We start from the raw sequence: 115343 nt of genomic DNA, 5'->3' as shown, positions 1-115343 counted from the left end.
GTTATGAAATCCAGATTTTAGATGTTTATAACAACAAAACTTATGTGAACGGACAAACAGGCAGTGTTTATAAACAAGCAATTCCTTTAGCTAATGCGAACAAAAAGCCAGGCGAATGGCAATATTACGATATCATTTGGAATGCGCCACGTTTTAACGAAGATGGAACAGTACAAAAACCAGCAAGTGTTACCGTATTTTTAAACGGTGTGCTTTTACAGAACGGATTTGTATTAAAGGGTACAACCAGGTATATCGGCGCTCCTGAATATAAAAAACATGGCCCTTCTTCAATCAAATTACAAGATCACGGCGATCCAAGTCCTGCAATTAGTTACAGGAACATCTGGGTAAGAGAATTATAATTTCAACAAAACAACAATAAAGAACCTGCAGGCCAAAAGCTTGCAGGTTTTGTTTTATAAGATAATTTCATTGATAATTGTACCGGATTAATAACAGTGATTTTTTTATGAACAAAGGCAGATTAGAAGCATTTAGTGATGGGGTAATTGCAATTATCATTACCATTATGGTTTTAGAAATCAAGGTACCTGAGCATGGCGAAACTTTAGCCAGTTTAAAACCGCTTATTCCAAAATTCATCAGCTATGTTTTAAGTTTTATCTACGTAGGTATTTACTGGAACAATCACCACCATTTACTGCATGCAGTTAAAAAAGTAAACGGATCAATGCTTTGGGCAAATCTTAATTTTTTATTCTGGCTCTCATTATTCCCAGTAGCAGCCGGATGGATGGGTGAACATCATTTTGCCTTATGGCCGGTGGTGGTTTATGGTGCCGTGCTCCTGCTTGCCGCTGTTTCTTACACCCTGTTGGTAATCGTAATCAAAAGAACAGAAGGTCAGCATTCGCTTGTGGTACATGCCATTGGAAATGATGCGAAAGGGAAATTCTCATTACTTTTTTATATCGGAGGCATTGCACTAAGTTTTATAAACCCATGGATTGGCGTTGCACTTTATTTCATTGTAGCCTGCATCTGGTTTATTCCGGATAAACGGATAGAAAATGCAATGCGCGAGCAAGGTTTAATTGATAACGAACGCTAGTATTAAGGAGCCTGAAGCAGTTCCATATACAATTCCCGATCGATCATTTCGGCACCTAAGCTCATTAAATGATCGTTCGGCAGCTGACAATCAATTAAATCGATATTCATTTTACTTAAAAAAATCAATGCTGCTTTTGAGGCATTACTTACATGGCTAAACATACTTTCGCCACAAAAAACACGGTTTACTTTTAAGCCATATAAGCCTCCAACCAATTTATCCTCTAGCCAAACCTCTACACTGTGCGCATAGCCCTGCTGATGAAGATTAATGTAAGCATCTTGCATTTCGTTGGTAATCCAGGTACCATCCTGCCCTTTCCTCTCAGTAGTTGCACAATTGCGGATCACATCAGCAAAAGCCTGATTAAAAGTAATCTTGAAAACTTGCTGATTTAAAACCTTCTGCATGCTTTTACTGATTTTGATCTTATCAGGATAAATCACACAACGTTCGTGTGGCGAATACCAGAGAATTGGCTCGCCTTCGCTAAACCATGGAAATATACCATTCGAATAGGCAATTAACAGTCGCTCCGTACTTAAATCTCCTCCAATGGCCAGTAAACCATCCTCTTCTGCCAAAGCCGGATCTGGAAAGCCTGGATTATCATCTAATAACTGAAAAAACATAAACAAAAATAAGAAAGAAAACAAAGATTAAACCCTGGCGTTTTAAATATGTCATACTGTAAAACAGTTCATTATGAGCGCAAAAGATAATTTCATAAAAGTAAAACATCTTTACAACCGGGCAGGCTTCGGCATATCTTATGCAGACCTAGAAAAATTAAGCAAGAAAAACCTCACGAAGGTGGTAGACAATCTGCTTAAAGATTCTCAAAAAAACGATCCTATTAATTTAGTGAATGATTACGAATCGAGACGGCAGCTTTTGGTCCAGGCAGGTTTATACTCAAAAAAAGAATTGACTGATGAAGAAAAGAAAATGCGTCAGGAGATTATACGTGAACAAAACGAAGTGAGCCGCGATCTGAATATTGCCTTCATTACAAAAATGATCAATACCGATGCCCCGTTGAAGGAAAAAATGACGCTTTTTTGGCATGGCCACTTTGCTTGCCGCAGCAACAACCCATTTTTTGCTCAACAATTAAATAACATCCAAAGAACAAATGCCCTTGGCAGCTTTAAAACCTTATTGGTTGAGGTTTCTAAGTCGCCTGCAATGCTTCAATATCTAAATAACCAGCAGAACAGAAAAGGTAAACCAAATGAGAATTTCGCGCGCGAGCTCATGGAACTCTTTACCCTGGGGAGGGGAAATTATACCGAGCAAGACATTAAAGAATCTGCCCGCTCATTTACCGGCTGGATGTACGACAAAGATGGTTCATTTATTTTCAGGCAAAATCTGCACGATGCGGGAACAAAAACCTTTTTCGGTAAAATCGGGAATTTTGAAGGCGAAAACATTATCGATATTATTCTCGAAAAACCAGAAACCGCACAGTTTATCGCCAAGAAAGTATATAAATTCTTCGTAAATGATAACCCAAATGAGGATCATATTAAAGAGCTTGCCACACATTTTTACAACTCGAAATACGATATCGCCTCAATGATGAAAAAACTGTTTACATCTGATTGGTTTTATAGCCCTGAAAATGTAGGCACAAAAATTAAATCACCTGCCGAATTTTTGGTGGGTTTAAGCCGTGAGTTTTATGTTACCTATAATAAACCACAGGTTTTAATACAACTACAAAGCAGTTTAGGGCAGTATTTATTTAACCCACCCAATGTTGCAGGTTGGCCTGGCGGACAAAGTTGGATTGATAGTTCATCGTTAATGTTAAGAATGCGGATTCCTTCGCTTGTTTTAAATGATGGTGAAATCGATTTTAGTGGTAAAGCTGATCCTGAAGATGAAGCCGTAATTGCCTTAAGTCGGACAGCTACCACCAATGCAAATGCCAATATGAAACCAAAATCTTATGTAAACGCAAACGCAGATTGGCCCAAATTTTTAAACACCTTACCAAAAGGATTAACGCCATTGGAGCTTACTGAGTTTTTATTGCAACCGAAATTAAATACCAAAATAACAACAATGGTAAGCGATAATAAAGGACTGCGAAGTACTGCAGTAGAAATTACAAGTATGCCTGAGTATCAGTTGTGCTAAACGATTAGGATAATAGTTTAATGGTTCATAGTTGATAGTCAAAAAGCTGAATACCTAAGCTATTAAAGTAAAGGGGATTGATAGTTTGATAAAACGATGAACCATCAACCAATGAACCACTAAACCCAAAACACCCTTAACTACTAACAAGATGAACAGAAGAAATTTTTTAAGAAATACAGGATTTGTTGCAGCAGGTTCGCTATTCGTTCCGGCTTTTATGAAACCACTTGAGGCCATGGCACTTGATGAATTGAGCCTCTATAAAAACCTGGTTGTGGTACAGCTTTCTGGCGGAAATGATGGCTTAAACACGGTTATTCCCTTCGGAAACGACATTTACTACCAAAAAAGAAATAGTATTGCCATTAAACCCGAAGAGATAATCAAACTGAACAATATGCAGGGATTAAATCCGAACATGGCTGCCCTGCAAGAAATTTACGATCAGGGCTGGATGACCATTATTAACGATGTTGGCTACCCAAACCCCGACCGTTCGCATTTCCGTTCGATGGATATCTGGCAAACCGGTAGCGATAGTAATCAATTTTTATCAACCGGATGGATTGGTCGTTATTTAGATAGCAATTGCCAAACCTGTAAATTCCCTTATACCGCGATAGAAGTTGATGACTCACTTTCTCTAGCAATGAAAGGCCAGACTAAAAAAGGAATTGCATTAAAAGATCCTGCAACTTTGTTCCGCAATACAAATGATCCATTTTTTAAGGCTATGTTGCAGAATGATAAGGAACATTTAGACGAAGATAATTTAGGCTATTTGTATAAAACTATGATTGAAACTTCATCCTCTGCCAGTTATATACAGAATACTTCCAAAATTTATCAGTCTAAATCTACTTACCCTACTTCGGGTTTTGCGAACCAATTGAAAACAGTTTCTAAATTTATTTCTTCAGGATTAAAAACCAGGGTTTATTATGTTTCATTAAGTGGTTTCGATACACATGTGAATCAAACCGGCCAACAAGGCAATCTGCTTAAACAATATAGTGAAGGAATGGCTGCTTTTTTGAAAGACCTAAAATCGAACAATAAGCTTGAAGATACTTTGGTGATTACCTTCTCAGAATTTGGCCGTAGGGTAGAACAAAATGCCAGTAACGGCACCGACCACGGAACGGCAAATAATATGTTTGTTTTTGGTGGGAGATTGAAGAAACAAGGGATCTTTAATGCAGCACCTAATTTAAGCGATTTAGATACCGGCGATTTAAAATATCAACTGGATTTCAGGCAGGTTTATGGTACCATTTTAGATAAGTGGCTGGATGTAAACAATGCAGATATTCTGAATAAAAAGTTTAATACGCTCGATTTTATATAGATATTACAAAGAAGTCAAGTTTAATAAGCAGTTTGCTATGAAACTTGACTTCTTTATTATTTACTTCCTTTTTAACACATATACCGGCTTGTTTGAAGATTGGTCTACCTGCTCTGTATAAACACTAAACAACTCATAACCATACGCTTTCATTTTATTTACGGCATCAATTGCCGAATTAAACTCGAGTTTTTTAGCATTATCATCTCTGATATACAATTCGCTATAATCACTTACCTTTTGTCCATATTCGAGCGCAATCCATTGTTTATCGGCTAAAAAACTTCTTACTGCACGAATTTGAATATAATCTACGTGGATATCGGTTAGCTTTACGCCATTTACATTTTGGGCTTTGGCGTACGGTACCCCAAAGCAAGCGACGAATGCCGCTGCAAGAATTAATTTTTTCATGTTGTGTTTCTTTTGTGTGTAATTCTAAATTACGAAGAATCCAAGTAGAATACATTAACAATCTGTAACAAAATTCCTGTTATTAAATCTTAAACTAAAAAACACAATGAACTTTTTAGGCAATATAATCTGGATTATTTTTGGCGGTATCTTTATTTTTTTCGAATATATTATTGGAGGATTAATCCTTTGCCTAACCATTGTGGGGATTCCTTTTGGTATCCAATGTTTTAAATTCGCAATTGTGGGTCTAGCTCCTTTTGGGGTCAAAATAACCGATACCTCATCAAACACAGGCTGTCTTTCTACCATCATGAACCTGATCTGGATTTTCTGTGGTGGTTTCTGGATTGCTTTAACCCATTTGTTTTTTGGTATCTTACTTTGCATTACCATTATAGGTATTCCATTCGGGCGCCAGCATTTTAAGTTAATGAACTTGGCCTTTACGCCATTCGGGAAATCGATTTCTTGATTTAGATAAATCTACATAGTTCCGTCATTCCCAACTTGATTGGGAATCTTTTTTTGAAAAGCGGGTTTCTGTGTTTATCGGCTCAGAAAGCCCCGCCATTCGCTATAGCCCTCATGAAAAATTCGGGGCTGTCGCTACTGTCGGGTTTATTGAACTGTGGCCTGTTCCCATTAGCAAAAAACATTATACCTAGCCCCGATTGAATGGATGCCCACGATATTACATCGGGGCAGGAAGAAAAGCGGGATTGTCGAAACCGATGAGCACAACCCTTGCGCTCCAAAAACTATTAGATCAATCCTATTGATTTAGAATGTTCAATCGCTTCTTCACTACTATTAAATAAACAAGCCCTTACCCCTTTATCTTCAACTTTTTTAAGCCATTGTCTTGTTTCTACTTCTTTTTCAGAACGAATATTACGGATGTATACCGCTTCGATATTTTTTGGATACTTCTCTACTATTGTAGAATAAATTTCCGGGTCATGCTGCGAGTTGTCGCCAAAGAAAACAAATTTCTGGTTGGGGAAAGCGTCCAAAATTCGCATTACCCGCAATAATTTCCCCTCATGCCCTGTTTTACCTGTTCTGGCTAAATCTTTCCACCGTTTTAATGTATTTAAAAGAAAAGCACCGTCAGGCAACTTGTTAAACCTAAAAGTCTCCACCAAGTAATCGTAGAGATTCCATTCGCTGCTGCTTACATAAAAAAAAGGATTGGGCTGATTTGCTTCGGTATGCGACATGGCCAATTGCTGATAATGACTGGCTGCATCAGGAAAGGTTTTGCGGGTATGCGGATTCTTGATAAACAGCTCTCTTAACCGCCGTCCAATAGTTGCCGAATGAGAAATCATCACGGTATCATCCACATCCGATATAAAAGCATATTGTGTAATATGTGGTACATATACCTTACCCTCTCCCGCACTTAAAACTTTTCCGTTCTTATCAATAGCTTCTACTTTAACAAAATGCCAGCCTGCAGGCACATCATTTTCGGCTTTCCATTCGAACTTAAAAAAGCCATCTCCTTCGGTTTTATTGTAAATCGTCTGATCAAAAAATTGCAAACGCACCTCAACAAAAGCATAAGGTTTTAAGATAAAGAGTTTTAAAAGATGTACGATATTAACAAACAGATTATTGCTGTAAACCTGCTGTGTTTTTGCCTTGCGTTTAAAAACATGACCATAAACAACCAAATTGTGTGTGTGGCCATAGCCATGATATACCTTAACACTAACAGATTTATTCATCTGTATTAAAACAGAGTTTATTAAAAGTTGTTTGTGATGTAAACCATAAGGTAACACATGAAATTATTATTCATCATCAATCCAGGCTCAGGCAGTCATGACATTAACTTGAAGGAAGTAATTTCCACCCATTTCGATACAAAAGAAACAGAGATAGATCTTTTCGAATTACCAGAAGACTGCTCTTTAGAGCAGATAAAAGAAAGGATTAAAAATGCAAAAGCAGATCGCGTGGTAGCGGTGGGGGGCGATGGGACCTTAAAACTGGTTGCCGAGTGTTTGTTGCATACCGAAACCCCTATTGGCATAATCCCTGCCGGATCGGCCAATGGAATGGCGAAAGAATTAGGCATACCCACCGATATTAAACAGGCTTTAGCCATTTTGGATGAAGGCCGTTTGCAAAAAATTCATGTGGTTAAACTTAACAATGAGATCTGTATCCACTTATCTGATCTGGGTTTTAATGCCTATCTGGTAAAGAAATTTGATGCCCAACCCCAACGCGGTATGTTGGGCTATGCAAAGGCCACCTGGCATGCCTTATGGAACCATAGTAGAATGGACGTGCAATTGAAACTTAAAGATGAAACAATCACTTCTAAAGCGGCAATGGTGGCTATTGCAAACGCAACCATGTACGGCTCTGGGCTAAAGATAAACCCTGACGGAAAATTAGACGACGATCTGTTCGAAGTGGTTTTGGTAAAAGATTACTCTTACCTTGAAATATTAAAGATATGGGTCACCAAACTTCCCTTCAACCCTAAAAAAATAGAAGTATTTCAAACTGCTGAGGTTAAGATTTCTTCGAAACATAAAGCACACTTCCAGATTGATGGGGAATATATTGGCAGGGTGAACACTGTTGAAGCAAAAATCCTTCCTGCCGCCATAACAGTAGTTTTACCTGATGTACTAGAAAGATGAACGATGAATTTTAATTGTAAAATACAGCCTGAAAAACTCGGCAATAAAACAGATGCGGAATAAGATATCGAACCACCGTTCGCCGAGGTTTAACGCTTCTGGTAAATAGGTAATAAAGCCAATAGAAAATACCCATACCACCAAACGGAACGGAAATTGAATATAATAGGTGATAAATCCAAATTTCTTGTTCAGTAATAAACCAGCTGCTGAGATAAACAGCGAAACGAATAACGGCAGTAGTAATACCACTTTGGCCTGCGAAAGTACCTGATCGGGAATTTCGTTTAAATGCGTTAAAATCTGCCAAAATTGTTTGGCTAACAAAACGATACTGATGATATCTAATAAGGCAAAAAATCGGGTGGTATTCTTCATTTACTTACAATACTTTGCTAAATAATCATCAGCCTTTTTACTGCCCATATATTTAACAAATAAAAAATCCTCACAGGCACCTTGTTTATCGCCCTGTTTTATTTTTTTTAAACCCATTTTGATTCGGTCGTCCAAATATTCATCATCAATTCCCAGTTGGTTTTTAATGGCTATAATCTGAACTTCCTGTCCGGGTTTAGCCTGATCGATGTTTTTATAAAAATTAATAACAGAGTTGGTCAAGCCTTCTTCAGCCAGATAAGTACGGATCGCTTCTTGAATGGCCTCACTTGATTTGCCTTCACAATTATAGCCCGAAAGTTTAAAATTAACCGGAGCAACAATCGAAACTGTTGTATCGTAACCCGCAGGAATCTGCCATTTACCGCTGCTTAAACGTACCAATCGCAAAGCTTCTTCATCCAGGTCAGACAATATTCCTTTACTAATTTTCGAAAAATAAACCTTACCCTGGTTATTGAGCTTAAAACTCACGTTTACGGTTCCCTGGATACAATTATCTTTCGAAAACTGGGGATAGATGGTATTTTCCCTTAAGAAATTGGTAAAACCGCTTTTACCCGATTTAAACTGAACCTGCCCCATGACCAAGGAGTAGCAGAAAAGCAAACAAAAGGTGAGCAGGTTTTTCATTGTACTAATTTACGGTTTATTCAGGTTTAACCGCAAAGAACGCAAAGTTTTTCGCAGAGAAAGAGAGCGATTTTTGGTTTAATGCCATCACCCTGAACCAAGCCTCAGCGAGCTCACCGAAGGTAATTTATTTCAGGGTCTTAATAACAGGAAAGATGCTAAAATAAATTCAGCATGACGATCGTATAGAACATAGCGCCAAAAACAAGTATTACGATCCGTAAGTTAGGTTGATAAACTTTGCGCATTCCTTACTTTCTTTGCGGTTAAAAGAATGTAGTTTTTAAAATCAAATTCGGGTTGGGACAATTGACCAGATATTTTTCGCGCTCACTTAACCTGCAAACCCCAGGGTAATCGCCTTTTAATCCTTCCATATTTTTGATCAATTGGAAATGAAGATGTGGCGGCCAGTTACCGTTCTCTTCCTTTGCTCCCAATACTGCAATTTTAGCCCCGGCAGGAATAAATTTCCCTTCTTTTAAGCCATTTAACGATGCCAGACTTAAATGCCCGTATAATGCATTAAACTTAAATCCATCTATTTCGTAGGCCAGGATGATTGTTGCGCCATAATCACCAAAATTGTTGTTATTGGCAAAGCTTTGAACAGTGGCGTCGTAAAAATTGTAGATAGGTGTTCCAACTGGTCCCCAGATATCTACACCTAAATGTAGCCTGCGCGGTTCTTCTTCTGTATCAAAATGTACGCTCCGCGAATAAATGGTGCGGTGTTCATTATATCCGCCAATTCCGTAACGGGCATTGTTTTTAGCTAGCTTTTCGTTAACCCAGTTTGAAAACAGATCAGTATTATCTAAAATTTCATCTGTTAATTCCGTATTCGCCACTGTAAAATCCAAAGGCAAAAGCCGATCGTGTTTTACATCAAAATCGACAACTTTTTGGATCAAAGCAGCATTTGATTGAATAACCTGATCGAAAGTTTGCATCTGTAGCTATTTAAAGATGTATACGAAATTATAAATGTAGTGCGCTAAAGCTCCGCCAATTACAAACAGGTGCCAAAGCTCATGGCTATGCATCCACCTAAACAGCTGTTTATCTTTTGCATAATAATAAGTTCCACCGATGTAAAAAACGCCCCCAAACAGTAACCAGAAAATTGCGCCAATAGGTAGTGTACCTAGCATTTTCTGCAACAAAGGCACAATTAAGCAGCCCATTAAAATATAAATAGCCAAAGATATAGCGGTGCTCTTTAATCGGTTAAAGATTTTAAGCAGGCAACCTATTATAGCGATCATCCATACAATGGCAAATAAACTCCACCTTAACCAGCCATCAAAAACCAGCAAAGCAGTTGGTGAGTAAGAGCCTGCTATCATAAGGTAGATGCAGCAATGATCGAATTTTTGCCAAAAGCGTACACCATAATCGGTAGCCGGATAACCATGATACATGGCACTTACGCCAAAAAGGATAAAAGTGCCAATACTATAAATCCATGCGGCAGTATATTCAATAGGCGTATTGCATTTTTGAAGCAATATATAGCCTGCCGGAATTGCAATTAATGCCGGTATAAAATGAGTGAAGAAATTAACGGGTTCCCTTAGCTTCCTCACAAAGATTATTCACTGTCTTCGTCCTTCTGTCTGGGTTCTTTAGCAATCTTATCGAAAAGATGGTCCATACGTTCTACGTATTCATTAGTATCATCTACAAAAAAAGTAAGCTCTGGTACCACTCTTACCTGATGACGGATTCTGCTTCCCAATTTATACCTGATTTCGCCTGAATGTGCATTAACAGTATTAATAGAAAGCGTGGTGTTATTGGTGTTTAAAAAGCTTAGGTAAACTTTGGCCACTGCCAAATCGGGCGAAACCCGAACACGCGTAATGGTTACCAATGTATTAGGCAAAAACGCAGCACCTTCCCGCTGAAAAACCTGTGCTAACTCCTCTTGTAATACTCCTGCAAATTTCTGCTGACGTTTACTTTCCATAATGTATTTATCTATCGCCTTTATGATGAAACCTTATCGGTTTTAAAAACCTACAAGGTTTATTTTCGCACCGCAATGACGGAATTTAATCTAATATAATAAATTACTATCATACGGGTATCTTGCCACGTGTGCAGCTTTAACCTTATCGTACAATAATGTTTTAAACTCTTCTAAGTTTTCTTTTTCTGTTGCCGATATAAATAATACAGGTACTTTATCGTGGCTCATCCAGCTTTTCTTAAAATCTTCTAAAGTAAGCTTGCCATCATCCTCTTCATCGTCAACTTCAGGCGAAACATAGGCATCAATTTTATTAAAAACTAAAATCATATCCTTATCAATCGCACCAATATCTTTCAGCGTTTCGTTAACCGTATTAATCTGATCTTCGAAATTAGGATGCGAAACATCTACCACGTGGATCAATAAATCAGCTTCACGTACTTCATCTAAAGTAGATTTAAAACATTCTACCAAGTGGTGAGGCAGTTTGCGGATAAACCCAACGGTATCTGAAAGCAAAAAAGGTAAATTCTCGATCACCACTTTACGAACAGTCGTATCTAAAGTTGCAAATAGTTTATTCTCGGCAAATACTTCCGATTTCGACAGCATATTCATGATGGTAGATTTACCAACATTGGTATAACCAACCAAAGCTACCCGAATTAACTGACCACGGTTTTTACGCTGTGTTTCGTTCTGCCGGTCTATATTCCTTAAACGCTCTTTTAGCAAAGAGATTTTATTTAAAATGATCCGTCTATCGCTCTCAATCTGCGTTTCACCCGGACCGCGCATCCCGATACCACCTTTCTGGCGTTCCAAGTGTGTCCACATACCGGTTAAGCGTGGTAGAACATATTGTAGTTGTGCCAGTTCTACCTGTGTTTTTGCCTGTGCAGTTTGGGCCCTGTTGGCAAAAATATCGAGGATTAGATTGCTTCGATCCAAAACCTTAACCCCAAGCTCACGATCGATGTTACGCAGCTGCGACGGTGATAATTCATCGTCGAAAACCACCACATCAATTTCTTCTGATTTTACATAAGCTTTTATCTCTTCCAGCTTTCCCGTACCCACAAATGTAGCACGCTCTGGTTTAAGCATTTTTTGTGTAAAAACGTGCTCTACCTTCCCTCCTGCTGTATCTACCAAAAAGGCCAGCTCATCTAAATATTCTTTTGTTTGGGCTTCTTTTTCGCCTGGCGTAACCACTCCAACTAAAATTGCCCGCTCCTGCACAATGGCAGTATCATAAAATTTTTGTTTTCCCATGTAATTAATACAAAGATACGAAATTTGCGCCCAACCAAACCTCGCAGTTTTTTAAAACCTGCGGAGTTTATAAATAGCTATAGCTGCGTTACAAATTCCCTAATAGCAGTTCCTGGATTATCGGTCTTCATAAAATTCTCGCCAATTAAGAACCCGTTAAAACCTGCTACTTTTAGCTCCTTAATCGTTTGTGGATTACTGATCGCGCTTTCCGAAATCTTTAAAAATTCATTTGGAATTTTATTTACTAAATCGAACGAAGTCTGGATATCTACCGTAAAATCGCCCAGGTTTCTATTGTTTACACCAATGGCATCCAGATTCGGACAGATACTTCGCTCCAGCTCTTCCAGGTTATGCACTTCTAACAGTACATTTAACCCTAAACCTTTGGCAAACTTTCCGAAATCGTTAATCTGTTGAGGTGTTAATATCGAGGCAATCAACAGAATAATATCAGCACCCCAGGCCTTTGCTTCCAGAATCTGATACTCATCAATCATAAAATCTTTTCTCAAGATCGGAATATGATTTGTAGCCCTTGCCGCCAGGATATCGTCGGTTTTACCGCCAAAGAAATCTACATCCGTTAATACTGAAAGTGCAGATGCGCCGGCTGCATTATAAGCCTGCGTTACCTCCGCAACATCAGCAATACCGTTAATTAAACCTTTAGATGGCGAGCGGCGTTTAAATTCTGCAATAATGCCGGTACGGTCTTCGGCCAATAGAAACTCTTTAAAAGAATAAGGCGTTCGGTTAAAATGTACCGAATTTTCTAAATCCTGAACAGAAACCAAGGCTTTTGCAGCGGCAACTTCTTCTTTTTTGCGTAATACGATTTTATCTAATATGTTCATTTTTATTAATCCGTCATGCTGATCCGATAGCTATCGGATTTGTTTCAGCATCTAAAAGTTAACTAATCCCAGTAAGATCCTGAATCAAGCTCAGGATGACGACCGGATGAATAAAGTGCTAGGGGGTCGACGTCAACCAATTCTCCATCATCTGTTTGCCATACTCTGTTAGCACACTTTCAGGATGAAACTGTACGCCGCGCACATCCAATGTTTCATGTCTTAACGCCATGATCTCATTCTTATGATCTCTGGCTGTAATTTTTAAACAAGTAGGGAAATTATCTTTACTCACAACCCAACTGTGGTAGCGGCCAACATTGATGGTTTGCGGGCATTCCCAGAACAAAGGCTCGTCGCCATCTACTACCGTTACCGGTGTAGCAATTCCGTGCATTGGTCTGCCCAAGTTCAATAAAGTGCCACCAAAAACTTCGGCTATGGCCTGCTGGCCTAAACATACGCCAAAGATACTCTTCGTTGCCGCATAGGTTTTAATTACATCCAATAACAAACCAGCCTCTTCCGGTATGCCCGGGCCTGGAGAAAGTAAAATTTTATCATACTTTTCTACGTCGGCCAGATCAAATTTATCATTTCTCCAAACTTCTGCTTCGTAACCTACCTCGTTAATTAAATGCACCAGGTTGTAGGTAAAACTATCGTAGTTATCAATTACTAATACCGTTTTCTTATTTATATTTTCCATTATATTTCTTACTAGTGGATTTTACTCCAAACTAAAAACCCTCAACTCCAAACTAGATTTGCTCTGCCATTTGCACCGCTTTACGCAAGGCTGCAATTTTATTGTTCACCTCCTGCATTTCAGTTTCGGGAACAGAATCGGCCACAATACCTGCGCCTGCACGATAATGCAGTTCGTTGTTCTTGCTCATAAAAGTTCTGATCATAATGGCATGATTAAAATCTTCATTGAAGCCCATAAAACCAATTGCACCCGCATAAAAATTTCTGCCCAGCTTTTCGTTTTCATCGATCAACTGCATGGCTTTGTATTTTGGTGCACCACTTAAGGTACCCGCCGGATAGGTATCGGCCACTACTTTAAAAGCACTTACGTTTTCCTGCAAATGGCCACTCACCTTACTTACCAGATGGATCAGGTGCGAATAGTACTGCACTTCTTTAAAAGATTTTACTTCAACGCGGTTACAGTGCCTGCTTAAATCGTTTCTGGCCAAATCTACCAGCATTACATGTTCTGCACTTTCTTTTGGGTCTTGTTCTAATTTACGGGCCTGTTCAGCATCTTCAATGTCGTTTCCGCTGCGCTTAAATGTTCCGGCAATTGGAAAAATGTTTGCCGAATTGTTTTTGATCGTAATCTGCGCCTCTGGAGAAGAACCGAACAATTTAAAATTCCCGTAATCAAAATAAAAGAGGTAAGGTGATGGGTTTATCGAACGCAGGCAACGGTATACATTAAATTCATCACCAGAAAATGCTTGCTTAAATGCTCTTGATGGTACAATCTGAAAAACATCTCCACGATAAATATGCTTTTGCAGTTTCTCTACCAAGTCCATAAAACCCTGATCGGTTAGGTTTGAACTTTCCTCACCACGAAGTTGAAACTTATATTCAGGATAATTTTTATTCTGGATCAGGTATTCCATTTTTTCAAGCCCCCCCTCTTCTTCTCCTTCAAAAGTATTTTTGAATAAAGTAATTTCATTTTTGAAGTGATCGATGGCGATAATATAGCGATACAAATGGTACTGCATTTCTGGAATTTCTTCACCCTCAGGAGTTTCAGAAGTAAACTTTATATCTTCAAAATGCTGCACTGCATTCCAGGTAAAATAGCCAAACAGGCCGCTCGAAATAAATTTGATCTCGGGTAGTTCAGTTTCTCTGAATTTATCCTTAAAATCGGCAATTTCTTCAATCAGGTTTTCACTTTCGGTAATCTCTACAGCGCCATCCGGGAAATAAGTCTCCAATCTTGATCCCTTTAAAATAATTCCGGCAACCGGATCGGCACACACAAAACTCATAGAGTTTTCGCGACTGTGGTAATCAGAACTTTCTAACAGGATACTGTTGGGATACACATCACGTAAGCGTAAATAAATGCTCACTGGTGTTGTGGTATCAGCAAGCATTTTTTTGTAAGTCGTATTAATTTTATACATGATAAAGGTAAATGGTGTAAGCTATAGGGCTTAAGGTTTGCATTTCGTATTTTTTAACAATAAAAAGCCCGGCGTGTGGTTCTACGCCGGGCTTTAATGGTTCTTTAATAAGGTTTAGGTTGATAAACTATATTTTGTTCATACGCAGCCAGCGCAATTCGTTCGAATTACTTTGCCAAAGCCATGTATGTATATTGTTGATCATGAGCAACAAAAATATAAAGAATTTTGAAAAATGGAAATAAATATGAAAATAAATATCTGTTAACCGCAAAGTATACAGAGTGAAAACGCAAAGTACACCAAGACTAAGATCAAAAAATAAATGGCTCTGCGCCTCTTTGCGAAAAACTTTGCGTGCTTTGCGTGCTTTGCGGTTAACTATGAAACCCCAAAGAACGATCTACCTGGAACTTCTTTTACCATTAACAGTATAGTTATGATGATCAAAATCAGCGCTAAGCCAAAGAAAACCGAAATGGTCCGGTGTTTTGCAACTGCATCAGCAACTTTTTTCGATTTAGCATTACCCACTGTAATTAAAATAATGGCGATTATCATCATACTGATGTGCTCCATTTTAAAATAACGTACTGCAGGTGCACCTGCACTGCTTAACTTATACCAGCCTTCGCTAAAATATAGCACCAAACCAATCAATAACTGAATGTGTGCGCTAATAAGCGTGAAAACATTTAACTTTCTATCGCCTTCAGTATAGGTTTTACTACCAAACCAACCAGACAAAGCCTTAACAACGGCAATAATTAGCAAAAGAAAAACCACATAGCGCCATCCAGAGTGAGCACTTTTTAAAATATCGTTCATATCAATAAATTTCTATGATTCAAAAATAGACATTAATTGTAAAAAATAGGATATTCAACAGATTGAACGCTTATTTATATTAGTTTTAAACAAATTAAACCCTAAACTTATTATGAAGAAAATTTTACTCGCCATTGGGCTGGTATTTTCTACTACATTTCTGTTTGCACAGCAAAGCTCCTTTCCTGTTAATGGTTCTTTTGATACCAGACCTGGAATGTTTGCCTTTACCAATGCAACCATAGTAGTTAATGCCAATCAAACCTTAACAAATGCCACACTTTTAATCAAAGGACAAACTATACAAGGTGTTGGTGCCGGCTTAGCCGTGCCTAAAGGTTATGTTGTGATCGACCTTAAAGGAAAATTTGTTTATCCATCACTAGTTGATGCCTTTAGCAGCTATGGACTTACCGAAGTACCTGTGCAACAACGCGGTTTCGGTGGTCAGCGCCAATCTATTTTCATATCAACCAAAAAAGGTGCTTACGGCTGGAACGAATCTATCCGACCTGAAACTTATGTAAAAAGCATTTTTTCTACTGATAGCAAAAAAGCTGATGAACTGCGTAAAGTAGGCTTTGGCAGTGTGAACGTAATTAATCGCGATGGTATAGCGCGTGGCGTTTCGGCCGCAGTAACTTTAAACGAAGGTGCAGATAACAGTGTATTTTTAAAGGACCAGACCGCAGCAAATTATTCGTTTAATAAAGGAACTTCATCAAACGATTACCCAACCTCATTAATGGGTTCGATTGCTTTATTGCGCCAAACCTATTACGATGCACAATGGTATGGCAAACAAAAAGATGAGTACAACATCTCGCTAGACGAATTTGGCAAGCAACAAACCATGCCGCAGATTTTTGAAGTAGATGGGTGGCAGAACATTCTGCGTGCTGATAAAATCGGAAAAGAATTTGGCAAGAAATACATCATTAAATCTACCGGCGATGAATACCAACGCATAAATGAGGTTAAAGCTACAGGCGCAAGTTTAATTATCCCTTTAACTTTCCCTAAAGCATATGATGTTGAAGATCCTGCAGAAGCCAGAAATGTAAGTTTATCACAAATGAAAGGCTGGGAACTGGCACCAACTAATCCGGCCAGCTTGGAGAAAGCAGGCATTAAATTTGCCCTAACGGCATTTGGCTTAGAAAACAGTCGCGATTTTTGGGCTAATCTCCGCACGGCGATAGAAAATGGCTTGACCGAAAAACAAGCTTTACAATCGGTTACCGAAATCCCTGCTTCACTTCTGGGCATCAGCGATAAAGTTGGCTCATTAGAAAAAGGAAAAGTAGCCAACTTTTTAATCTCATCTGATAACCTGTTCAAAAACGGAAACATTATTTTCGAAAACTGGGTACAAGGTAAACGTTTTATTGTAAATAAAATGGATGTGAGCGATGTGCGTGGCACTTACAGCTTAAACGTTGACGGTATTGGTGCTTTAACCCTAAAAATTACCGGAACGGGTGGCGGATCTATAGCTGCAATAGAAAGAATTGGTGTAGATAGTGTTAAAACCACAGCAACCTTTACCAGGAATGGCGATTGGGTAAGTATCAATTTCAACTTAAAGAAAAACCCTAAGGGTGATATCCGTTTAAGCGGTTACCTTACTTCGGCAAATCCAGTTACCATCAAAGGCGAATCGGCTCTGGCTGATGGTACTACGGGAAAGTTTACAGCAACTTATAAAGAAGCCGCAAAAGAAACACCTAAAAAAGAAGAGCCAAAAAGCACTTTGGCCATGGGTCCGGTAATTTATCCTTTCTCAGCCTTTGGAAATGCTGAACTGCCTAAACAAGAAACGGTTTTAATTAAAAACGGCACCGTTTGGACGAACGAAAAAGACGGAATCCTCCAAAATGCCGATGTACTTTTAGAAAACGGAAAAATTAAAGCTGTTGGTAAAAACCTTTCGGCAAGTGGGGCTAAAGTGATTGATGCTACTGGTAAGCACGTAACCGCTGGTATTATTGATGAGCACTCGCATATTGCAGGTGCAGGCGGTATTAACGAAGGTGCACAATCGGTTTCTGCTGAAGTACGCGTTGCCGACATTCTCAACTCCGAAGATGTAAACATTTATCGTCAGTTGGCCGGTGGTGTAACCACTTCACAAATTTTGCACGGGTCGGCCAATCCGATCGGTGGCCAATCGCAATTGATTAAACTGCGCTGGGGAAAATCGCCAGAAGAACTGAAATTTGCAGGTGCGGATGGTTTCATCAAATTTGCTTTGGGCGAAAACGTGAAACAAAGTAATTTCGGTACAGGTGCCCGTTTCCCGGTTACACGTATGGGTGTTGAACAAACTTTTGTGGATGAATTTACCCGTGCAAAAGAATATGAAAAAGCACTATCAGTTAAAGGCAACAGTGTACGTAAAGATTTAGAATTGGATGCTATTGTGGAAATTTTGAACAACAAACGTTTCATTACCTGCCACTCTTATGTGCAGAGCGAAATTAATATGTTAATTCATGTGGCTGATAGCTTAGGCTTCAAGATCAATACTTTTACGCACATTTTAGAAGGCTATAAAGTGGCCGATAAAATGAAAGCACACGGCATTGCGGGTTCTACCTTTTCTGATTGGTGGGCTTATAAAAACGAAGTGGCCGAAGCCATCCCTTACAACGGAAAAATCATGCATAATGTTGGCGTAACAACTGCTTTCAACTCTGATGATGCCGAAATGGCCCGCCACTTAAACCAGGAAGCAGGAAAATCAGTTTTATACGGTAACGTTCCGGAAGAAGATGCTTTTAAGTTTGTAACCTTAAACCCGGCAAAAATGCTGCACATTGACGATAAGGTGGGCAGTTTAAAAGCGGGTAAAGATGCCGATGTGGTAATCTGGACTGCCAATCCACTTTCTATTTATGCCAGGGCAGAAAAAACTTTTGTAGATGGTATTGCCTACTGGGATATTGAGAAAGATGCTCAGGTAATCAAAGCCCAACAGACAGAAAAAGCACGCTTGATCCAAAAGATGTTAGAGAGCAAAAGTAAAGGCAGCCGTACACAACGCCCGTTGGGTGATGCACCACGCCTGTACAATTGCGAAACTTTAGAAAACTATTCAGCAGAATTAACCGAGAAAGAACATGCACACTAACACTAAAAAATATATACTCAGTCTGGCTTTATCAGCAACAAGCCTGATGTGTTTTGCGCAGGCAAACATATCGCCAGCTAAAAAACAAAGCAAAACCATCGCCATTACGGGTGCTACCGTACATATTGGCAATGGAACGGTGATCGAAAACGGAACCATCCTTTTTGGCAACGGAAAAATTATCTCTGTTACAGCTAACGGACAGGTGCCGCAAGATGATGTAATACGCATTGTGGCTACAGGCAAACACATTTACCCTGGCTTTATTGCTGCAACCACCAATTTAGGTTTAACAGAAATTGAAGCGGTGAAAGCAACATTGGATTTTCAGGAGATTGGCGATTTTAATTCGCACATTCGTTCTATAGTGGCTTACAATACTGATTCGAAAGTTCCGGCTACTTTACGCAGCAATGGAATTTTAATCGCGCAGCCAACACCACAGGGCGGTACTGTTTCGGGCAGTTCATCGGTAGTTCAGCTTGATGCCTGGAACTGGGAAGATGCTGCCCTTAAAACCGACGATGCCATGCACATGACCTGGCCCGTTACTCCACGTTTCAGGGGCGGATTTGGTGGTTTCGGCAGACCGCAACAATCGCCAGAAAGCCTAGCCGAAAGAACGCAAGCAGCCATTGCACAGTTAACTTCTTTCTTTGCCGAGGCAAAAGCCTATTCGGAAATGGGTAAACCAGAAGTAATTAATACCCGTTTCGAGGCGATGAAGAAAGTATTTGCCGGCAGCGAAAAATTATTTATCTCGGCCGATAGCCAGAAGGATATCGTGGCGGCAGTTAATTTCGCCAAGAAATTCGGGATCACTCCGGTAATCACAGGTGCTGATGAAGCTTACCTGATTATCGATTTCTTAAAAGAAAACAACATTACCCTGGTGGTGAAACAGCCTCATGCTTTACCCAATAATAATGATGATGACGTGAATATGCCTTACAAAAATGCGGCGGTATTGGCCAATGCAGGCTTAAATGTGGTATTAAGTATTGATGGTTACTGGCAACAACGTAACCTGCCTTTTATGGCGGGTACAGTTACGGCCTGGGGCTTAGATAAAGAAAAAGCATTATCAACCATTACCTTAAATGCGGCCAAAGCGATGGGTGTTGATAAAACTACAGGCAGTATTGAGATTGGCAAAGATGCTACTTTCTTTATTTCTGCAGGCGATGCTCTGGATATGCGCACCAATAAAGTAGAGCAGGCTTTTATTCAAGGCAGAGATATCAACCTGGACAATTTACATAAACAGTTGGACAAGAAGTTCAGCGATAAATACACTGCTGAGAAAAAATAGATTTAAGTTTAATTAGTTAACTGTCTCTTTTTAAAATTCAAAAATCCGTAGAGCTGTAAAATGCTTTACGGATTTTTTTAAGTATCTAGAGTAGTAATACACACTCGAATGTGATTTTTCTTAACATTTGAGTTTTGTAAACTATTTAGTAATATAAAACCCTAATTCCCTTAACACTACAGTAACATCTTTGTCATCATAAAAAAATCAGAAAACAAACGATGATGAAAAATTTACTTATTGCAGTGTTGCTGCTGTTTTGCTGTATCCATAATACGGTAATAGCACAAACAACCCAGGCATCTATTTCAGGTGTAATTACCGATCAGCAAAAGAAACCCATCCCTGGTGTTTCTGTACAGATCAAAAACAACTCAACCGGTTTTACCACTAGAACGTCTACTAATGCTCAAGGCGAATACACCTTCAAAGAGCTTCCTTTAGGTGGTCCGTACACGGTTAAAGCCGTTTATGTAGGTTTTGGGGAGCAAAGCAGAAGCGGATATATGCTAAACCTGGGTGATGTGGTTAAAATAGCTATTACCATGCAAGAGACATCTCAAAATCTTGAAGCTGTTGAGGTTGTAGCATCCGGGCTAAAGAATAAAGTTAAAAACTTTGGCGCATCAACGGAGATTTCAGCTAAAACAATGACACAATTACCTGTTAATGGCCGTAATTTTTCTAATTTGATGGATCTATCGCCATTAAGCAGGGGGGGCAACATTTCAGGACAGTTAGGTTCATCAACCAATTATACTATTGATGGAATGAATGCAAAAAACCCAACATCTTCTGGTAGTACAACCAGTCGTAGTGGTGCACCATATTCAATATCTATGGACGTTGTACGCGAGTTTAAAGTGGTAACCAACCAGTACGATGTTACTTTAGGTAGGGCCGGCGGTGGTACGGTAACGGCAGTAACCAAATCAGGTACCAACACTGTAAGCGGAAGTGCTTTTGTTTACAATCGAGCAGATTGGTTATCAAGCAAATATGATATTGCCGGCGCAAAAAGAACCAATGATTTTTCTACCTACCAGTATGGATTTACCCTGGGAGGGCCAATCATTAAAGATAAATTACATTATTTTGTGGGATGGGATCATCAAAGAGATGCCCGCCCATTACTTATTGCACAAATAAATAATGATGCAGATATAGCCAGATATAAAATTACCAATAGTACATTAGAGGAGTTTCTCGGCACAGCCAGAACAAAATATGGCGTAGCAAACAGCCCTCAGTATGGGTCTTTCCCTAAGAAAAGAGGTACTGATGCTGCATTTGCCCGCTTAGATTGGCAAATTAACGATAGAAACCTGTTAACCATTCGCGATAATTACACCAACGATAGAAATCCACTAGGTTTGGCTGATAATACTGCTATTAACTTTTATGAAAGTTATGGTAACGACAAAAACGTAGATAATAGCTTATTGGCAACCTTACGCTCAACCATCAGCAGTAAAATCACTAACGAATTAAAATTTCAGCACTTATACACTTTTCAGGCAAGTACGCAAAATGATCAATTAACAAGTGCTATACCAAGAGCGGTTGTAGGAAATGTAACCTCAACATTACCTAATGGTTCGCCGGTATCAACAGCAATTCAAATTGGTGGTCACCGTTTTGGCCAAGAGGGTTTTACCAATAATGTATTCCAATTGGTTGACAATTTTTATTACAACACCGATAAAATTAAATATACTTTCGGTTTTGATGTAATGTACACACGTGCCAAATCACTTTATGGAAGCGAGGTTAATGGTCGTTTCGAATTTACAAATAGTGGGTCTGGTGCTTCAGCGCAAACATCATTACAAAATTTTAATAACCTAATACCAAATAGATTTTACCGTGAAGTACCGTTAATGAGTGATCCCTCGGTGATGGGAAACATCTGGAACAGTGCTATTTACGGACAGATGCAGACTAAACTGGCCAAAGGGTTGGACTTAACCGCCGGTATCCGTTTAGATTACAGCGCTTATCCTAAATCGCCATTAAACCAACAACTCCTTGATGCGATTGGTGTAAGAACCGATAATGAATTAAAACAATTCTTAGTTCAGCCAAGAATACAGTTAGATTGGGATATTAATGAAAATAGAACTGATTTTGTTAGGTTTGGTGCTGGTATTTTTGGATCGGATGTAAACAATTATGTAACCATTAACAACCTAACGTTTGATGGAAAACACTATGGAACTTTAGATGTTATAAATACAGGCGTACCTACCCCTGATTTTATTGGTTACAGAAACGGTACAGTTGCTACACCATCGCTACCAGCGGCACAAGTTCAAACCATTAATACCTATGCTGAAGATGCAAAGGTACCTGTAGTCTATAAAGCCAACTTATCGTACAGCAAAATAATTACCGACAGATTAAAGGTTGGCATTACAGGTTATGCAACACTTGGCCGTAATAATTATTTTTATGCCGATAGAAATATGGCTGCCACACCATATTTTACATTAACCAATGAAGCAAATAGAGGTGTATTTGTTCCTTCGATACCTGCAAACGGAGTTGCCGATTGGAAAACAGGAAGATTAAATACAACTCAATTTGGTCGGGTTTTAGAATTGAATAGCAAGGGAAAAGTAAATCAGTTTGCCGTTGTTCTTGATGCGACCTGGCAATATTTTAAAGATGGTCAAATATCAGCCAGCTATACCTGGAATGATACCAAAGACAATACTTCATTTAATGGTAACGTAGCCAATTCGGCGACCTTATCATTACCTGTTCCAAGCGACCCGAGAGATTTAAGTAATGTTACCTATTCAGATAATCAGTTCCGAAATAAAGTTGTGATTTATGGTACATTGCCAACATTTTGGGGCGTTACTGTTGGAGTTAGATATTCGGGCATAGGTGGAACGCGCTATAGCTTATTATCTGGAGCTAATAATAATGGTGATTTTGTTACTACTAATGATTTAGCTTTCATATTTGATAGAAATAACCCTAACGTTCCTCAAAATGTACGCACAGGTTTACAGGCATTTTTGGATAACCCGAATGTGAGCCAAAGTTTAAAAGATTACGTATTAAAATATGATGGACAAATAGCAGAACGTAACGGTGGTATCAATGGTTTTTTTGGCACTGTAGATTTAAGAGTGAGCAAAAAGGTTAAACTATATAAGACCCACGCCGTTGAGTTATCAGTGGATATTTTCAATTTCGCCAATTTACTTAAGAAAAAATGGGGCGTAAATGAAACTTTAGGAACACAAGCACTATATGCAATTGGTATACCTGCAGTAAAAGATGCAAATGGCGTAGAAATATCTCCGGCTGTACCAAATTACAATACTACAACGCGCCAGTTTAACTATCGTGTAAACAATACTGGTATCGTTACTCCAAGTGGCAACCCTTGGCAGATACAAATCGGTTTACGTTACGGATTTTAATAGCGTTTAGCTAACTTTCTTAGCTTAAAGTCATAAAAAAAGGGAATGGATTTTTATCCGTTCCCTTTTTTTATGTTTGTAATATAAACAACAAAACTTAATGGGATTATTACTTAACTACCTGAAGCATCACAAGTGGATTGTGGCCTTAGCGCTATTGCTGGCAGGCATAAATATTGGTTTTTCGCTTTTAGATCCATATATCACTGGTCGGATTTTAGACCGTTTTATCAACAAAAAAGATTCGTTAACCTATAGCCAATATCTTTGGGGTTCGCTGGGTTTAATAGGCCTGGCTATCGGCGCTGCAATGGTTTCACGTATTGCTAAAAACTTTCAGGACTATTTCACTAGTGTAATCGTTCAAAAGGTTGGGGCAAAAATGTATGCCGATGGTTTGCAGCATTCTTTAAAATTGCCATATCAGGTTTTCGAAGATCAGCGCAGTGGCGAAACTTTGGGTATTTTACAAAAAGTACGATTAGATTCAGAGAAGTTTATCACTGCCTTTATCAGCATCCTTTTTGTAAGTTTAATCGGAATGATCTTCGTGATCGTATATTCAGTTTCAGTAAGCTACAAAGTTACTTTAGTTTATTTCTCAGCCATTCCGATCATCAGTTTTGTGAGCTGGTTTTTAAGTCGCAAAATTAAAACCATACAACGCTCTATTGTTGGCGAAACTACTGCTTTGGCAGGTTCTACAACCGAATCATTAAGAAATATCGAACTGGTTAAGAGTTTAGGTTTGGCCGACCAGGAAATTGATCGATTAAATAAAACTACTTATAAAATCCTAGGCTTAGAGCTTAAAAAAGTGAAGTATGTACGCAGCATGAGTTTTGTTCAGGGTACTACAGTTAACCTGGTCCGCAGTACAATGGTGCTGGTTTTGCTTTTGCTTATTTTCGACAATACCATTTCGGCCGGACAGTATTTTTCTTTTCTTTTTTACTCGTTCTTCCTTTTCGGACCACTACAGGAGCTGGGCAATGTAATTTTAACCTGGCGTGAGGCAGAAGTTTCGTTAGGTAATTTCAAAAAGATTTTAAGTACACCTATTGATAAAAAACCAGAGAATCCAACTTCGATCGCAAAAATTAAAGATTTAACCTTTAGCAATGTTGGTTTTAAGCACTTAACGGCTAATAGAAATGCATTAGAAAATATTTCCTTCAAAACCTATAACGGACAAACTATCGCTTTTGTTGGTCCATCGGGTTCTGGGAAAAGTACACTGGTGAAACTATTGGTAGGTTTATATCCGGCAAAAGATGGTGAGATTTTATACAACGGTATTCCAAGTAACGATATCGATCTTGATGCTTTACGCGAGAAAATCGGTTTCGTAACACAAGATACCCAGTTATTCTCGGGTACGATAAGAGAAAACCTCTTATTTGTTAACCCTAACGCCACCGATGAAGAGTGTTATAAGGTATTAAACCAGGCTGCTTGCCAAACACTTTTAGCCCGTGCCGATAAGGGTTTAGATTCGTTAATTGGCGAAGGTGGTGTTAAGGTTTCGGGAGGAGAGAAACAACGCTTATCGATTGCGAGGGCACTACTCCGTCAGCCAGATATTTTGGTTTTTGATGAAGCTACATCATCATTAGATTCGATTACAGAAGAAGAAATTACCAAAACCATCCGTTCGGTTTCTGATTTAACCGATCACATTACCATTTTGATTGCCCACCGTTTATCGACCATAAAACATGCTGATAAAATTTATGTGTTAGAAAAAGGCCATATTATTGAGCAGGGAAGACATGAAGAACTAATTGCACAAAATGGTTTATATCAAGCCATGTGGCGCCAACAAATTGGTGAAAGAGTTGTTGAAGTTTAAGTAATTAAAATTTATTTAAATGTTATTAGCAGAAATTAACAGCAATCAGGTGGCACTTTTCGTGATTATACCTGCCGTTTTATGGTTGGTTTTAATCTTGATAGCCCTTTACCACATTTCCAGAAACAGCTCCATGGCCTTCAGTGTAAAAGTATTGTGGTTCATCATTATCTTGCTTGCTCCATTTTTGGGTTCGATTATTTACCTGATGTGGGGTAAGAATAAAAAGTTTTGATTTCAATATGGTCCGTGTCCGCATGGACCATGTTTGTTTTTAATCAAGAAGAAACAAAGACACCACAAAAATTAAGCACATGAAAGGAATGCGATGGGTTCGCATGACGGATAGCAGTGGAAATCCTTTTTTAATTTTTCTTCAAAGATTGTAACGGATAGCCTGACCCTTTCCCGATTCATCGGGATTAGGGGCATGCCCTAATTATTGCAATAAAAATAGCTGAAAAATAAATTCTGCATGATGATCCCGGTTGATTAAATTTGAGAACTGTCAACTTTCAGGCAAACTCACTATTAAAGTTGAGAGCTTTTTAGCAACTAAGCAACTTTAGTAGTCTGTTCATTAATATCCTGCAAACTCAACTTGGTTAAAGATCGTGTTTTAAACCAGGTAATACCTGCTATAGCTATCGTCATACTTCCTCCAAACACAACTGCAGGGACTAGCTTCATCAGCTTAGCAGTTAAACCCGACTCGAATTCGCCAATCTCATTTGATGAACCAATAAACATACTGTTTACCGCCGAAACCCGTCCTCGCATTTCATCGGGGGTAAGCAATTGCATAATTGTTTGTCTGATGATTACACTTACGCTATCAAATGACCCTTCCAGGAACAAAAAGAATAATGTTAAATAGAAATTTTTAGATAAACCATAGCAAATAATGCTGAGGCCAAATCCAGTTACTGCGATTAATAGGTTACGCCAAGGTTTTCCCATTGGCGAAAAGCGGGTCATGGCCAGCATGGTAATTACAGCGCCCGAAGATGCTGCACCGCGCATCATACCTAATCCAAATGAGCCTAAATGAAAAACATCTTTGGCAAACATGGGCAACAAGGCTACTGCCCCACCAAAAAAGACAGAAAACAGATCTAGGCTCATTGCCCATACCATCATCTTTGTTTTAAAAACAAACTGGATTCCTTCTTTTAAACTATGAAATATATTCTGAGTAGGCACATATGTGGCTGGATGCTTTTTGAAAGTAAATATACAGATCAATGATATGGTAACAAGCCCTACAATTACACTATATGCTGCTGTTATTCCCCATAACCAATTTACCAGCCCCCCAACTAATGGGCCAATAATGGTGGCCAGTTGCCAGCTGCTACTGTTCCAGGTACTCGAATTTGGGTACAACTCTTTCGGTACAATTTTGGCCATTAAAGAAAATGTTGCCGGGCCAAAAAATCCTCTGGCTAAGCCGATGCAGAAAACCAATCCGTACATGATGAGTACAATGAGGTCTTCCTGGAGGTGAAGATATTTACTGGTAATGATCAGCATTAAAACCGAAGCCAGCCAAACACCTGAAAATATCTTGATTAACAACCCACGTTTTTCACTTTTATCGGCAATGTAGCCGCCATACAGTGCAATCCCAATAGCCGGAATGGCTTCGCATAATCCAACTAAACCGAGTTTTAATGGATCGTGTGTTAAATCGTAAATATGATAACCGATAACAACAGCCTGCATTTGATAAGCAAGCGTAAAAAAGAACCGCATACCCAGGAATGATCTAAATTCTTTATATCGCAAGGCTGCGAATGGATCTGGTTTTGCAATAATGGTGTTGGGGTCTGAATCTGCCACAGGAAAAAAAATATATGCAAAACTAAGCTTTGAAAATTAAATACAGGAATATACAAAGACCCAAGATTGCTTGTTTTTCTATTGAAAAGTAAAAATTTGAGATCAGAAATCTCAAATTCTATTACATAAAAAACCCGATGAATATGATTGTACATATCCATCGGGTTATTAAGCTTAATTTTTAGTATCCTGGGTTTTGCTCGAGCAAATTATTCTTATTTACTTCATCGCGGCTAAATGGCCTGAAATAAAGTTTATTGTCCCAACTTCTGTTTTCTTGCGAATTTTCCTCTACCGGACTATAGGTATAATCGTAAATCGTATTATCGTAGTGGTAAGGGCCCGACATAGTTTTACCAGGCTTAAACTTACCGGTAACCTTTATGTAGGTGGTTTTACGGCCTAGCGTTTCGCTAGCAATTAACCATCGGCGAGTATCGTGATAACGTTGTTCTTCGTAAGCCATCTCGATACGGCGCTCGTGGCGGTAAACCTCTCTAAGGCCAGCCTGATCTGTTGCTGTAACCGCCGGCATACCTGCCCTGAAACGGATTTTGTTTAACCACTCTGTCGCTTTACTTAATTCACCAAGTTCAATACTGGCCTCAATGAAATTAAATACGGCTTCGGTGTACCTAAAGAAAGGCCAAGGTACATTCTGCGACATCGAAGCATCCACTATAGTTGGATCTGGATCGATAAATTTATGGTAATAATAACCTGTCCAACTGCCGTTCCAGTTTTCAATAGAACTAGCTCTCGTATCTAATCCTCTAAAATCGAATTTGTTGCCTTTATCATCTAACAAATCGTAGATACCGGTTTGGATCTGGTTAGCAGGATCTACGTTGCCCGAAGCTTTATCGCGTGGTTTCCAACCTGCACCATCGTATAAAACGGTAGCATAAAAACGGGGATCTCTATCCTGATAAGGGCTCGCTTTTTGTGCAGCATTTGACCAGCTAAATTTACTGCCGTCTTTCATTTCATAATCATCAACCAACAAACCGATAGGCGTGTTACCCGCCCAGTTATGGTAACCATTCGGACCATTCTGCTGTGCATGTTTAATATTGTTCTGGATGATAAAATAACGGGCAAAAATGAGTTCAGATGCCGCAGTAGCATCTATACCCGGTGCCTTACTTGCTCCGCCCATGGCAATACTTTTATAATTTAACTGACCATCTGTAGCCGGCGCCGTAAGATTTAATTTATAACCTGTACCCAGTTTCATTACGGCGTCTGCAGCTGTTTGAGCCAATTTATAACGAGCGACACGATCTTCACTTGCATAACTTAAAAAGTCTAATGTTTGAGCTGGAATGATCGTATTCTTTTCGGCGAATTTTGCGATGAGTTTTGTCCTGATATGCAAATCGCTTGCAGCATAAATCAACACCCTTGATTTAAGTGCCAAAGCAGCGGTAGCGGTGGTACGCCCCTTTTCCATCGTTTTACCAGTTAACAGTTTATTTGCCTCATCGCAATCTTTTATAATGAAGTTTACACATTCTTCATAAGTATTACGCTTTACACTATAGTTATCGTTGAGCACGTAAGTCTTTGTGATAATAGGCACTCCTCCATAAAAGCGCAATAACTGCTGATAAAAATAAGCCCTTAAAAAATAAGCTTCGCCTAATAACTGATCTTTTAACGATTGGCTGCTCAAGCCATTGTCGCCACTGGTTATTTTTTCGATCGTAATATTACAGGCCCTGATGCGGTTGTACATTTGTTTATACGCCCAGGTATCATCTACCCAGCCTAATGTAGATGGATTGATGGTAGCACTATTAACCAGATCGATACCCCGGGTAGGGTGCGTAAATAGGGCTTCATCTGAAACTGAAGCCAGCATTTGTTCTGAGAAGCCCCCATTGCCTAATCCATTATAGATATCATTAACAAAGGCTTGTGCAGTTGCCGGATCTTTCCATACCGATTCTGCTGGCACCTGACTAGGCGATTCTACATTTAAAAAATCTTTTTTACAGGATGCTGCAAAAATGGCTGTGAAAATTAATATATAGAGCTTTATATTTTTATTTATTGCTTTCATATTCTTGATTGTAACGGTTATACTTGATTACATTTTAAAAAGCGGCTTTAATGCCAAAGTTGATTACCCTGGCCTGTGGATAATATTGGCCGCTCGAATTGGTTGATTCCGGGTCCCAGATCTTGATTTTATCCAGTGTAAACAGGTTCAATCCGTTTGCATAAACCCTTACACTATTCAGTCCCACTTTTTCTACCAGGGTATTTGGTAATGTATAGCCCAACTCTACGTTTTTAAGTCTGATATAATTATTACTCCGCAACCAATAGGTATTATTTAGCGCATTGTTGCTATCGGTATAATAGGTAGCTCCACGGTTAGATAAACGCGGATTTACCGAGCTTGGATTATCAATGCTCCAACGGTTTAGGTACGACCACTCCAGAAAATTACCAATATCGCCTGATTCTGTTATACCTACAATTTGCATACCCCCGGTTGCACCCTGAACAAGTACTGATAAATCGAACCCTTTATATTGCAGGTTTAAGTTAAAACCTCCTGTAAAGGTAGGCGTGCCGTTTTTATCCAGACGGACCTTATCATCTGCATTGATTTTGCCATCATCATTTCTGTCCTTAAATTTCATGTCGCCTGGACGAAGGTTACTGGTTAATGCACTATATTTTAGTTTATTGGCATCAGCTTCTGCTTTATCTTTAAAAACACCATCATACTCGTAAACCAACCATGCGTTGGTTACACGTCCGGTTGAACGCTGCCATTCAGGAGCACCAGGGGTTTCATCCCAAAAAATAATTTTATTTTTCGCATAACCGCCATTTACACTCACACCATAATTTAATTCGCCAATCTTGTCGTTATAACTCAATTTAAACTCGAAACCTTTATTGTTTACTTTCCCTAAGTTAACTGGCGGTAAACGATCGGTAATACCTGAGCTTTCAGGTACCGAACTCCCTCTGCTAATCAGAATGTTTGTACGTTTATTATAGAAATAATCAAATTCAAGTGATAGTTTATTATTTAGAAATGATGCGTCCAAACCTACGTTGGTATTATTGGCCACTTCCCATCCAAAGTTGAAATTGGGCACTTTGCCTTCTGTTAGTGTTTTAGTAACAAGATCATTAAAGGTATACGTTCCAAAATTCATTAAGCTGAGGTACTGATATTCTTGCAACACATCTCCAAAATATGCCTCTGCACCCATCTGGCCATACGAGGCCCTCAGTTTTAAATTGTTTACGAACTTAACATTTTCCTTGAAAAAGGGCTCTTCAGATAAACGCCACCCTACAGATACACCAGGGAAAAAGCCAAAACGTCTATCAGTTGGGAAGATATAAGAACCATCCACCCGCCACAAGAATTCGGCTAGGTATTTTTCTTTATAGTTGTACCCTGCTCTTCCAAAATAACTCAAACGCGCCCGCTTAAATAAGTTGTTCGGGTCGCCCGGATTATTACCTAGCGATTGTTCGCGTTCATCGCCAGCCAGTAATTCCTGAACAGATCTTGAAATAAAATATCTTCTGAAAGCCGTAAAACCATCATTATCAACCGTTTCACGGGTTACACCAGCCATTAAGCCAATGGTATGATCATTGATTTTTTTATCATAATTAATCATTCCCGTTAAGTTGATGGCCAGCTGCCCACCGGCAGTTTCCCTAAGGCGAGGATCGGTATATTGCGAACGTACGGTACCCGTTAATACAGGCGTTACCCCATCGGATTCAAAAGTTTTCTTGTCCCAATCATATAGCGTCCATGGTAATTGCCAGTTTTTCTGTCTGCCTGAATATTTATCTACCGCAGCAGTTCCTGTTACTTTTAAGCCATCTACTCCCGGGATTTTAATTTCAACCTTACCTGTAGTCTGGAAATAATCTCTAACATCCTTATTGTAACCGGTTAAATCTGTTGTAGATACAACTGGGTTATAACCGTATTCGATATCCCTTCCAGGTTTTCCATTTGGCCATATCGCAATCTCATTCGGGCGCCCCCTCATCAAAAACCTGAATATATCGCCTGCACTAACTGTAGGAAAGTTACGGTCTTCTTCTCTGGCCGATACCCCTAAAGTTGTTGTAATGTATTTACTCAGCTTTGCTTCGAGGTTAAATCGCATATCGTACTGTTTATACCCTGTGGCAGAATTTTTATAATATCCATCCTGATCAAGGTAGCCTAACGAAACAAGGTACTTCACATTTTCACTCCCTCCATTGATCTGAACATTATGCCTTTGCTGTGGAGACCAGTTTCGGAAAGTAGTTTTAAACCAGTCGGTATTAGGGTATCTTAACGGATCTGATCCATCGCCAAACTTCCTGATATCATCAGCTTTATAAGCGGCATTAATTGTTTTTCCGGTGGTAGAAGTATAGGACCCGGTAGATTTAAAACTGTTCCATGCCGCCGACCATTCATTTGGATTAATATCGGAACCAAAGATATTCAGCTCATTCAAAATTTCAGCGTACTGCACCGAATTGGCCATTTTAGGTATCCGCGTAGGCTGTTGTAAACCATAACTAAAATCGTAAGAAAACTGAGGCTTGCCTGATTTACCTAATTTGGTGGTGATTAAAATTACGCCGTTGGCAGCCTGCGAACCATAAATGGCAGCAGAAGCATCCTTTAAAACCGATACACTTTCGATATCGTTTGGATTTAACCTTTCAATACCACCTGCACGATTAGGAATACCATCAATTACTATCAGTGCATTATTGTTTCCAAGCGAGTTTGTACCACGGATTCTGATAGTAGAGCCATCGTAGCCTGGTTCTCCACTGCTTTGTAATGCCGTTACGCCTGGTAAACGCCCCGCTAAAGAGTTGGTTAAGTTTACAGATGAAGATTTAGCCAGTTCGGTACCTTTAACCGAAGCAACAGCACCAGATACAACCGCTTTCTTTTGTGTTCCATAACCTACTACAACTACTTCCGAAAGATTTTGGTTATTCTCTACTAACTGGACATTAATGTTGGTTTGGTTCTTTACCTGAACTTCCTGATCTACGTAGCCAACATATGTAAACACCAGCGTTGCATCTTCAGGCACCTTGATACTAAAATTTCCGGAACCATCGGTAACCGTAGTTGCTGTGCCCCCTTTCAACTTCACACTTACACCTGGAATTGGGCCTTTGGCATCTGTAACTTTCCCCTTCACGATAATATCCTGGAGGGATAGTTTGTAAAAATCAAAAGGTTCCTTTTCATGTAATGATGCTTTGGCAGACATGCCGGCAAGTGGAGAAAAAACGAGACAACCACCGCAAACAAGAAACATGCTACTTCTGGCAAAAGTCCTCAATAGATTTTTTTTCATAGTTTTCAATTTATTTTGGTTAGATATTTATTGTAATACAATTTAATACTCATGAGTAATCATGAACTGTCAATATTTGCATTATTAAAACTTGATCTATTGAGTCAATTTCTACATCAGCGCACTAAGGAAACTAGTAGCTTCTTCTCTATTGGTCAATAAATTGCTGTTAACCATTATGAATCCCCTTATCTGATAAATAAACTAATTGAGGTTAATAAAAATTACTGAATAGGATGTAATCTTATTTAGACTTGTCGACTAAACAGTTCATACTTGGTTACACGCAAGATAGGGATATTAAGGTTTAAAAAAAGGGGGTAAAATAATAATTATAAGGGGTTGACTCGTAAAAAAACGATTACAAAACTACACAAAGTAGAACAAATAATACATTGTTAAATATTATTGCAAAATTAGAAAAATTTGATGGATTGGTGAGCTAACTTATCTTATCGAAAGAAATGCCTCTCTCTAATTTTTGCAGATAAGCTTTTAAGGTTGCGTTTTCGGGTTTTAACAATTGTGGATCGTTCTCAAAAAGTTCAATTACGGTATTACGTGCTTCAGACAAAATAACCTGATCTTTGGCCAGGTCGGCTAGTTTCAAATCCAATACACCACTTTGCTGTGTTCCGGTAATATCGCCAGGACCGCGAAGCTGTAGATCGATCTCAGAGATTTCGAAGCCGTTGTTTGTCCTTACCATTGTTTCTAAACGAATTTTGCCTTCCCTACTCAATTTATTCCCACTCATTAATATGCAGAAAGACTGCTCTGCGCCACGACCTACCCTGCCACGCAACTGGTGTAGTTGCGAAAGTCCAAAACGTTCGGCATTTTCAATTACCATTACCGAAGCGTTAGGTACGTTTACGCCCACCTCTATTACAGTAGTAGCTACCATAATTTGGCTTTTGCCATCAATAAACTGTTGCATTTCGAACTGTTTATCAGCATTTGGCATTTTTCCATGTACAATACTCATTTGATAGTCGGGCCTAGGAAACTGATAGCTCAGCTGCTCAATTCCAGCTTCGAGGTGCAAAAGATCTAATTTTTCGCTTTCTTTAATTAAGGGATAAACAATATAAACCTGCCTGCCTTTGGCGATTTCCTGCTTCATAAAACCGAACATCCTAAGGCGTTGGCCTTCAAAAAGGTGTTTGGTTTCTATAGGTTTTCTGCCCGCAGGTAGTTCATCAATAATCGAAACATCAAGATCGCCATATAAGGTCATGGCCAAAGTACGCGGAATTGGCGTAGCGGTCATCACAAGGATATGTGGTGGAATAATATTTTTCTGCCAAAGCTTAGCACGTTGCTCTACGCCAAAACGGTGTTGTTCATCAATCACAACCAATCCTAAATTCTTAAACCGAACCTTATCTTCAATCAAGGCATGCGTTCCAATCAGAATGTCGATTTCTCCGTTCTCCAATTGCTCATGCAAAATGTTGCGCTCCTTCTTTTTGGTATTTCCAGTAAGAATGGCAACGCGCACCAAATCGTCGGTTACAAGCGCCGTAATAGATGCATAGTGCTGGCGGGCCAAAATTTCCGTTGGAGCCATCATACAAGCTTGATAGCCGTTATCATTTGCTAAAAGCATACTCATCAGCGCTACCGCAGTTTTACCGCTCCCTACGTCGCCTTGAACAAGCCGGTTCATTTGCACGCCACGTTGTGTATCGATTCTGATTTCCTTAACTACCCTTTTTTGGGCATTGGTTAATTCAAAGGGCAAAAATTCGTTATAAAATCGGTTCACTTTTTCGCCAACCTTTTCAAAAGTTACCCCTTTAAATTTTAACTGGCGTAAATGTTTATTATGTAGAAGCTGTAACTGGATGAAGAATAGTTCTTCAAATTTAAGACGTCTTTCAGCGGCACTTAAATCTTTCTGATTTTTAGGAAAGTGAATATTCAGCAAGGCCAATCTTTTATCTGGCAGCTGATACTTATCAATGATGTATTGTGGTAAATTTTCCGGAACCTGAGGAATAATCTGATCTAACAAACCTGCGATTAAACGCTGTAAACCCTTTGAATCGAGATTAAATTTTTTAAGCTTTTCAGTGGAGTTATATACCGGCTGCAAGGTTAAATTCCCTCGCCCAACCTGTTTACGCTGATAAAGTTCCATTTCTGGATGTGAAATACTGAATGTTCCGTTAAAGATACTTGGTTTCCCAAAGGCCACATAAGCGGTACCGACAGTAATATTATCGTCAACCCATTTTAGGCTCTGGAACCAGACCAATTCCATGATTCCGGTTTCATCTTTAAAAACAGCAATAATACGTTTCGCTCTTTTATCGCCTATTACTTTTTTGCTGATTACACGCCCGATAATCTGGATATACTGCGTATCGGGATTGATCTGGTTAATCTTGAAATATTTCGTACGGTCGATATACCTGAAAGGATAGTGGGCAAGCATATCCTGATAAGTGAACAGGCCGAGATCCTTTTTCAAAACATCTGCACGGCTAGGCCCAACGCCTTTCAAAAATTCAACAGGTGTATCTAATACCGAATTAAACAAAATATTTTACTGTTTCTTGTAAACAACACTCTTTAGCAATTGTGCATTAAAAATAACGATCGATAGCAGCAAAAGCAAATAAGCAAAAAGTTGGTGCAGATCTATTTTCTCCTTAAAGTAGAAAAATGCAACGGTAAAAGCAACTATCGGGTTAAGATAAATCAAAATACCCAGGGCTGATGAAGGCATACCTAATAGCGCATACGAATTTAAAAAGAGCGGAATAATGGTAAATACGATAGCAATCAAAAATATATGTAACCAAAAGAAGGTTTCAGTGGGAAAAGGTGCTGCGTCAAAAGAATACAAAGGCAGCATCATTAATCCTGATAAAATTAACTGAACGCCTAAAAAATTAAATTTATCTACATCTGTAATCACTTTGAGCACAATAACATATATGGCATAAAAAGAGGCGATGATAATAGCCCACATAACTTCATGTAAAGAGCCTGTTGCCAATAGGATAATGCTTATAAATGCAATGATCAGGGCAATAACTTTAGCCTTCGTTAACTGCTCTTTTAAAATGATAAATCCGCAGAGCGCAGTTAACAAAGGGCACACCATATAGGCAAAGGCTGCGGCCTTTAAACTCACACTATTTACAGCATAAATGTAGGTAAACCAGTTTCCTGTAATCAGAAATGATGATATTATGGTAAGCAGTAGTAGTCTGGTTTTCTTGCGGGTGCTTAATGATTTTAAGAAATTCAAATCATTTTTTAATGCTTCTCTTCTGAATAAAAGAATGGTAGCCCAAACTACGATTATGGAAACAAATATCCTGTAGTATAAAATTTCGTGAGGTGGAAAACCTTTTATGTTACGCAAAGGTATAGACATTGTTCCCCATATGATGTAAGGAACAATGCCAGATATAAAATATTTGCTTTTGCTTTCTCTCAAAATTAGCCTACAATGGCAATTACAGAGATTTCTACATTAACATTTTTAGGTAACACCGAAACTTGAACGGTTTCGCGAGCTGGAAAATCAGCAGTAAAGTATTGTCCATAAACTTCGTTTACCTGAGCAAAAGTGCCCATATCACTTAAGAAAATAGTAGACTTTACTACATTATCGAAGGTTAAACCTGCTTCAAGCAAAACGGCTTTAAGGTTACGCATTACCTGGTGTGTTTCTTCTTCAATATTACTAATATTTAATTCTCCGCTTTCGGGATTAATGGCCACCTGGCCTGATACGAATAAAAAGTTCCCAGCTTGTACAGCTTGGCTATATGGTCCAATTGGAGCTGGAGCATTGGTTGTTTTAATGATTTTTTTCATACAATTTGGGGTTATTTAGCAAGCCACTGAATAAGCTTGTAGATGATACCTGCCAGAAAAATTAAGATGGCCAATGCATTGATAAAATGCATAATTCTAAGGTTGATGTTATTTGGCCTGTTGGGATCCTTTTTTCTAAAGAAGTACATAATACAAACTTAGCTAAAAAGCTTAATACAGAAAATTAAAAGGCATAAAAAAAGTCCCGATTTTCATCGGGACTTTTTTAAATCTTATATTGAAATACTAGTTTCTAGCAGTTTCAACACGACGGTTTTGGATACGACCTTCTTCAGTATCGTTAGAAGCAATTGGATTAGCTTCGCCATTACCTTTAGTAGCAACTTGACTAGCGTTAACGCCAGAGTTTACTAAGTAAGTTTTAACAGAGTTAGCTCTGTCTTTAGATAATTTCAAGTTATATGCAGCAGTACCTTCGCTTGAAGCGTAACCGTTTACAGTTACTTTACCACCGTTTTCACGTAACACTGAAGATAATTTATCTAAAGTAGGGTAAGACTCAGTTTTTAAAACTGAAGAGTTGAAATCGAAACCGATTTTTTCGAAACCTGTTACAGTGCTTGGAGCAGTAGTAGGAGCCTCAACTTTTGGAAGAGGACAACCTGAACCATCAACAGCAGTACCAGCAGGAGTTCCTGGGCATTTATCGAATTGATCAGCAACACCGTCACCATCAGTATCTTTTTTCAAATCTTCAACAGATTTCTCAACAGCAGAAACACGATTTTTCAATGCTTCAACTTCTTGACGTAAAGTTGGATCTTTTAACTCATCGTACATAGTAGCTAATGGGTTAGTCCACTCTAAAGTTGGTTTAGCAGAAGAACCTAAAGAGAATTCTAAACCAGCATAACCGTAAGAGAATTTATCTTTAGTTTGACCTTTTGCATAAGTTCCGTCTAAGTTATCAGCATCAACAAAGTTCATCGTGTAACCTAAGTTAAAGTTAACACGCTCAGAAACTTTGAATTTAACACCAGCACCAACTGGAATGTAGAAACCTTTTACGTAATCTTTAGCATCATGTCTGTCATCAGCAGGACCTACAGCTTTACCTTTCCAGTCAATAACAGTTCCATTACCTAAAGTAACTTTTGGAGCATAAGCCATGTAACCAGCACCGGCAGTTAAGAAGAAACCTACTGAGTTCTCACGACGTAAGAAATCGATAGAACCTACGTTAACAACACCACGTAAATCTACAGCATATTGTAATTCAGTTTCGAAATCTTTAACAGCTGGATTAGTGATGCCCTCGTTATTACCTGAAAGTTTACCACGAGTTCCGTTTAATTCTAAACCGAATGAGTGACCTAATTGTTTACGGATGTTTAAACCGTAACCTAAGTTAGCATCCCATTTGTTGAAATCGTTTGAACCACCGATAGCCACAACTGGCATTAAAACACCACCATGTACACCGATAGACCAAGTTCTGTACTGTCCTCTACCGCCAAATACCTTGACAGCAGAAGTGGTTGCAGGTGCATCCTGAGCGACAGCAAGAGAAGCAACTCCTGTTAATGCCACTAAAGAAAGCGCAACACTTTTCTTTAAAGTAGAATAATTCATAATCTTTTTCTTTTTTAAGGGTTAAACAATTTAATTGATTAATTTTTTAGTAATCGCAAAATTAAACAAAATTTTAAATTTTCAAACTTTTATACAAACTCCGTTCCAAACTTCACAGTAATTAATCATTTTATTACATTTGGCCATTACCCTTATAAAAATACCATTTTCATGAAATATCCTACCATTAATCAGTCATTATTTATTCTAAACAGAAATAACTTCACTAAACGCCTAAAAAACAACTCTTTAGCCATATTCAATTCAAGTGATGAATTTCCTAGAAGTGGCGATCAGAACTTCGTTTTTAAGCAAAATCCTGATTTATTTTATTTATCTGGAATTGATCAAGAACAAACAATTTTGTTATTATTTCCTGATTGTCCTAATCCATTGTACAGAGAAGTCCTGTTTTTAAGACAGACTAATGATTATATTAAAGTTTGGGAGGGATATAAGTATACTAAGGAGCAAGCTAAAGCGGCCTCGGGGATTCAAGCTGTATACTGGTTAGAGGATTTTGATAACATTTTGCATAGCATTGTGAACTATGCTGATCATATTTATTTAAATACAAATGAAAATGACAGGTATGCCCATGAAGTTCCTTATCGTGATATCCGATTTATTGAGAAAATGAGAGCAAAATATCCATTGCATCATTATGAACGCTCTGCACCAATTATGCGAAATTTGCGTGCAGTTAAATCTGATGTTGAAATCGAATTAACAAAAAAGGCGTCGGCAATAACCCGCGATGCTTTTATCAGGGTATTAAAATTTACCAAGCCCGGTGTTAAAGAATATGAGATTGAAGCGGAGATTATACACGAATTTATCCGTCAAGGTGGAACCGGCCATGCCTATACGCCTATCATTGCTTCCGGCCATAATGCAAACATTCTACACTACAACGATAATAATCAAGTATGTAAAGATGGAGATGTAATACTTTTCGATTTTGGTGCAGAATATGCCAATTATAATGCCGATATGAGCCGCTCCATCCCTGTTAATGGCCGGTTTACAAAAAGACAAAAGGATGTATATAATGCAGTACTCCACGTAATGAAAGAATCAATTAAATTAATTGGCGAAGGAACCATATGGAATACCTACCACGAACAGGTTGGTGAAATTATGACTGAACAACTGATTAATCTTGGGCTCATTTCTACAGTAGACGTAAAAAACCAAACCGCAGCGTGGCCAGCCTATAAAAAATATTTTATGCATGGCAATTCGCATCACCTGGGTATAGATGTACATGACTTTGCAGGAAGATATACGCCATTTGCTAACGGAAACATTCTTACGGTTGAACCAGGTATCTATATTCCGGAAGAAGGCTTAGGCATCCGTTTAGAAAACAATATCCTCATCACTGCAAAAGGAAATGTAGATTTAATGGCCGATATACCACTAGAAGCGGAAGAAATTGAAGAGATTATGAATAGCTAGTTCAGTTTACAGTTTTCAGTGGGCGGTTCCCAATTAACCGTTTCAAACGATTAACCATTACGAATAAACTCGTCTGCAAAACGATAAATATTAAAATCATCTTGTTTTAAGGCTGTCTGAATTTTTTCTAGCAGCCTTTTTTTATCTATACCCCTCATTTTCTCATGTTGAATGAGTCTCCAGGCTTTCTCTGCAAATAGAAAAGCTTTTCGGTTATGATCAGAAGCAGACGGCTTGATTATCCAGGCACATAGCTCATCAATACCTGTATTTTTATCGGCCACTGTTTTTAATATCGGGATAGTCTTCGGGCCTTGATGAACAATTTTCTTTAAATTATTGGCAAAAACATCTGCACCTTCCCTATCTGCCTTGTTGATAACAAAACAATCAGCAATCTCCATCAAACCAGATTTGATATTCTGAATCTCATCCCCAGATTCGGGGACCAAAACAACAACAGTTTTGTCAGCCAGTCCCGCAATTTCTACTTCCGATTGCCCAACACCAACGGTTTCCACAATAATCAGATCAAAATTAGCTGCTTTTAAAATATCAACCATCTCAATGGTTTTTGCCGAAATACCGCCCAAAGCACCTCGCGTTGCTAACGATCTGATAAAAACGTTTGGATTATTAAACTGACCAGCCATGCGGATTCGATCGCCCAATAACGAACCGAAATTAAAAGGAGAAGTTGGATCAATAGCCAATATGGCGATGCGCTTCCCTTTAGAAGTAAAGTAATTGGTTATGGCATTTACCAAAGTACTTTTACCTGCTCCAGGTGGTCCGGTAATACCTAAAACTGGCACATTAACCCCACTATCTAAATCTCTTAAAATCGAATCGGCTGGTCTAATATCATTTTCAACAAGTGTTAATGTTCTTGCCAAAACCTTATAATTGCCCGCCTTTACTTCGCTTAAAATGGATAGATGCGTATTCATCAATAAAACTATCTTTGTACAAATTAACAAAAATTATTAGCTACAAAGCGCCCCCATAATGAAAGTTACCGGTTTTACCTTTTTAAGAAATGCAATTGTAAACGATTATCCGGCAAAAGAAGCGATACTTTCTGTGCTTCCATTATGCAACGATTTTATTGTCGCGTTGGGGAACTCTACAGATGAAACTTCTGAAATGGTTAAAAGCATCGATCCTAAAATCAGAACAATTGATACCGTTTGGGATGACAACATAAGGGAAGGGGGGCGTGTTTTTGCCGACGAAACCAACAAAGCCCTGGCTCAAATACCATCGGATACCGATTGGATGATCTACATTCAAGGTGATGAAGCCATCCATGAAGATTATCTTCCGCTGATTAAAAAAGAAATGGAGCAGGAGCTTAACAATCCGAATGTGGAGGCCCTCTTGCTAAAGTATAAACATTTTTACGCTTCGTACGATTATATCGCTGAATCGAGGCGCTGGTACAGAAGAGAAGTTAGAATTATCAAAAACCTGCCGGGCGTACACTCCTACCGCGATGCGCAAGGCTTTAGGATTAATGATAGAAAACTCAGGGTTAAATTAATTGATGCATACATTTATCATTACGGCTGGGTAAAACCACCCAAAGGCTTGCAAGGCAAGGTTCGAAATTTTAACCAATTTTATCAAACAGAAGAGTGGATTGAAGAAAACTACCCCATACAGGAAACCTACGATATGCACAATGCCGATCGTTTGATTCATTTTAAAGGTAGCCACCCAAAAGTTATGCAGACAAGAATTGCAGCCGCAAACTGGAAATTTGAAAAAGATTTAACCAAGGAAACGCCAAAAATGAATTTCCGAAGGAGCGTTTTGCAAAAAATTGAAGATTTAACCGGATTACGCTTGTTTGAATACCGAAATTATAAAATTGTAAAATAAGCCTCAATTTAAATCTGCCTATATTTGCACCATTAAATTACATATTAATGAAAAAGCCCAATGTCTTAGTAACCTTCGATTCGATGAAAGATGCCAATTGTGGTTATTTTTCCTTCGGAAAAGGATTGGGTGATGCATTGATCCAAGAAAACAAAGGGAAATTTAAGCTCAAATTTTATCTTTTTAAACACACTCAATATCTTTTTAATGGTTTGGTTGATATCATTTATCTATCCAGGCTAGATCGGCTATTCTTTAAGGGAAAAAATGACTTTGATGTTGTTCATCTCTCTGATCAAACCTGCAGATTAAGACCAAGCAGGGTAAATGCAAAAAAAATAATGACTGTTCACGACATGAACAAGGTGCATTTAAAATTTAGCAAACCGCACAGAATCCAGGTTTATTTAAAAAAACTTGGCAGACTGGTATCGCAATGTGATAAAATTGTATGCATATCGCAGTTTGTTGCGAATGATGTTGTTAACTACTTCCCTGAGGCAAAAGAAAAAGTTAGTGTTATTTATAATGGTGCAGATAAGTTGATTGCAGATGAAAAACACAACCCGAGCTTTGTTCCACCAAAGCCTTTCTTATTTACTATAGGATTATTATCGGTACAGAAAGGATTTCATCTGCTGCCTGCTTTGTTAAAAGGGAATGACTTTCATCTCGTTATTTCGGGCAAAGAAACCCCGCATAAACAAAGGATTTTAGAAGAAGCTGAAAAATATGATTGTTTAAACAGGGTACACATCACGGGCCCAATCTCTGATGAAGATAAAACATGGTATTACAAAAATTGTGATGCTTTTTTGTTCCCATCTGTTGCCGAAGGCTTCGGCTTGCCTATTATTGAAGCAATGCATTTTGGAAAACCTGTTTTTCTATCAAAATTCACTTCACTCCCCGAAGTTGGTGGCGATGTTGCCTATTACTTTGATAATTTCGAACCTGAACACATGCAAGATGTATTTAGAGATGGAATGGTAGATTTTGCTCAAAATAACCGCTCCAAAGAAGCAATTGCCCAGGCAGAAAAATTTTCGTGGGAAATAGCAGCCAAGCAGTATTTGAATTTATATCAGGAATGCTTGAATAATAGAGAAAAATAGCGTTTCTTCTTTGTTACTTTTTATATCACTTCAGAATAACAAACTCATCAGTCCAATGCATATCAATTTGCCTTCATTGATGTATCATTTCGTTATACAGCGCGCTCCTTTTAAAATTAGATAATTGTAATTTTAATTGGGTAAAGCTCCGAGTCCTTATTCATATATCTGAAAAACCGTACATTTGCCCGAACTTTATTTTAATTTTTTACGGCTGGGTACTCCCTAAGTTCCGTTATATACCATACTTAATGAAAACTTATTTTCGTTTATTATCATTTGCCAAGCCTATTGAAAAGTTTGCCATACCTTACGTTATTGCAACCTTACTTTCTATTCTATTCGGAACCTTTAACTTGGCTTTGTTATCGCCGCTGTTCGAGACACTTTTAAACGCAAACAAACAAGCTTGCCAAACGCCAAGCTTAACAGATAAAGCAGCCTCCTCATTTAGCTTATTGGGTAAATTAAGGGATTTTGTTAACTATTCAATAAAGGTTAACACTATAGAAAGTACGCTGATGTACATCTGTATTATCATTGTTATCTCTGTATTGCTTTCCAATTTATTCAGGTATTTTTCTCAACGTTACATGGAGGATTTGAGAGTCCATACGTTGCTAAATTTTAGAAAGCGGGTATTTAACAACGTGATGAATCTTCATGTAGGATATTTTAACAATGAGAGAAAAGGCGATATTATTTCTAAAGTAGCCTCTGATGTACAGGTGGTTCAATTTACGGTTACCAATACATTACAGGTTGTTTTTAAAGAACCCGTAACACTAATTGTATATATTATTCTTTTATTTAATATTTCAGCAAAGCTTACCTTATTCTCTTTACTGGTAATCCCAATTTCTGCATTTATTATCAGTAAAATTGTAAAAAGGTTAAAGCAGCAGGCAAAAGAATCGCATGAATCTTTTGCGAAGATGATTGGCTTTTTAGATGAGGCATTAAGTGGGATTAAAATCATAAAGGCCTTTAATGCAACGGAACGAATTAAAAACAAATTTAACCAGGAAAATATATACTATTCCAACTTAACACGCAAAATGGTTAGACGCCAACAACTCGGCTCACCAGTTTCTGAATTTTTAGGTGTTTTAATGATTTCTATTATCGTTTGGTATGGTGGATCATTAATATTACATAATGATAAAAATGCCTTAACCGCATCAGATTTTATTGCCTACATCGCAATTTTTTCTCAGGTAATGCGTCCTGCAAAAGCATTAACAGATTCATTTAGTGGGATACACTCTGGAATTGCAGCAGGAGAACGGGTTTTAGAACTAATCGACACTAAACCGTTATTGGTTAACCAGGCAGGTGCTAAAGTGCTTGATGGTTTTAACAGTGCAATTACTGTTCAAAATATATCATTTAATTATGGAGAAAAACAAATCCTAAACTCGATAACCTTCGATATTGAAAAAGGAAGAACGATAGCCTTGGTTGGCCCTTCAGGAGGAGGTAAAAGTACATTAATGGACCTCCTACCACGTTTTCATGATCCAAAATCGGGAGCAATCAAAATCGACGGCCATGATTACAGAGATCTTACCGTAGAAAGTATCCGTTCGCAAATGGGGATTGTTAACCAGGAATCTTTTCTATTTAACGACAGCATTTTTAATAACATCGCCTTTGCTAAACCTGATGCTACAGCGGAAGAAGTAATTGCAGCAGCGAAAATTGCCAATGCGCACGATTTTATCCTCAATACGGAAAATGGCTATCAAACTAATGTCGGCGATAGGGGTAATAAATTATCTGGTGGACAGAAACAACGGGTTTGTATTGCCCGGGCGGTTTTAGCCAACCCCCCAATTATGCTTTTAGATGAAGCCACATCAGCACTGGATACAGAATCTGAAAAATTGGTACAGGAAGCTTTAAATAATTTAATGAAAAACCGTACTTCAATCGTTATAGCACATCGTTTAAGCACCATACAACACGCTGATAAAATTGTGGTGATTGATAAAGGCGAAGTTGTAGAAAGTGGGAACCACAACGAATTAATGAATAAAAATGGTTTATATAGACGTTTAATTGACATGCAGGCCTTTAACGACTAAACATTTAGATGAAGAAAGTATTATTTTTTATGCCCGATAACCCGCTAAAAAAAAATGCAGGGAATAGAACCAGGGCTTTAAGCATGTTGGGCTACTTTAAATCAAGAAATTTTGAAATTGATTTTGTAAGTGAATATTATACCGGACGCTGGAACGAAACAGACATTAAAGCATTTGAACAAGCTAACCTTGCTGATAATACTTACGTAATTAAAAAAAAACCTACAAAAAAAAACATCTTATATTACCTGCTTTTTTATAAGCTGCCAAATTTTTTCTATTCAAATAAGGCCTGGTTTTTTCCGCTTCAATTCCCGGAGTTGGTTACCTTAAGGTTTAAGCGAGCTTTCAAGAAAATCTTAAAAAAAAACGACTACGATTATATCTTTATTAACTATGCCAGCTGGGCTACTTTGGTAGAGCACAATCCTTTAACAAAAAAAGCAGTAACGGTAATCGACACACATGATTTTATAACAGCCCAACTTCAAAGAAAGGTTAATATCGGGCAGTCTTTTAAAGAAGAAATCAGAAGGATTTCCTTATTTGATATTGCTTTGGCTATTTCTGTAGAAGAGCAGTATATTTTTAGCCAGTTTTGTAAAAACAAGGTTGTTTTAGCACCAATGATGCTTGATAAACCCAAAAGCATTGGCACTATTGAAGAAAAATCATTTGATTTGATATATGTTGCAAGTGATAACATACACAATCAAAAATCTGCCGATTGGTTTTTTAATGAGGTATACCCATTGTTACCTGCCAATGTGCAAATATGTGTTATTGGGCAGATCAATGAGCATCTTTCTATCAAAGCACCCAATATTACCTCAGTAAACTTTGTTGAAGATCTATCAACCTATTACCTTAATGCTAAAGTTGCATTATGCCCCATGCTAACGGGTACCGGCACTAAGATAAAAGTAGTTGAAGCGCTATCTTACGGCATGCCGGTGGTTTGTAATACAAGAGGTATAGATGGATTGATTGACAAAAACAACAATGGTTGTTTGGTGAGTGACGATGCTGTTGAATTTAAGAATAACATTATGAAACTGCTAACAGATGCATCTGTGTATCAAAAACAGGCCAAAAATGCATTGGCTACTTTTAACATCAGTTACGAGAAGGAAATTTGCTATAAAAATCTTGACAAACTATTTCAGAAATGACCTTATTTTTTACTGTAGTCACTACCAATTATCTGCCTTTCGCCGTATCATTATTAGATTCAGCTAAACATTTTCATCCGGAATTTGAATTTTACATCTGCCTTGCAGATTACTTAACCAATGAAGAAATTGCATCAAATGATCTGATGCAGAAATATCCAATTATCCAGCTTCATGAGCTAGGGATTGAGGAATTTGACTTCATTACTCAAAATTACAATCCAATGCAGTTAGCAAACTGCTCAAAAGTATTGTTTGCGAAACATTTCCTTGATCAGAAACACATTGATCAGGTTATTTTTTGCGATTCGGATACTTACTTTTTTGGGAAACTACCATCAAGTACAACTAATGAAGGAGAGATTGTTCTCAGTCCACATTTTACGCATCCACCAAGTGTTGATATGAAGCGCCAGGAACTGGAAGTACTAAATGCTGGATTATATAATGGTGGTTTTTTTAAATTGAGAAAATCTCATGAAACCGACCATTATATTACCTGGTTAAGAGAACGATCTGTTAAAGAGTGTATATACGATTTTAAAAGAGGGTTTTATGGGGAACAATTGTGGTTAAACCTCGTTCCTTTGTATTTTAAAAATGTGTTTGTAGAAAACAATATAGGAATAAATGTTGCCTATTGGAATCTGCACGAGCGAAATATCTCATGGCATGATGGAAGATTTTTCGTTAATGATGATGTACCGCTTTGTTTCTTTCATTATAGCGGCTGGGATTATAACAATCCATCAGAAATTTCTAAATGGAGCCTGTTTACGGCAGATATGCGCCCAGATTTAAAGCATTTATTGGAAAAGTACTATACTGCATTGAAAAACAACGGTTACGAACTTTATATTAATAGACAAAACCATTATACGAGCAATAACAAATCACAAAAAAAATCTTTTTTTAGCACCTTAAAAAATAAGTATTTTAAACGCTAAGTGATTTAATTAGACAGTCTTTTAACCATATTTTTAATTCATTTCATCCAAAATATCCTCTAAAATTGCAACTTGCTTTTTTACTTCGTAGCCTAGTGCCTGTTTCTTAATCTCTTCTTTATTGAAGGCTAAAAGATTATTTTCAATCTCCTTCATTGCATTAGCTAAATCCTCAATTCTCCAAGAATTAACAACCTTACCCGTATGTGGCTGTACAAATTCACTAATCCCTCCCGAGTTAAATCCTACAATCGGTTTCCCTAAGGTAGCGGCCTCCAGCATTACCAATGGGAACGAATCTTCTCTTGATAGCAGCAAGAAGGCATCGGCTGAGTTAAGATAATTATAATATTCCTCCCTTTGAACACCTAAAAATTTAACCCTATCGGGGAAGTTAGCTTGTAAAGCCGTCTCTGTATAATAATATAAGCCGGTATGTTCATCTCCTCCAATCCAAATAAACTTAAAATTTTGGGGGACCACTTTAAGCAAAGCAACTAAAAAATCAATCCCTTTTATTAAAGATGTTTTCCCTGAAATCGCCCACACAAAATCATTGTTACTAAAACCAGTAGCAGCCTTTACCTCTGTAGCTAATTTTGTGTAAGTTATTTTATCAGTATCAACAAAACCATATAACAGTTTCACGTCCGTTCTCCCCATATCTCTTATCTTATTACAAACAGCTTCAGAACAGCCAATAAGAATTGATGAATAGTTGATAATTCTTTTTAAATCATTATAGGTAATGAAATTATAGGCAATTGTTAGTTCGTGCACATGGGTTATAATTTTAACCCCTAATTTTTGTGCTATTTCATAAACCTCAGGAATTATAATGGTATTAACATACCAAAAATCAATATGATTCTTTTTATGAATTTGTTTTAACTGATATTCCAGTGGATTAATCTTAAAAGCTTTTAAAGCTGCTCTAAATGCCTTTCGAAATAAATTTTTACTCTTTTTGTATGGTAAAAAGTATTTAATATCTGTGGGCAAAACATCAATTAACTCTCCCCTTTCTTTACAGAATATTAAAGGGGTAAACTTATTTTTATTCAGATGATTTAAGGAATACCACAAAAGCATTTCTGAACCTCCTCTACCTAAATTTTGTGTTATAAATAATATTCTTTTCATCAAAAAATAATCAATTGAATAAAAATAAATCAACTAATTTGTATAGTTCTACTCAAGACGCAAAATAAAGAATAAATAACTTAAAAATTTTATTTCGTCTTATTTAGATTATTTTATTTCGCTTTCGTGGTATCTTCGCAACTTAATAAATTCATCTTACGGAGTAAAAAATGGCAATTTTATTCAAAAACAACTAATACTTATTAATGAAAATTGTAAAATTATTGGGTGGTTTAGGTAATCAAATGTTTCAATATGCTTTCTACAGATCGTTACAAAATAGTGATCTAAAAGTTTATGCAGATCTATCTGATTTTGAAGAATATCCTCTACATAATGGTTACGAACTGGAAAGGATTTTTAATTTAAACGTTAAAACTCCTAGCGAATTTATTCTGAATCTGTTCAGGCCCAATCAATCAAAATGGATCTTTAGAAAACTGAAAAGAATTTTAAACTTAAAAAACACATACAGGGCAGAGGAAAATGAATTTATGTTCGATGCATCATTTTTAAACAATGCCAATAATTATTATTTTGGGTATTGGCAAAATGAAGGTTATTTCCTGAATATAGCAGACAAAATAAGAGATGATTTCAAATTTCCAGAAATTAAGGGAGTAGAAAATCAAACCGTAATGCAACAGATCATAAATAATGAAAGTGTAGCAATCCATGTAAGAAGAGGAGATTATTTAAAAGATCCTTTACTAGGTAACATTTGCAATTTAGATTATTATGAGCAGGCAATATTAAGCATAAATTCAAAAATTAAAAATGTCCAATTCTTTGTCTTTTCGGATGATATAACCTGGTGCAAACAAAATCTAAAATTAGAAAATGTCACCTATATCGATTGGAACAAAAAAAACAATAGCTATATCGATATGCAGTTAATGAGCAACTGCAAACATAATATTATTGCAAATAGCAGTTTTAGTTGGTGGGGGGCATGGTTAAATAACAATACCGGCAAAATGGTTATTGCGCCAAAAAAATGGACAAACAACCGCTCTGTTGATGATACTGACATTTGCCCAAAAAATTGGATTAAGCTATGAAAAACCCTAAAATAACGGCTTTTATGGCTGCGTACAATGCTTCAGACTACATAGCAGAATCGATATCAAGCGTTTTAAACCAAACATTTAAAGATTTCGAATTTATTATTATTGATGATGGATCAACAGATGATACGGCTTTGGTTGTTAAAAAATTTAGCGATAGCCGGATCCACTTTATTCAAAATGACGGTAATAAAGGGATACCTTTTACAAGAAACAGGTTACTAGATTTAGCCCTAGGTGAATACATTGCCGTTTTAGATAGTGATGATATTGCCTATCCTGACAGGTTTCAGTTACAGTTGAACTTTTTTTCCTCACATCCCGAAGCTGCATTATGCGGAGGACATGGCAAAATCATTAATAAAAATGGAATTGAGACTGATAAAAAAATAATTGTACCAACCGATGATTTGGTAAATATGCGCATGTTATTTAGCAATCCTTTCATAAATTCCAGTGCGATGTTTAAAACTCAAGTCTTTAGAGAATTTAATGGCTATAGAAATTTTGCATTAGCTGAAGATTTTGACCTTTTTATAAGGATTTCCGAAAAATATAAAGTAGCAAATATTGACGCCTTTTTGGTTAAATATAGAATACATGGCGAAAATATAACCATAAAAAGATCGAAAGATCAAGAAAAGCATGAATTGGACATTCTTAAAAACATGCAGGAAAACCTAGGTATTTCGTTTAACACAAATACCTTAAACCTACATAAAGAGTTATTTATGAATAATTTAAGTGACACTCACTTCCCCGGATATTTTGACCTATTGGTAGCGATGAAAACTGCAAATATGAAATCTAAAAGATTCGATGTAGCTAAAATGAACCAATTTTTATTTAATAAATGGTATGAAATACTACTATCAAAAAGATCAAACATTAACGCATTAAACTGGTATTTTAAAAAAGAATTATACCGTTCGGAATATTCTACTTTCAAACAGTTGCGGAAAATGTTTAAAAGTAGTTTTAGGGGATTGATCAATTAATTCCCTACCATCCACTTCATTTTTGTTTTACCAATGGCTTTTGTTAGGAAAAAACTCACCCCATAGGTAACTAAAAACCTAAACAACAGTATTGCCGTATTTAACCATACGCTAAATTCCAGAAAGTTTAACTTTAATGGCTGAAAAATTAAGGGAAGCCCTCTGCCAATAATGACCACATGGATCAGGTAGATACCGAATGTGGTTTCCCGAGGTCTTAAATTTCGCTGGAGCCAGTTTAAACTACCTACTTTTAACAATAATACAAACATTATTAAAGAGTATATAATATTACTAAAACGTAAGGTATTGTATGCGTCTTCTATACCAATGCTATTAAGATATGTAGATTCTCCAACGGCAATACAAAAGGTAACAACTGCTAAAAGTATTATTTTAAACCACGAAGTAGCCTTAATAATCGCCATTACCTTATCGTAGTACTCATTAAAATAAACACCCAGCCATAAATAAAACACAAATCCAAAAATTGCGGTAGTATGGGTTGTCGCAATCCAGCCTTGATAAATGTTTACACTATAAAACAGCGAAAATAACGCCAAAACTAAACCGAACCAAAGGTTATATAAATATTTTTTAAATAGTAATAAAATGGTAATACAGATAAGAAAGTTAAGGATAAACCAATAAGGACTAATGAGTACTAGATGAACAAAGGTTTCGTAAAAATATAGAAAAAAATTAGATCCTATCAATCCCATTACACTTCCTCTCGCATGCGCAATAAAACGGTCTAATACACTTAACATAATTAATATGCATATCCAAAATAACCATGGTCCGATGGTTTTCTTAAATCTGTTTCTTAAATATTGGAAAGGTGTATATTCATCAAACTTATGGTTAATTAAAAACCCACCGATTAGAAAAAAAGCAATTGTACTGAACTTAAAAGATTGTAGAATACAACTTTCAAAAATGTTTTGGAACTGACTGGTATAGTGATTTGGAGGAACAACTCCACAATGCTCAATAACGATCCCGATCATTGATATACACCTGATGGTATCAACAAATGAAAAGTTTTTTGCTTTAGGTATTATTAAATTGGTCGGTTCAGTATCCATTAAATATCATTTTAATACAATTTGCGAATATCTACAAAAAATGACCTTAAATAAAAAATCAAGCAACCTTTAACATACATGTATAAAGAATATTACCTATACGGAATATATTTATAAGAGTTATTTTACACTGCTATAAGTTTATATAATTTAATATTAAGTACGGCTGAAAGATTTCATTAAATATTACATTATCTTCGCTATGCTAATAATTAGGATTCCTTATGATTAAAAAAATAAGAAAAGCATTTTTTAAAGACAATTCCAGTATACTAAGATTCAAAGCAGAATTTAAGCAGTTGCTTGCTGAAGAAAAGCATACAAAAAAGCGTTTTTCTTTGGATGAGGAAAATCATTATCCATGTTTATTTGATAACACAGAGAAAACGGGCTTTGATAGGCATTATGTTTATCATCCTGCCTGGGCAACCAGAATCATCATAAACAATAAACCTTCCAAGCATATAGATATCTCTTCTACGCTTCATTTCTGTTCTATGCTCTCGGCAATTTTACCTGTTGAGTTTTACGATTACCGGCCGGCAAAACTTGAGTTATCAAATTTGAAATCATTGCCTGGGGATTTAATGAATTTGCCCTTCGAATCAAATTCAATTGAATCATTATCCTGTATGCACACTGTAGAACATGTGGGCTTAGGAAGGTATGGAGACCCACTAGATTATGATGGTGATATTAAAGCGATAAATGAATTAAAACGCGTTTTAGCTCCTAAAGGTACACTGCTGTTCGTAGTGCCGTTGGGTGCTAAGGATACAATCTGTTTCAATGCACACCGGATCTATTCAAAAGAACAGGTGCTTAACTTATTTTCTGATTTAGAATTAAAAGAATTCACATTAATTCCCGAAAATGAAGAAGATGGAGGATTGGTTAAAGATCCGGATCAGGAACTATTAAATAAACAATTTTACGGTTGCGGTTGTTTTTGGTTTGTTAAGGAATAAAATTAGCTATAAAAAAGGGCTCAAAAATTAATTTGGACCCTTTTTAGCATATTATCCGATATTTTTAAGATAATTTTTCGGATAAATACAAAAAAAGTGGCCCTTTTGAGGCCACTCTAATCTTTGTAATATACTGTAAAATTACAGTTTTCTAGCTATTTCTACTTGTTCGTAAGCTTCTACGATATCGCCAACTTCGATGTTGTTAAAGTTCTGAATGTTTAAACCACACTCGTAACCTTTACTAACTTCTTTCACATCATCTTTAAAGCGTTTTAACGATGCCAGTTCACCTGTGTACACTACAACACCATCTCTAACGATACGGATCTTGCTGTTGCGGGTAATCTTACCATCCAATACCATACAACCTGCAATGGTACCCACTTTAGTGATTTTGAATGTTTCGCGGATCTCAACGTTAGCCACAATTTTCTCTTCAAATTCTGGATCCAACATACCTTCCATTGCCGATTTAATCTCATTGATCGCATCGTAAATGATAGAATATAAACGGATATCAATCTGCTCCGCTTCTGCAAGTTTACGTGCACCTGTTGATGGACGAACCTGGAAACCGATGATAATGGCATCAGAAGCCGAAGCTAACAATACATCAGACTCTGAAATCTGACCAACCCCCTTACTGATGATATTGATCTGAATCTGCTCAGTTGATAATTTCAACAATGAATCGGCTAAAGCTTCGATCGAACCATCCACATCACCTTTAACAATGATGTTAAGCTCTTTAAAGTTACCGATAGCTAAACGACGACCGATCTCATCCAATGTAATGTGTTTCTGTGTACGTAATCCCTGCTCGCGTTGTAACTGCATCCTTTTGTTTGCAATATCGCGTGCTTCGGTTTCACTTTCTAAAGCATTAAATCGATCACCTGCTGTAGGTGCACCTTGCATACCCAACACCTGTACTGGTTGTGATGGACCTGCTGATTCTACTTTAGCACCACGCTCATTGGTTAATGCTTTTACACGTCCGCTGTAACTACCTGCTAAGATTGGATCTCCAACTCTTAATGTACCTGCCTGAACCAATACCGTAGTTACAATACCACGTCCTTTATCTAAAGCCGACTCAATTACAGTACCTGTAGCTCTCTTGTTCGGATTTGCTTTCAGTTCTAATAATTCAGCTTCTAATAATACTTTATCTAAAAGTAAATCAACATTTAAACCGCTTTTGCTTGAGATTTCCTGCGATTGATATTTACCACCCCAATCTTCAACCAAGATATTCATTACTGATAATTGCTCGCGTACTTTATCTGCATTTGCACCTGGTTTATCTACTTTAGTGAAAGCAAACACCAATGGTACGCCTGCTGCCTGCGCGTGATTAATCGCCTCTTTTGTTTGAGGCATCACTGCATCATCCGCAGCAATAACAATAATGGCAATATCTGCCGCCTTAGCACCACGTGCACGCATCGCTGTAAAGGCCTCGTGACCTGGTGTATCCAGGAAAGTTACTTTTTTACCAGAAGGAGTAGTTACCATGTAAGCACCAATGTGCTGGGTTATACCACCCGCCTCACCAGCTACCACATTCGCTTTACGGATATAATCCAGCAATGAGGTTTTACCATGATCTACGTGTCCCATAATCGTAACAACCGGAGCTCTTTCGATTAAATCTTCTTCGTTATCTTCTTCCTCAATTACATTATCTTCTTCTTCATCTGGTTTAACGAATTGGATTTCGTAACCAAACTCATCGGCAACAATGGTTAAGGTCTCAGCATCTAAACGTTGATTAATGGAAACGAACATACCAAGGCTCATACAAGTACCAATAATTTTGGTAACCGGTACATCCATCATGCTCGCTAACTCGTTAGCCGTAACAAATTCTGTTACTTTTAATATTTTCGATTGCGATTCAAGCTCGTTTGCGGCCTCTTCTGCATTTGATGCTACATCATCACGTTTCTGACGACGTAATTTAGCACGCTGCGCAAATTTACCCGATTTACCCGCACCACTTAAACGAGCAAGTGTTGCTTTGATCTGATCTTGAATTTCTTTCTCAGTAGGTTCTTCTTTAGGTCCGCTTGGTGTAGCATTCCTATTTTGGAAACCTGGTCTGTTATTGTTGTTATTCCTGTTTCCTTGATAAGGAGTTCCGCCTTGTCCGGCTGGTCTGTTACCTTGGTATGGTGTACCACCAGCTGGTCTGTTACCTTGATAAGGTTGACGAGGCTGTCCTGGCGCGCCGCCCTGGCCCTGCCCTTGACCTGCAGGATTATTCTGTCCTTGCTGACCTTGACCACCATGTTGGCCTGGTTGACCAGGAGCTCCGGGTGTTTTTTTGCGTTTACGCTTACGTTTAGCGGCTTCACTATCGCTAGATGATGCTACTGGACCGTTTCTTCTATCTGGAGTTGTTGGTAAAACAATTTTACCAATAATATTCGGACCAGTTAATTTAACGGTACGTGCTTTAATAACCTCAGGCTCGTTATTTACCGGTTTTTCTTCAGCTGGTTTTTCTTCCACTTTAGGTTGTTCAACTGGTTTTACTGGCTCTACTGCTTTAACCACTGGTGTTTCTGCAGCTGGTGCAGGTGCAACAGGAGTTTCTTCCTTTTTAACCTCAACCGGTTTTTCTTCCACTTTAGGTTGTTCAACTGGCTTTACAGGTTCTGGTGCTTTAACCACTGGCGGTTCTACAACAGGCGCTGGTGCAGCAGGTGTTTCTTCTTTCTTAGCCGGGCGTGTTTTTGAGTTAAGATCATTTAAATCGATCTTTCCTACAATTTTAACTCCTGGTAGTCCGGTTTCTTCAACTTTACCTTCTGCCTTAGTTTCTTTTACTGGCTCTACTGCTGCCGCAGGTGCTGGTGTTGGCGTTTCTACCTTAGGTGTTTCTACAACCTTTGGTTTCTCTACCGGAGGGGTAAATGATTGAGCATTTTTAATTAAAATCTCTTCATTTTTCTCAAAATCGGTATTTTTCTTCGGCGCTTCTACTGGCTTTTCAGTCTCAGGCTCGTCACGACGTATTTTACCAATCACTATTTGTTTGGCTTCTTCTCTTACGATCTTATCTCCCTGATACTCTTTTAATAAGGCATTATACATGTCTCCCGTAAGTTTAAACATAGGGCTCTTCTCGGCAGAGAATCCCTTTTTGTTTAAAAACTCAACGGCCGTACCCATGCCTATATTAAGTTCTTTAATAGCTTTAATTAAAATGATTGGTTTGTCGTCTGACATTTAGCTCCTGTTATTGTTTTTTATTTAATACAAAAGTAGTGTTTATTTGGCAATTACACCACTTATTCAAATTCTGACTTCAAAATTTGAACCACTTCTTTAATGGTTTCCTCTTCAAGGTCGGTGCGTTTTACCAAATCTTCCACTGTAAGTGCTAATACACTTTTAGCAGTATCGCAACCGATAGCCTTTAATTCATCAATGATCCAGCTATCAATCTCATCTGAGAATTCTTCTAAATCAACATCCTCATCGCTTTCTTCTCCAGCTTCACGGTATACATCAATTTCGTAACCGGTTAATTTACCAGCCAGTTTAATATTGTGTCCGCCACGTCCAATTGCCAATGAAACCTGATCTGGTTTTAAGTAAACCGATGCATGTTTGGTTTCATCATCTAATTTAATGGAAGTGATTTTTGCCGGGCTCAAAGCACGGGTAATGTATAATGAAATATTATTAGTGAAGTTAATCACATCAATATTTTCGTTTTTCAACTCGCGAACGATACCGTGAATACGTGATCCCTTCATACCTACACATGCTCCTACTGGATCGATACGGTCATCGTACGATTCAACGGCAACTTTAGCGCGTTCCCCTGGTTCACGAACAATTTTCTTAACGGTAATTAAACCATCGAAAATTTCTGGAACTTCCTGTTCGAACAGGCGCTGCAAAAATTCTGGTGCTGTTCTCGAAATGATAATTTTCGGGTTAGCATTGATCATTTCTACTTTAGAGATTACCGCTCTCACAGAATCGCCTTTTTTGAAATAATCAGCAGGAATCTGCTCTGTTTTAGGCATTAAAAGTTCGTTACCTTCATCATCTAAAACCAAAGTTTCTTTCTTCCAAACCTGATAAACCTCACCAGTTACAATTTCGCCTACCCTGTCTTTATATTTTTTGAAGATTTCATCTTTCTCCAATTCCAATACTTTAGATACCAAAGTCTGGCGGGCAGCTAAAATTGCCCTACGGCCAAAACTTTCTAAGGTAATCTGTTCTACATAATCATCGCCAACTTCTAAAGTGTTATCCAATTTAGAAACTTCAGCAAGTTCGATCTCTAAATCATCATCCTCAGAAAAACCATCCTCCATTACTTTCCTCGTTCTCCAGATCTCCAAATCTCCGTTATCCGGATTCACGATCACATCACAGTTTTCATCTGTTCCGTATTTTTTACGCAACATGCTACGAAAAACTTCTTCCAGCACACTGATCACCGTTGGGCGATCTATATTTTTGAAATCTTTAAACTCTTGAAAAGAGTCGATCAAATTAATTGTTGTAGTACTCATTTTTACTTAAATGAAATTAACACACTTGTTTCTAATATATCATTAAACGGAACATCTGTTTGAATTGCTACCGCCTTTTTCCCTTTTTCTTTAACCGATTCTTCAATCAGCAGATTATTTTCTGTAACTGCCAGCAGTTTTCCTTCTTTTTTCAACCCTTCTTTTAGCTTAATGCTTACCGTGCGGCCAATATTTTTATTGTACTGACGGATTAATTTCAAAGGCTCACCAACTCCGGGCGAAGAAACTTCTAAATTATAAGCCTGCTCTATCACGTTTTCTTCTTCGAGATGAAAACCAACATGCCTACTAATGGCTACACAATCCTGTATGCTAATACCTTCGTCACCATCAACATGGATAATTAGTTTGTTGTTTGGCAACATTTTCACCTCCACCAGAAACAGCTCTGGCCGATCTGCTATTTTTTCCTCAACGAGGGCTGCAACTCTCTTTTCTACCTGCATATTTTAACCTGATTTCATAGAAAAAGGGGACACTGTCCCCTTCTCTTTTCTTCGATTACGATGCAAATGTAGTAATTTTTTAGAAAAAATCAAACACCTGTACTAATTATTATGCTGATTATTACCGTTTAAGTGTTTGTTGCTGCGCTTTTAAATTCTGCTTACCATCCCCCCTAATCAGATCGCCAACGGTTGCAAATTTTATTCCGATGTAACTCTCAACCAGATATTCTTTACCCTTAAGAAAAGGCTGATCGGGATTAAATACGACTGAATCGCCTAGTACCTTAACCTTGCCAGGCACTTCCAGTTCATCCTGTATACTGTCTAAATCGCCCGGTTTTATCAAAACAGAAACCAAATTAAGTGTGTCTGCATTAGCCCTATAGGCATTTTTAACCTGTAAGAGGTTCGCCTCATCAATATTTTTAATTATTATTGATGAACTATCTCTCGAAAACTTAATTATTGGTCTGTTGTTTGTATTTGAACATGAAAGTGCAAATAGGACAACAGCAATTGCGGCCAGGTATTTAAAAAAGCATTTAAACATTTACAAAAATAAACAATTATGAGATTTATTATCGAAATCCTTTTAACAGGACTGGCGTTTTTTATAGGCGCAAAGCTAGTACCAGGGGTAGCTATTGATGGCTTCGGGAATGCCATTATCGCCTCAGTGCTGATTGCACTTGCAAACGCAACGATTGGATTCATCCTAAGGCTGTTAACTTTTCCAATCAATTTCTTAACGCTTGGACTGGTATCATTTATCATTACCGTTTTGATGATCTTATTGGTTGATAATATGATGACCTCTTTTAACACTTCGGGCTTTATTGCAGCTGCGTTTTTGGCAATTGTAGTAGCTTTGATTAAAGCGGTATTTAGTGCTGTAGTTGGGGAGAAGGAATAGTCCGAAGTCGTGAGTCTGTAGTCATGAGTCGGATTGGACTAAGGACTACAGACTTTTGGCTAAACGACTAACGAATAACTTCTCTCGATATCACCATTTTCTGGATCTCAGAAGTTCCTTCGTAAATCTGGGTAATTTTAGCATCGCGCATTAAACGCTCTACATGGTATTCTTTTACAAAACCATAACCGCCATGCACCTGTACAGCTTCAATAGTTACATCCATAGCTACTTTTGAAGCAAACAGTTTGGCCATAGAACCGGCCTGAGTGTAAGGCAAGCCCTGATCTTTTAACCATGCTGCCTTATAAACCAATAATCTGGCAGCTTCAATCTGCGTAGCCATATCAGCCAGTTTAAAAGCAATAGCCTGATGTTCAGAAATTGGTTTCCCGAATGACTTACGTTCTTTAGCATACTGTGTAGCTAACTCGAAAGCACCTTGCGCAATACCCAAAGCCTGGGCGGCAATACCGATCCTTCCCCCTTCTAATGTTTTCATGGCAAACTTAAAACCAAAACCATCTTCACCAATCCTATTTTCTTTCGGCACTTTAACATCATTAAACATCAATGAATGTGTATCAGAACCACGGATGCCCAATTTATTTTCTTTTGGCCCAATGGTAAAACCCTCCATCCCCTTCTCTACAATAAAAGCGTTTATACCTTTGTGCTTTAATTCAGGATGAGTTTGTGCAATCACCAGGTAAGTTGATGCAGTACCACCATTGGTAATCCAGTTTTTTGTACCATTCAGTAAATAATAATCGCCTTTATCCTCTGCAGTTGTACGTTGTGAGGTAGCATCAGAACCGGCTTCGGGCTCCGACAAACAAAAAGCACCGATTTTTTCTCCCGCAGCCAATGGTTTTAAATATTTTTCTTTTTGGGCTTCACTACCATAGGCCTCTAATCCATAACAAACCAATGAGTTGTTTACCGAAACCACTACAGAGGCAGAAGCATCGATTTTAGAAAGCTCTTCCATTACCAAAACATAAGAAATGGCATCGAGTCCGCTTCCGTTATATTTTTCGCTCACCATCATCCCCAAGAAACCAAGTTCTCCAAGTTTTTTTACCTGCTCTGCCGGAAATTTCTGATGTTCGTCTCTTTCAATTACCCCAGGCTTTAATTCTTGCTGCGCAAAATCGCGGGCAGCCTGCTGGATCATTAATTGCTCTTCACTTAATTCAAAATGCATAACATTTATGTATAAAAGGTTAGTAAATCAAATGTAGCATTTCTGATCGAAATTACTATGGCTGCATAGTAATTTATTTTATCTCACAGTACTTTTATAATTTATTAAACAATTCTAAAAATATTATCATATTTAAAATGAAAGTTTTAGCTAGAATAGGCTTTGTGTTAATGTAAGATTATTATTTTTGTTAAATGAACCTAGGGCAACAAATATTATTTTTCTTTAGTGCCTTGGGTGCATTTAATGGCTTTATCATTAGTGCGTATTTATTATTCTTCAAAAAACCAAAATCCACTTCTTCTTTTTTTCTTGGACTTTTGCTTGTTTCTCTCTGTTTAAAGATCAGCAAGTCGCTTCTTTTTTATTTCTATCCGGCCTTACCTGGCATTTATATTCAAATTGGCATTTTAGGAAGTTCATTGGTTGGTCCATCTCTTTTTTATTTTATTCAATCGGCTTTGGGGCAAGGTTCAAAGCATAAAACTACACAGAAAGGAACATATCTCTTTTGGGTTTTTGCAATTGTAATTGCCAGTATCATTGCGCCATACGACAGTAAGCCTGATGTATGGGAAAATTATATTGGAAGAATAATTTCAATACAATTTACCGTTTATACTGTATTATCTGCCTGGTTGCTCAGAAATGTTTTCGGCAAAATTTTCAGCAAAGGAGGCAAGATTTCTACAAGAGAGACACTATTGCTATCTGTATTTATTGGGAATATAATAGTTCCTGTGGCATTTAAGCTATCTATCTTCTCATTTTTTAATGGCCCTTGCATAAGTGGGGCTTTATTTTTCTCAGCCGTTCTTTACTTAAACACCTTCTTGTTTATTAGCAGAAGAAAAAACAGCAATCTTTTTTCGGGCAGCCAGGATTTGGTTCGCTATGCCAACAAGAAGATAACCGAAGAACAGGCCGTGGCACTAACTGACAGACTGCAGAAGATTATTTTGGAAGAGGAGCTGTATAAGAACTCCGATCTTAAATTAAATGATTTAGCCAAAAAAATTAACATTTCGGGTCACCAGCTTTCGCAACTGCTCAACGATAATTTAGGCAAAAGCTTTGCCGCTTATATCAACGAATTTAGAATAAATGAAGCCTGCGAACTGATTGTTAACGACAGGGGCATTAAGCTCGAAGCCATTGGATATGAAGTGGGCTTTAACTCCAAATCTACTTTTTACACCGCTTTTAAAAAACACAAACAAACAACCCCGATGCATTATAAGGAACAATTATTAGTTGTTTCATCAAACTAAATTTGGTCTCGTTTTATAATTCCGAACGCCTAAATCTGAGATTCAAAACCCCTTATCCATCCTTCTCTTCTAGTTTTGGAGCATTCCGCAAAATCCAAACACACGAAGATGAAACCAACATTGCTATCCTGCCTATTCTTACTTATATCTCTATTTCTAAATGCCCAAACGATTAGAGGAAAACTCATTGATCGCAGAACCAAACAAGCTATACCTTTAGCCAATTTGGCCTTGGCTGATAAAAACCATCCAGCAGTGATCAAACATACCAATAGCGATACCACTGGTTTCTTCGAATTTCGAGGCCTGCCAAACGGAAAATACATTTTATCGGTTGCTTTAGTTGGTTATCAAAAAACACAAAAAGAGCTCTTGATAAATGAGAACAACCTGAAAACAATTGATGTGGGCCACATTTTAATGGAGGAAGACACTAACCTACTCCAAGAAGTAACCATAACAGGGGGAATACCAAATTTTAGCACAAAAAATGGTCAGATTAAAATCGGTATTGCCAATAATCTGTTTTTCAAGTCTGCTTCTAATTTGTTAGACGTGTTTAAGAAACTACCTGGCTTGCAGGTTAACGAGGATGGAACAATCTTAATGGCAAGCAGGACAACTCCAACCTTATTTGTTGATGGCAAGCCGGCAAACATGAACAATGATGAAATCATTTCCTACCTCAGCAGCTTGTCGCCAGATATGGTCGAATCGATTGAAATGATTAACCAGCCTTCATCAAAATATGATGGAGAATATCAGGGGATTATCGATGTAAAACTGAAGCGAAATCAGTCGTTAGGTTTAAGAGGCACCTATAATGCCCGTTTTCAGCGAAACAATTACAGTTTATTGGATAATAATCTATCCCTGGTGCTTAAAACAAAGCGGTTCGTGTACGACTTAAGGTTAGGCAATACCAGCGGGGGCACTTTTTATAAGTATTATTCCCTGCAATATTTAGCCAATACAAACGCCATGACTACCGATACCAGAACCATTACCTCCAACCAAAACTTTAGTGTGCAGGCAAGGGTAACTTATGAGGTAAAAAAAGGGCAAAACCTAGAAGCTTTTGTGCGCACCTACCAAATGGATAGAAATGCGGTGTCTGGCAATCAATTGCTTACCCAAACCGCTAGTTTAGATCAGACCACTGCGCTTGTTAAAAGCGACAATAATGCCTTTCCTAAGCAACATAATTATTCAGGCGGAATCAATTACGATGCGCAATTTAAGAATAGCGAACTTCACGTAATTACCTCTTTGGCCCAAATTGACAATCGGCAAACCGAAGATATTCAGAATCGTAACATACTTAACAATCAATTGTTAAATTACTGGAAAACAGGCTCCAGAAATAATATAATGATTCATACCGCACAAGCAGACTATAGCCAAAAAATAGGTAAAGGAAAATTAGAATTCGGTGGAAAATTTGCATATACAACCACTGAGAACGACCTCCGCTATGATACATTAGCCAACGATGTTTTTAACTTAGACCCTAACCGGAGTAACCAGTTCCGCTACCAGGAGTATATTGGCGCAGGCTACCTTTCTTATATTGGTCAATCGAGTAAGCTTAGTTACAGTTTAAGTTTAAGAGCAGAACATACGCACACCATATCCAATTCGATTACTACTGGCAGTATTACAGAAAAAAAGTACATAAAATGGCTCCCAAGTTTTAACATTACTTATGCCATTAACGAAAGCGAACAGCTCAGTTTCAGTTATACCAGGCGATTAACAAGGCCAACCTTCGCTATGTTAAACCCTTTTCGTTTTTACTATAGTCCAAGGCATTATTGGATAGGCAATCCTTACCTTCAGCCATCTACGACTAGTCTTTTCGCGCTGTCTTATAGTAGAAAAAGCTTTAATATTTCGCTAAATGCTGGAAAGGAAACAGATCCAATGGGCCGTTATCCCGAATATAATCCAGTAACCAATGAACTGATTTTTCTGGGTAGAAACCTACCCTACAGAAAATTTGCGAATCTACAGGTAAGCGTCCCAATAACAATGAACAAATGGTGGCGGATGAACAACAACATCACCTTCAATTACAACAAGGAGCTAACACCTTACTTTGGAAATACCTACGAAATACCCATATATAATTATACCATTAATGGCAGTCAGGTTTTTAGTTTAAAAAATTGGACATTAGACGTAAGTTATACGTACGAGTCGAAAAGTGGTAATGGACTTTATATTATGGCTCCAGTTTACGGAATTGATTTTGGTGTGCAAAAAGCCTGGTTAAAAAACAGGTTCAACACTAAACTTACGCTTTACGATGCTTTCGATAACATTAAAAGAAGGCTTATTTTTAGAGAGAAAAGTATTATCAATAACGATTTATATCACTATTTTGCCTCGCAAAGATTGGTTTTTAGTTTAACTTTTAACTTTGGGAGTTCGGCTTACAAAGCCAGGGAAAACAAAAAAAGCGATGAAGAGAACAGGGCCAATTAAAAGAAATTAATTTCCTTTTTGTTTCTTAAATAAAATCAGCATTAAGCTCTGGCAGCCTGCCGGATCATTATTATTCTTCACTTCGTTCAAAATGCATAACATTTATTCATAAAACGTTAGTAATCAAACGTAGCAATTTACCTTAAAACATTTTTCCCTGATAAAGAAATTACAGCAGCACTATTCCGGCAGTAGAAGGAGAAAAACTTATGGACAGCATAATGATTTAGACGAATCTTCTTTGGACTTTCATCGGACCTTCTTCGGATCTCAGACGGAGCAGTGAGAATAGTACCCGAAGAAAACCCACCTTATATCCGATTCAATTTTCTTTAACCGGTTAAGCTAATACCCTTTATAGGTAGCCTTATCAGAACAAAAACATGGAGAATAAACTTATAGCGTTCTATTGAATAAGATCTTACACAGGCTCAGGCTGCCTAAAATTAGAATGAGCAGTACCTGCGAAGAGTGAATAATGGTTGAGTAAGCCAAGCCATCTTTAAAAGAAATGGAATAAAGCACCAATGACTGCGCAACCATCCAGTGGAAAACACCAATACCGCCCTGCACAGGGGCTGCCATAGCAAAGCCAGAGAAAACAATTGCGGTAAATGCAGCATTAAAATGTAATCCCGAAGTAGCTTGAATAGATGAAAAGGCGAAATACATGGAAAGTGAGTAGAAAAGCCATATCCCTAGTGTATACGTTAAAAATAATCCTTTTCGTTTTAACTTACTGTACGAGCCAAATCCCTGGCGCAGACTTACAAAAATGCGTAAGAATTTTTTACTAAATTTTTGACGGAGAAAATATATTGCAACAGCAACGAGCAGCAGAATAACGATACCCAAACCAACCAACCACAAATAGTTAATCGCACTTAATTTTTTAACAAGATTGAGATATATGGTTTGATAAAGAAAATCGGCTACAATATCATATTGAAAAACCAGCATCGCCAAACTGGTAAGAAAAAGCATCAGCACATCAAATAGCCGTTCGGTAATTACGGTACCTATAGAAGCAAACATGGGTACCTTTTCGGCTTTTTGGATAACCGAACAGCGGCCAATCTCTCCGAAGCGCGGTAAAGCGAGGTTAGCCAGATAGCCGATCATTACGGCATGGTAGGCATTCCAGAAACTCACCTTGTAATGAATGGATTTATACAGCATTTGCCATCGCAAAGCACGTAACACATGAGCAATCCATACTGCAAATGCAGAAGTAATTACCCAAAAGTAGTTGGCAGTTTTAATTTCCTGCCAGATCTTTCCTAAATCCTGACCTCTAAAAGCTAAATATAAAACCCCTATCCCGATTAAAAACAGGATGATATATTTTAACGCTGTTTTGAGGTCGAATATCACAAGGTTATTTTAGCAAGTGGTTGTTATCGTCAGGGAAAACCAATATTGGATTGTATTTTTTGGCTTCTTCTATCGGCAATGAGCCGTAAGACATAATGATAAGAATGTCGCCTAGTTGTGCCAAACGGGCTGTTGCACCATTTAAACAGATGGTTCCGGTACCGCGTTCGCCTTTAATTACATAAGTTTCGAAACGTGCACCATTATTATTATTTACAATCTGCACCTTTTCATTAGCGATAATGTTAGCTGCATCCATCAAATCTTCATCTATCGTAATACTGCCTACGTAGTTCAATTCGGCTTGTGTTACCTTAACACGGTGTATTTTCGATTTTAATATTGTGATAACCATTCGGCAAAGTTAGTAATCAGTTTGGAGTTTTCAGTCATCAGTTTGGAGTTTCTAGAAAGCTGAAAGACCAAAGCTTAAAGCTAAAAGAAAGAACCACACAAAGAACACCAAGAAAGATTTTTTCAGCTGGCTTTGGATTCTTGATACTGATGTCTTGATTCTATTTAATTATCATATTATCGATCAGCCTTGTCGAACCTACTTTTGCGGCAACCAGTGCAATCAGGTTATTTTCATGTTTTGATTTGGCTGGTTCTAGCGTATCGCCATTTGCTATTGTAAAATAATCGAGTTCCACGCCATCTATATTATGGTAGAATGATTTGGCCTTATCTTCTAATTCTGACAGTGAATATTCGTTAAAATGATCGATAACGAACTGCAGTGATTTACTCAGCACGAGCGAATGCTTTCGATCATCGGCCGATAAATGGATATTTCGGCTGCTCATGGCTAAACCATCGGCTTCGCGGATAATCGGACAGGTAATAATGGTAATAGGCAGCTTAAAATAAGCCAGCATATTCTTGATCATTAATACCTGCTGGAAATCTTTTTGTCCGAACATGGCCACATCGGGTTCTACGGCATCAAACAGTTTTTTTACAATCTGCGTTACGCCCTGATAATGGCCTTTCCTAAATTCGCCTTCCAATAGAAATTCGGCATTACCCAAATCAATGTGCCAGGCCTCATCGGCCCCGGCAGGATACATCTCATCTACATTAGGCATAAACACCCCGTTACAACCAACATCTGCTAACATAGCTAAGTCATGTTCTATAGGGCGCGGGTATTTCTCTAAATCTTTAGGGTCTGTAAATTGCGTTGGATTTACAAAAATGCTACAGATAATGATATCGGCATTCTGTTGAGCCAGTTTTATCAACGATATGTGGCCATTATGCAAGGCACCCATGGTAGGCACAAGTGCTATTTTTTTACCTGATGCTTTTAAGGGTTTTAAAAAAGCCTTAAGCGCTGCTTTGGTTTTAAATATTTCCAATTTGGACAAACTAAATTAAAGCCGTAAAGGTGTAAATTAATCTAAACGAAACCAAACAAATGCTTGCTATATTGATAAATAGTATTATTATGCTTACCTTTGCAGCTCATTATCTTTTATTTAACTTAATATTTTCTTAGAATATGGAGATGGCAAAAACGAAGCTGCTGATTGTTACACACGAGATGTCGCCTTTCCTCGAGCTTACTAAAATTTCTGAAATCACACGCCAATTACCACAAGCAATGCAAGAAAAAGGATTCGAAATCCGTATCTTGATGCCTAAATTTGGCAACATCAACGAAAGAAGAAATCGTTTACACGAAGTAATCCGCTTATCAGGAATGAACATCATTATCGATGACAACGATAATCCTTTAATCATTAAAGTAGCCTCCATCCCAGCTGCACGCATGCAAGTTTATTTCTTAGACAATGAAGAATATTTCCAGCGCAAACAAGTATTTAGAGATGCGAGCGGAAAATTCTTCGACGACAACGACGAGCGTACGATTTTCTTCTGTAAAGGTGCATTGGAAACTGTTAAAAAATTAGGCTGGGCGCCAGATATCGTTCACTGTCATGGATGGATGAGCGCATTAGTCCCTGCTTATATTAAAACGACTTATAAAAACGATCCTACTTTTAAAAATTCTAAAGTAGTATATTCTATTTATGAGGACGGCTTTACGGAGAAATTAAATGCTAATTTTTCTAAGAAAGCAGTAATGGCCAATATGACTGAAGATGATACGAAAGCATTCTTACCATCTGATTGCGACAGCATGCACATTGGCGCGATAACACACTCAGATGCAGTAGTTTTAGCAGATGAAAACCTAGATAAAGATGTGTTAAAATTTGTTAAAGATTCCAATAAGCCAACATTAGCTTTTAACTTAACCGAGAATTTCGAAAACTTCTATACTTTTTATGAAGAAATTTCGAATGACGAACTGGTTTCACTTGCTTAATTAAGGTATTATTATTTTAAATATGAAATTTACAAAACAAGACTTATTAACCCTGTTGATAGGTCTTTTTCTTTTTGCATCATGCAAAAATCCCGATGGTGTGGGTTTAGATGTTGATCCGTCTACAGCCATTACCGGAACCTTGGTCGTATCTCCGGTTAAGTCTCAACTTGTACAAGAAGATCCTGCCAATACCTATGGATTAAACCGTTATCCGCTGGGATATATGGTAGACCCTGTCTTTGGAAAAACCGAAGCCGCTTTAGCATTAACGGTTTACCCGGTGAGTACAAGTTACGATTTCGGCACTTCTCCTGTATTAGACTCTGCAGTTTTGGTATTAAAAATTGATACAACATCTACATTAACCAAATTTTACGGCGATACCACCAATTCTAAATACAGTATTGATGTTTATCAGTTAGCCAATAAGGTTACTACTTATAAAAGTTCTGATGTACAATCGATTAACAATACGCTTTTAGGTAACTTTACGGGTAAGCTGGCGCCAAATACCAAAAGGAAAGTATTAAATATTGTTCCAGGCAAAGCCGATACCTTAAAAACCGTGCCTGCGCAGATTAGAATCCCTTTAAACAAAGCATTTATACAAAACGCCATATTAAACTTAGGTACTGCAGGAACTGCAACAGACACTAAATTTATAGAATCATTTAAAGGTTTATACGCACAGATTAATAAAACCTCTTCTACTGGTGTTGGAGGGATTGCATTTATTAACTTTTCGGGAGCTGACTCTTACCTTCAACTGGTTTGGAAAAAAACCAACTCATCAAACGGTGTAGATACTACAAGTGTAAATTTCCCTATCGGAAGAATGGTTACGAATGGTGCACAAACGGCAAATGTAATTTCCGGTATAGCTGCTAATATTAAACACGATTATGCCGGAACACCCGTACAGGATCAGATTACAACCCCAAATCCTTCGGCTCCATATAGCGTAACTTATTTACAAGGTTTAGCTGGCGTAAAAACCAAGTTAACGTTCCCAGAATTGACAAATTTTAAGGGTACTTACGGGAAAGCAATTATCAATAAGGCAGAATTAGTAGTAGAGCTAGGTGAAAGTGCGCCAGCATACCCTTTTAATGCCGCACAGCGACTTTCTTTATATCGTTGGGATATTGCCCATCAAGCTGCCGATATACCTGATTATACCACATTTTCAAGCAGTGCTTCTGGTGGGGCAGCACTATTTGGCGGTTATTTCGATTCGTTAAAGAAACGTTATATCTTTATTGTAACCAGCTATGTTCAGAGCCTGATTGATAAAAATATTGAAGATTACGGCACATTTTTAGCTCCTACATCTTATACCGACTTTCAGAGAGTATCCAGTGCCACATCTGCTGAAAGATCGATTATAGGTGCTAGCGATGCAACTGCAAATAAGATAAAGCTAAATATTTACTACACTAAAATTAATTAACTATTTTAGTATTGATCAAAAAACTCCTGCCAACAAAACCGGCAGGAGTTTTTTTTGCATCTTCATTTTAGCGCATAAAAAAAGCTACCTCTCATCAGGTAGCTTTTTTTTATTCATTTAAGCCCTTAAAATTAAAACGGAAGATCTCCATTTTCATCTGATGGGCCAATTGTAAATTCATCATCAATTTTAGTCTCAGCGCTTTGATGCGTTGGTGTTGTTGGACTCTGCTCGAAATCACTTTTTCTACCCAACATGGTAAAGTTTTCTGCTACAATCTCTGTTACATATTTTTTAACCTTTTCTTTATCTTCAAAGGATCTCGTTCTCAGCTTGCCTTCTATATAAACCAACTTTCCTTTCTGCAGGTATTTGGAAGCTACTTCAGCCAATCCCCGCCATAACACAATATTGTGCCATTCTGTTTGTTCTACTCTCTTACCGTCTTTGTTGTATGTTTCCGATGTAGCTAATGGAAAGCTGGCTACTGTTACGCCACCGTCTAAATGTCGCACTTCAGGGTCTTTGCCTAAGTGGCCTACTAAAATAACTTTGTTAATCCCAGACATAAATATTTTTGGTTAGTTGTTTCGTTTTGTAAATGCGCACCGAATAAGATGGTTAGTTACTCCATTTTGTCTTTATAAAAATATTCCAGAACAAAATCATGGATTACTTTTGGTTGCGGTAACTCATCTAACTTAGTTAAAGAAACCCAATTAAGTTCCTTTTGCTTACTAAAGTTAAATATATAATTTTTTAATGCAAAAAATTGTATATGGATAATTTGGTGTGTTAATATATGTTTTTGGGTTTTTATAAATGCAAAATCGGCCTTATTCCCGAATACAGATTTTACCTGATCGACGAATGATGAATTGCTCCACTCGTATTTTTCGGTTGTTTCTAAACTGGGGAAATCATATAAGTGCTGCCATATATCTCCCGCTTGTCTCTCCCTGATTAATACTTTATCATCTTCAACACAAATAAAATAATTAAGGTACCGGTGTTTTTGCTCGGCTTTTCGAATTTTAACCGGAAGTACATTTACCAGGCCGTGGTTATAAGCATAACACTCCTGGTTAAGCGGGCAAATGCCGCAGTTGGGCGATTTTGGTTTACACTGCATGGCCCCAAACTCCATAATAGCCTGATTATATAAGGCAGAGTCTTCTTTATACAGCAAATCATTAGCTAATGTATAAAACTCTTTTTTTCCGACTGGAGTGTTTATTGGTGTAGCCGAACCATAAAACCTGGAGAGCACCCGAAATACGTTTCCATCTACCACAGCACGTGCTTCACCAGATGAAAAAGAAGAGATTGCAGCAGCTGTATACTCTCCAATTCCTTTCAATTTTAAGAGTTCATCATGTAGATTTGGGAAGATTCCATGGTAATCTTTCACTACAATCTGAGCAGTTGCATGCATATTCCTACCTCTCGAGTAATAACCCAAGCCCTGCCAAAGCTTTAAAACTTTGGCCTCGCTAGCATTGGCAAAATCTGCAACTGTAGGAAAATTTTCTAAAAACCTATTAAAGTACGGGAGCCCTTGTTCTACCCGTGTTTGCTGTAATATAACCTCTGATAACCAGATGGTATAAGCATCATTGGTATGCCTCCAGGGCAAATCTCTTTTGTTTATCAGGTACCAATTGATGAGTTCATTTTGAAATGTCATTGCTGCAAATTACGGTCTATTTATCCGATTAAAAAAAAACTTGCAATTGCCTGATAAGTCTAGTGATAAAAAAATCATCTTTTATTTCCCTATCTCATTAAAAAGCAATACTTTTGCAACCCCAAAACAGTAGTAATATTAAAACATAATAATATAATAAATAATAAAATATGACTAAGGCAGATATTATTTCAGAAATATCAACAAAAACCGGAATTGAGAAGGTTGATGTACAGGAAACAGTTGAGGCATTTTTCAAGGTTATCAAAACCAGCATGATTGGCGGTGAAAATGTATACGTTAGAGGCTTCGGAAGCTTTGTTGTTAAAAAGAGAGCGCAAAAAACTGCGAGAAATATCTCAAAAAACACTGCAATAATTATCCCAGAACACTTCGTACCTAGCTTTAAACCAGCAAAAGTATTTGTTGATAAAGTGAAAAGTAATTCAAAAAAAATTAACGTAGAAGCCTAAGTCTTATATATGAATAGCAACATCAGATCTAAACAAACCATTGTTATTGGAGCGATTGTATTACTTGTTGCATTCTTATTTACAAGAGACATTAAGGGTTTGGTTAAACCAACAGAAGAAAATGGAAAAATGCCTTCAAGTGGCCCAATGGCCGGAGCAGGTTCTCCATCAACAACCTCGGTACTAAACCTCGAAACTTCATCTACTGCTGCAAAAAATGTAATCAATAAAAATTTGGCTACAGATATTACAGCTTTAGAAAACAGCTACAAAGGCGCAAACGGTGCAGAAAAGATTGAACTTGCTAAACAACTGGCTCAGAAATGGGACGATGTTGAACAAATTACTCCGTCTGCACTGTATTTAGAAATTGTGGCCGAAGGCGAACCATCATCAAAATCGTGGTTAGCTGCCGGTAATCAATTTATAAAAGCTTTTGAAAGCACACAAGATAGCATCGCGCAGCCTGTTTTATTGCAGAAAGCCAATCTATCTTATAAAAATGCGTTAGAGAAAGACTCTACAAACATTGAAGCTAAAACAGGCTTAGGTGTAACTATTGTAAACGGCTTAGGCGCACCAATGCAGGGTATTGCAATGTTGTTAGAAGTTGTTGCCAAAGAACCTAAAAATGTAAAGGCGAATATGAATTTAGGATTGTTCTCGATAAAATCAGGTCAGTTTGATAAAGCAATTCCCCGTTTTAACACCGTAATTGCCGTTGCTCCAACCCCTGAAGCCTATTTTTATTTAGGAACAGCTTTAGAAAATTTAGGCAGAAATAAAGAAGCAGTAAATGCTTACCTATCAAGCAAAAAATTAGCGGCTAACTCAACCTTATCTTCATTCATTGATAAGAAGGTGGCTGAACTAAAGAATAAAAATTAATTAACAGATTAATAAAAACATTTAAAACTTAAAACTATGCCAAGCGGTAAAAAAAGAAAGAGACATAAAATGGCTACCCACAAACGTAAAAAACGTTTAAGAAAAAACAGACATAAGAAAAAATAGTTTCTTATTTTGATAAAGCCAGTTAAACCTCATAGTAAACACTATGAGGTTTAAACAATTTATATGATTTTTTTATTGTATGCGTTTTTGGCTATATCACTGTTTTTATTTACTATCCATTTGTTAATAGGCGAAAGCCTTAAATCTGTAGCTGTTGGTAAAAGAATTAATTATCAATTCGACTCCTGCCGGAGTTACCATAGCGTTGATTGAAGACAAACAACTTGTTGAGCTTCACAAAGAACAAATCAATACTAACTACGCCGTAGGCGATATTTATTTAGGCCGCATTAAAAAAATTATGCCTGGCCTGAATGCTGCTTTCGTGGATGTTGGTTATGAAAAAGATGCTTTTTTGCATTACTTTGATTTGGGCCCTCAGGTGCAATCTTTAATTAAGCTAACGAAGATCAAGCGTAATGGCTCGGTTACAGGCACATTATTAGATAATTTAAAGCTAGAAGCCGATATTAATAAGGCAGGCAAAATTTCTGATGTGCTGAGTAAAAACATGCTCCTACCTGTACAAATTGCTAAAGAACCAATTTCTACAAAAGGTCCGCGTTTAAGTTCCGACATTTCGATTGCCGGCAGGTATGTGGTACTGGTGCCATTCTCCAATACCATATCTGTATCAAAAAAAATTAAAAGTAATACCGAACGTAATCGTTTAAAAAAGATTATTGAAAGTATTAAACCTCAAAATTTTGGGGTTATTATCAGAACCGTTTCTGAAGGCCGAGGGGTTGCCGAAATGCAAAAAGATCTTTTAGATTTAATTGCTAAGTGGGAAAACTTCATTAAAAAAGTGCCATCTACCGAGCCTTCAAAAAGAGTTTGGGGAGAAATGGACAGATCATCAACGTTAATCCGTGATATTCTGAACCCTGATTTTACAAACGTTTACGTAAGTACACCAGAGCTGTACGATGATATCCGTTCTTATGTTCACGATATTTCTCCTGAAATGGAAAAAATCGTTAAACTGTACAAACAGAAAGAACCTATCTTCGATCATTTTGGTGTAGAAAAGCAGATTAAAAATGCTTTCGGAAAAACAGTAAACTTACCAGGTGGTGCTTACCTTGTTGTAGAGCACACTGAAGCACTCCACGTGATAGACGTGAACAGTGGAAACCGTACTGCCAGTAAAGAAAATCAAGAAGAGAATGCTTTACAGGTAAACAAAGAGGCGGCTAAAGAAATTGCCCGTCAACTGCGCTTGCGCGATATGGGCGGTATTGTGGTAATCGATTTTATCGATATGCACAAACCAACAAACCGTAAAATACTATTCGATTATTTGCGTGAGCTGATGTTATTGGATAGAGCCAAACACACTATTTTGCCTCCAAGCAAATTTGGTTTGGTACAAATTACCAGACAACGTGTTCGTCCGGAAATGAATATTGTTACGGTAGAAAAATGCCCGGCCTGCGATGGGACCGGAGAAATTAAAGCGAGTATCGTTTTAATGGATGATATTGAGAACAACCTTAATTATATCTTAAGAGAGCAGAATGAAAAAGGCGTAACACTTTGCGTACACCCATACATCGAAGCTTACATTACAAAAGGCATTTTCAACCTTCAACGCCGCTGGTTCTTTAAATATGGCCAATGGATTAAAGTTAAGGCACAATCATCATATTATTTAACCGAGTTTCACTTCATCTCCGCAAAAGATGAAGAGATTAAATTATAACTCAAAACACATTTAGCAGAAAGCCTGGATTTTTTAAATCCGGGCTTTTCTTGTTTAAGCATATTTCAAACCTACAATATTAATTAAGCGACTCGCTAAGTTGCGCTCAGATGACTTAGGCGGTCAATATTTTTGGAAAACAACTGTCCAGTGCGTTTTGGTCACTTAGTCCTGCTATACCTCCAAGTCCTCACTCATTCTTCGCTCCGGGCTTTCCGTTCTATCAGGTTTATCAACAATGGCGCTGCATTTCATCGTGATGTTTCAAACCCCGCAGGTTTTGAAAACCTGCGGGGTTTGAAGTAAAATGCAATTCGGGCAAAGGATTAATTGTTCAAAAAAATAAAAACACTTTCAATCCTGAAAGGTTAAATTCGTAATCTAAAATTTTAATCAATTGGCAAAATCAAAAAGTGCATTTTTCTGTCAGAGCTGCGGCTACGAATCGGCAAAATGGTTGGGTAAATGTCCATCATGTAACCAATGGAATACCTTTGTTGAAGAAATCGTAGAGAAAAGCCCTGCATCGGTACCTACCTGGAAAACCGACAATACCAGCCGAAAGCTTAGCAAACCGAGTAAGATAGACGAGATTCAATCGTCAACAGAGCGTCGCATATTAACTGGCGACAAAGAGCTCGATCGCGTATTGGGCGGTGGACTGGTAGAAGGTTCACTTGTTTTAATTGGTGGCGAACCGGGCATCGGCAAATCGACCTTAATGCTGCAACTGGCTTTAAACTTAAAAGGCAAAAAGCTGCTCTATATCTCTGGTGAAGAAAGCGAACAACAGATTAAAATGCGGGCCGAACGGATTAAAGAAAGTCCATCATCTGATTGCTATATCCTAACCGAGACTTCGACCCAAAATATTTTTAAGCAGGTCGAGATCCTTGAGCCTGAAATCCTGGTGGTTGATTCGATTCAAACATTGCACTCCGCACATATCGATTCAACGCCTGGCAGCGTATCGCAGGTAAGGGAATGTACCGCCGAACTATTGCGTTTTGCAAAAGAAACCGGTGTGCCGGTTTTTTTAATTGGCCATATCACTAAAGATGGTGCCATTGCAGGGCCTAAAATACTTGAGCACATGGTTGATACGGTTTTGCAATTTGAAGGCGACAGGCACCATGTTTATCGCATTTTAAGATCTATCAAAAATCGATTTGGTGCAGCAGCAGAATTGGGTATCTACGAAATGCAAGGCAGTGGCTTAAGAGAAGTTTCCAATCCTTCTGAAATTTTGTTATCACAACGAGACGAAGAGTTGAGTGGAATTGCTATAGCTGCCACTTTAGAAGGCGCCAGGCCGATGTTAATCGAAACACAAGCCTTGGTAAGCTCAGCTGCATATGGCACCCCTCAGCGCTCTGCAACAGGCTTTGATACCAAGAGAATGAATATGCTCTTAGCTGTTTTAGAAAAACGTTGCGGCTTTCGGTTAAGTACGCAAGATGTTTTCTTAAACATCGCTGGTGGAATTAGAGTTGAAGATCCTGCGATTGACCTGGCTGTATTAATTGCCATTATATCATCGCATCAGGATATCCCGGTGTCTTCAAAAAATTGTTTTGCTGCAGAGGTAGGTCTATCAGGGGAAATAAGAGCAGTAAACAGAATCGAACAACGCATTGCTGAAGCAGATAAATTGGGTTTCGAAACCATTTACATCTCTAAATACAATTTAAAAGGCATTGCAACAGAAAAATACAACCTTGAGATTAAAGCAGTGAGTAAAATAGAAGAAGTATTCGGTCTTGTTTTTGGATAAAAAAGAAGTGGGGAAATAACTCAACAACATTCCTCACAAAGAAGATAATATTCTACGTTTCTACAACATCTTTGATTATTAATAAAACCAGCATAAAAAAAATAACTTACTGAATACAAGAATATTAATCATAACCAAAGCAAAGATTAAGGTTTTGGTTTTTGGTTTGCCTATAAAATTAATATGTAAATCATAGAATTTGATTTATACAATTATAGGGATGATTTTCCTCGTTAACGGATGTTAGCGAGGATTTTTTGTTTTCACTACTTAGAAAAATTTTAAATAACTTTGAGTAGATCATAACCGGATATTATAAAATCATGAAAAAAATCATTCTAAGTTTAGGCTTCTGCCTATTTACGGCATTTTCATTTGCCCAAACCACATATACAGGTCAAAAATTTGGAGAAGAAGTTAAACCAGGCGATGTAAAACCAGCTGCAAAAATGGAAGCTGCTATGGGTGATAAAAAAACTGTCGATATGAAAATCGAAGGTAAGGTAGTAGATGTATGTAAGAAAAAAGGCTGTTGGATGACATTAGAAATGCCTAATGGCGATCCAATGCGGGTAACTTTTAAAGATTACGCTTTCTTTATGCCAATGGATATTGTTGGCAAAAAAGTGGTTTTGGATGGCTTAGCGAAGAAACAGACCATCTCAGTAGAAACTTTACGCCATTATGCCGAAGACGCTAAAAAATCTCCTGAAGAAGTAGCTAAAATTACCGATCCTAAAAAGGAACTGGCATTCGAAGCCAAAGGCGTGGTGATTTTGGATAAATAAGATATCCTCTTGCCACTATCGTTACCCTGAACCGAGCCTTAGCGAGCTCACCGAAAGTAATTTATTTCAGGGTCTTAAGATGCTGAAATAAATTCAGCATGACGATATTATAAATTATAAACCCCGATGCAGAATATACATCGGGGTTTCTTTTTTATAAGGTTTCGTATTATAAAACCCAGTTCCAACCAAATTCATCAGGTGCTAAGCCGTAACGGATATCGTTCAGTTTTTTAGCAATACCATTAGAAATATGTCTTGTTGATGGATCAGTTAATTTATAGATCTGACCGTTATAGCCCATTTCGCCTATATGCGTTACTGTAGCTGCAGTTCCTGCGGCAAAAGCTTCGGTTAAGCTTCCGTTTTCGATTCCTTCAATTACTTCTTTAACAGAAACCCTGCGTTCTTCTACTTCTATTCCAGCATCTTTAGCCAATTTAATAATGGTATCACGCGTTACACCATCTAAAACAGTACTGCGAACTGATGGCGTAACCAGTTTACCATTAATGACAAAAAGCAAGTTGGCTGTTCCAGCTTCTTCAATAAACTCATGTGTTACCGAATCTGTCCAGATCAATTGATCGTAGCCTTCTTTTTTAGCCTGCTCGAAAGGATACAATGAACGCGCATAATTTCCAGCAGTTTTGGCAAAGCCCACACCACCTTCGTCTGCACGGGTAAATTCAGTTTCGATTTTAACTTTTAATGCATTGCTGTAATATGGACCCGTTGGTGTGGTTAACAAAGCAAATTTATAGGTATCAGATGCCTTAACACCTAAATAGGGATCCATTGCAAACATTACCGGACGGATATATAAAGCATAATCTTCCTGATTAGGTACCCATTTCTCATCAACGTTAATCAATGCGGCCAAACCTTGCATAAAAATTTCTTCGGGAATGCCTGGCATCGACATTCTCGCTGCTGATTTGTTAAAACGTTCGAAGTTTTTATCAGCACGGAAGACACTAATTTTTCCGTTTGGCTGACGATAAGCCTTTAATCCTTCGAAAATTGCCTGTCCGTAATGAAGTGCGGAAATTGCAGGGCTCATCGGAATCGGCCCATAAGGAAGAATCTGTAAATTTTTCCACTCGCCATCTTCATAGTCGGCAGTAAACATGTGATCGGTAAAAACCTTACCGAACGGTAATTGTGAAAAATCAGTAACAGTCAAACGTGTTTGATCTGTTTTGGTGATTTTTATATCTAATGTCTCGGTCATTGTATTTGAATTTTGAATGGATGAATGATCGAATGATTGAGTGTTCTCCCCACTCATTCTCTAATTCAATAACTCACTCATTCTGTCATTAATTATTTTGCGCAAATTAAGAAAAAACAGGCTTTTTTAATAGCTTTTTGCAATATTAATCTTTGTTTTTGAGTGTTTTAAGTACACTAAGCACCCAGCCTTTACCCCACTCTTCCATTTGCACATCGGTCCATAGAAACGGATAAAAGATTCTCTTCTGAAAACGCGGAGGCAGATACTTTTGCCAGTTAGTTCCACCAGTTGCAGCAATATCAACGGGATCTTTCTCTAAATAACGTACAGCCGATTTGTAGTGCGACAATGGCCATTCTACATTTACATACAGATCCAGCTTACGTAATTCTTCAGCAAGGGCAGAAACATCGGCTCCACTGGCCTGTAATTGATGATATAAAGCCGAGAAGTTAGTTAAAGTACGGTCTTTGGCCAGTTGCAAAAATTGAACTGAATACTTTTTAATAAATTGCTTTAGGGTTAAAGTTTGCTTGCCCGAAGCCAGTTCTGTTGCACCGAATTTCCAATAAATATTTTCGAATTGTTCTTCTATTGTTGCGGTACTTAGTTCTTCTCGTTTTGTTTTGTCTACTAATCGGATGAAATCTGTAGCACAGATCTCGATCATCCGGTACTGGCCTGACTGGAATCCACTGGCAGGTAATAACGACATCCGGAATTTCAGGAACTGTTCTTTCTCCATACCATCAACCATCACCTCAAAAGAGGTAGTTAAGGCATTAAAATAAGCATTGATCCGTTTTACCCGTGCAGTAAAAAATTCGACAGTCAAATTTTCATGCTCCGCAATCTGCCTGCATTCGTGCAGTGCAAGTTTAAAATAAAGTTCGGTAATCTGGTGGTACATGATGAAAATCTCTTCATCAGGTATCGGTGTTTTAGGATTCTGCAAACTCAGCAAAGTATCCAAATGAATGTAATCCCAATAGGTTAAGAAATCGGCATATAAAAGTCCATCGAGGTACGATGCCATATCTTGCCCCATTGCTGTGTACTTTTCCTGTAGTTGGTGGAGTTTGTCTTTTATTTCGGGTGTAAAATCCATGGTTTAAAGTTAGCTGCACAAAGGTGATAAAGATTTTGCAACAAATAACTAAATTTTATACATTTGGAACAATGGCGATGGAGTACCGCCAAAACCGCCAAAACAGGCTGATGACTCCTACGATTTTTATTTAAAATTGAATTCAAATGCCTGTTAAAAAACTAACAGAAGGATTTCTTCTGTCTATCAAACATTTTATTAAACTCGACTTCGGATTACTCTTAATGAGCACTTTAAAGTGGCTATTAATCTCTGCGATATTGGGTGGGATTATTGGCTCTGCCTCTGCCCTCTTTTTAGAAACTTTAAACTGGGCAACCAACTACCGTGAGCAGCACATTTGGATGATCGCCTTTTTACCAATTGCGGGTATAATTATTGGTCTGGCCTACCATTATTGGGGCGCAGCAGTTGTAAAGGGTAATAACCTCTTAATTGAGGAATTACAATCGCCCAAGAATGTGATTCCCCTGATTATGGCGCCACTTATTTTTGCGGGTACCATTATAACCCATTTATTTGGCGGATCGGCTGGAAGAGAGGGTACAGCTGTGCAAATTGGAGGGGCCTTTGCAGACCAGTTTACGAAACTGTTTAAACTTAAAGTCAGAGATCGAAAAGTGATCCTCATCTGCGGCATCAGCGCTGGCTTTGCCTCTGTTTTCGGAACACCTTTGGCAGGCGCCGTATTCGGATTGGAAGTTTTCGTTATTGGAAGTTTAACTTATGGTTCCATTCTTCCTTCATTTATTACAGCAATTATTGCCGATTATGCCTGCAAGGCTTGGGGTGTTGGACATACCCATTATTCAATTTCCCTGGTACCGGAAATAAATTCAATCAATCTATTGTTATCTTTAAGTGCAGGAGTATTATTTGGACTCACGGCAAGATCTTTCTCTACCTTAAACCATGGCTTATCAAGCCTTTTCAGTAAAATTAAATACCCACCATTAAGGCCATTTATTGGTGGACTAGTTTTAATTGGCATTATTTACCTAATTGGAAATACACAATATATCGGTTTGGGCATCCCTGTCATTTCAGAATCTTTTGTAAAACAAGAAGCGTATTACACATTTGCAATCAAATTGTTTTTAACTGCATTTACCCTGAGTGCAGGGTTTAAGGGCGGCGAAGTTACTCCACTTTTCTTTATTGGGGCCACACTCGGTAGTTTTTTGAGTTTCTTTATCCCCTTACCTCTTGGCCTGCTAGCAGGAATGGGTTTTGTGGCTGTTTTTGCAGGGGCAGCGAACACCCCTTTGGCTTGTATTTTTATGGGCGTAGAGCTATTTGGTGTATCATCGGGAATTTATATCGCCTTAGCTTGTGTTACTGCTTACTTATTTTCAGGCCATACGGGGATTTATCGCTCACAAACCGTAGGGGCACCTAAACATTTGTTGCTAAAGAGGCATCAGTTTTTGAGGTAGCTAACTTTGACAACTTTCTTTGCAATGCAAAGAAGGTTGTCAAAGCCTTCAGTCGACCATTATTAATACAACACCCTAAACTTTATGGTTTGCTCGATCTTTTTCAATGATTTAAACAATTGTTTATCATACTGCGTATTGATGTCTGTAATGGCATAACCAATCTCAGAATTGGTCATTAAAAACTGGCTCACAATGTTGATGTCGTGTTTTGCAAAAACAGTATTGATTTTGGCCATAATACCCGGAACGTTTTTGTGAATATGAATTAAGCGGTGCGATTTATCAATTTTTGGCAATTGTAAGTTAGGAAAATTGCTACTTAAATAAGTTGCCCCGGTATTCATAAAATCGGCAACCCGTTTCGGGATAAAATCGATATTACGTGGATTATTTTTAGGGTCATCGAAAACAACAATACCTTGTTTGGTACATAAATCGAGGTCTATTTTATTTTTCGCATTACCTAAATAACCGATAGTTTTTAGTTTGGCAGCGTTTTTTAATTGTTCTGCATTTATTTTTTCACCATTAGCTAAAAGAATAATACCCACATCCTTTACGTATTTATCTTCAAAAGAAGTTTTATGTCTAATTGATAAACCATCATTTTTAAGGATAGAAATTGTTAAGGGATCCACTTCACCAATTACCAGGCAAAGGATTCTGTTTTTAGGATAAGAAATTGCGCGTGGCAGATCGTTTACATACAAAAACTCGTCGAAGCTTGGTGTTACATGGTCTGCTTTCGAAACAATACTTTCACGGGCTATATTCTCCGTAAATGCAAAAAACTTATTGATGATACCACTTTCGCGCAACTGGAAATCAGAATAACCATCACCTATACCAAATAACTCGCCTTCGAGTTTTAAATGCTGCAGTAATTTTACTTTACCACCTTCCTCACTTAAAGGATTGGCATGATCGTAATCTATAATTTTGCCATCGCCAGTAGTTACAAAGGTATTGGCATAAATATTTTCTTTTTTAATGTGGTATTGGCTCACCACAGGGGTAATAAATTCTTTAAACCCGCCAGAAACAATCAGCACCTCATCGGCATGTTTCTTAAAAAACTCGGCATTACGCGAAAAAGAAGTAGATACCTTCTTTTTTAAATGTTTAATAAGCTGCTTTAAATGATCTTCATTTGCTTCAAGAAGCTTAACACGTTGTGCTAAACTTTCGGAGAAGGAAAGTTTTCCTTCCATGGCAAAATTGGTATAATCTTCAATTTTTTGGAAAATCGCCTCTTTATCTGGGTGGTTCTTTAGCGAAATTCGGGCAAGTTCATCAAGTGCTTCTACCTGTGTAAAGGTACTATCAAAATCGATGATGTAATAGGCTTTTTGTTTGGGCATTATCTTAAATGTTGGGTAATTTCTTTTATGCTTTCGGCAACCGGCTTAAAGGTAATGCCTGTTTCCGCTTTTACTTTATTATTATCGTAATAACTTAAGGTTAAACTGCTCTTTGCAGCATCTCTGGTGATGGAAGGTTGCTTACCAGTAAATATGGATGCGAATTTTAGCGCCCTCCAGGCTATTCCAAGCATCCATGGTTTTGCTTCTTTTTCTGGTGCCTTAACACCAAAACCCTGCGCAATTTCACCGAACAGCTCTTTGTAATGATAATCATCAGCAGAAATGATATACCGCTCTCCCGAAACTTCGGTATCCATTAACAGAATCATCACTTTGGCTACGTCCTCAACATCAACAAAACCCGAAGCTCCATCTGTATAAAATGGAAAGCCACCTTTTACCAGTTTAAAAATTGCTCCGCTCCCTTCAAAGCCTGCATTTTTACCGATAATTACCGATGGATTGACAATAATAGCGTCTAAACCTTCAGTAATGCCCCGCCAAACCTCCATTTCGCCCTCGTATTTCGATAAACCATAGGCATGGGCTTTGGCATCGTATTCCCAAAAGTCTTTTTCAGTAATTTTATTGCCTTTTTTAGCATTTCCTAATGCAGCAACTGAACTTACATGCAATAAACGGCAATTATTTTCGGCACAAAGGTTTACAATATTCGAAGTGCCTTCTATGTTTACATGAAAAAGCTGCTTTTTATCTTTCGGATTAAAGGATACAAATGCAGCGCAATGGTAAACTTTGGTAATCCCTGTAAAGGCATCTTCTAAAGTAGAAGGTTCATTAATGTCGGCCTCAAACCATTCAATCAACGGAATATTTTCGATCAATGCAGGGATTTTAGATTGCTCCCGTCTCAAGGCCCGAACAGCTAAACCCTTGTCGGTTAACTGCTTAATTAATTCAGATCCTAAAAATCCAGTTCCTCCGGTTACCAGTATCATTTTATTTTTTTCGGGCTATATGTGGAAATACGCATTCAAAAATAGATATTTGAGCCGAGAGTTTTAAATATATGTCATTAACGGATTTCTTTTCCCCTATAAACCCCGATAGTTTTACACCTAAGCAAGGATTTTTTACAAGCCAGCTGGGGTTAAAAGCACAGATTTACACCGAATCGTTTCCCGATTTTGAGGAACACACTTACGATCTGGCAATTTTTGGGGTACTTGATGGAAGAGGTGCCGTTAACAATGAAGGCACTGCCCTGGCACCCGATTATTTTAGAGAGAAATTTTACAAACTCAATGAAGGTGCTTTTAATAGCAGGATTGTCGATTTAGGCAATATTAAACACGGCGCAACCATTGCCGACACTTACATTGCCATCAAAATGGTGGTTTCTGAGTTAATCAAAAAAGACATTATTCCGATCATTATTGGCGGTGGACAGGACCTAACCTATGGCCAATACCTTGGTTATGAAGATTTAGAACAAAAAGTAGACCTGGTGGTTATTGATAATCAATTTGATATTGGCGATGATGACCATGAGGGAATTGCTACCCGATCGGATTGTTACCTAAACAAGATTTTCTTACATCAACCCAATTACCTTTTCAATTTTAGCAATGTGGGCTATCAAACTTATTTTGTAAATCAAGAAAGTTTGAGTGTAATGGACAAATTGTATTTTGATGTACATCGTTTGGGCGAGTTTGCCCAGGATATTACCTTAACAGAGCCCATTATTCGCAATGCAAACATGATTAGCTTTGATATTGGTGCTATCCGATCTGCCGATGCTGCTGCAAATGCGAATACCACCCCAAATGGTTTTGATGGCGAAGAGGCCTGTCGCATAGCCCGTTATGCAGGCATGAATGATAAGTTAAGTTCAATTGGTTTTTACGAGTTTAATCCTGCCTATGATAACAACGGACAAACAGCCTTTTTACTTGCTCAAATGGTATGGTATTTTGTGGATGGATATTACGCCCGTAAAAAGGATTTTCCGCTGACTCCGAAATCGCAGTTTATGATCTACAGAACCAGTTTAAAAGATGGTTCGGGAGAAATGATGTTCGTAAAAAGCAAAAAATCAGACCGTTGGTGGATGCAGGTTCCTTATCCATCAGGACAATCTAAAAACGAACGTTACCATCTGGTACCTTGCCGATACGATGATTACCAGACTGCTGTTAATGGCGAAATGCCCGATTTGTGGTGGAGAACCTATCAAAAGTTAAACTAAAAACTACTCTCCTAAAAGTCTATCATAATTTTACACAGCTATTTACGTTTTAGCGATACAGATTTCTATATTTGGACGGAATTAAACTAACCTCATGAAAAAAATATTATTATCTGCAATGGCACTATTGCCTCTTGCAGCTTTGGCACAAAAGCCATTTACAGTTAGTGGCGACATAAAGGGACTGAAAACCGGAGATAAGGTTTATCTGATCTATCAAGGTGACGGCAAAAATGTCACCGATTCTGCAATCGTAACAAATGGTGCCTTTGCATTTAAAGGATCATTGTTGAGCCCTGCACAAGGAAGTCTTTTCTTAAACAAAAACCCTTACGTAAACCGTCCGGCACAAGGCGAGAAATTAGATGCTTTATCGCTATATGTAGAACCAGGAAACATAAAGCTGACTGCGGCAGATTCTTTAAAGAAAGCAACAATTACCGGTTCGCCAGTTAATGACGATGCAAAGAAATTAAAAGCATTAACTAAACCTGTAGCAGATAAGCTTGCCGCAATTAATGCAGAATATGCGGCTTATACGCCGCAGCAAAAACAAGACAAGGCCGTTATGGAGGCTTTAGGTGCTCGTTATGACAAAGAAGCTGCAGCGATGCCCCCATTATTGTTACAATTTGCTAGCAGCAATCCAAAATCATTTATAAGCTTAACTTCAATTAGCCAGCTGACTTCAGATCCTGATCAGGCTGCTGCTGCAGAGAAGGCTTTTATTGCATTGTCACCAGAATTGAAGGCAACTCCGAACGGTAAAAGAATTGCTCAAATATTTGATGCTGGCAGAAAAACCGCTGTAGGTGCCATGGCTATGGATTTTACTCAAGTTGATACCGCCGGAAAACCTGTTAAATTATCTGATTTTAAAGGTAAATACGTACTGGTAGATTTTTGGGCCTCATGGTGCGGCCCTTGCCGTAAAGAAAACCCAAATGTAGTTGTTGCCTATAATAAATTTAAAGATAAAGGCTTTACTGTATTGGGGGTTTCGTTGGATGGAGGAAATACCAGAACAACCAAAGCGGCGTGGCAAAAAGCCATCGAGGCCGACAAGTTAACCTGGACACATGTATCTGATTTGAACGGCTGGAACAATGAAGTGGCTCAAATGTATGGCATCCAATCAATCCCGGCTAATTTCTTAATTGATCCAACAGGCAAAATTATTGCTAAAGGCTTAAGGGAACAGGCTTTACAAGATAAACTTCAAGAATTATTAGGAAGTAAATCGAAATAAAAAAACATTAAAACAAAGAAAGCCCCAATCAAAATTGGGGCTTTCTTTGTTTTATAGGGAAACGTATTAAGCAGATTTTAAAAAATCCAATACGTTAATGAAATAATTTTCAAGCCCTTCGTAAGGGTCTTCTCCAGGTATCCATGATGCGAATTTCCAGTATTCCCAATCGGCATTTTCGCTTATGGGAGGGATTAAAAGGAAATATTGCTCTTCGTCTACTCCACCAACAATAATACTTCTGGCAAGTTTAATAGCCACTTCTAGTAACTCATCGTTTTCTGTCCAAATCTCGATTAGCTGTGGGTCAACATCTTTTAAAAATGCTACATCGCTTATTTTGGAAAACGATGGATCAACGTTTTCATTTGGCGTAGTAAATCCATTGGTAATTAGTAGAAAGTCTTTATAGTCCGATGGTAGCGTTAACCCTAGTTTTGTTTCAGCTTCTTGTATTTCGGCTAAGGTGGCAGGTTGGCTACCTAGCCATTTTGCTTCGACCTGCTCGGTTGTAAAACTAAACTCCCCTTGTTTAATTGCCGTTTCGGAAATCTTCTTGAGTACTTTTTTCAACTTATATCCTTTTAAACTAAGTCAAAACCTATATCTTCTCTAAAATATTTGCCGTCGAAATAAATTCTGCCAGCATCAGCAGTTGCCGATTGTAAAGCAGTAAACAAATCTTTTTGTAAACTGGTAATTGCAATTACCCTTCCTCCATTTGTTTTCACCACATCATTTTCTAACAATGTTCCGGCATGGAATGCATTCGAATGACGTAAGTTCTCGATTCCTGTAATGGCTTTACCTTTCAGGTAATCGCCCGGGTAACCACCTGCCACAATCATTACAGTAGCAGCAGTTTGCTCAGAAATAACCAAACTTACCTGGTTTAATTGTTTGTTCGCAGTAGCTAAAAACAACTCTACCAAGTCGTTTTCAATTCTAGGGATCACGCTCTCTGTTTCAGGATCGCCCATACGTGCATTGTATTCGATTACAAATGGCTCTTCACCTACTTTAATCAGTCCGAAAAAGATGAAACCAGTGTAATCGATATTATCTTTCTTTAAACCATCAACTGTTGGTTTAATAATGCGTTCTTCTACTTTAGCCAAAAATTCTGGTGTGGCAAAAGGAACTGGAGAAACCGAGCCCATACCACCGGTATTTAAACCTGTATCGCCAATACCAATCCGTTTATAATCTTTAGCAGAAGGTAGTGTAATATAATTTTCACCATCAGTTAAAATAAATACCGAAAGTTCTATCCCGCTTAAAAATTCTTCGATTACTACTGTTGCCCCAGCTGCACCAAATTTACCGCCAAGCATCAGTTTTAATTCCTCCTGAGCTTCTATGGTTTCGGTACAGATTAATACACCTTTACCTGCTGCCAAACCATCTGCTTTTAAAACAACCGGCAAAGCATGGTTTTGCAGATAAGCTAGGCCATCTTCCAAAGTTTCAGGTGTGAAAGATTTTGAAGCTGCAGTAGGAATACCATGGCGCTCCATAAACTGTTTAGAAAAATCTTTACTTCCTTCTAAAATAGCACCTTCTTTTTTAGGTCCGATAACCGGGATGTGCGCAATGGCTTTGTCGGCAAGGAAAAAATCGTGAATACCATTTACCAAAGGTTCTTCCGGACCTACTACAACGAGTTCGATATTTTCGGCAAGCACTACTTTTTTAATGGCATCAAAATCGTTTACATTGATGTTGATATTTGTACCATAAGCCCCTGTACCACCGTTACCCGGAGCAATAATTAGTTTATCACAGTGCGAAGACTGGCTCATTTTCCAAGCGAATGCGCTTTCTCTGCCGCCTGAACCTAAAAGTAAGATATTCATATGGGCAAAGATAATATTTTAGTAACAAGTAGCGAGTATCAAGTAATAAGACTTGTCATCAAATACTAGCTTCCCTTAGCACTTCTTGTCATTTGTTCGAGCATATCCCACATTTCGTTCGGGATGGCTTCCAAACCATTCATCTGCCCCCCTCCCTGCAACCATTCGCCACCATCAATGGTAATTACTTCGCCATTAATGTAACCTGAAAAATCACTCACCAGAAATGCAGCTAAATTGGCGAGTTCCTGATGATCGCCAACTCTTTTCAGGGGTACACGGTTTTTAAAATCAAATTTTTTGGCTAAATCGCCTGGCAATAAACGCTCCCATGCGCCTTTGGTTGGGAACGGACCTGGAGCAATAGCATTCGTTCGGATACCATATTTACCCCACTCTACGGCTAAAGACCTTGTTAGGGCTAAAACACCACCTTTTGCGCAGGCCGAGGGCACAACATAAGCTGAGCCTGTAAATGCGTAAGTGGTAATTATATTTAAAACTGTTGCCGCTTGTTTTTCCTTAATCCAATGTTTACCAAATGTAAGTGTGCAGTTAACCGTCCCTTTTAAAACGATATCGATAATAGATGAAAATGCATTGGCTGATAAGCGTTCCGTTGGCGAGATAAAATTACCTGCAGCATTGTTCAATAATACATCAACCGAACCAAATCTTTCTAAGGTTTTGGCCAATACGTTTTCTACCTGTGCTACTTCTCTAACATCACAGGCAACAGCTAATACTTTGCCACCTGTTTTTTCTTCCATTTCATCGGCAGTTTTTTGCAGTACATCCTGCTTCCTGCTTGTAATTACCAGGTTGGCACCTAATTTCAAAAAATATACGCCCATTGCTTTCCCCAACCCTGTTCCACCACCTGTAATTACAATGGTTTTTCCTTTTAAAGCGTCTTCTCTGAGCATTGGTGAGTTATAGTTGAACATAATTAAAGTTGGTTAATTGGTTAACTGTTTAAGTCGGTTAATTGCTAAACGGGTTAAATGTTGATATTGTTATATTGCCAAATTGCTGGGGATGGTTAACTGTTCGAGTAGGTTAATTGCGATGCGGCCACCAGAAACTGAAAACGATCAATTATGAACTGAAAACTACTTCCGCTGCAGGTTGGCTAAAATTGTTTTTAAGATATGGCGCGTTGCAGGCGACCACCACTGTGCTAACATTTTTTCTAAAGTAGCAGATTGATCGGCACTTACGGCAGTAATTAATTCCTCGCGGATATTTAATTTACTTTGCGACCAGGTATTGCTTTCAAGCTCCATGTATTTTTTAATCTTGCGTTCGGCTGCTGTTAACAAACTTTCGTTCTTTACCAGTTCATCTACCAGGCCAACCTTTAAAGCTTCTTCGGGATTATACAACTTACCAGAAAGTAAACTGCGGGTAGCTTCGGCTTTACCGATCCAGAAGGCATACAAGTGAAAAATACTATTGGGTACGATAATACCTACCGGAACCTCGTTTAAGCCAATAATATATTGGCCTTCTGCCATTACCCGATAATCGCAGGCTAAAGCCATTACGCATCCACCAGCCGGGCTATGGCCACTAATTGCAGCTACTATTGGTTTTTTAAAAGAAACCATATTGGCTGTAAAACCCAAAAATAACTGCCAGAAAGATTTAGCTTCTTCTTCGTTATAGTTATAAAGTTCTACCAAATCCAATCCTGCAGAAAAGAAAGGCGCTGTTCCTGTTAAAATTACACCACCAATGTTATCATCGGCGGCAATATTTTTAAGTATATCATCAAGCTCGGTAATCAGCTCGCGGTTTAAGGCATTCGATTTCCCTCTATCTAATGTGATAGTTGCCAAGCGATCTTTAACACTTACTTTTATTGTATTCATATTTTAAATAGTATCAAGATTTAAGAATCTAGCATCAAGATAAATACATCACAGCATAAACTATGCATGCATACTAATTCAAATTTATCTATTTTTATCTATTTAACATCATAAGTATAAACTTTTCTTGCCAAATGCCCTAATGCATCTATTCCTTCTATTACTACGCGGTAGGTTCCAGGCTCATCTGCATTGTAAAATTCGAATTGTGCTTTCCCATCTTTATCTGTAACAACCTGTGGGTTCCAATAAATAGTGGTTCTTAAATCAGTCCGGCTGCTTGAGCTTGCCGCATCATATTTTGGAGAATAAAACTCTCTTGAAATCGTAAATCCTTTTGGATTAAAGGTTACAATACCTGGTGCATAACGAGCAGTACTTCTTCCCCCGTCGCCACGTTTAGTGGTGATAATAATTACACCTCCACTGCCTTGCGAACCATAAATTGCCGTATTACCGATACTTTTTAACAGCTCAATAGATTCTACATCCATAGGGGTAACGTTATCCAGAAAATCGGCCTCCATCTGCATCCCGTCAACAACAATACGAATTGGCGTGTCTTGGCTCCGCATCAGATATGGCACATTCCCCCTAAATATTACACCTGGCAAACGGCCCTGTAAACATTGAGATAAGGTAACACAAGTGGATAACTGATCGGCTGTCATAATAAAATCGGCCCTACCCGCACCATTTAAATTCGATGAATTTTTCGCCGGGTTTTTCTTTTCGGTAATCGTAACCTCTTCGAGTTTAATGGTCCGCTCCAGCAAACCCAAACGGGTCATCTCATTAAAATAGTTATCACTTTCTTTAATATACTTCATCAAAGTATTATTCACATTGATATCGATATCGGCTCCATTTTTATTCTTGGTTACAATCTGCCCCGGAACAATATCAAGATTAATATCTACAAATTTCCTTTCTGTTTTAGTTCTTGCCTGCACCACAAATTTTGTACTATCGCCAAAACTTAAATTATCGAAAACAAATTTTCCCTCGGCATTTGTTACCGTATCCAAAATGTACATGGTTCCTTTCGTAGCCATTAGCATTACCTTACCACCAGGCACGGGCTTATTTCCTTTTGTTACCGTTCCGCTAATGGTAATAGACTGTTCGGGCTTGTAGGTAATATTCGGACCAACATTATTGATAATGTTTTTCCAAAGAAATCTTCTCCAGCCCTGGGTAAGCATTAGGTTATCGAGTTCTTTTTGTGCTTGTAGATCATCTTTTAAAAAATAATGATTCGGTTTTTCTACGTAGCCGACCAGATCAGACGTAAGTAACAACGAGGTGAGTATATTCGACTCATTATCTTCATCAGGTGTTACTTTTGCTGCGTTGGTTGCAGCAACCGAAAAACTGCCTAAAACGGGTTTATTATCATTAGTTGCATTAAAAGTAAAAGCTGCCTTTCCTCTTTTCGAACTAGAAACTCCTGATGTATTAATCGATACGTCAATTAACTCGGCCTTGTTATTAATAAAAACCAATCGCTCTGCCAAAGGCTGATTGCTGCTCGAAAATAAAGTAAACTGCACAATACCGGCTGGCAGGTTCTTTTTTGGAATATTGGCCACTAGTACCTGTTTATCCATTTTAGCTTTCGAACCATAATATACATTGCCACCATGCTGTGCCACAACTTTAAGTTCATCGCCATTCACAAGATCGGCACTAGCCATAATTTTTACCACCACTTTACCTGTATCTAAAGCATTTACCGAAAGTGCATAACCACTTTTAACGGCCACAGGTAGTTTCAAGGTTTTTTCTGATCCATCCTTAAATTTAACCTTTGCCGAATATGACTTACCGGCCTGATTGTTAAATACAAAGTTACCCATACCTAAATAATTGGTGGCAAAACTGGTTACTTCATTCCCCCCTTCGTCTATTATACTTCCTTCTACATCTTCGCCGCGGCCATCGGCATTAACCGCTTTAATGGCAACTTTTTGTGGCAATTCTTCAACAAGCGTCCCTCCCTCCGGCATAAACTGTACATCAACATTGTTAGACGTGGAAGTGATCGGAATAGATTTGATTACTTTTTGTTTATTATCCAGTGTTATGGTAGCCAGAATCTTCCCTGATTTATTTTGGAAAGATTGATTGTTTGTGAAACTAATTACGGCATCACCCGTTAAACTGGTTTTAACTTTACCCTTTGTAACGGTACGATAATCTAACTGGACTTCATAATTTACTTCATTTTCGCTATAAGCAACACCATTTTTATCTTCAAAATGAACTGTTGCAGTTACTTTATCCGCATTGTTCTCTTTGGTAAAATTGTAAGAAGTTTTTGTAAAAACTTTGTTAGCCCAGCTATTTCCGATCTTAATTGTCTTATCGTAAAAGAATTCGGTGCCAAAATTACGCATGTAATTGGTATATGCCCTAATTCTATAATTGCCCTCGCCAAGCGAATCTGTTAACTTAAAATCGCCCCAGGTAATCCCTCCCATAATGGGTAATTTAACCAATTTTTTTAGCGAATCTTTTTCATTGATGAGCTCTACATACAGGATCTTGCTAATGCCCGAAGGAGCTGAAGTCTTAGTATTCACAACATAAGCTTTGAACCAAATATCATCCCCAATGGCATAATAAGGCTTATCTAAATGTAAATGAACCTTTTCTTGAGGATATTTACTGGTGTAATCTTCTAGTTTTTGTAAGAGCTGGCTAAACGGATCATCATCCATTTTAAATGCACCAAAAACAATAAGCAGAGATAGAAAACTGATTGCGAGAGTAATTTTGAGTTTCATGTGGTTAGGTAACAAATAAATACGTGTCAAGGTACAAAACCTAGGGCATACTTTTATGAAGTTACCATGAAATTTAGTTTGACTTCTAAGTTTTTAGTTAACCGCTACAAATTTGCTTTATTTATTAAATGGCAGAGGTAGGAAGGTCATTATAAGCTAATTTTCATTTAGATGAAGAATTGTCACATGTTAAGTAGTTTAGAAACGACTGGTCTAAAGCATTTGACAACGTCAGTCCCGTTCGCTTTAATCGCATTTAAGAATAAGGGGTTGTAATCCTTGCTACCCAACACATGAAATACTGCTGTAACCTCTTCCCCATTGCAGCGTTACCCTACAGCAGCAAGGCATGAGGAAGCAAAGCGTAAACGGGCAGAAACTTTTTGTTATGCAGAAGCATTGCGCTTCAGGTGATATTAGTATTTTAGGATTAGGAAATGAGTGGCCTGTGGTGCTTGGGGGTTGGCAGCCCCGCTTTACGCTTTACTGCGTTGCACTCCGTGTTCGCTGCAATCGGGTTTAGGAACAAGGTTTAATGCCTGAAAGCAGACCGCCAATCATAAAACCCGACAGCGGCGGCGGCTCCCGATTCTTCCATCGGGACCACAGCGAATGGCGGGACTACCGCAGCCACAGCACACTGCCTGTTAATTTCCAAAAAAGAAAAGATGCCATATTTCAATAAGCTATTGGCTACTAACCGATTAAGCAATCTCTAAAACCTATTCTTCCACATCATACTTTCTACCGGCCTGGTGGTTTTATTGTTGTACTTAGCGTTACCTTTTGAATTGTACATTGTTTCAATCTTACCTTCAACAACAAAATAAATCAATTGGCCAATAGGCATTCCGGCATAAATTTTTACAGGTTGCGCTACCGAAATTTCCAATGTCCAGGTGTTACAAAAACCAACATCACCTTTACCAGCTGTGGCATGGATATCGATACCTAAACGGCCGGTACTGCTTTTACCTTCTAAAAAAGGCACATGCCCGTGTGTTTCGGTGTATTCTACAGTAACACCAAGATAAAGGGTACCCGGGTAAAGGACATAACCATCTTTAGGAATTTCGAAATGTTCGATTTCGTTGTGCGCCTTCGCATCGAGCACACGACTTTTATATGTAGCCAGGTATTTACCTAAATGAACATCATACGAGTTGGTTCCTAAACATTCGCGTTTAAAAGGCTCTATGATGATTGTTCCCTTCTCAATTTCTTCTAATATCCTGCTATCAGATAATATCATTTTTATACGTATTTTTGGCCTAAATTATCATTTATTTAAGATAATTTTGCATGTAATTTCCAATTTAATCAATGCCAATAATTTACAACAAAAATATTGATCAGCATGCTGTTTTAGCAATTTGGAAAATTGAGGAAACAGAAGAAGAATTGTTGGCCGGACTGCAGCTTAAGCAGCATGAACATGATATTATTTCATCATTAAACAGTGGTAAGCGGTTATTACATTGGCTAAGCACGAGGTTGTTATTGAGAACAATGCTGAATACTACCGAGTATATCGACTGCCAGTTTGATGAACACGGCAAGCCCTACCTGGTGAATTTCGATTATCATATTTCGTTAAGCCATTCTTATGATTATGCTGCCGTAATGATTAGTAAAGAGCATGCTGTGGGTGTTGATATTGAAATGATTAAGCACAAAATAAAAAGCATTAAGCATAAGTTTTTAAGCGATGTAGAGCTTGCCCAAAAACAGATCGGAGATAATACCGATGGCTTATACGTGGCCTGGTGTGCTAAAGAGGCTATTTATAAATGGCACGGAAAAAAAGGTTTAGAATTTAAACAACATATCCATATTAAACCTTTTAAGTTAAAAAACGAAGGCTCTTTAAATGCATTGGTAGAGCTACCAACGGGTACGCGGGAGCTGACCGTTAATTACTTTAAAACAAAAGACGGTTACATGCTAGGCTATGTTGCCAGCAATTCTTAAAATAAATGGAGATGAACGATACAGCGGAAAAAGCAATTGCAGCAGGTTTAGTGCCAACTACTTTTGCAGACTGGGGCTTAACAGACTACCAGGAAGCATGGGATAAACAGGAAGATTTACTAAATAAAACGGTAGCCATTAAAACAGAAAACCGCGTAAACAACACCAATAAGCCTACGCCAAACCATCTGGTATTTTGCGAGCACCCACATGTGTACACTTTGGGCAAAAGCGGGCATCCCGAAAATTTATTATTAGATGACCAGGGATTAAAGGATAAACACGCGACTTACTATAAAATAAACCGCGGTGGCGACATCACCTATCATGGCCCAGGACAGATCGTGGGTTACCCGATTCTTGATCTTGATAATTTCTTTACTGATATCCATTTATATTTACGTACCCTAGAGGAAGCCGTTATTCTTACCTTAAAAGATTATGGAATAGAAGCTGGCCGTTATCCAGGTTTTACAGGGGTATGGTTAGATGCCGATAACGAAAAGGCCCGTAAAATATGCGCCATGGGCGTTCGTTGCAGCCGTTGGGTTACCATGCATGGTTTTGCCTTTAATGTAAATGTAGATTTAGATTATTTTAAAAATATTGTGCCCTGTGGCATTGATGATAAAGCGGTAACTTCTTTAGCAAAAGAACTCGGTTATCATCTCGATATGGAAGAGGTAAAAGGAAAATTAAAGAATCATATTGCCGAACTCTTTAAAATGCAGCTGATTTAATTGGCTGGATAAAACTAAACCGAGCGCTAATTCGTAGATTAAGCTATGAAGATTTTATTAAGCGCCATTTTAATTTCTTTCTTAACTTCGGGCTGTACAAAACAACAGCCTATGCCTACTGAACCAATTATCGATCGATCAACAGTTTCACCAAATGGAGAACGTAATTTCACTTACCTCGCACTTGGCGATTCTTATACCATTGGCGAATCGGTTAAACAGGCAGAATCTTTTCCTTATCAGCTTCAAAGTTTATTAAAAACTCAAGGCATCAGCATAGCTGATCCAAAAATTATTGCGGTAACCGGCTGGACAACAGACGAACTTCAGGCGGGTATAAAAAAAGAGAATTTAACAGGAACCTATAGTTTTGTTACGCTTTTGATTGGCGTAAATAATCAATATCGGGGTTACCCAATAAACACTTACAAAAAGGAATTCACAGAATTGTTACAAACGGCAATCGCTTTTGCAGGAGGAAACAAGAATAAGGTTTTTGTAGTTTCTATTCCAGATTGGGGGGCTACGCCCTTCGGTAAAAACTCAGGGCGAAACGCACAAACGATTGCTAATGAAATTGATAGCTTTAATGCTGCAAACCAAGAAATCACGCTTTCAGCAGGAGTAAATTATACCAACATTACCCCTGCATCTCGAAATGCTGCAACAGATTTATCGTTGGTGGCGAGCGATGGATTGCACCCAAGTGCTAAAATGTACACAGAATGGGCAGCTGCTTTATTACCAAAAGTGGCCAATGTATTGAAATAATTAAACGTTTGTTTATGCTGTTTTTAAATTAAAAAATTTATTTTAGTTCAACTATTTAAATTAATCACCTTTAAAAACAGTAAATTATGAATGAGTATGAATCAAGTGGACTAGCCGCAGGTATTGGTCTGGTAGGCGGAATTATTTACCTGGCGGTAATTGTTTTGTTGATTGCCGGAATGTGGAAAACCTTCGAAAAAGCTGGAAAACCAGGCTGGGCTGCTATTATCCCCATTTACAACTTAATTATTTTGCTTGAAATTATTGGTAAACCAATGATCTGGATTTTATGGATGCTTATCCCTTGCGTAAACATTGTATTCGGAATTTGGGCAACGAACCTACTAAGCAAGAGCTTTGGCAAATCAGAAGGTTTTACTGTCGGTTTGGTTATCTTTCCATACATTTTTTGGCCAATTTTAGGTTTTAGTGATGCTAAATACTTAGGGCCATCGGCAGCAGAAGCACAAAATGGTGGTTTTGGCAACAATCCTTTCAATAACCCAAATAATCCATTTAACAAACCATTCGGCAATCAAGACACTCCAAACGATACTCCTCCACCTACAGTTTAATTCTGGATGTTTATCATATTTACATTTTGCAGCTTAATCAACCTGGTTGATTGGCTGCAAAATCATTTAATCCCCTGCCCATTTAAAGCTTTAACAGGAATCGATTGTCCGGGTTGCGGCTTTCAAAGATCTTTTATCGCCCTTATTCAAGGTGATTTATCAAAAAGCTGGTCGCTCTATCCGCCTACCATTCCGCTGTTGTTTTTGTTTATCTCAGCTGGCTTATTATATAAACTTCAAGTCAAACAACGTTCTTTTATCTTTAGAATATTGGTTATCGTAATTGGTAATTTTGTAATGATCAGCTATTTACACAAAATGTTTTTTAGCTAAACACTCATATTGGCTGTAAGGTGATTATAATCCTTTAATACGGTCTCTAAAAATTGTAACTCGTTCATCCCACCCGGAATGGTTACAAAAATGTGTTCCTTGGTTTTGGCTGCCATTGCATAAATTAAATCGGCATTTCCGGTTTGGTAATAACCAGTCAACACCTCATGAATAAGCTCTATATCTCTGTCATTTAAGTGCAGTACTTCCTTAAACTGTGGTTCATATTCTTCAGGCAAATTAAAACTGAAGGCCACATTAGAAAATTCGGTTCTTGGTTTAGTTTTGATTAGCGTTGTTTTAGCCAGTATATCGCCCAATCGTTGATGATTTTTTGTTACCACTACAGAAACCAGTGCAACAACGCCCCAGCCAAAAGGAAAGCCAAAATCGATCATTCGAAATAACCACCTAAAAATATACTGCCCAATAGTTGGCTGTGTACCATCAATGCTTATTACCTTTATCTTTAACACTTTTTTTCCCAAAGTTTGGCCATCCATGGTGATTTCGCAAACCAGATCGTAGAAAGCAAAAATTGCCAGGAAAATAAAGAAAATAACTATTGCAGCACTTCCAGACATTGCCATTTGGGCAGCTCCCATTATCACCAGGGTAATTATAGCAAGAATTATAAATCCAGCCAGGTCGATACATCTTGCAGCTATACGCTCGCCCAGGCCAGCAATTTCGTAATCAATATCAATATTTTGAGCCGTGCTAATTCTGATGCTATCCATATTCAAACATAATTTTTTTTAAAGATAATAGCTGTAGATTGATGTTTATTTTTTTTTAAACTAAAGTTTTCTTATATTTTCATATTTGGATTGTTCATCTACGTATATTTGTTCTGATGGGTTAAGCAATTTGAAAACAATGTTGGTTTCATTTCCGTAAAAAATTAGCTATTTTAACCCAAGATTTGGTAAGGTCTATAAATGAGAGAAGCATTATTTGTTAAACAGAATTCGAAGAAGTGGCAACATTATGATTCCATGCAACCCGCAAGTCCTGATGAAGTGGCCAATCAGTTTATCGAAATCACTAACGATTTAGCTTACTCAAAAACGTTTTATCCTAATTCGAAAACAACAGCCTATCTTAATGGCTTAGCTTCTAAATTACATCAGTCGGTTTACAAAAACAAAAAGGAAAAGTCGAACCGGTTTATCCATTTCTGGAAAACAGAACTCCCCTTAATATTCCTACAACACAGAAAACAGGTATTTTATGCATTGGCATTTTTCTTGGTTTCTTGTGCCATTGGTGCTTTATCGGCCAAATACGACGACACTTTTGTACGATTGATTATGGGTGATGGTTATGTAAACATGACCAACGAAAACATTGCCAAAGGCGATCCGTTCGGGGTTTATAAACAAAGTAATGAGTTTATGATGTTCATGCAAATTGGGGTCAATAATATTTATGTTGCGCTTTATACCTTTGTTTTGGGTATTATATTTTCATTTGGCTCCATTGTTTCATTATTCAGAAATGGAGTAATGCTGGGCTCGTTTCAATATTTCTTCTTTAGCAAGGGCTTGGGTTTTCAATCGGTTCTGGTGATCTGGATTCATGGAACATTAGAAATATCGGCAATTGTTTTGGCTGGTGCAGCTGGTTTAATTTTGGGCAATAGCCTTTTATTCCCTAAAACCTATACCCGTATGGCTTCTGTTTTAAAAGGGGCCAAAGATGGATTGAAAATTGTAATTGGCCTGATACCAATTTTTATAGTTGCAGCATTCTTTGAAAGTTTCGTTACCCGACATACTGAAATGCCTTTATGGTTAAGCATGTTCATTCTGTTATCTTCTGCAGCTTTCATTATTTGGTATGTATTTATATACCCCATAAAAATCTACAATAAACAAGCAACACTAAATTAACATGCTAGGGAAAATTGAATTTAAGAAAAGAAGAGATTTCGGACAGGTAATCAACGATACCTTTACCTTCATGCGTCAAAATTTTAAGCCACTCATTAAAATATATTTCACATTTTGTGGCTTATTTGTACTGGCCAGTATGTTAACCATGTTATTGCAACAATACAAAATGGTTAATATCATCAATACCATTGGTAATGGAAGAAATACCAAAGGCTTAGGTTTTTCAGCTTTATATGGATTAGAGTATTTCCTATCTATTTTATTCTCTTTAGCAACATATGCCAGTATGAGTGTCGCCATACTATCTTATATCGCTATATATGTGCAGAAAGGAAACCAAACGCCAACCACCGATGAAGTATGGGGATACTTTAAATATTATTTTTTCAGGATTTTTGGCAGTTCTATCCTATTAATTATCCTGTTATGTATTGCCTTTATGTTTTGCCTTGTACCTGGCTTCTGGCTATTCCCCTATGTGGCCATGATGTTCCCGATAATGGTAATCGAAAATGGTTCATTAGGTTATTCATTTAACAGGAGCTTCAAAATTATTAAAGATAATTTCTGGATTACTTTCGGTACGCTGATCGTAGTATGGATTATTGTTTATGCCTGTATGAGCATGATTGTTTTACCTACAAGTTTATTTAATATGATTGGTATGTTTACGCATAAAACCCCACATATGTCTTTAACACTTACCATGATTACAACTGTTTTGCAGTCGTTATGCCAGGTATTTACCATCATTCCCATTATTACCATTTCATTGGCCTATTTCAGTTTGGTTGAACAAAAAGAAAACACCGGCCTAATGGAACGGATTTCTAATTTTGGCAATACCGAAAAACCTATAGATACCAGACCTGAAGAATATTAAAATGCAGCGTGCACTATTCCGATATCTTCTTGTTTGTATTTTGTTTTTTATTCCGGTAATCAACAAAGCGCAGACGGCTAAACCTAAGCCTGTAACTACTGTAATTAAAACCGATAGCAGTAAGATTGTGGCATCAAAATTTGATAAAGAGGCCATAAGCAATTATAAAGAGCAAAAAGAGTTTCAATACGACGAAATAGGCCAGCAACAGCTATCACTTTGGGATAAATTTTGGTTATGGTTCTGGAATTTAGTCGGCGACCTCTTTCAGGGAGCAGCATCTAACATTTTTTCCAGGTATATTTTTGTAGGCCTTGGCGTAGCGCTGATCATATTTATCGTGGTTAAAGTTATCGGTGCTGAAAAAATCTTTACTAAAAAACCGAAAGAAACAATCCTTCCATATGATGTAATTACCGAAAACATCCACGAGATAGATTATGAACAGGAATTACAAAGGTTAGTTGCAGAAAGAAAATTCCGTTTGGCTGTTAGGCTTTTGTATCTGAGGGCCCTAAAAAAATTGAGCGATGCCGAAATTATCCAATGGCAGCCCGATAAAACCAATTATAATTATTTAATGGAAATTAGTAAGCCAGAGCTGAGAAACGATTTTAGCCAGCTTACCCTACAGTTCGATTATATCTGGTATGGCGACTTCCCTATCGATGAGGTGAAATTCGACCCGATCAACCAATCGTTTAACGAGTTTAACAACCAAATTAAATGAAGGGCTACAAATTATATCTGATTATTGGTTCCATTCTAATTTTGGGTTATTTAATTGCGCAGTATAACAAGCCTACGCCAACAAACTGGGCGCCAACATATGCTACTAAAGATAAAATCCCTTACGGAACATATATTTTATACAATAGAATCAAAGATATTTTGCCATCGGCAAGTATTCAACAGTCAAAAACTGCTGTTTACACCACTTTAAAATCTAAAAAATTCAATAAAGCCGCTTATATAATTGTTGCGCAAAAGACAGACATTAGTAAAACTGATCTTGAGCAGTTAATAAAATATATGCACACAGGTAATGATGTATTTATTGCTACTTACGATTTAGGAAAAATAAGTAAGGAACTTAAAATACAAACTTCTACCACAATGTCTCCCGAAGGAAGCACCTTAAATTTTACCAATCCAGAATTAAAAACAGATGCAAACTACGGCTTTGAAAGAGGGATTGGCAGCCAGTATTTTAGTAAAGTTGATACCAGTAAAACCACAATACTTGGGATAAATGCCGATAATAAGCCTAATTTTATCCGCTATACTTACGGTAAGGGTAATCTTTACCTGATTGCCGAGCCAGGTTTTTACACTAATTTTAACCTGCTGAATAAATATGGTGCAGAATATGCCGCTAAAACCTTAAGTTATTTGCACGGAAATAAGCAGCTCATTTTTGATGAATATTTTTCTGCACAAAAGAACACTACTACCGATATGCTCAGGGTATTCTTTAAACATCCTGAACTGAAGTTCGCCTATTATCTGGCCATATTTAGCTTGATAATTTTTGTCTTGTACGACATTAAGCGCAGGCAAAGAATTATCCCAATCGCCGATCCGCTTACCAATTCTTCATTGGCCTTTGTTAATGTGGTGGGCAGTGTTTATTACCACGAGCGGAACAATCTCGATATAGCCTTAAAAAAGATCAATTACTTTATGGAGTACTTAAGGAGCAGGTATTATCTAAAGACTAACGATATCGACAGCAAATTTGCTCAGGTACTCATGGAGAAAACAGGCATTAACGAAGCCCTGGCCAAAACCCTGACCAAACATTTTATCCAAACGCCAACAATGGGCGATTTAAGCGATACCCAATTGATTAATTTAAACGAAAGCATAGAACAGTTTTATAAAAATACGCAAAGCAATGGAACAAGAACAGTTTAACCCACGTACCGATTTAAGTGCCTTAAATGAAGCGGTAAATCAAATCAGAAATGTACTTGGAAATATCATTATCGGCCAAAAACAGGTTATTGATTTCTTAATTGTTGGTTTGCTTGCCGACGGGCACATCTTAATTGAAGGCGTACCCGGGGTAGCCAAAACGCTCAGCGCAAAACTGCTTGCAAAATCGATAGATGCACAATTTTCGAGAGTACAGTTTACCCCCGATTTAATGCCCTCAGATGTTTTAGGAACCCCGATATTTAATACCAAAACAGGAGATTTCGAATTTAGGAAGGGTCCTATTTTTGGCAATATTATTCTTGTTGATGAGATTAACCGTGCGCCTGCAAAAACCCAATCGGCTTTGTTCGAAGTAATGGAAGAACGCCAGATAACCATTGATGGGCATACTTATATTATGGATGAGCCTTTTATGGTATTGGCCACACAGAACCCGATTGAGCAGGAAGGAACATATCGCCTCCCTGAAGCACAGCTGGATAGGTTTTTATTCAAAATAGAGGTTAAATACCCTTCGCTAGAGGAGGAAACCGCAATTTTGCTGGCTCAACACACCTTAGTTAATAAAACATTATTAAACGAAGTAAAACCTGTATTGTCTGTTCAACAGATAAAAGAGGCTAGGGCAATCATCCGCAGTTTATTTGTTGAACCAAAATTATTGGAGTTTATCGCTAAAATCGTAAACGAAACCCGGAACAATTCATCACTTTATCTGGGTGCTTCGCCAAGAGCATCACTAGCGATTGCACATAGTGCAAAAGCCTTTGCTGCTATTCAAAACCGCGATTTTGTTACACCTGAAGATATTATTGCAGTTGCGGGCCCTGTACTGGCTCACCGGATATTATTATCACCAGAAAAAGAAATGGAAGGCTTAACCACAACCGATATTATACATCAGATCATTAAAAAAATTGAAGTGCCAAGGTAGGCTAGTTTATATTTATCAGTCGACAATTTTCAGTTTACAGTTGGCTACTACAGTTAACCCGTTTAAACAATTAACCGATTAACCAACATTTACAATTAACCATACATTGAAAAAAATCTTTCAGCAATATTATAACAATCTATTCCTAACCGATCGTTTATTCGCGGTTTTAGGCTGCTGTATTGTACTTTTTTTGTTGAAGTTCTTTTTTGCCTGGCTGGGCGATATACCTGAAATTGCAACTGGCGCCGTATTTGCTTTATTTTTTATAGATATTTTTATTCTATACCGAAATACCCAAGGGATTGATGCCAAAAGAATTACTTCGAAACGTTTGAGTAATGGCGATGAAAATCCGATACAGATCGAAATCAGGAACAGTTATGGTTTTGGGGTAAATGCCAGGGTGATTGATGAAGTGCCTTTTCAGTTTCAACTCCGGGATAAAGATTTTAAACTTCACCTAAAACCTGCTGAAGCAAAATCGATCTATTACAACCTGCGTCCAACAAAACGTGGTGAATATGATTTTGGCTTTATTAGAGCGTACATCAGCTCGCCCCTGGGCTTAATTAACCGCCGTTATAATTTTGATGGTGCCAAGATCTTGCCTGTTTTTCCTTCGTTTATTAATCTCGGCCAATACGAATTGATGGCCGCTTCACGCTATCTAACAGAATTTGGGATTAAAAAAATCAGGAAAGTTGGACAAAGCAGTGAATTTGACCAGATTAAAAATTATGTTGGAGGCGACGATATCCGCACCATTAACTGGAAAGCTACCGCCAGAAAAGGCGGCTTAATGGTGAATACCTATACAGATGAAAAGTCGCAGAATATTTATTGTATAATCGATAAATCGCGTGTAATGCGTATGCCTTTTGAAGGTTTGAGCCTACTCGATTACGCCATAAATGCTACGGTTGCACTTTCGAAGGTGGCTATGCTCAAAGAAGATAAAGCAGGTTTAATTACGATATCTGAAAATATCGGCGCTGTTGTACCAGCAGATCGTAAAGCTTCCCAGCTTGGCAGTATCATGAATGTGCTTTACAAAGAAAAAACAAGATACCTGGAGAGTAATCTCGAGGCACTATATTCCGCGGTACGATCAATAGTGAAACAAAGGGGTCTTTTGGTTTTCTTTACTAATTTCGAAAGTTTGTCTGCCCTACAAAGACAGTTGCCTTACTTAAAAAGGATTGCTAAATATCACTTATTGGTTGTGGTATTTTTCGAAAATACAGAACTAAAAGAATTAAGTACAGAACCTGCAAAAGATGTAGAAGGTATTTACCATAAAACCATTGCCGAGAAATTTATCTACGAAAAAAAACTAATGGTTAAGGAACTCAACAAACATGGCATTTTAGCCATCCTTACCCCTCCCCAAAAACTTACTGTTAATGTGATTAATCAGTATTTGGCGTTAAAGGCACAGCAGCGGATTTAGTCCTAAGTCTTCAGTCCCGAGTCCAAAATCGACTTCACAACCGATGATCAAGCTCATGCTAATCCTCGGTCTGTGTCCTCACAGACCGAAATAGAAATAAAGCTACAGAAGATCCCTATAATCAGTTAAAAAGCCAAAATTATCTATTCCAGTTTCATAAAATTTTGCTGATGACCATTCGTAATCTTCCGGTCTCTCGCACAATTGCCATCTTTCCTGTAATGGATTGAGATGGATATAGTCTATTTTCTGTTCAAGCTTATCCAGAGTATCCATAAGAATAGCTAATGGATCTCTTTGCCATAAACGAAAATTTCTTTCTCCATCAGATACTTTAAAATATGGTAATATATCAAAGTGATGAAGTTTTAAGTCCTGAAAAATTTGATGGGAAGTAAATTTATTAAAACTTGTTTGAGGCATTTCTTTTCCATTTAACGCTATCATTTGCCATACCAAGTGCAAATGATTTGGCATAATTACAAAAGCATAAACAACAACCTTTTTTCTATTTACAAGTTCCCTCAGAGTATCGATTAAAATTAATTTATACTTATCGATAGAAAAGATTTTTTTCCAATCTTTAACCGTGTCTGTCCAAAAATATACTCCATCCAAAAGCATTTTTGAGTTGCGGTCTTGTTTGAAAATATTTTTGTTTTCCATTATTAAAAATAGAAAATAAAATTCAGTTTCGGTCTGTGGGGACACAGACCGAGGAAATGGGATTTAGTCATGAGTCCTTAGTCTGTAGTCCAAAGTAGGGCTCATGACTGAAGACTATGGACTTAGGACTAAAACCTACTCTTCTTCCCTAAAATACACCTTATAAAAGTTCATCGATTTATCATCGTCGTAACCTTTTTCGATCATATCTTTATTGCCATGGATATAAATGTGGAAGTTTTTATCCAGCTTTAACACGCTTTTGTAGGCACGGGCCTGTTTTTTAACAGCAGATTCGGCGATTTCAAAATGATCAGCTATCGGACTTTCGAACTCCTGCTCATAGTTTTTCTTGTAATTTTTGAACGACTCTATCCCTTCAGCATTGCCAATTACCTCATTACCGAATTCTTCAATATCAAAGGTTTCTTTCTCTTTGAAATACTTCATCGAGCGGTTTAAGAGATCTATTTTATCAGCTTTGCTGATTTCGTAGTCATCATCCAGCTTCTGCGTGACGAAATTTTTATAAACTCCCAGCACATTATTGGTCTGGTTATAGCTATCGTTCCTGATTTTCAGTTTCAAGAATTCATCTTTCCAGTAAACGGCAGAATCGTTGCTGCTTTTCGATTGATCCAACACCACCACTTTGTAACCTTCTTCTTGATCAACGTTAAAAATCAGACAGCCTTTATCCAGTTTATTAATGCTAATGGCTTCTTGCTCGTAACTTACATTAAAGCCATCCTGCTCAGGGTAAACTTTTAGGTAAGTATCTTTTGTTTCGGATTTAAAAACGCCGATTACGTCCAACTGCTCCCCTTCTATCTGCACTTTTTCGAAGTAAGCCACATATAATTCACCCGATTTAATTTTTGGGTGGTTGGCAACATCGTATAAATGTTTGGCGAGTTGCTGCGAATCTTCGTGAAAAAGCTCATTGTTTTCGAAAATTTCATGCGCAAAATGGAATACTTCGTTCAGTTCTAAATTATCATTAGGATGATAAAAACGGTAGACTTCATTTACCTTTTCGAAAGGCTTTAAGAAATACTGCATCAGCAGGTTTCCCAGTATTTCGTCATCAATTTTTAAAGGTGCATCAGATAATTTATAATACTCTTCAAGCAATTTATTGCCTGTATGGTGGATAGAAAGTTGCTTAAGTGAAGCCTCGAAAAATGAAATCATGGGAGCAAAAATAGTAAAATCATTGGTTAACCTTCTCCGTCATTCAATCATTCTATCCTTCACTCATTTCTTAATATAAACCTCTGCTCTTTCTAAGAAGCTTTTTTCTCTTAAGGTTGCTTCAACTTCATTTATGGCCTTCATTAAGTTATTTTGAGTATTCGTAATTTCTGCTGTTGCTTTAATAATCACATCCCAAACAGGCTCCATGGTAGAAAGAAGTGCCGTGCCCTTTTCTGTAAGCTCAACCAAACGTTTACGGGTATCTACTTTATCTTTTTTAGACCGAATCAGTTTCTCCTTTTCCAATTCTTTTAACAAACTGATGGTAGAAGGATGTGCATAACCGATTTCATCTGACAGCGAAACCACGTTCATGGTTGATTTTTTATATAAAGTATAAAGCACAGGGAACCATTTGGGTTGAAAATCAATTCCGAATGCTTTATAAATCAACAGGCCATCTTTACGGATCTGATCGCTGAGCCTTTGCAAGCGGGTAGAAATGGCCAATAAGCCAGAAGCATCAATTACATTTTGTTCCATTAAACAGATTTTAAATCCAGGCTATAAAAAACATTGTCTACAGCCATCCGGGGGAAGTAAACCGGTAAATTTTCCATTGCAACTGGTTTAAATCCATTACGTTCATAAAAACGGCAGGCCGCCTGCAATATGTCTTTAGTGCCCAAATATACCTCATTCAGATTATTATCCTCACAGTAGGCTAGCAGTGTTTTCAATAAAGCCTGTGCAACGCCCAAATCTTTCCCTCGGAATTCCTTTTTCACAAACATTTTTCTGATTGCCCCTGATTGATGCTCAGGTACGGCAATTAAAGCAATAGTTCCGATCAATTCACCATTTAATTTTGCACCCCAGAAGGCACCGCCAGAGCCATCGTAGTTTTTTTCGATATCCAACAAATCTGGCTGTGCTGCCAGGTCTATATCTACATTAAATTCTATTTGTTGGATGGGCAGAATTAACCCAATAATCGCTTCACAGAATTGATTATCTAACCGTTCTATTTTAAAGTCGTTTTGCATTGCTAAATATTATCCAACAAATATATGTAGTTAACTACATATATCATAAATAGAAATATCATTTGAACCTCAAATCCTAGGAAGAATCTGGAATGTTTTGATTACTGCATAAGTTATTTTGTATTCTTTAATTTATTAAGGAAGTCGACAATCTTTTTATCTGCATAATTAGCCACACCCTCATGCCTGAAAGACAATCTGCCTTGCTTATCGAAAATAACAGTTGTAGGCAAAGCGCCAGTAAATACTTTTTCAGGAATATCGCTTTCTACTTTATAAACTGGCATTTCATATTTACGATCGGACATAAACTCGCCTGATTTCGCAAAATCTCCGTCAGCATCGGCAAAAATGAATACAATATCTTTATCGTTTTTAAATTGTGCGTAAAGCTTGTTAATCGAAGGCATTTCGGCCCTACATGACGGACACCAGGTTGCCCAGAAATTAAGAAAAATAACTTTCCCTTTTAAATCGCCAAGATCAATCACGTTTCCTTTTAAATCCTTAAACTGAATTCCACTAAGGCCTATCGTGCTTGCCATTGGGCGTTCAACTTCTGGCGAATAAAAACCGATTTCCATTAATCCCCTAATTAAAAATGCTTTTGCATCAGGTACAAAAACAATTACCAAAAGGATGATGAGCAATAGTGCATTGAATATATTTTTCCTGATAAATTTCATTAATTCTTTATTTCAACCAATAACGGAAATAGGTTTATAATTGGTATGGCTATAATTTTTTAAGATTTATATCTTCTTTTCATTAAACCATCGACTAGATCTCAGGTCATAGCAGTATAAATACAATGTTACTTTGTAAATATATATAATTGCTTAGGAATTACTACTTTTGGCCTGTTGAAAAAGCATAGACAAAACATTAACAAATATTTATCGGCATTTATGCTGATCGTATTTGCTATTGCTTTAACTCCTTGGAGTGTACTTCACCACCATAACCCGCTTCCGGTTGTGCAGAAAGAGGTCAACTGTAAACATGTTAGCCATGTTCAGGCCCATGGCGATACCTGTTTAATCTGTAATGCTAGTTTTGAAAAAAATTATGTGCAAACGCACCACATTTACAGAATCTTCTTATCAGCCAAAATTTTTAGCCGAACCGAGTCTACCTTAAAGAATGCCTTTACCGAAATAAAGCGTACTTGTTTACGGGGTCCCCCTTTAGCTTAATTTTTTCTTTTCAAGCGCATCCGTGCTTAATCAAATTATTTATATGAGAAACTAAAACTAGCATCATTATGCTATTGCTTTGGTTTTTCAATCATTTTTATTTACTACAACACATGAAAAAATTACAGCTTATTGGCTTAGTAATTCTATATACATTATTAAGCAGCACCGTTTTTGCTGCCGCTTTAAAGAATATAACAGGTAAGGTTATTGATGCAAGCACCAAACAAACGTTGCCAGGTGCAACCATTTTTATTCCTGACTTAAAAGTTTCGGCAGTAACCAACAATGACGGAGAATTTACGTTGAATAACCTTCCTTCAAAAGGAAGTTATCTGGTTGAGGTACATTATGTAGGCTATAAAACAGCTACACAGGTGGTAAACTTTGCCAGCGCAGCTGGATTAGCGTTTTCTTTACAACCTACTGCAATAGAAACAAAGGAGATTGTAATTACCGGAAGTTTGATCAGCAGTACCAGCAAAAGAAATAGTGCTTCTTCTGCTGTAATTGGCAAGGATCAGCTTTTACAGCCTTCAACCAATTTAATTGATGCGTTAACTAAAATACCCGGTGTATCACAAATTACTACTGGCCCATCTATTTCCAAGCCTGTAATCAGAGGCTTGGGCTATAACAGAATTGTAACTTTAGATGATGGTATAAAACAACAAGGCCAGCAATGGGGCGATGAGCACGGTATTGAAATTGATCAGTTTAAATCAGACCGCGTTGAAGTTTTACGTGGCGCAGCATCGTTAATGTACGGTTCTGATGCACTAGGTGGAGTAATTAATCTATTAGAGCCAAGTACCGCACCCGAAGGGCAGATTAAAGGTGAATTTATTACCAATTACTCTACCAATAATGGCCTTACTGCTAACTCGTTAATGTTAAATGGTAACGAAAACGGGTTTGTTTGGAGAGCCCGTGGAACGTATAAAAATGCTTACTCTTTTAAAACACCAACAGGTTACTTCCCTAATTCGGGCTTTAACGAAACCGATTTAAGTGGTATGGTAGGTTTAAATAAAAGCTGGGGTTATACCCACTTAAATGTTTCGAACTTTCATAACAATATTGGCTTTTATGAGCCGACTTTAGACGACAATGGAAATTTTGTGAAAGAAGACGGTAGTGCTTTTACCAACGATGATTATAAAAACCGTACTTTAGAATACCCTCGCCAAGATATCCGACACTTTAAAATCGCCTTAAATAACAATTTCATTATTGGTAACGGTAATTTGAAAGCTGATTTTGGTTATCAACAAAACCAACGTCGTGAATTAGATGGACCAGATCCTGCCCTATTCTTCGACCTTAAAACTTACAACGCAGATCTGAAATATTATATCCACGAAACCAATGGATGGCAGCCCGTTTTTGGTGTAAGTGTAGATGATGCACATAGCCAAAATAAAGGAACAGAATTTTTAATTCCAGCTTATGATACTTTTGGTTTAGGTGCTTTTGCTTATGCAAAGAAAAATTGGGAAAATAGCACCTTTAGCATTGGTGCCCGTTACGATTTTAGAAAAAACAACGGAAAACAATTGTTTGATGATGGAGAAGAGCTTTTTGCACCTTTCAAAAATAAGTTTTCAAATGTAAGTGGCGCATTGGGTTTTACCCATCAGTTTAATGATGAGCTGAATTTTAAAGCCAATGCAGGTTCTGCATTCCGTGCGCCAAACCCAGCAGAGCTAGGCTCGAACGGTGTACATGAAGGTACATTTAGATACGAAATCGGTAACTCAGGTTTAAGTCCTGAGCGCAGTTACCAGGTTGATGCTGCTTTGGAATACGAAGGAAAAATTGTAAGTGCAAGTGCAAGTATTTACAACAATTACATCCACAATTATATTTATGCCTCCAACAATGGCGAACAAAGAGTAGCTGACGGTACACTTTATGATGTTTACCGTTACGGACAGGTAAACGCGAATCTTTACGGTGCTGAAGCAAGCTTAACCATCCACCCTGTTCCGTTTATCCACTTCGAAAATACATTTGGATACGTTCATGCACAGAACAATACGTTAAACAGACCGCTTTCATTTATTCCTGCCGGAACATTGAGAAATGAATTACGTTTCGAACCTAAACTTAAAGGCACAAATGATGCATATCTTTCTGTGGGTATCAACTCGGCATTTAAACAAACCCGTGTAGATGATGTTTTTGAAACGCCAACCAGTGGTTATACTTTGTTAAACGCAGGCATCGGTGCTACATTTAATTTAGGCAAACAGCCAATTAAACTATCTGTTTCGGCCAATAACCTGTTAGATCAGAAATATTATGATGCTTTAAGCAGATTTAAACCAGGCCGTTTTGATCAGGAAAATCCTAATTTAGGTGTTTATAATACCGGCAGAAATATCACTTTCGGATTGTATGTTCCTTTTACACTGGTAAAATAACAAACAATAGAAAAAAACCGGGGCATCCACTTATATCGGGTTTAGGTGGATAGGATTGAGGTTCTATGTGCCAGCCACATCATAATTGATTTAAAAGGGAAAAAGCCAACAAATGTCGGCTTTTTCCCTTTTTTGGAACCTATGATCATTTCTTAAACGTAACCCTCTTAGCCCTAACATACTGATTTGGCCATTCGGTATCATCGCCAAGCACTTGCGCTGCATGCGTAGGGAAATAAGCATCACGTAACGATTCGCGGGCAATAAAAATCAAATCAGCTTTGCCCTGCTCTAAAATTTCTTCTGCCTGCTGCGCCTCAACAATTACACCTACTGCACCTGTATAAATCCCAATTTCATTTCTAATCTTATCAGCAAAAGGAACCTGATAGTTTGGTCCTGCAGGAATAAAAGCATCAGGTACATTTCCTCCCGATGAGGTATCAATTAAATCTACACCACGATCTTTTAACACAGCCACTAATTGTAATGAATCGTTCTCGCTCCAACCGCCTTCCGTCCAGTCCGTTGCAGAAATGCGAACAAACAAAGGCAAGTTCTCTGGCCATACCGATTGTACGGCTTCAACCACATCGATTACCAAACGAATCCGGTTTTCGAAACTTCCACCATAAACATCTGTACGTTTATTGCTCAATGGACTAAAAAACTGATGTAGTAAATAACCGTGTGCAGCATGTATTTCTACTACTTTATAGCCAGCATCAAGGGCCCGTTTTGCCGCCGCTCTGAAAGCAAAAACAATATCCTGAATTTCTGAAATCGTTAATTCATGTGGTTCAACCTGTCCTGGCTTAAAAGAAATTGGAGATGGCGCAACTGGCTTCCAGCTATTTTCACCTCCAGCTAATTGCTCACCGCCATTCCAGGGCACCTCGCAACTGGCCTTTCTGCCTGCATGCGCCAGTTGGATGCCAGCGATAGCACCATTATTATGAATAAAAGAAACTATCTGTTTCAGTTTTTCTACATGTTCATCTTTCCAGATACCTAAATCAGCATAGGTAATTCTCCCATCGGCTGTTACTGCAGAAGCTTCCTGAATAATTAAACCTGCACCACCAACGGCACGGCTTCCTAAATGCACCAGGTGCCAATCGTTGGCAAAGCCATCAACAGCAGAATATTGGCACATGGGTGAAATAACAATTCTATTTTTTAAGGTTACATCCTTTATGGTAAAAGGAGAAAATAATTTAGACATATATTGTTTGTTTAACCGCGAAGAACACAAAGTTTTTTCGCAAAGAAATCGAACACTTTAACCGCTGTATTCTTTGTGTGTTCCTTCCTTTCTTTGCGGTTGAAGTTTAAAAACCAGCGTTCTTTAATTCGGTATTGATGAACTGAATTTCTTCAGCTTTTAATTTTACGTTTATGGCTTCTGCATTTTGTACAGCTTGTTTTTCATTCCTCGCACCTACCAAAGCAATGGTTATGCCTGGGCGTTCAACCGTCCAGCGTAACACCAATTGAGATAGAGTAGCATTTTTCTCGTCGGCCAACGGTTTTATTTTAGCCAAGAATGCATTTGTTTTTTCGATACTTTCTGGCGAGAAAAATTTATTCCCTTGACGGTGATCACCTTCTTCAAATTTATAATCGGCGGTCATTTTTCCGGTCAATAAACCGCGCTCCATCGGACTATAAGCTAAAACTGATTTATTTTTTTCGATGCAATATGGCACAATTTCCTCCTCAACACCGCGGTTTACCATGCTAAATGGAATCTGGTTGGAAATAATTTCTAAAGTCTGATCTGCTTCTTTTAATTGTGCCACATTATAATTGCACACGCCTGCATAACGTACTTTACCCTGTTCAATTAACCTGCTCACGGCTTCGAAAGTTTCGTTTATCGGTGTTGTTGTATCTGGCCAGTGGATCTGGTAAAGATCTATGTAATCAGTACCCAGGCGTTTTAAAGATTGCTCACATTCATAAATCACGCTTTCTTTTCCGGCATATTTATAAATATCGATATCTTTTCCCTCGTTGTTTTTGCTCTTAAAGCCGAAATCGCCTTTGGCTAGGTCCCAGCGCATCCCGAATTTGGTTACCAGTTGTAATTTATCGCGCGAGATACCTTTTATTGCCTCCCCGACAATTTCTTCACTATCTCCCTGACCATAAATTGGTGCGGTATCAATTGAAGTAACCCCCAAATTGTAACCTGCTTTAATTGCGTTAATTGCATCGTTTCTATCTGTACTTCCCCACATCCATCCGCCGGCTGCCCAGGCACCAAAAGTGATTACTGAAAGTTCCAAATCTGAATTTCCAATTTTTCTGTATTCCATAATTATTTTTTAATGATTTTGTCAACCGCATAACTGTTATGCGACAGGTAAGCGAGTAGTACCGATAAAAATGCGACATGGATGAGTTGAGAAGGCAGCGCATCCCAATTTTCAATTACCGTTGTTCCGAAAATCAGTGCTAACGAAATCACTCCGGCAAATAATAAGCCTTGCCTAGTAAATAAGCCCAATATGATCATTAAGCCTGCTATAAATTCGGCAAACGGCAAAATATAACTAAAGGGAATAATCAATGTATCAGGTAAATATGATTTCGAAAATTGCCCAACCATCCAGCCACTAAAACCTGCAAGTTTTGGTAAACGCACCAAACCATGTCCGAAAAAACTCAATCCTATTGCCAAGCGACTAAGTAAATATGCCCATTTTGTATCCATACTATATCAATATACTACAAACATACAATCTCCACATTAAGGATGTTTTAATGCAACAATTATTAGACTGATATTTTACCTTCCCGTGGCGTAGCGCGATGGGTGTGAAAACGCTAACCCCTATTCGCTCAGCCCAAAACTTTTTTCAAAATAATTTGGAGATCATCAAACAACAACATACATTAGTGTATTATTTAACTAATACAGTAGATATGATAAATATTAACAATCTTAATTTTGGCTACAGCAAGCATAAGCCATTATTTAAAAATATGAGCATGCGGTTAAGCAATGGTCATATTTACGGTTTGCTTGGAAAAAATGGAGCCGGTAAATCGAGTCTATTAAAAAACCTGGCCGGTTTGGTATATGCACAGAGTGGCACATTAGAGGTGATGGGCTTTAACCCCGCCAAAAGACAACCTGCGCTTTTAGAGCAGATTTGTTTTATTCCAGAAGAATTTTATTTGCCTTCAGTAAAAATTGAAGCCTATTTAAAAGCAAACGCTCCATTTTACAAAAATTTCGACCATGATTATTTTACAGATCTGATTAAGGAATTTGATATTCCGGTTGAACAGAAACTCATTAACATGAGCTACGGGCAGAAGAAAAAAGTAATTATTGCTTTTGGCCTGGCTACACAGGCCAAACTGGTGATTATGGATGAGCCGACAAATGGATTGGATATTCCATCAAAGGCACAGTTCAGGAAAATTATGGCTTCAGCCATGACAGATGAACGTTGTATCATCATCTCTACGCACCAGGTTAGGGATTTGGACAATTTGATCGACACGGTGATTATGCTTGACGAAAATGACGTTGCGCTTAAAGCTTCAGTAGAAGAAATTACAGCAAAGTTAACCTTCAAGAAAGTCAAAGAAATCGATGATAGCATCATTTATGCAGAGGCATCACTTTCTGGTTATAATGCGGTAATGCCCAACTATCACCAGGAAGAAAGCAAATTAGATATGGAGCTTCTTTTCAATGCCATACTTGCAGAAAAAATCAAATTTAAACCTTTATTCAGTTAAGCGATGAACAACACATTTAATATCAATCGATTTGGCTTATTGCTTAAAAGACAGTGGCTGGAGTTTGGAAAAATTTATTTGATGAGTTTGATAGTGCTTACCGTAATTGTAGTGGGCTTCTATCTCTTTAACATCCCTCGTTTCAACCAATCAAATTTTGTATGGAATGATAACGGCCATGCTCAATTAGCCTTTCGTATGCCTGTTTTTCTTTCGATCGGTTTTTTGTTTTTAACAATTGAAGCCAGCACCTATTTTAGTGCGTTAGGGCAAAAACCGAAAGCAATTATGGAATTAATGACGCCAGCCTCTGTTACCGAGAAATTCTTTTGCGCAATCCTTTTCTCCGTAATTCTCAGCTTAGTAAGTTACCTACTTATTTTTTATATAGTTGATTCTATATTTCTTAACTATATCAACGAACTATGGAAAAATCAAAAAGCGCTCGATTATAACACCAATAAACTAACATTGGTGAGCTTTAGCTCTTTTTATGATGATTTAACCGTCGATAACAGGTCTAAATTCCTATTTGCTTTTCCACTTTTCTTCTCTAGCATTTTTCTTCTGGGATCCGTTTATTTTAATCGCTTTCATTACGTTAAAACCGCTCTATCCTTAACAGCCTTATTCACACTTGTGATCTTTTTAGGCTTTAAAACTGCGAAATGGTTACTGGAAGGTAAGTACAATACAGGCACAAATGAAAGAGACTTTGTATTCATAATACTATTTGTGGCTAGCATCTTAGTCACCTTATTTATCTGGATAATTACTTACGTCCGCTTAAAAGAAAAAGAAGTTTAATTAAAAGGTATAGATATGGAATTTAGAGATAACAAGGCGATATACCTTCAAATTGCAGAATACGTTTGTGAACATATTTTGCTCGGAAAATGGAAAGCCGATGAAAGAGTTCCTTCGGTGCGGGAACTGGCCGTAGAAATGGAAGTAAATCCTAATACGGTAATGCGCACCTACGAGCTGCTACAAAACAAGAACATCATCAACAATAAAAGAGGAATTGGTTTTTTTGTAGAGGAAGCGGCAATAGACAATGTAAGAAACTACCGCAAACAACAGTTTATAACAGATGAACTGCCAACCTTTTTCAGGAATATTTACCTGCTTAACATTGGTTTTGATGAACTGGAAAGCCAATACAAAATGTTTGTAAAAGAAAATTTTAACGCCTAAAAAAATGAAAACAAGCAATAAATTATTAATCACCCTTGCTGCACTGTTCATTATTGTTCCAATAATTGTTGTGGCCATAAATGCCAAAATAAATTATAAGCCATCAACTAGTGGTGGCTTTGTTGAAGAACAAGAAATAAACGCGGAGCCCTTTGATAAGGAAAGCCAAGGCAGAACTGCCGTACCTATAAAAAATCCGTTTACCAGTATTAACATTCCAGATGCTAGAGGTAATGCTCTGCAGATACATTTTATTAAAAGCGATGTATTCGGGGTAAAAGTACCTACTGAGATGAAAGACGCCATCAATTTTAGTGTAAACAATGTGGGCGTACTACAAATTTATTTTGATGATAAAGCACAGCCATCGCACCATCATAGATCAGATATAACAATACTGGTATATTGTCGGAATGTTGACGAACTCAATTTAACTAATTCTTCAGAGCTGATTTTAACAGCCAAAAGTGATTCTTTAAATATTAACATGAAAAATGCCGGCCAGCTCAGTTTTGGCTCGCCCATTACATTATTTACAAATAATGGAAAATCGAGCAAAGTAATTAATCAACCCGACATTAAACAGTTAAACATCAACCTGGATAGTACAACTTTTTATTCGGAAAACAACTCTTATAAAAAGTTAAATATAAGATGCAAGAATTCAACCGTTGATCTCGGAGGAGAAGAAGATAAAAGCAACATTGGCAATTTAACGATTAATACTTTCGAAAAATCGGAAATTAAGATTGACAAAGTTAATATCGATAAAATTTCTGGTAGTCTATCAGATGAAACAACCATTGCGATGCCCGTAAAATATTTGAAACAGATGCTCAAAGATTAATTCAAATCGCCATGGCACTTACATTTAATTGCTGATTATGTAAAAAGGGCATGATTTTTAAGCTAACTAATTGGCAAAAGTTTAACTTGGGCCAATTAGCTTTTTAGTTTTTACATCATTACCAATCATGAAGAGATATTTTCTTTTACTTGCCCTCAGCCTGTTCGTTTTTACCCTTGTACATGCACAAAAAATAGATACGCTATCTATCACCCTTGATAACGTTAAATACCCGTATCCCGTTAAATACTTTCCTATTAATACCGAAGGCCAGGATATTAAAATGGCTTATATGGATGTTGCACCAACCGCAGCAGCCAATGGAAAAACGGCAATCCTTTTCCATGGAAAAAATTTTGGAGGTTATTACTGGGGCAATGTAATTAAAGCCTTAACCAACATCGGTTACCGTGTAATCGTACCTGATCAAATTGGTTTTGGCAAATCATCTAAAGCATTTATCCATTACAGTTTCCACCAACTGGCTAGCTGGAATAAACGACTGCTAGATACCTTAGGCGTTCAAAAAACCGTGGTTTTAGGTCATAGTATGGGCGGTATGCTGGCTACACGTTTTGCTTTGATGTACCCGGAAACAACTGAAAAACTCTTGCTCGAAAATCCAATCGGACTGGAAGATTATAAAACTTTCATTCCTTATATCACTACTGCGCAACAGTATCAAACAGAACTTAAAACTACAGCTGAGAGCGTACGGAAGTATTACCAAGGCTCTTATTTTACGTATTGGAAGCCTGAATACGAATACCTAGTGGGCATTGCG

Annotated in this window: 104 protein-coding genes and 1 riboswitch (2 of these 105 cut by a window edge); of the genes, 51 read left to right on the top strand and 53 right to left on the bottom strand. The window is 37.8% G+C overall.

The window, feature by feature from the left end; all coding sequences use genetic code 11:
• Window positions 1-365 carry the 3' portion of a DUF1080 domain-containing protein gene (locus tag FHT21_RS18425; protein WP_167296204.1) on the top strand. Its footprint begins 418 nt before the window's first position, so 365 of the gene's 783 nt are visible here — the last part of the coding sequence; its start codon lies beyond the left edge, outside the window; the stop codon is at window positions 363-365.
• Between the two features lie 107 nt (window positions 366-472).
• Window positions 473-1075 (top strand): TMEM175 family protein, encoded by a 603-nt coding sequence (locus FHT21_RS18420; protein ID WP_057931511.1) that lies wholly within the window; start codon window positions 473-475, stop codon window positions 1073-1075.
• A 2-nt stretch (window positions 1076-1077) separates the two neighbouring features.
• On the opposite strand, the gene aat is transcribed toward FHT21_RS18420, so the two are convergent.
• Window positions 1078-1710 carry a leucyl/phenylalanyl-tRNA--protein transferase gene (gene aat / locus FHT21_RS18415; protein ID WP_167296203.1) on the bottom strand — a complete coding sequence of 211 codons (633 nt, stop codon included), beginning with the start codon at window positions 1708-1710 and terminating at the stop codon, window positions 1078-1080.
• Between the two features lie 73 nt (window positions 1711-1783).
• Between aat and FHT21_RS18410 the strand changes: the two genes are divergently transcribed.
• Both FHT21_RS18410 and FHT21_RS18405 read left to right on the top strand, forming a co-directional pair.
• Window positions 1784-3226: a DUF1800 domain-containing protein gene (locus tag FHT21_RS18410; RefSeq protein WP_167296202.1), complete on the top strand. Its 1443-nt coding sequence runs from the start codon at window positions 1784-1786 to the stop codon at window positions 3224-3226.
• Window positions 3227-3377: 151 nt separating this feature from the next.
• The gene (locus FHT21_RS18405; RefSeq protein ID WP_167296201.1) at window positions 3378-4577 is read left to right on the top strand and encodes a DUF1501 domain-containing protein; all 1200 of its coding nucleotides are present in this window, start codon (window positions 3378-3380) and stop codon (window positions 4575-4577) included.
• A 60-nt stretch (window positions 4578-4637) separates the two neighbouring features.
• Here FHT21_RS18405 and FHT21_RS18400 read toward each other — a convergent pair whose 3' ends face one another.
• Window positions 4638-4991: a hypothetical protein gene (locus FHT21_RS18400; RefSeq protein WP_167296200.1), complete on the bottom strand. Its 354-nt coding sequence runs from the start codon at window positions 4989-4991 to the stop codon at window positions 4638-4640.
• 106 nt (window positions 4992-5097) lie between these two features.
• Between FHT21_RS18400 and FHT21_RS18395 the strand changes: the two genes are divergently transcribed.
• Window positions 5098-5466, top strand: a complete 369-nt coding sequence (locus FHT21_RS18395; RefSeq protein ID WP_113949056.1) for a YccF domain-containing protein — start codon at window positions 5098-5100, stop codon at window positions 5464-5466.
• A 289-nt stretch (window positions 5467-5755) separates the two neighbouring features.
• Here FHT21_RS18395 and FHT21_RS18390 read toward each other — a convergent pair whose 3' ends face one another.
• Window positions 5756-6727, bottom strand: a complete 972-nt coding sequence (locus tag FHT21_RS18390) for a phosphatase domain-containing protein (RefSeq protein WP_167296199.1) — start codon at window positions 6725-6727, stop codon at window positions 5756-5758.
• Between the two features lie 57 nt (window positions 6728-6784).
• Between FHT21_RS18390 and FHT21_RS18385 the strand changes: the two genes are divergently transcribed.
• Window positions 6785-7657, top strand: coding sequence for a YegS/Rv2252/BmrU family lipid kinase (locus FHT21_RS18385; RefSeq protein WP_167296198.1), 873 nt, complete (start codon window positions 6785-6787; stop codon window positions 7655-7657).
• Here FHT21_RS18385 and FHT21_RS18380 read toward each other — a convergent pair.
• From FHT21_RS18380 to FHT21_RS18335, 10 genes are all read right to left on the bottom strand, one after another.
• The gene (locus FHT21_RS18380; RefSeq protein WP_167296197.1) at window positions 7646-8035 is read right to left on the bottom strand and encodes a hypothetical protein; all 390 of its coding nucleotides are present in this window, start codon (window positions 8033-8035) and stop codon (window positions 7646-7648) included. The two genes, FHT21_RS18385 and FHT21_RS18380, sit on opposite strands and share 12 nt — an antisense overlap.
• Entirely contained in the window at window positions 8036-8689 is a 654-nt protein-coding gene (locus tag FHT21_RS18375) for a TonB family protein (protein ID WP_167296196.1), read from the bottom strand.
• Between the two features lie 266 nt (window positions 8690-8955).
• Window positions 8956-9642, bottom strand: coding sequence for a peptidoglycan DD-metalloendopeptidase family protein (locus tag FHT21_RS18370; protein WP_167296195.1), 687 nt, complete (start codon window positions 9640-9642; stop codon window positions 8956-8958).
• 6 nt (window positions 9643-9648) lie between these two features.
• A complete protein-coding gene (locus FHT21_RS18365; protein WP_167296194.1) occupies window positions 9649-10278 on the bottom strand; it encodes a hemolysin III family protein in 630 nt (209 codons plus the stop codon).
• Window positions 10279-10283: 5 nt separating this feature from the next.
• Window positions 10284-10661, bottom strand: a complete 378-nt coding sequence (gene rbfA / locus FHT21_RS18360; RefSeq protein WP_167296193.1) for a 30S ribosome-binding factor RbfA — start codon at window positions 10659-10661, stop codon at window positions 10284-10286.
• Window positions 10662-10751: 90 nt separating this feature from the next.
• A complete protein-coding gene (gene hflX / locus FHT21_RS18355; protein ID WP_167296192.1) occupies window positions 10752-11942 on the bottom strand; it encodes a GTPase HflX in 1191 nt (396 codons plus the stop codon).
• A 77-nt stretch (window positions 11943-12019) separates the two neighbouring features.
• Window positions 12020-12802: an indole-3-glycerol phosphate synthase TrpC gene (gene trpC / locus FHT21_RS18350; protein WP_167296191.1), complete on the bottom strand. Its 783-nt coding sequence runs from the start codon at window positions 12800-12802 to the stop codon at window positions 12020-12022.
• A gap of 118 nt (window positions 12803-12920) precedes the next feature.
• The gene (locus FHT21_RS18345; RefSeq protein ID WP_167296190.1) at window positions 12921-13511 is read right to left on the bottom strand and encodes an aminodeoxychorismate/anthranilate synthase component II; all 591 of its coding nucleotides are present in this window, start codon (window positions 13509-13511) and stop codon (window positions 12921-12923) included.
• A 52-nt stretch (window positions 13512-13563) separates the two neighbouring features.
• Window positions 13564-14961, bottom strand: coding sequence for an anthranilate synthase component I family protein (locus tag FHT21_RS18340; RefSeq protein WP_208398982.1), 1398 nt, complete (start codon window positions 14959-14961; stop codon window positions 13564-13566).
• Window positions 14962-15342: 381 nt separating this feature from the next.
• On the bottom strand, window positions 15343-15789 hold the full coding sequence (locus tag FHT21_RS18335) for a cytochrome B (RefSeq protein ID WP_167296189.1): 447 nt from the start codon (window positions 15787-15789) through the stop codon (window positions 15343-15345).
• 112 nt (window positions 15790-15901) lie between these two features.
• Between FHT21_RS18335 and FHT21_RS18330 the strand changes: the two genes are divergently transcribed.
• The 5 genes from FHT21_RS18330 (at window position 15902) to FHT21_RS18310 (ending at window position 25758) form a co-directional block, all read left to right on the top strand.
• Complete coding sequence (locus tag FHT21_RS18330; protein WP_167296188.1) at window positions 15902-18922, top strand: amidohydrolase family protein; 3021 nt, start codon at window positions 15902-15904, stop codon at window positions 18920-18922.
• On the top strand, window positions 18912-20234 hold the full coding sequence (locus tag FHT21_RS18325; RefSeq protein ID WP_208398981.1) for an amidohydrolase family protein: 1323 nt from the start codon (window positions 18912-18914) through the stop codon (window positions 20232-20234). Before FHT21_RS18330 ends, FHT21_RS18325 begins: the two co-directional genes overlap by 11 nt.
• A 221-nt stretch (window positions 20235-20455) precedes the next feature.
• Entirely contained in the window at window positions 20456-23671 is a 3216-nt protein-coding gene (locus FHT21_RS18320; RefSeq protein ID WP_167296187.1) for a carboxypeptidase regulatory-like domain-containing protein, read from the top strand.
• Between the two features lie 100 nt (window positions 23672-23771).
• Window positions 23772-25523 (top strand): ABC transporter ATP-binding protein, encoded by a 1752-nt coding sequence (locus tag FHT21_RS18315; RefSeq protein ID WP_167296186.1) that lies wholly within the window; start codon window positions 23772-23774, stop codon window positions 25521-25523.
• A 19-nt stretch (window positions 25524-25542) separates the two neighbouring features.
• The gene (locus FHT21_RS18310) at window positions 25543-25758 is read left to right on the top strand and encodes a PLDc N-terminal domain-containing protein (RefSeq protein ID WP_167296185.1); all 216 of its coding nucleotides are present in this window, start codon (window positions 25543-25545) and stop codon (window positions 25756-25758) included.
• Between the two features lie 320 nt (window positions 25759-26078).
• Here the strand turns inward: FHT21_RS18310 and FHT21_RS18305 are convergent, their stop codons facing one another.
• The 8 genes from FHT21_RS18305 to FHT21_RS18275 all read right to left on the bottom strand — a co-directional run bounded on the left by FHT21_RS18305 (window position 26079) and on the right by FHT21_RS18275 (window position 38170).
• Window positions 26079-27365, bottom strand: a complete 1287-nt coding sequence (locus FHT21_RS18305; protein WP_223833476.1) for an MFS transporter — start codon at window positions 27363-27365, stop codon at window positions 26079-26081.
• Between the two features lie 181 nt (window positions 27366-27546).
• Entirely contained in the window at window positions 27547-29430 is a 1884-nt protein-coding gene (locus FHT21_RS18300; protein ID WP_167296184.1) for a RagB/SusD family nutrient uptake outer membrane protein, read from the bottom strand.
• A 34-nt stretch (window positions 29431-29464) separates the two neighbouring features.
• Window positions 29465-32737 (bottom strand): TonB-dependent receptor, encoded by a 3273-nt coding sequence (locus FHT21_RS18295; RefSeq protein ID WP_208398980.1) that lies wholly within the window; start codon window positions 32735-32737, stop codon window positions 29465-29467.
• 442 nt (window positions 32738-33179) lie between these two features.
• Entirely contained in the window at window positions 33180-35285 is a 2106-nt protein-coding gene (recG, locus tag FHT21_RS18290; protein WP_167296183.1) for an ATP-dependent DNA helicase RecG, read from the bottom strand.
• Window positions 35286-35291: 6 nt separating this feature from the next.
• The gene (locus FHT21_RS18285) at window positions 35292-36194 is read right to left on the bottom strand and encodes an EamA family transporter (protein WP_167296182.1); all 903 of its coding nucleotides are present in this window, start codon (window positions 36192-36194) and stop codon (window positions 35292-35294) included.
• A gap of 2 nt (window positions 36195-36196) precedes the next feature.
• Window positions 36197-36577 (bottom strand): RidA family protein, encoded by a 381-nt coding sequence (locus FHT21_RS18280; RefSeq protein ID WP_167296181.1) that lies wholly within the window; start codon window positions 36575-36577, stop codon window positions 36197-36199.
• Between the two features lie 11 nt (window positions 36578-36588).
• Entirely contained in the window at window positions 36589-36726 is a 138-nt protein-coding gene (locus tag FHT21_RS25135; RefSeq protein WP_317039670.1) for a DUF6728 family protein, read from the bottom strand.
• A 97-nt stretch (window positions 36727-36823) separates the two neighbouring features.
• Window positions 36824-38170 (bottom strand): OmpA family protein, encoded by a 1347-nt coding sequence (locus tag FHT21_RS18275; RefSeq protein WP_167296180.1) that lies wholly within the window; start codon window positions 38168-38170, stop codon window positions 36824-36826.
• Between the two features lie 171 nt (window positions 38171-38341).
• Here FHT21_RS18275 and FHT21_RS18270 point away from each other — a divergent pair, with 171 nt between their 5' ends.
• Window positions 38342-39631 (top strand): aminopeptidase P family protein, encoded by a 1290-nt coding sequence (locus tag FHT21_RS18270; protein ID WP_167296179.1) that lies wholly within the window; start codon window positions 38342-38344, stop codon window positions 39629-39631.
• A 50-nt stretch (window positions 39632-39681) separates the two neighbouring features.
• Here FHT21_RS18270 and meaB read toward each other — a convergent pair whose 3' ends face one another.
• Window positions 39682-40581 carry a methylmalonyl Co-A mutase-associated GTPase MeaB gene (meaB, locus tag FHT21_RS18265; RefSeq protein WP_167296178.1) on the bottom strand — a complete coding sequence of 300 codons (900 nt, stop codon included), beginning with the start codon at window positions 40579-40581 and terminating at the stop codon, window positions 39682-39684.
• 58 nt (window positions 40582-40639) lie between these two features.
• Between meaB and FHT21_RS18260 the strand changes: the two genes are divergently transcribed.
• The 5 genes from FHT21_RS18260 to FHT21_RS18240 all read left to right on the top strand — a co-directional run bounded on the left by FHT21_RS18260 (window position 40640) and on the right by FHT21_RS18240 (window position 46836).
• Entirely contained in the window at window positions 40640-41515 is an 876-nt protein-coding gene (locus FHT21_RS18260; protein ID WP_167296177.1) for a glycosyltransferase family 2 protein, read from the top strand.
• 47 nt (window positions 41516-41562) lie between these two features.
• Entirely contained in the window at window positions 41563-42630 is a 1068-nt protein-coding gene (locus FHT21_RS18255; protein WP_167296176.1) for a glycosyltransferase family 1 protein, read from the top strand.
• A gap of 251 nt (window positions 42631-42881) precedes the next feature.
• Window positions 42882-44717 carry an ABC transporter ATP-binding protein gene (locus tag FHT21_RS18250; RefSeq protein ID WP_167296175.1) on the top strand — a complete coding sequence of 612 codons (1836 nt, stop codon included), beginning with the start codon at window positions 42882-42884 and terminating at the stop codon, window positions 44715-44717.
• Window positions 44718-44725: 8 nt separating this feature from the next.
• Window positions 44726-45889: a glycosyltransferase gene (locus FHT21_RS18245; protein WP_167296174.1), complete on the top strand. Its 1164-nt coding sequence runs from the start codon at window positions 44726-44728 to the stop codon at window positions 45887-45889.
• A complete protein-coding gene (locus FHT21_RS18240) occupies window positions 45886-46836 on the top strand; it encodes a hypothetical protein (RefSeq protein WP_167296173.1) in 951 nt (316 codons plus the stop codon). Before FHT21_RS18245 ends, FHT21_RS18240 begins: the two co-directional genes overlap by 4 nt.
• Window positions 46837-46869: 33 nt before the next feature.
• On the opposite strand, the gene FHT21_RS18235 is transcribed toward FHT21_RS18240, so the two are convergent.
• Window positions 46870-47979, bottom strand: coding sequence for a glycosyltransferase family 4 protein (locus FHT21_RS18235; protein WP_167296172.1), 1110 nt, complete (start codon window positions 47977-47979; stop codon window positions 46870-46872).
• A gap of 206 nt (window positions 47980-48185) precedes the next feature.
• Between FHT21_RS18235 and FHT21_RS18230 the strand changes: the two genes are divergently transcribed.
• Window positions 48186-49040 (top strand): alpha-1,2-fucosyltransferase, encoded by an 855-nt coding sequence (locus FHT21_RS18230; protein ID WP_167296171.1) that lies wholly within the window; start codon window positions 48186-48188, stop codon window positions 49038-49040.
• On the top strand, window positions 49037-50044 hold the full coding sequence (locus tag FHT21_RS18225) for a glycosyltransferase (RefSeq protein ID WP_167296170.1): 1008 nt from the start codon (window positions 49037-49039) through the stop codon (window positions 50042-50044). Before FHT21_RS18230 ends, FHT21_RS18225 begins: the two co-directional genes overlap by 4 nt.
• Here FHT21_RS18225 and FHT21_RS18220 read toward each other — a convergent pair.
• Complete coding sequence (locus tag FHT21_RS18220; RefSeq protein ID WP_167296169.1) at window positions 50041-51132, bottom strand: acyltransferase; 1092 nt, start codon at window positions 51130-51132, stop codon at window positions 50041-50043. The two genes, FHT21_RS18225 and FHT21_RS18220, sit on opposite strands and share 4 nt — an antisense overlap.
• A gap of 224 nt (window positions 51133-51356) precedes the next feature.
• Between FHT21_RS18220 and FHT21_RS18215 the strand changes: the two genes are divergently transcribed.
• Entirely contained in the window at window positions 51357-52100 is a 744-nt protein-coding gene (locus FHT21_RS18215; protein WP_167296168.1) for a DUF268 domain-containing protein, read from the top strand.
• A 141-nt stretch (window positions 52101-52241) separates the two neighbouring features.
• Here the strand turns inward: FHT21_RS18215 and infB are convergent, their stop codons facing one another.
• The 4 genes from infB to FHT21_RS18195 all read right to left on the bottom strand — a co-directional run bounded on the left by infB (window position 52242) and on the right by FHT21_RS18195 (window position 57667).
• Entirely contained in the window at window positions 52242-55340 is a 3099-nt protein-coding gene (gene infB, locus FHT21_RS18210) for a translation initiation factor IF-2 (protein WP_167296167.1), read from the bottom strand.
• Between the two features lie 62 nt (window positions 55341-55402).
• Entirely contained in the window at window positions 55403-56647 is a 1245-nt protein-coding gene (gene nusA / locus FHT21_RS18205; protein ID WP_167296166.1) for a transcription termination factor NusA, read from the bottom strand.
• A gap of 2 nt (window positions 56648-56649) precedes the next feature.
• Window positions 56650-57114, bottom strand: coding sequence for a ribosome assembly cofactor RimP (rimP, locus tag FHT21_RS18200; protein ID WP_167296165.1), 465 nt, complete (start codon window positions 57112-57114; stop codon window positions 56650-56652).
• Between the two features lie 121 nt (window positions 57115-57235).
• Window positions 57236-57667: a hypothetical protein gene (locus tag FHT21_RS18195; RefSeq protein WP_167296164.1), complete on the bottom strand. Its 432-nt coding sequence runs from the start codon at window positions 57665-57667 to the stop codon at window positions 57236-57238.
• 18 nt (window positions 57668-57685) lie between these two features.
• Here FHT21_RS18195 and FHT21_RS18190 point away from each other — a divergent pair, with 18 nt between their 5' ends.
• Window positions 57686-58030, top strand: a complete 345-nt coding sequence (locus tag FHT21_RS18190; protein ID WP_167296163.1) for a phage holin family protein — start codon at window positions 57686-57688, stop codon at window positions 58028-58030.
• Between the two features lie 67 nt (window positions 58031-58097).
• On the opposite strand, the gene FHT21_RS18185 is transcribed toward FHT21_RS18190, so the two are convergent.
• Window positions 58098-59237 carry an acyl-CoA dehydrogenase gene (locus FHT21_RS18185; protein WP_167296162.1) on the bottom strand — a complete coding sequence of 380 codons (1140 nt, stop codon included), beginning with the start codon at window positions 59235-59237 and terminating at the stop codon, window positions 58098-58100.
• Window positions 59238-59431: 194 nt separating this feature from the next.
• Between FHT21_RS18185 and FHT21_RS18180 the strand changes: the two genes are divergently transcribed.
• Both FHT21_RS18180 and FHT21_RS18175 read left to right on the top strand, forming a co-directional pair.
• On the top strand, window positions 59432-60508 hold the full coding sequence (locus tag FHT21_RS18180) for a helix-turn-helix domain-containing protein (protein ID WP_167296161.1): 1077 nt from the start codon (window positions 59432-59434) through the stop codon (window positions 60506-60508).
• A gap of 108 nt (window positions 60509-60616) precedes the next feature.
• Window positions 60617-62995: an outer membrane beta-barrel family protein gene (locus FHT21_RS18175; RefSeq protein ID WP_167296160.1), complete on the top strand. Its 2379-nt coding sequence runs from the start codon at window positions 60617-60619 to the stop codon at window positions 62993-62995.
• Between the two features lie 396 nt (window positions 62996-63391).
• On the opposite strand, the gene FHT21_RS18170 is transcribed toward FHT21_RS18175, so the two are convergent.
• The 3 genes from FHT21_RS18170 to panC form a co-directional block, all read right to left on the bottom strand.
• On the bottom strand, window positions 63392-64369 hold the full coding sequence (locus FHT21_RS18170) for a lysylphosphatidylglycerol synthase transmembrane domain-containing protein (RefSeq protein WP_167296159.1): 978 nt from the start codon (window positions 64367-64369) through the stop codon (window positions 63392-63394).
• 4 nt (window positions 64370-64373) lie between these two features.
• The gene (gene panD, locus FHT21_RS18165; RefSeq protein WP_055909206.1) at window positions 64374-64724 is read right to left on the bottom strand and encodes an aspartate 1-decarboxylase; all 351 of its coding nucleotides are present in this window, start codon (window positions 64722-64724) and stop codon (window positions 64374-64376) included.
• Between the two features lie 160 nt (window positions 64725-64884).
• Window positions 64885-65730, bottom strand: coding sequence for a pantoate--beta-alanine ligase (panC, locus tag FHT21_RS18160; protein WP_167296158.1), 846 nt, complete (start codon window positions 65728-65730; stop codon window positions 64885-64887).
• A gap of 149 nt (window positions 65731-65879) precedes the next feature.
• On the opposite strand from panC, the gene FHT21_RS18155 reads away from it, so the two are divergent.
• Together FHT21_RS18155 and FHT21_RS18150 are read left to right on the top strand one after the other, a co-directional pair.
• Complete coding sequence (locus FHT21_RS18155) at window positions 65880-66704, top strand: glycogen/starch synthase (protein WP_223833471.1); 825 nt, start codon at window positions 65880-65882, stop codon at window positions 66702-66704.
• Between the two features lie 22 nt (window positions 66705-66726).
• Window positions 66727-68157, top strand: coding sequence for a DUF4270 domain-containing protein (locus tag FHT21_RS18150; RefSeq protein WP_167296156.1), 1431 nt, complete (start codon window positions 66727-66729; stop codon window positions 68155-68157).
• A 131-nt stretch (window positions 68158-68288) separates the two neighbouring features.
• Here the strand turns inward: FHT21_RS18150 and FHT21_RS18145 are convergent, their stop codons facing one another.
• Both FHT21_RS18145 and mutY read right to left on the bottom strand, forming a co-directional pair.
• Window positions 68289-68726 carry a single-stranded DNA-binding protein gene (locus FHT21_RS18145; RefSeq protein ID WP_167296155.1) on the bottom strand — a complete coding sequence of 146 codons (438 nt, stop codon included), beginning with the start codon at window positions 68724-68726 and terminating at the stop codon, window positions 68289-68291.
• A 56-nt stretch (window positions 68727-68782) separates the two neighbouring features.
• Window positions 68783-69844, bottom strand: coding sequence for an A/G-specific adenine glycosylase (gene mutY / locus FHT21_RS18140; RefSeq protein WP_167296154.1), 1062 nt, complete (start codon window positions 69842-69844; stop codon window positions 68783-68785).
• A gap of 170 nt (window positions 69845-70014) precedes the next feature.
• Here mutY and FHT21_RS18135 point away from each other — a divergent pair, with 170 nt between their 5' ends.
• The 6 genes from FHT21_RS18135 (at window position 70015) to FHT21_RS18115 (ending at window position 75598) form a co-directional block, all read left to right on the top strand.
• A complete protein-coding gene (locus FHT21_RS18135) occupies window positions 70015-70317 on the top strand; it encodes an HU family DNA-binding protein (RefSeq protein ID WP_025143406.1) in 303 nt (100 codons plus the stop codon).
• 9 nt (window positions 70318-70326) lie between these two features.
• The gene (locus FHT21_RS18130; RefSeq protein WP_167296153.1) at window positions 70327-71205 is read left to right on the top strand and encodes a tetratricopeptide repeat protein; all 879 of its coding nucleotides are present in this window, start codon (window positions 70327-70329) and stop codon (window positions 71203-71205) included.
• Between the two features lie 36 nt (window positions 71206-71241).
• Window positions 71242-71331, top strand: coding sequence for a hypothetical protein (locus tag FHT21_RS24985; protein ID WP_008506795.1), 90 nt, complete (start codon window positions 71242-71244; stop codon window positions 71329-71331).
• A 154-nt stretch (window positions 71332-71485) separates the two neighbouring features.
• Window positions 71486-73036, top strand: coding sequence for an Rne/Rng family ribonuclease (locus FHT21_RS18125; RefSeq protein ID WP_167296152.1), 1551 nt, complete (start codon window positions 71486-71488; stop codon window positions 73034-73036).
• 397 nt (window positions 73037-73433) lie between these two features.
• Window positions 73434-74810: a DNA repair protein RadA gene (gene radA / locus FHT21_RS18120; RefSeq protein ID WP_167296151.1), complete on the top strand. Its 1377-nt coding sequence runs from the start codon at window positions 73434-73436 to the stop codon at window positions 74808-74810.
• Between the two features lie 323 nt (window positions 74811-75133).
• Window positions 75134-75598 carry a DUF4920 domain-containing protein gene (locus tag FHT21_RS18115; RefSeq protein ID WP_167296150.1) on the top strand — a complete coding sequence of 155 codons (465 nt, stop codon included), beginning with the start codon at window positions 75134-75136 and terminating at the stop codon, window positions 75596-75598.
• A gap of 169 nt (window positions 75599-75767) precedes the next feature.
• On the opposite strand, the gene FHT21_RS18110 is transcribed toward FHT21_RS18115, so the two are convergent.
• Together FHT21_RS18110 and FHT21_RS18105 are read right to left on the bottom strand one after the other, a co-directional pair.
• On the bottom strand, window positions 75768-76832 hold the full coding sequence (locus FHT21_RS18110; protein WP_167296149.1) for a branched-chain amino acid aminotransferase: 1065 nt from the start codon (window positions 76830-76832) through the stop codon (window positions 75768-75770).
• 145 nt (window positions 76833-76977) lie between these two features.
• Complete coding sequence (locus tag FHT21_RS18105) at window positions 76978-77943, bottom strand: tryptophan 2,3-dioxygenase family protein (protein WP_167296148.1); 966 nt, start codon at window positions 77941-77943, stop codon at window positions 76978-76980.
• Window positions 77944-78007: 64 nt separating this feature from the next.
• Window positions 78008-78070, top strand: a riboswitch (Fluoride riboswitch).
• Window positions 78071-78089: 19 nt separating this feature from the next.
• On the opposite strand from FHT21_RS18105, the gene FHT21_RS18100 reads away from it, so the two are divergent.
• On the top strand, window positions 78090-79379 hold the full coding sequence (locus FHT21_RS18100) for a voltage-gated chloride channel family protein (protein WP_167296147.1): 1290 nt from the start codon (window positions 78090-78092) through the stop codon (window positions 79377-79379).
• A 62-nt stretch (window positions 79380-79441) separates the two neighbouring features.
• On the opposite strand, the gene FHT21_RS18095 is transcribed toward FHT21_RS18100, so the two are convergent.
• Entirely contained in the window at window positions 79442-80743 is a 1302-nt protein-coding gene (locus FHT21_RS18095; RefSeq protein ID WP_167296146.1) for an HAD-IB family phosphatase, read from the bottom strand.
• Window positions 80743-81705: an NAD-dependent epimerase/dehydratase family protein gene (locus FHT21_RS18090; RefSeq protein WP_167296145.1), complete on the bottom strand. Its 963-nt coding sequence runs from the start codon at window positions 81703-81705 to the stop codon at window positions 80743-80745. The genes FHT21_RS18095 and FHT21_RS18090 overlap by 1 nt, the downstream gene beginning before the upstream one ends.
• 71 nt (window positions 81706-81776) lie before the next feature.
• On the opposite strand from FHT21_RS18090, the gene FHT21_RS18085 reads away from it, so the two are divergent.
• Together FHT21_RS18085 and FHT21_RS18080 are read left to right on the top strand one after the other, a co-directional pair.
• On the top strand, window positions 81777-82958 hold the full coding sequence (locus tag FHT21_RS18085) for a formimidoylglutamase (protein ID WP_167296144.1): 1182 nt from the start codon (window positions 81777-81779) through the stop codon (window positions 82956-82958).
• 94 nt (window positions 82959-83052) lie between these two features.
• Window positions 83053-84207, top strand: a complete 1155-nt coding sequence (locus FHT21_RS18080; protein WP_167296143.1) for a TlpA disulfide reductase family protein — start codon at window positions 83053-83055, stop codon at window positions 84205-84207.
• A 66-nt stretch (window positions 84208-84273) separates the two neighbouring features.
• Here the strand turns inward: FHT21_RS18080 and FHT21_RS18075 are convergent, their stop codons facing one another.
• The 6 genes from FHT21_RS18075 to dcd form a co-directional block, all read right to left on the bottom strand.
• Entirely contained in the window at window positions 84274-84780 is a 507-nt protein-coding gene (locus FHT21_RS18075) for an SMI1/KNR4 family protein (RefSeq protein ID WP_167296142.1), read from the bottom strand.
• Between the two features lie 11 nt (window positions 84781-84791).
• On the bottom strand, window positions 84792-86063 hold the full coding sequence (gene purD / locus FHT21_RS18070; protein ID WP_167296141.1) for a phosphoribosylamine--glycine ligase: 1272 nt from the start codon (window positions 86061-86063) through the stop codon (window positions 84792-84794).
• A gap of 65 nt (window positions 86064-86128) precedes the next feature.
• Window positions 86129-86989 carry an SDR family oxidoreductase gene (locus FHT21_RS18065; RefSeq protein ID WP_243854045.1) on the bottom strand — a complete coding sequence of 287 codons (861 nt, stop codon included), beginning with the start codon at window positions 86987-86989 and terminating at the stop codon, window positions 86129-86131.
• 186 nt (window positions 86990-87175) lie between these two features.
• A complete protein-coding gene (locus FHT21_RS18060; protein ID WP_167296139.1) occupies window positions 87176-87937 on the bottom strand; it encodes an enoyl-CoA hydratase/isomerase family protein in 762 nt (253 codons plus the stop codon).
• A gap of 98 nt (window positions 87938-88035) precedes the next feature.
• Window positions 88036-90726: a carboxypeptidase-like regulatory domain-containing protein gene (locus tag FHT21_RS18055; protein ID WP_208398979.1), complete on the bottom strand. Its 2691-nt coding sequence runs from the start codon at window positions 90724-90726 to the stop codon at window positions 88036-88038.
• Window positions 90727-91441: 715 nt separating this feature from the next.
• The gene (gene dcd / locus FHT21_RS18050) at window positions 91442-91978 is read right to left on the bottom strand and encodes a dCTP deaminase (RefSeq protein ID WP_167296138.1); all 537 of its coding nucleotides are present in this window, start codon (window positions 91976-91978) and stop codon (window positions 91442-91444) included.
• Between the two features lie 71 nt (window positions 91979-92049).
• On the opposite strand from dcd, the gene FHT21_RS18045 reads away from it, so the two are divergent.
• The 5 genes from FHT21_RS18045 to FHT21_RS18025 all read left to right on the top strand — a co-directional run bounded on the left by FHT21_RS18045 (window position 92050) and on the right by FHT21_RS18025 (window position 95116).
• Entirely contained in the window at window positions 92050-92697 is a 648-nt protein-coding gene (locus FHT21_RS18045) for a 4'-phosphopantetheinyl transferase superfamily protein (protein WP_167296137.1), read from the top strand.
• A gap of 5 nt (window positions 92698-92702) precedes the next feature.
• Entirely contained in the window at window positions 92703-93437 is a 735-nt protein-coding gene (gene lipB / locus FHT21_RS18040; RefSeq protein ID WP_167296136.1) for a lipoyl(octanoyl) transferase LipB, read from the top strand.
• Window positions 93438-93482: 45 nt separating this feature from the next.
• A complete protein-coding gene (locus tag FHT21_RS18035) occupies window positions 93483-94208 on the top strand; it encodes an SGNH/GDSL hydrolase family protein (protein WP_167296135.1) in 726 nt (241 codons plus the stop codon).
• An 86-nt stretch (window positions 94209-94294) separates the two neighbouring features.
• The gene (locus FHT21_RS18030; protein WP_167296134.1) at window positions 94295-94783 is read left to right on the top strand and encodes a DUF5684 domain-containing protein; all 489 of its coding nucleotides are present in this window, start codon (window positions 94295-94297) and stop codon (window positions 94781-94783) included.
• 6 nt (window positions 94784-94789) lie between these two features.
• On the top strand, window positions 94790-95116 hold the full coding sequence (locus FHT21_RS18025; protein ID WP_167296133.1) for a DUF2752 domain-containing protein: 327 nt from the start codon (window positions 94790-94792) through the stop codon (window positions 95114-95116).
• On the opposite strand, the gene FHT21_RS18020 is transcribed toward FHT21_RS18025, so the two are convergent.
• Window positions 95113-95856: an RDD family protein gene (locus FHT21_RS18020; RefSeq protein ID WP_167296132.1), complete on the bottom strand. Its 744-nt coding sequence runs from the start codon at window positions 95854-95856 to the stop codon at window positions 95113-95115. The two genes, FHT21_RS18025 and FHT21_RS18020, sit on opposite strands and share 4 nt — an antisense overlap.
• A gap of 201 nt (window positions 95857-96057) precedes the next feature.
• Between FHT21_RS18020 and FHT21_RS18015 the strand changes: the two genes are divergently transcribed.
• The 6 genes from FHT21_RS18015 (at window position 96058) to FHT21_RS17990 (ending at window position 102225) form a co-directional block, all read left to right on the top strand.
• Complete coding sequence (locus FHT21_RS18015; protein ID WP_167296131.1) at window positions 96058-97011, top strand: stage II sporulation protein M; 954 nt, start codon at window positions 96058-96060, stop codon at window positions 97009-97011.
• A gap of 1 nt (window position 97012) precedes the next feature.
• The gene (locus FHT21_RS18010) at window positions 97013-97897 is read left to right on the top strand and encodes a hypothetical protein (protein WP_167296130.1); all 885 of its coding nucleotides are present in this window, start codon (window positions 97013-97015) and stop codon (window positions 97895-97897) included.
• 1 nt (window position 97898) lies between these two features.
• On the top strand, window positions 97899-98627 hold the full coding sequence (locus FHT21_RS18005; protein WP_167296129.1) for a DUF4129 domain-containing protein: 729 nt from the start codon (window positions 97899-97901) through the stop codon (window positions 98625-98627).
• The gene (locus FHT21_RS18000; protein ID WP_167296128.1) at window positions 98624-99814 is read left to right on the top strand and encodes a DUF4350 domain-containing protein; all 1191 of its coding nucleotides are present in this window, start codon (window positions 98624-98626) and stop codon (window positions 99812-99814) included. The genes FHT21_RS18005 and FHT21_RS18000 overlap by 4 nt, the downstream gene beginning before the upstream one ends.
• Window positions 99795-100772, top strand: a complete 978-nt coding sequence (locus tag FHT21_RS17995) for a MoxR family ATPase (protein WP_167296127.1) — start codon at window positions 99795-99797, stop codon at window positions 100770-100772. The genes FHT21_RS18000 and FHT21_RS17995 overlap by 20 nt, the downstream gene beginning before the upstream one ends.
• Window positions 100773-100878: 106 nt before the next feature.
• Window positions 100879-102225, top strand: a complete 1347-nt coding sequence (locus FHT21_RS17990) for a DUF58 domain-containing protein (protein ID WP_167296126.1) — start codon at window positions 100879-100881, stop codon at window positions 102223-102225.
• 102 nt (window positions 102226-102327) lie between these two features.
• On the opposite strand, the gene FHT21_RS17985 is transcribed toward FHT21_RS17990, so the two are convergent.
• The 5 genes from FHT21_RS17985 to FHT21_RS17965 form a co-directional block, all read right to left on the bottom strand.
• Window positions 102328-102891: a transposase gene (locus FHT21_RS17985; protein WP_243854044.1), complete on the bottom strand. Its 564-nt coding sequence runs from the start codon at window positions 102889-102891 to the stop codon at window positions 102328-102330.
• Window positions 102892-103026: 135 nt separating this feature from the next.
• Window positions 103027-104085 (bottom strand): nucleoid-associated protein, encoded by a 1059-nt coding sequence (locus tag FHT21_RS17980; protein ID WP_167296125.1) that lies wholly within the window; start codon window positions 104083-104085, stop codon window positions 103027-103029.
• A 63-nt stretch (window positions 104086-104148) separates the two neighbouring features.
• Window positions 104149-104631, bottom strand: a complete 483-nt coding sequence (locus tag FHT21_RS17975) for a MarR family winged helix-turn-helix transcriptional regulator (protein ID WP_167296124.1) — start codon at window positions 104629-104631, stop codon at window positions 104149-104151.
• Window positions 104631-105134 carry a GNAT family N-acetyltransferase gene (locus FHT21_RS17970; RefSeq protein WP_167296123.1) on the bottom strand — a complete coding sequence of 168 codons (504 nt, stop codon included), beginning with the start codon at window positions 105132-105134 and terminating at the stop codon, window positions 104631-104633. Before FHT21_RS17970 ends, FHT21_RS17975 begins: the two co-directional genes overlap by 1 nt.
• A 113-nt stretch (window positions 105135-105247) precedes the next feature.
• On the bottom strand, window positions 105248-105820 hold the full coding sequence (locus FHT21_RS17965; protein WP_167296122.1) for a TlpA disulfide reductase family protein: 573 nt from the start codon (window positions 105818-105820) through the stop codon (window positions 105248-105250).
• A 623-nt stretch (window positions 105821-106443) separates the two neighbouring features.
• Between FHT21_RS17965 and FHT21_RS17960 the strand changes: the two genes are divergently transcribed.
• Window positions 106444-108756: a TonB-dependent receptor gene (locus FHT21_RS17960; protein ID WP_167296121.1), complete on the top strand. Its 2313-nt coding sequence runs from the start codon at window positions 106444-106446 to the stop codon at window positions 108754-108756.
• A gap of 145 nt (window positions 108757-108901) precedes the next feature.
• Here FHT21_RS17960 and FHT21_RS17955 read toward each other — a convergent pair whose 3' ends face one another.
• The 3 genes from FHT21_RS17955 to FHT21_RS17945 form a co-directional block, all read right to left on the bottom strand.
• Window positions 108902-109981 carry an NADH:flavin oxidoreductase/NADH oxidase gene (locus FHT21_RS17955; protein ID WP_167296120.1) on the bottom strand — a complete coding sequence of 360 codons (1080 nt, stop codon included), beginning with the start codon at window positions 109979-109981 and terminating at the stop codon, window positions 108902-108904.
• A 106-nt stretch (window positions 109982-110087) separates the two neighbouring features.
• Window positions 110088-111077, bottom strand: coding sequence for an aldo/keto reductase (locus FHT21_RS17950; RefSeq protein WP_167296119.1), 990 nt, complete (start codon window positions 111075-111077; stop codon window positions 110088-110090).
• A gap of 2 nt (window positions 111078-111079) precedes the next feature.
• On the bottom strand, window positions 111080-111475 hold the full coding sequence (locus FHT21_RS17945; protein ID WP_167296118.1) for a DoxX family protein: 396 nt from the start codon (window positions 111473-111475) through the stop codon (window positions 111080-111082).
• A 212-nt stretch (window positions 111476-111687) separates the two neighbouring features.
• Here FHT21_RS17945 and FHT21_RS17940 point away from each other — a divergent pair, with 212 nt between their 5' ends.
• The 5 genes from FHT21_RS17940 to FHT21_RS17920 form a co-directional block, all read left to right on the top strand.
• Window positions 111688-112515, top strand: a complete 828-nt coding sequence (locus FHT21_RS17940; RefSeq protein ID WP_167296117.1) for an ABC transporter ATP-binding protein — start codon at window positions 111688-111690, stop codon at window positions 112513-112515.
• 3 nt (window positions 112516-112518) lie between these two features.
• The gene (locus FHT21_RS17935) at window positions 112519-113322 is read left to right on the top strand and encodes a hypothetical protein (protein WP_167296116.1); all 804 of its coding nucleotides are present in this window, start codon (window positions 112519-112521) and stop codon (window positions 113320-113322) included.
• Window positions 113323-113337: 15 nt separating this feature from the next.
• Window positions 113338-113712 carry a GntR family transcriptional regulator gene (locus tag FHT21_RS17930; protein ID WP_167296115.1) on the top strand — a complete coding sequence of 125 codons (375 nt, stop codon included), beginning with the start codon at window positions 113338-113340 and terminating at the stop codon, window positions 113710-113712.
• A gap of 4 nt (window positions 113713-113716) precedes the next feature.
• Window positions 113717-114559, top strand: coding sequence for a DUF2807 domain-containing protein (locus tag FHT21_RS17925; RefSeq protein WP_167296114.1), 843 nt, complete (start codon window positions 113717-113719; stop codon window positions 114557-114559).
• A 127-nt stretch (window positions 114560-114686) separates the two neighbouring features.
• On the top strand, window positions 114687-115343 hold the 5' portion of the coding sequence (locus tag FHT21_RS17920) for an alpha/beta hydrolase (protein ID WP_167296113.1). 330 nt of this gene lie beyond the right edge of the window; the window shows 657 of its 987 coding nt (coding positions 1-657); it begins with the start codon at window positions 114687-114689; the stop codon falls past the right edge of the window.

Origin of the sequence: Pedobacter sp. SG908, from assembly GCF_011759615.1 — a bacterium.
In the GTDB taxonomy this organism is placed as follows: Bacteria; Bacteroidota; Bacteroidia; order Sphingobacteriales; family Sphingobacteriaceae; genus Pedobacter; species Pedobacter riviphilus.
The sequence above is the reverse complement of the archived record's forward strand: the minus strand, read 5'-3'. Positions and strand labels throughout refer to the sequence as shown.

Excerpts from the sequence above, each read along its gene's own strand:
- FHT21_RS18420 (WP_057931511.1), top strand. The coding sequence starts at position 473 with ATGAACAAAGGCAGATTAGAAGCATTTAGTGATGGGGTAATTGCAATT.
- aat (WP_167296203.1), bottom strand. The coding sequence starts at position 1,710 with ATGTTTTTTCAGTTATTAGATGATAATCCAGGCTTTCCAGATCCGGCT.
- FHT21_RS18410 (WP_167296202.1), top strand. The coding sequence starts at position 1,784 with ATGAGCGCAAAAGATAATTTCATAAAAGTAAAACATCTTTACAACCGG.
- FHT21_RS18405 (WP_167296201.1), top strand. The coding sequence starts at position 3,378 with ATGAACAGAAGAAATTTTTTAAGAAATACAGGATTTGTTGCAGCAGGT.
- FHT21_RS18400 (WP_167296200.1), bottom strand. The coding sequence starts at position 4,991 with ATGAAAAAATTAATTCTTGCAGCGGCATTCGTCGCTTGCTTTGGGGTA.
- FHT21_RS18395 (WP_113949056.1), top strand. The coding sequence starts at position 5,098 with ATGAACTTTTTAGGCAATATAATCTGGATTATTTTTGGCGGTATCTTT.
- FHT21_RS18390 (WP_167296199.1), bottom strand. The coding sequence starts at position 6,727 with ATGAATAAATCTGTTAGTGTTAAGGTATATCATGGCTATGGCCACACA.
- FHT21_RS18385 (WP_167296198.1), top strand. The coding sequence starts at position 6,785 with ATGAAATTATTATTCATCATCAATCCAGGCTCAGGCAGTCATGACATT.
- FHT21_RS18380 (WP_167296197.1), bottom strand. The coding sequence starts at position 8,035 with ATGAAGAATACCACCCGATTTTTTGCCTTATTAGATATCATCAGTATC.
- FHT21_RS18375 (WP_167296196.1), bottom strand. The coding sequence starts at position 8,689 with ATGAAAAACCTGCTCACCTTTTGTTTGCTTTTCTGCTACTCCTTGGTC.
- FHT21_RS18370 (WP_167296195.1), bottom strand. The coding sequence starts at position 9,642 with ATGCAAACTTTCGATCAGGTTATTCAATCAAATGCTGCTTTGATCCAA.
- rbfA (WP_167296193.1), bottom strand. The coding sequence starts at position 10,661 with ATGGAAAGTAAACGTCAGCAGAAATTTGCAGGAGTATTACAAGAGGAG.
- hflX (WP_167296192.1), bottom strand. The coding sequence starts at position 11,942 with ATGGGAAAACAAAAATTTTATGATACTGCCATTGTGCAGGAGCGGGCA.
- trpC (WP_167296191.1), bottom strand. The coding sequence starts at position 12,802 with ATGAACATATTAGATAAAATCGTATTACGCAAAAAAGAAGAAGTTGCC.
- FHT21_RS18345 (WP_167296190.1), bottom strand. The coding sequence starts at position 13,511 with ATGGAAAATATAAATAAGAAAACGGTATTAGTAATTGATAACTACGAT.
- FHT21_RS18340 (WP_208398982.1), bottom strand. The coding sequence starts at position 14,961 with ATGTATAAAATTAATACGACTTACAAAAAAATGCTTGCTGATACCACA.
- FHT21_RS18335 (WP_167296189.1), bottom strand. The coding sequence starts at position 15,789 with ATGAACGATATTTTAAAAAGTGCTCACTCTGGATGGCGCTATGTGGTT.
- FHT21_RS18330 (WP_167296188.1), top strand. The coding sequence starts at position 15,902 with ATGAAGAAAATTTTACTCGCCATTGGGCTGGTATTTTCTACTACATTT.
- FHT21_RS18325 (WP_208398981.1), top strand. The coding sequence starts at position 18,912 with ATGCACACTAACACTAAAAAATATATACTCAGTCTGGCTTTATCAGCA.
- FHT21_RS18320 (WP_167296187.1), top strand. The coding sequence starts at position 20,456 with ATGATGAAAAATTTACTTATTGCAGTGTTGCTGCTGTTTTGCTGTATC.
- FHT21_RS18315 (WP_167296186.1), top strand. The coding sequence starts at position 23,772 with ATGGGATTATTACTTAACTACCTGAAGCATCACAAGTGGATTGTGGCC.
- FHT21_RS18310 (WP_167296185.1), top strand. The coding sequence starts at position 25,543 with ATGTTATTAGCAGAAATTAACAGCAATCAGGTGGCACTTTTCGTGATT.
- FHT21_RS18300 (WP_167296184.1), bottom strand. The coding sequence starts at position 29,430 with ATGAAAGCAATAAATAAAAATATAAAGCTCTATATATTAATTTTCACA.
- FHT21_RS18295 (WP_208398980.1), bottom strand. The coding sequence starts at position 32,737 with ATGAAAAAAAATCTATTGAGGACTTTTGCCAGAAGTAGCATGTTTCTT.
- FHT21_RS18280 (WP_167296181.1), bottom strand. The coding sequence starts at position 36,577 with ATGAAAAAAATCATTAAAACAACCAATGCTCCAGCTCCAATTGGACCA.
- FHT21_RS25135 (WP_317039670.1), bottom strand. The coding sequence starts at position 36,726 with ATGTACTTCTTTAGAAAAAAGGATCCCAACAGGCCAAATAACATCAAC.
- FHT21_RS18275 (WP_167296180.1), bottom strand. The coding sequence starts at position 38,170 with ATGAATTATTCTACTTTAAAGAAAAGTGTTGCGCTTTCTTTAGTGGCA.
- FHT21_RS18270 (WP_167296179.1), top strand. The coding sequence starts at position 38,342 with ATGAAATATCCTACCATTAATCAGTCATTATTTATTCTAAACAGAAAT.
- meaB (WP_167296178.1), bottom strand. The coding sequence starts at position 40,581 with ATGAATACGCATCTATCCATTTTAAGCGAAGTAAAGGCGGGCAATTAT.
- FHT21_RS18260 (WP_167296177.1), top strand. The coding sequence starts at position 40,640 with ATGAAAGTTACCGGTTTTACCTTTTTAAGAAATGCAATTGTAAACGAT.
- FHT21_RS18255 (WP_167296176.1), top strand. The coding sequence starts at position 41,563 with ATGAAAAAGCCCAATGTCTTAGTAACCTTCGATTCGATGAAAGATGCC.
- FHT21_RS18250 (WP_167296175.1), top strand. The coding sequence starts at position 42,882 with ATGAAAACTTATTTTCGTTTATTATCATTTGCCAAGCCTATTGAAAAG.
- FHT21_RS18245 (WP_167296174.1), top strand. The coding sequence starts at position 44,726 with ATGAAGAAAGTATTATTTTTTATGCCCGATAACCCGCTAAAAAAAAAT.
- FHT21_RS18240 (WP_167296173.1), top strand. The coding sequence starts at position 45,886 with ATGACCTTATTTTTTACTGTAGTCACTACCAATTATCTGCCTTTCGCC.
- FHT21_RS18235 (WP_167296172.1), bottom strand. The coding sequence starts at position 47,979 with ATGAAAAGAATATTATTTATAACACAAAATTTAGGTAGAGGAGGTTCA.
- FHT21_RS18230 (WP_167296171.1), top strand. The coding sequence starts at position 48,186 with ATGAAAATTGTAAAATTATTGGGTGGTTTAGGTAATCAAATGTTTCAA.
- FHT21_RS18225 (WP_167296170.1), top strand. The coding sequence starts at position 49,037 with ATGAAAAACCCTAAAATAACGGCTTTTATGGCTGCGTACAATGCTTCA.
- FHT21_RS18220 (WP_167296169.1), bottom strand. The coding sequence starts at position 51,132 with ATGGATACTGAACCGACCAATTTAATAATACCTAAAGCAAAAAACTTT.
- FHT21_RS18215 (WP_167296168.1), top strand. The coding sequence starts at position 51,357 with ATGATTAAAAAAATAAGAAAAGCATTTTTTAAAGACAATTCCAGTATA.
- infB (WP_167296167.1), bottom strand. The coding sequence starts at position 55,340 with ATGTCAGACGACAAACCAATCATTTTAATTAAAGCTATTAAAGAACTT.
- nusA (WP_167296166.1), bottom strand. The coding sequence starts at position 56,647 with ATGAGTACTACAACAATTAATTTGATCGACTCTTTTCAAGAGTTTAAA.
- rimP (WP_167296165.1), bottom strand. The coding sequence starts at position 57,114 with ATGCAGGTAGAAAAGAGAGTTGCAGCCCTCGTTGAGGAAAAAATAGCA.
- FHT21_RS18195 (WP_167296164.1), bottom strand. The coding sequence starts at position 57,667 with ATGTTTAAATGCTTTTTTAAATACCTGGCCGCAATTGCTGTTGTCCTA.
- FHT21_RS18190 (WP_167296163.1), top strand. The coding sequence starts at position 57,686 with ATGAGATTTATTATCGAAATCCTTTTAACAGGACTGGCGTTTTTTATA.
- FHT21_RS18185 (WP_167296162.1), bottom strand. The coding sequence starts at position 59,237 with ATGCATTTTGAATTAAGTGAAGAGCAATTAATGATCCAGCAGGCTGCC.
- FHT21_RS18180 (WP_167296161.1), top strand. The coding sequence starts at position 59,432 with ATGAACCTAGGGCAACAAATATTATTTTTCTTTAGTGCCTTGGGTGCA.
- FHT21_RS18175 (WP_167296160.1), top strand. The coding sequence starts at position 60,617 with ATGAAACCAACATTGCTATCCTGCCTATTCTTACTTATATCTCTATTT.
- panD (WP_055909206.1), bottom strand. The coding sequence starts at position 64,724 with ATGGTTATCACAATATTAAAATCGAAAATACACCGTGTTAAGGTAACA.
- FHT21_RS18155 (WP_223833471.1), top strand. The coding sequence starts at position 65,880 with ATGGCAAAAACGAAGCTGCTGATTGTTACACACGAGATGTCGCCTTTC.
- FHT21_RS18150 (WP_167296156.1), top strand. The coding sequence starts at position 66,727 with ATGAAATTTACAAAACAAGACTTATTAACCCTGTTGATAGGTCTTTTT.
- FHT21_RS18145 (WP_167296155.1), bottom strand. The coding sequence starts at position 68,726 with ATGTCTGGGATTAACAAAGTTATTTTAGTAGGCCACTTAGGCAAAGAC.
- mutY (WP_167296154.1), bottom strand. The coding sequence starts at position 69,844 with ATGACATTTCAAAATGAACTCATCAATTGGTACCTGATAAACAAAAGA.
- FHT21_RS18135 (WP_025143406.1), top strand. The coding sequence starts at position 70,015 with ATGACTAAGGCAGATATTATTTCAGAAATATCAACAAAAACCGGAATT.
- FHT21_RS18130 (WP_167296153.1), top strand. The coding sequence starts at position 70,327 with ATGAATAGCAACATCAGATCTAAACAAACCATTGTTATTGGAGCGATT.
- FHT21_RS24985 (WP_008506795.1), top strand. The coding sequence starts at position 71,242 with ATGCCAAGCGGTAAAAAAAGAAAGAGACATAAAATGGCTACCCACAAA.
- FHT21_RS18115 (WP_167296150.1), top strand. The coding sequence starts at position 75,134 with ATGAAAAAAATCATTCTAAGTTTAGGCTTCTGCCTATTTACGGCATTT.
- FHT21_RS18110 (WP_167296149.1), bottom strand. The coding sequence starts at position 76,832 with ATGACCGAGACATTAGATATAAAAATCACCAAAACAGATCAAACACGT.
- FHT21_RS18105 (WP_167296148.1), bottom strand. The coding sequence starts at position 77,943 with ATGGATTTTACACCCGAAATAAAAGACAAACTCCACCAACTACAGGAA.
- FHT21_RS18100 (WP_167296147.1), top strand. The coding sequence starts at position 78,090 with ATGCCTGTTAAAAAACTAACAGAAGGATTTCTTCTGTCTATCAAACAT.
- FHT21_RS18095 (WP_167296146.1), bottom strand. The coding sequence starts at position 80,743 with ATGCCCAAACAAAAAGCCTATTACATCATCGATTTTGATAGTACCTTT.
- FHT21_RS18090 (WP_167296145.1), bottom strand. The coding sequence starts at position 81,705 with ATGATACTGGTAACCGGAGGAACTGGATTTTTAGGATCTGAATTAATT.
- FHT21_RS18085 (WP_167296144.1), top strand. The coding sequence starts at position 81,777 with ATGTCATTAACGGATTTCTTTTCCCCTATAAACCCCGATAGTTTTACA.
- FHT21_RS18080 (WP_167296143.1), top strand. The coding sequence starts at position 83,053 with ATGAAAAAAATATTATTATCTGCAATGGCACTATTGCCTCTTGCAGCT.
- purD (WP_167296141.1), bottom strand. The coding sequence starts at position 86,063 with ATGAATATCTTACTTTTAGGTTCAGGCGGCAGAGAAAGCGCATTCGCT.
- FHT21_RS18065 (WP_243854045.1), bottom strand. The coding sequence starts at position 86,989 with ATGCTCAGAGAAGACGCTTTAAAAGGAAAAACCATTGTAATTACAGGT.
- FHT21_RS18060 (WP_167296139.1), bottom strand. The coding sequence starts at position 87,937 with ATGAATACAATAAAAGTAAGTGTTAAAGATCGCTTGGCAACTATCACA.
- FHT21_RS18055 (WP_208398979.1), bottom strand. The coding sequence starts at position 90,726 with ATGAAACTCAAAATTACTCTCGCAATCAGTTTTCTATCTCTGCTTATT.
- dcd (WP_167296138.1), bottom strand. The coding sequence starts at position 91,978 with ATGATATTATCTGATAGCAGGATATTAGAAGAAATTGAGAAGGGAACA.
- FHT21_RS18045 (WP_167296137.1), top strand. The coding sequence starts at position 92,050 with ATGCCAATAATTTACAACAAAAATATTGATCAGCATGCTGTTTTAGCA.
- lipB (WP_167296136.1), top strand. The coding sequence starts at position 92,703 with ATGGAGATGAACGATACAGCGGAAAAAGCAATTGCAGCAGGTTTAGTG.
- FHT21_RS18035 (WP_167296135.1), top strand. The coding sequence starts at position 93,483 with ATGAAGATTTTATTAAGCGCCATTTTAATTTCTTTCTTAACTTCGGGC.
- FHT21_RS18030 (WP_167296134.1), top strand. The coding sequence starts at position 94,295 with ATGAATGAGTATGAATCAAGTGGACTAGCCGCAGGTATTGGTCTGGTA.
- FHT21_RS18025 (WP_167296133.1), top strand. The coding sequence starts at position 94,790 with ATGTTTATCATATTTACATTTTGCAGCTTAATCAACCTGGTTGATTGG.
- FHT21_RS18020 (WP_167296132.1), bottom strand. The coding sequence starts at position 95,856 with ATGGATAGCATCAGAATTAGCACGGCTCAAAATATTGATATTGATTAC.
- FHT21_RS18015 (WP_167296131.1), top strand. The coding sequence starts at position 96,058 with ATGAGAGAAGCATTATTTGTTAAACAGAATTCGAAGAAGTGGCAACAT.
- FHT21_RS18010 (WP_167296130.1), top strand. The coding sequence starts at position 97,013 with ATGCTAGGGAAAATTGAATTTAAGAAAAGAAGAGATTTCGGACAGGTA.
- FHT21_RS18005 (WP_167296129.1), top strand. The coding sequence starts at position 97,899 with ATGCAGCGTGCACTATTCCGATATCTTCTTGTTTGTATTTTGTTTTTT.
- FHT21_RS18000 (WP_167296128.1), top strand. The coding sequence starts at position 98,624 with ATGAAGGGCTACAAATTATATCTGATTATTGGTTCCATTCTAATTTTG.
- FHT21_RS17995 (WP_167296127.1), top strand. The coding sequence starts at position 99,795 with ATGGAACAAGAACAGTTTAACCCACGTACCGATTTAAGTGCCTTAAAT.
- FHT21_RS17985 (WP_243854044.1), bottom strand. The coding sequence starts at position 102,891 with ATGGAAAACAAAAATATTTTCAAACAAGACCGCAACTCAAAAATGCTT.
- FHT21_RS17980 (WP_167296125.1), bottom strand. The coding sequence starts at position 104,085 with ATGATTTCATTTTTCGAGGCTTCACTTAAGCAACTTTCTATCCACCAT.
- FHT21_RS17975 (WP_167296124.1), bottom strand. The coding sequence starts at position 104,631 with ATGGAACAAAATGTAATTGATGCTTCTGGCTTATTGGCCATTTCTACC.
- FHT21_RS17970 (WP_167296123.1), bottom strand. The coding sequence starts at position 105,134 with ATGCAAAACGACTTTAAAATAGAACGGTTAGATAATCAATTCTGTGAA.
- FHT21_RS17965 (WP_167296122.1), bottom strand. The coding sequence starts at position 105,820 with ATGAAATTTATCAGGAAAAATATATTCAATGCACTATTGCTCATCATC.
- FHT21_RS17960 (WP_167296121.1), top strand. The coding sequence starts at position 106,444 with ATGAAAAAATTACAGCTTATTGGCTTAGTAATTCTATATACATTATTA.
- FHT21_RS17955 (WP_167296120.1), bottom strand. The coding sequence starts at position 109,981 with ATGTCTAAATTATTTTCTCCTTTTACCATAAAGGATGTAACCTTAAAA.
- FHT21_RS17950 (WP_167296119.1), bottom strand. The coding sequence starts at position 111,077 with ATGGAATACAGAAAAATTGGAAATTCAGATTTGGAACTTTCAGTAATC.
- FHT21_RS17945 (WP_167296118.1), bottom strand. The coding sequence starts at position 111,475 with ATGGATACAAAATGGGCATATTTACTTAGTCGCTTGGCAATAGGATTG.
- FHT21_RS17940 (WP_167296117.1), top strand. The coding sequence starts at position 111,688 with ATGATAAATATTAACAATCTTAATTTTGGCTACAGCAAGCATAAGCCA.
- FHT21_RS17935 (WP_167296116.1), top strand. The coding sequence starts at position 112,519 with ATGAACAACACATTTAATATCAATCGATTTGGCTTATTGCTTAAAAGA.
- FHT21_RS17930 (WP_167296115.1), top strand. The coding sequence starts at position 113,338 with ATGGAATTTAGAGATAACAAGGCGATATACCTTCAAATTGCAGAATAC.
- FHT21_RS17925 (WP_167296114.1), top strand. The coding sequence starts at position 113,717 with ATGAAAACAAGCAATAAATTATTAATCACCCTTGCTGCACTGTTCATT.